This window comes from Ancylomarina euxina (assembly GCF_003863355.1).
Classification (GTDB): domain Bacteria; phylum Bacteroidota; class Bacteroidia; order Bacteroidales; family Marinifilaceae; genus Ancylomarina; species Ancylomarina euxinus.
On record NZ_QQWG01000015.1, the window covers coordinates 1 to 104,106 of the forward strand.

At 36.7% G+C, this 104,106-nt stretch carries 76 protein-coding genes and 1 riboswitch; of the genes, 14 read left to right on the forward strand and 62 right to left on the reverse strand.

The annotated features are described in order from the left end of the window. Nucleotides 1-204 precede the first annotated feature (204 nt). The 3 genes from DWB61_RS13200 to DWB61_RS13210 all read right to left on the reverse strand — a co-directional run bounded on the left by DWB61_RS13200 (nucleotide 205) and on the right by DWB61_RS13210 (nucleotide 4,442). On the reverse strand, nucleotides 205-1,128 hold the full coding sequence (locus DWB61_RS13200) for a peptidase associated/transthyretin-like domain-containing protein (protein WP_125031384.1): 924 nt from the start codon (nucleotides 1,126-1,128) through the stop codon (nucleotides 205-207). 1,199 nt (nucleotides 1,129-2,327) lie between these two features. Continuing rightward, the gene (locus tag DWB61_RS13205) at nucleotides 2,328-3,428 is read right to left on the reverse strand and encodes a methyltransferase (RefSeq protein WP_125031385.1); all 1,101 of its coding nucleotides are present in this window, start codon (nucleotides 3,426-3,428) and stop codon (nucleotides 2,328-2,330) included. Between the two features lie 549 nt (nucleotides 3,429-3,977). Then, a complete protein-coding gene (locus tag DWB61_RS13210) occupies nucleotides 3,978-4,442 on the reverse strand; it encodes an OsmC family protein (protein WP_125031386.1) in 465 nt (154 codons plus the stop codon). Nucleotides 4,443-4,594: 152 nt separating this feature from the next. Between DWB61_RS13210 and DWB61_RS13215 the strand changes: the two genes are divergently transcribed. After that, nucleotides 4,595-5,293, forward strand: coding sequence for a Crp/Fnr family transcriptional regulator (locus DWB61_RS13215; RefSeq protein ID WP_125031387.1), 699 nt, complete (start codon nucleotides 4,595-4,597; stop codon nucleotides 5,291-5,293). Between the two features lie 115 nt (nucleotides 5,294-5,408). Here the strand turns inward: DWB61_RS13215 and DWB61_RS13220 are convergent, their stop codons facing one another. The 7 genes from DWB61_RS13220 to hrpB form a co-directional block, all read right to left on the reverse strand. Then, on the reverse strand, nucleotides 5,409-5,579 hold the full coding sequence (locus DWB61_RS13220) for an NAD(P)/FAD-dependent oxidoreductase (protein ID WP_125031388.1): 171 nt from the start codon (nucleotides 5,577-5,579) through the stop codon (nucleotides 5,409-5,411). 910 nt (nucleotides 5,580-6,489) lie between these two features. Then, nucleotides 6,490-7,701, reverse strand: coding sequence for a BaiN/RdsA family NAD(P)/FAD-dependent oxidoreductase (locus DWB61_RS13225; protein ID WP_125031389.1), 1,212 nt, complete (start codon nucleotides 7,699-7,701; stop codon nucleotides 6,490-6,492). 174 nt (nucleotides 7,702-7,875) lie between these two features. Beyond that, nucleotides 7,876-9,222: a MutS-related protein gene (locus DWB61_RS13230; protein WP_125031390.1), complete on the reverse strand. Its 1,347-nt coding sequence runs from the start codon at nucleotides 9,220-9,222 to the stop codon at nucleotides 7,876-7,878. A 118-nt stretch (nucleotides 9,223-9,340) separates the two neighbouring features. Beyond that, on the reverse strand, nucleotides 9,341-10,099 hold the full coding sequence (gene bla, locus DWB61_RS13235; RefSeq protein ID WP_125031391.1) for a subclass B1 metallo-beta-lactamase: 759 nt from the start codon (nucleotides 10,097-10,099) through the stop codon (nucleotides 9,341-9,343). A 103-nt stretch (nucleotides 10,100-10,202) separates the two neighbouring features. Further along, nucleotides 10,203-12,446 (reverse strand): peptidase U32 family protein, encoded by a 2,244-nt coding sequence (locus tag DWB61_RS13240; RefSeq protein ID WP_125031392.1) that lies wholly within the window; start codon nucleotides 12,444-12,446, stop codon nucleotides 10,203-10,205. Nucleotides 12,447-12,717: 271 nt separating this feature from the next. Further along, entirely contained in the window at nucleotides 12,718-13,983 is a 1,266-nt protein-coding gene (locus DWB61_RS13245) for a PAS domain-containing sensor histidine kinase (RefSeq protein ID WP_125031393.1), read from the reverse strand. Nucleotides 13,984-14,483: 500 nt separating this feature from the next. After that, on the reverse strand, nucleotides 14,484-16,967 hold the full coding sequence (gene hrpB / locus DWB61_RS13250; RefSeq protein ID WP_125031394.1) for an ATP-dependent helicase HrpB: 2,484 nt from the start codon (nucleotides 16,965-16,967) through the stop codon (nucleotides 14,484-14,486). Nucleotides 16,968-17,242: 275 nt separating this feature from the next. Between hrpB and DWB61_RS13255 the strand changes: the two genes are divergently transcribed. Then, on the forward strand, nucleotides 17,243-18,259 hold the full coding sequence (locus tag DWB61_RS13255; protein WP_158614422.1) for a transglutaminase domain-containing protein: 1,017 nt from the start codon (nucleotides 17,243-17,245) through the stop codon (nucleotides 18,257-18,259). A gap of 78 nt (nucleotides 18,260-18,337) precedes the next feature. On the opposite strand, the gene DWB61_RS13260 is transcribed toward DWB61_RS13255, so the two are convergent. From DWB61_RS13260 to DWB61_RS13280, 5 genes are all read right to left on the reverse strand, one after another. Then, nucleotides 18,338-19,108, reverse strand: a complete 771-nt coding sequence (locus DWB61_RS13260; RefSeq protein WP_156190257.1) for a LytR/AlgR family response regulator transcription factor — start codon at nucleotides 19,106-19,108, stop codon at nucleotides 18,338-18,340. Nucleotides 19,109-19,612: 504 nt separating this feature from the next. Further along, nucleotides 19,613-20,953 (reverse strand): RagB/SusD family nutrient uptake outer membrane protein, encoded by a 1,341-nt coding sequence (locus DWB61_RS13265; RefSeq protein ID WP_125031396.1) that lies wholly within the window; start codon nucleotides 20,951-20,953, stop codon nucleotides 19,613-19,615. 10 nt (nucleotides 20,954-20,963) lie between these two features. Then, nucleotides 20,964-24,293, reverse strand: a complete 3,330-nt coding sequence (locus DWB61_RS13270; protein ID WP_125031397.1) for a SusC/RagA family TonB-linked outer membrane protein — start codon at nucleotides 24,291-24,293, stop codon at nucleotides 20,964-20,966. 95 nt (nucleotides 24,294-24,388) lie between these two features. Then, a complete protein-coding gene (locus DWB61_RS13275) occupies nucleotides 24,389-27,076 on the reverse strand; it encodes a zinc-dependent metalloprotease (RefSeq protein WP_197091198.1) in 2,688 nt (895 codons plus the stop codon). 323 nt (nucleotides 27,077-27,399) lie between these two features. Next, entirely contained in the window at nucleotides 27,400-29,325 is a 1,926-nt protein-coding gene (locus tag DWB61_RS13280; RefSeq protein ID WP_125031398.1) for a histidine kinase, read from the reverse strand. A 155-nt stretch (nucleotides 29,326-29,480) separates the two neighbouring features. Between DWB61_RS13280 and DWB61_RS13285 the strand changes: the two genes are divergently transcribed. Next, the gene (locus DWB61_RS13285; protein WP_125031399.1) at nucleotides 29,481-30,314 is read left to right on the forward strand and encodes a nitroreductase family protein; all 834 of its coding nucleotides are present in this window, start codon (nucleotides 29,481-29,483) and stop codon (nucleotides 30,312-30,314) included. Nucleotides 30,315-30,400: 86 nt separating this feature from the next. Further along, nucleotides 30,401-31,219 (forward strand): 3-deoxy-8-phosphooctulonate synthase, encoded by an 819-nt coding sequence (gene kdsA, locus DWB61_RS13290; protein WP_156190258.1) that lies wholly within the window; start codon nucleotides 30,401-30,403, stop codon nucleotides 31,217-31,219. A 108-nt stretch (nucleotides 31,220-31,327) separates the two neighbouring features. Here kdsA and DWB61_RS13295 read toward each other — a convergent pair whose 3' ends face one another. The 6 genes from DWB61_RS13295 to DWB61_RS13320 form a co-directional block, all read right to left on the reverse strand. Beyond that, nucleotides 31,328-33,109 carry an NADH-dependent [FeFe] hydrogenase, group A6 gene (locus tag DWB61_RS13295; RefSeq protein ID WP_231602249.1) on the reverse strand — a complete coding sequence of 594 codons (1,782 nt, stop codon included), beginning with the start codon at nucleotides 33,107-33,109 and terminating at the stop codon, nucleotides 31,328-31,330. Nucleotides 33,110-33,200: 91 nt separating this feature from the next. Further along, a complete protein-coding gene (locus DWB61_RS13300) occupies nucleotides 33,201-34,388 on the reverse strand; it encodes an NADH-ubiquinone oxidoreductase-F iron-sulfur binding region domain-containing protein (RefSeq protein WP_125031402.1) in 1,188 nt (395 codons plus the stop codon). A gap of 32 nt (nucleotides 34,389-34,420) precedes the next feature. After that, nucleotides 34,421-34,969, reverse strand: coding sequence for an NADH-quinone oxidoreductase subunit NuoE family protein (locus DWB61_RS13305; protein WP_225423395.1), 549 nt, complete (start codon nucleotides 34,967-34,969; stop codon nucleotides 34,421-34,423). A 465-nt stretch (nucleotides 34,970-35,434) separates the two neighbouring features. Beyond that, nucleotides 35,435-36,511: a butyrate kinase gene (gene buk / locus DWB61_RS13310; RefSeq protein WP_125031403.1), complete on the reverse strand. Its 1,077-nt coding sequence runs from the start codon at nucleotides 36,509-36,511 to the stop codon at nucleotides 35,435-35,437. Between the two features lie 142 nt (nucleotides 36,512-36,653). Further along, nucleotides 36,654-37,760 (reverse strand): glycerate kinase family protein, encoded by a 1,107-nt coding sequence (locus tag DWB61_RS13315; protein ID WP_125031404.1) that lies wholly within the window; start codon nucleotides 37,758-37,760, stop codon nucleotides 36,654-36,656. A 42-nt stretch (nucleotides 37,761-37,802) separates the two neighbouring features. Then, the gene (locus DWB61_RS13320; protein ID WP_125031405.1) at nucleotides 37,803-39,143 is read right to left on the reverse strand and encodes a serine hydrolase domain-containing protein; all 1,341 of its coding nucleotides are present in this window, start codon (nucleotides 39,141-39,143) and stop codon (nucleotides 37,803-37,805) included. A gap of 574 nt (nucleotides 39,144-39,717) precedes the next feature. Between DWB61_RS13320 and DWB61_RS13325 the strand changes: the two genes are divergently transcribed. Beyond that, a complete protein-coding gene (locus DWB61_RS13325; RefSeq protein WP_125031406.1) occupies nucleotides 39,718-42,126 on the forward strand; it encodes a penicillin-binding protein 1A in 2,409 nt (802 codons plus the stop codon). A 90-nt stretch (nucleotides 42,127-42,216) separates the two neighbouring features. Here DWB61_RS13325 and DWB61_RS13330 read toward each other — a convergent pair whose 3' ends face one another. Beyond that, nucleotides 42,217-43,491 (reverse strand): replication-associated recombination protein A, encoded by a 1,275-nt coding sequence (locus DWB61_RS13330; protein ID WP_125031407.1) that lies wholly within the window; start codon nucleotides 43,489-43,491, stop codon nucleotides 42,217-42,219. 88 nt (nucleotides 43,492-43,579) lie between these two features. Then, nucleotides 43,580-45,559: a tetratricopeptide repeat protein gene (locus tag DWB61_RS13335; protein ID WP_125031408.1), complete on the reverse strand. Its 1,980-nt coding sequence runs from the start codon at nucleotides 45,557-45,559 to the stop codon at nucleotides 43,580-43,582. A 295-nt stretch (nucleotides 45,560-45,854) separates the two neighbouring features. Between DWB61_RS13335 and DWB61_RS13340 the strand changes: the two genes are divergently transcribed. The 3 genes from DWB61_RS13340 to DWB61_RS13350 all read left to right on the forward strand — a co-directional run bounded on the left by DWB61_RS13340 (nucleotide 45,855) and on the right by DWB61_RS13350 (nucleotide 48,823). After that, nucleotides 45,855-46,541 carry a cytidylate kinase-like family protein gene (locus DWB61_RS13340; protein ID WP_125031409.1) on the forward strand — a complete coding sequence of 229 codons (687 nt, stop codon included), beginning with the start codon at nucleotides 45,855-45,857 and terminating at the stop codon, nucleotides 46,539-46,541. Between the two features lie 253 nt (nucleotides 46,542-46,794). Next, the gene (locus tag DWB61_RS13345) at nucleotides 46,795-48,009 is read left to right on the forward strand and encodes a C1 family peptidase (RefSeq protein ID WP_125031410.1); all 1,215 of its coding nucleotides are present in this window, start codon (nucleotides 46,795-46,797) and stop codon (nucleotides 48,007-48,009) included. A 217-nt stretch (nucleotides 48,010-48,226) separates the two neighbouring features. Then, on the forward strand, nucleotides 48,227-48,823 hold the full coding sequence (locus tag DWB61_RS13350; RefSeq protein ID WP_125031411.1) for a porin family protein: 597 nt from the start codon (nucleotides 48,227-48,229) through the stop codon (nucleotides 48,821-48,823). 71 nt (nucleotides 48,824-48,894) lie between these two features. Here DWB61_RS13350 and DWB61_RS13355 read toward each other — a convergent pair whose 3' ends face one another. The 11 genes from DWB61_RS13355 to DWB61_RS13405 all read right to left on the reverse strand — a co-directional run bounded on the left by DWB61_RS13355 (nucleotide 48,895) and on the right by DWB61_RS13405 (nucleotide 63,021). Further along, nucleotides 48,895-50,181: a TolC family protein gene (locus tag DWB61_RS13355; protein ID WP_125031412.1), complete on the reverse strand. Its 1,287-nt coding sequence runs from the start codon at nucleotides 50,179-50,181 to the stop codon at nucleotides 48,895-48,897. A 90-nt stretch (nucleotides 50,182-50,271) separates the two neighbouring features. After that, nucleotides 50,272-53,436: an efflux RND transporter permease subunit gene (locus DWB61_RS13360; RefSeq protein WP_125031413.1), complete on the reverse strand. Its 3,165-nt coding sequence runs from the start codon at nucleotides 53,434-53,436 to the stop codon at nucleotides 50,272-50,274. A gap of 30 nt (nucleotides 53,437-53,466) precedes the next feature. Further along, nucleotides 53,467-54,585, reverse strand: a complete 1,119-nt coding sequence (locus DWB61_RS13365; RefSeq protein ID WP_125031414.1) for an efflux RND transporter periplasmic adaptor subunit — start codon at nucleotides 54,583-54,585, stop codon at nucleotides 53,467-53,469. 186 nt (nucleotides 54,586-54,771) lie between these two features. Beyond that, a complete protein-coding gene (locus DWB61_RS13370) occupies nucleotides 54,772-55,917 on the reverse strand; it encodes a hypothetical protein (protein WP_125031415.1) in 1,146 nt (381 codons plus the stop codon). 238 nt (nucleotides 55,918-56,155) lie between these two features. Further along, complete coding sequence (locus DWB61_RS13375; RefSeq protein ID WP_125031416.1) at nucleotides 56,156-56,854, reverse strand: ABC transporter ATP-binding protein; 699 nt, start codon at nucleotides 56,852-56,854, stop codon at nucleotides 56,156-56,158. 39 nt (nucleotides 56,855-56,893) lie between these two features. Continuing rightward, nucleotides 56,894-58,108 carry an ABC transporter permease gene (locus DWB61_RS13380; RefSeq protein WP_125031417.1) on the reverse strand — a complete coding sequence of 405 codons (1,215 nt, stop codon included), beginning with the start codon at nucleotides 58,106-58,108 and terminating at the stop codon, nucleotides 56,894-56,896. Nucleotides 58,109-58,157: 49 nt separating this feature from the next. Beyond that, a complete protein-coding gene (locus tag DWB61_RS13385) occupies nucleotides 58,158-59,369 on the reverse strand; it encodes an ABC transporter permease (RefSeq protein WP_158614423.1) in 1,212 nt (403 codons plus the stop codon). 57 nt (nucleotides 59,370-59,426) lie between these two features. Further along, on the reverse strand, nucleotides 59,427-60,212 hold the full coding sequence (locus DWB61_RS13390) for an outer membrane lipoprotein-sorting protein (protein ID WP_125031419.1): 786 nt from the start codon (nucleotides 60,210-60,212) through the stop codon (nucleotides 59,427-59,429). A 406-nt stretch (nucleotides 60,213-60,618) separates the two neighbouring features. After that, on the reverse strand, nucleotides 60,619-61,464 hold the full coding sequence (gene amrB, locus DWB61_RS13395) for an AmmeMemoRadiSam system protein B (RefSeq protein ID WP_125031420.1): 846 nt from the start codon (nucleotides 61,462-61,464) through the stop codon (nucleotides 60,619-60,621). A gap of 27 nt (nucleotides 61,465-61,491) precedes the next feature. Continuing rightward, entirely contained in the window at nucleotides 61,492-62,493 is a 1,002-nt protein-coding gene (gene amrS, locus DWB61_RS13400; RefSeq protein ID WP_125031421.1) for an AmmeMemoRadiSam system radical SAM enzyme, read from the reverse strand. A gap of 87 nt (nucleotides 62,494-62,580) precedes the next feature. Further along, on the reverse strand, nucleotides 62,581-63,021 hold the full coding sequence (locus DWB61_RS13405) for an SRPBCC family protein (RefSeq protein ID WP_125031422.1): 441 nt from the start codon (nucleotides 63,019-63,021) through the stop codon (nucleotides 62,581-62,583). A gap of 96 nt (nucleotides 63,022-63,117) precedes the next feature. On the opposite strand from DWB61_RS13405, the gene DWB61_RS13410 reads away from it, so the two are divergent. After that, nucleotides 63,118-63,420 (forward strand): DoxX family protein, encoded by a 303-nt coding sequence (locus tag DWB61_RS13410; protein WP_125031423.1) that lies wholly within the window; start codon nucleotides 63,118-63,120, stop codon nucleotides 63,418-63,420. Nucleotides 63,421-63,426: 6 nt separating this feature from the next. Here DWB61_RS13410 and DWB61_RS13415 read toward each other — a convergent pair whose 3' ends face one another. After that, the gene (locus DWB61_RS13415) at nucleotides 63,427-64,125 is read right to left on the reverse strand and encodes an aspartate/glutamate racemase family protein (protein WP_125031424.1); all 699 of its coding nucleotides are present in this window, start codon (nucleotides 64,123-64,125) and stop codon (nucleotides 63,427-63,429) included. A 269-nt stretch (nucleotides 64,126-64,394) separates the two neighbouring features. On the opposite strand from DWB61_RS13415, the gene pepF reads away from it, so the two are divergent. Beyond that, nucleotides 64,395-66,293, forward strand: a complete 1,899-nt coding sequence (gene pepF, locus DWB61_RS13420) for an oligoendopeptidase F (RefSeq protein ID WP_197091199.1) — start codon at nucleotides 64,395-64,397, stop codon at nucleotides 66,291-66,293. Nucleotides 66,294-67,140: 847 nt separating this feature from the next. Further along, nucleotides 67,141-67,719, forward strand: coding sequence for a hypothetical protein (locus DWB61_RS13425; RefSeq protein ID WP_125031425.1), 579 nt, complete (start codon nucleotides 67,141-67,143; stop codon nucleotides 67,717-67,719). A 477-nt stretch (nucleotides 67,720-68,196) separates the two neighbouring features. Here DWB61_RS13425 and DWB61_RS13430 read toward each other — a convergent pair whose 3' ends face one another. The 12 genes from DWB61_RS13430 to DWB61_RS13485 all read right to left on the reverse strand — a co-directional run bounded on the left by DWB61_RS13430 (nucleotide 68,197) and on the right by DWB61_RS13485 (nucleotide 80,418). Next, nucleotides 68,197-68,616, reverse strand: coding sequence for a hypothetical protein (locus DWB61_RS13430; RefSeq protein ID WP_125031426.1), 420 nt, complete (start codon nucleotides 68,614-68,616; stop codon nucleotides 68,197-68,199). Nucleotides 68,617-68,700: 84 nt separating this feature from the next. After that, on the reverse strand, nucleotides 68,701-71,001 hold the full coding sequence (locus DWB61_RS13435; RefSeq protein WP_125031427.1) for a hypothetical protein: 2,301 nt from the start codon (nucleotides 70,999-71,001) through the stop codon (nucleotides 68,701-68,703). Beyond that, the gene (locus DWB61_RS13440) at nucleotides 70,998-72,011 is read right to left on the reverse strand and encodes a hypothetical protein (RefSeq protein WP_125031428.1); all 1,014 of its coding nucleotides are present in this window, start codon (nucleotides 72,009-72,011) and stop codon (nucleotides 70,998-71,000) included. Before DWB61_RS13440 ends, DWB61_RS13435 begins: the two co-directional genes overlap by 4 nt. A gap of 218 nt (nucleotides 72,012-72,229) precedes the next feature. Then, nucleotides 72,230-73,225, reverse strand: a complete 996-nt coding sequence (locus DWB61_RS13445) for a PliI family lysozyme inhibitor of I-type lysozyme (RefSeq protein WP_125031429.1) — start codon at nucleotides 73,223-73,225, stop codon at nucleotides 72,230-72,232. A gap of 59 nt (nucleotides 73,226-73,284) precedes the next feature. Further along, the gene (locus DWB61_RS13450) at nucleotides 73,285-73,740 is read right to left on the reverse strand and encodes a hypothetical protein (RefSeq protein ID WP_125031430.1); all 456 of its coding nucleotides are present in this window, start codon (nucleotides 73,738-73,740) and stop codon (nucleotides 73,285-73,287) included. A 4-nt stretch (nucleotides 73,741-73,744) separates the two neighbouring features. Further along, nucleotides 73,745-74,080, reverse strand: a complete 336-nt coding sequence (locus tag DWB61_RS13455) for a cupin domain-containing protein (RefSeq protein WP_125031431.1) — start codon at nucleotides 74,078-74,080, stop codon at nucleotides 73,745-73,747. Between the two features lie 23 nt (nucleotides 74,081-74,103). Further along, nucleotides 74,104-74,568 (reverse strand): hypothetical protein, encoded by a 465-nt coding sequence (locus DWB61_RS13460; RefSeq protein ID WP_156190259.1) that lies wholly within the window; start codon nucleotides 74,566-74,568, stop codon nucleotides 74,104-74,106. A gap of 23 nt (nucleotides 74,569-74,591) precedes the next feature. Beyond that, nucleotides 74,592-75,248 (reverse strand): hypothetical protein, encoded by a 657-nt coding sequence (locus DWB61_RS13465; protein ID WP_125031432.1) that lies wholly within the window; start codon nucleotides 75,246-75,248, stop codon nucleotides 74,592-74,594. 249 nt (nucleotides 75,249-75,497) lie between these two features. Continuing rightward, entirely contained in the window at nucleotides 75,498-77,675 is a 2,178-nt protein-coding gene (locus tag DWB61_RS13470) for an amino acid permease (RefSeq protein WP_158614424.1), read from the reverse strand. A 376-nt stretch (nucleotides 77,676-78,051) separates the two neighbouring features. After that, entirely contained in the window at nucleotides 78,052-78,267 is a 216-nt protein-coding gene (locus DWB61_RS13475) for a transposase (RefSeq protein WP_125031434.1), read from the reverse strand. Nucleotides 78,268-78,452: 185 nt separating this feature from the next. Then, entirely contained in the window at nucleotides 78,453-79,598 is a 1,146-nt protein-coding gene (locus DWB61_RS13480) for a hypothetical protein (RefSeq protein WP_125031435.1), read from the reverse strand. Nucleotides 79,599-79,962: 364 nt separating this feature from the next. After that, nucleotides 79,963-80,418, reverse strand: coding sequence for a hypothetical protein (locus tag DWB61_RS13485; RefSeq protein WP_125031436.1), 456 nt, complete (start codon nucleotides 80,416-80,418; stop codon nucleotides 79,963-79,965). A gap of 303 nt (nucleotides 80,419-80,721) precedes the next feature. Between DWB61_RS13485 and DWB61_RS13490 the strand changes: the two genes are divergently transcribed. Next, entirely contained in the window at nucleotides 80,722-80,994 is a 273-nt protein-coding gene (locus DWB61_RS13490; RefSeq protein ID WP_125031437.1) for a DUF493 family protein, read from the forward strand. A gap of 79 nt (nucleotides 80,995-81,073) precedes the next feature. Here the strand turns inward: DWB61_RS13490 and DWB61_RS13495 are convergent, their stop codons facing one another. From DWB61_RS13495 to DWB61_RS13550, 12 genes are all read right to left on the reverse strand, one after another. Then, nucleotides 81,074-81,871, reverse strand: a complete 798-nt coding sequence (locus tag DWB61_RS13495; RefSeq protein WP_125031438.1) for an energy-coupling factor ABC transporter ATP-binding protein — start codon at nucleotides 81,869-81,871, stop codon at nucleotides 81,074-81,076. A gap of 68 nt (nucleotides 81,872-81,939) precedes the next feature. Then, nucleotides 81,940-82,707 (reverse strand): energy-coupling factor transporter transmembrane component T, encoded by a 768-nt coding sequence (locus tag DWB61_RS13500; RefSeq protein ID WP_158614425.1) that lies wholly within the window; start codon nucleotides 82,705-82,707, stop codon nucleotides 81,940-81,942. Nucleotides 82,708-82,790: 83 nt separating this feature from the next. Further along, on the reverse strand, nucleotides 82,791-83,075 hold the full coding sequence (locus tag DWB61_RS13505) for an energy-coupling factor ABC transporter substrate-binding protein (RefSeq protein WP_125031440.1): 285 nt from the start codon (nucleotides 83,073-83,075) through the stop codon (nucleotides 82,791-82,793). 77 nt (nucleotides 83,076-83,152) lie between these two features. Continuing rightward, the gene (locus DWB61_RS13510; protein WP_125031441.1) at nucleotides 83,153-83,875 is read right to left on the reverse strand and encodes an energy-coupling factor ABC transporter permease; all 723 of its coding nucleotides are present in this window, start codon (nucleotides 83,873-83,875) and stop codon (nucleotides 83,153-83,155) included. A 156-nt stretch (nucleotides 83,876-84,031) separates the two neighbouring features. Beyond that, a complete protein-coding gene (gene cbiD / locus DWB61_RS13515; RefSeq protein WP_125031442.1) occupies nucleotides 84,032-85,858 on the reverse strand; it encodes a cobalt-precorrin-5B (C(1))-methyltransferase CbiD in 1,827 nt (608 codons plus the stop codon). A gap of 99 nt (nucleotides 85,859-85,957) precedes the next feature. Beyond that, entirely contained in the window at nucleotides 85,958-87,784 is a 1,827-nt protein-coding gene (cobM, locus tag DWB61_RS13520; protein WP_125031443.1) for a precorrin-4 C(11)-methyltransferase, read from the reverse strand. Between the two features lie 216 nt (nucleotides 87,785-88,000). After that, the gene (gene cbiE / locus DWB61_RS13525) at nucleotides 88,001-89,191 is read right to left on the reverse strand and encodes a precorrin-6y C5,15-methyltransferase (decarboxylating) subunit CbiE (RefSeq protein ID WP_125031444.1); all 1,191 of its coding nucleotides are present in this window, start codon (nucleotides 89,189-89,191) and stop codon (nucleotides 88,001-88,003) included. Beyond that, nucleotides 89,184-90,581 carry a precorrin-3B C(17)-methyltransferase gene (cobJ, locus tag DWB61_RS13530; RefSeq protein ID WP_125031445.1) on the reverse strand — a complete coding sequence of 466 codons (1,398 nt, stop codon included), beginning with the start codon at nucleotides 90,579-90,581 and terminating at the stop codon, nucleotides 89,184-89,186. Before cobJ ends, cbiE begins: the two co-directional genes overlap by 8 nt. A gap of 171 nt (nucleotides 90,582-90,752) precedes the next feature. Further along, nucleotides 90,753-91,478 carry a precorrin-2 C(20)-methyltransferase gene (cobI, locus tag DWB61_RS13535; protein ID WP_125031446.1) on the reverse strand — a complete coding sequence of 242 codons (726 nt, stop codon included), beginning with the start codon at nucleotides 91,476-91,478 and terminating at the stop codon, nucleotides 90,753-90,755. A gap of 104 nt (nucleotides 91,479-91,582) precedes the next feature. Next, entirely contained in the window at nucleotides 91,583-92,431 is an 849-nt protein-coding gene (locus DWB61_RS13540; RefSeq protein WP_125031447.1) for a sirohydrochlorin chelatase, read from the reverse strand. 76 nt (nucleotides 92,432-92,507) lie between these two features. Beyond that, the gene (cobA, locus tag DWB61_RS13545; RefSeq protein WP_125031448.1) at nucleotides 92,508-93,269 is read right to left on the reverse strand and encodes a uroporphyrinogen-III C-methyltransferase; all 762 of its coding nucleotides are present in this window, start codon (nucleotides 93,267-93,269) and stop codon (nucleotides 92,508-92,510) included. Between the two features lie 49 nt (nucleotides 93,270-93,318). Next, on the reverse strand, nucleotides 93,319-93,930 hold the full coding sequence (locus tag DWB61_RS13550; protein WP_125031449.1) for a precorrin-2 dehydrogenase/sirohydrochlorin ferrochelatase family protein: 612 nt from the start codon (nucleotides 93,928-93,930) through the stop codon (nucleotides 93,319-93,321). Between the two features lie 137 nt (nucleotides 93,931-94,067). Beyond that, nucleotides 94,068-94,274, reverse strand: a riboswitch (cobalamin riboswitch). 226 nt (nucleotides 94,275-94,500) lie between these two features. Here DWB61_RS13550 and DWB61_RS13555 point away from each other — a divergent pair. Next, a complete protein-coding gene (locus DWB61_RS13555) occupies nucleotides 94,501-95,949 on the forward strand; it encodes a sodium:solute symporter family protein (protein WP_125031450.1) in 1,449 nt (482 codons plus the stop codon). Between the two features lie 81 nt (nucleotides 95,950-96,030). On the opposite strand, the gene DWB61_RS13560 is transcribed toward DWB61_RS13555, so the two are convergent. The 3 genes from DWB61_RS13560 to DWB61_RS13570 form a co-directional block, all read right to left on the reverse strand. After that, a complete protein-coding gene (locus DWB61_RS13560) occupies nucleotides 96,031-97,311 on the reverse strand; it encodes an L-cysteine desulfidase family protein (protein WP_125031451.1) in 1,281 nt (426 codons plus the stop codon). A 327-nt stretch (nucleotides 97,312-97,638) separates the two neighbouring features. Then, nucleotides 97,639-100,443: a M16 family metallopeptidase gene (locus tag DWB61_RS13565; RefSeq protein WP_125031452.1), complete on the reverse strand. Its 2,805-nt coding sequence runs from the start codon at nucleotides 100,441-100,443 to the stop codon at nucleotides 97,639-97,641. Between the two features lie 386 nt (nucleotides 100,444-100,829). After that, nucleotides 100,830-102,914: a protein-disulfide reductase DsbD family protein gene (locus tag DWB61_RS13570; RefSeq protein WP_125031453.1), complete on the reverse strand. Its 2,085-nt coding sequence runs from the start codon at nucleotides 102,912-102,914 to the stop codon at nucleotides 100,830-100,832. A gap of 1,008 nt (nucleotides 102,915-103,922) precedes the next feature. Here DWB61_RS13570 and DWB61_RS17805 point away from each other — a divergent pair. Further along, nucleotides 103,923-104,106: hypothetical protein (locus DWB61_RS17805; protein ID WP_225423396.1), on the forward strand; the 184-nt coding region annotated here is incomplete at its 3' end.

Genomic DNA, 104,106 nt, shown 5'->3' on the forward strand with positions numbered 1-104,106 from the left:
CTTAACTCAACAGCATTTAATTTAAACTCTCTACTAAATTTTCGTCTCTCTTTTTCCATTTTCTAAGATATAAATTATTAAGATAATTATACCTTAACTCACTGTCCAAGTAAATGTAGCAACTCCAAACCACAGCTTAGTTTATCTCTTTCTAATTATAGTTCTACCACAGAATTTTTGTCATAGAAAGAGACAAGTTATTCTTTAAATATGTTTGGGTTCCAATAAGGGTATGGCCTGCATATTTATATAGAGCTTACATGGCCTCGATTCGTAGCGTCGAACTGGCACATAAAGTGTTTTGTAGCCAATCGATTCAATTCGAAGTCTGTGATCGCCTGTAGGGAATGATTTAAATCTGAAGGTTCCTGTTGGGCTGATGGCTGCACTTAAGCCTAATTCTTCAGCGAACACTTTTCCCTCACCAATCACTTGTCCGTTGGCCTCATCGCTAAGGTATCCCAATAGTTCGTAGGGATGTTGGATGCCCTTGGCTGTGTGTCGTGCTGCAAAGTAATGGTTTACGAAATCGGGATGTGACTGACGATATCTTTCAATACTTCGATCGAGCACAGTCCTTAAAAAATGATTGGTTTCTTTCTTAAGATTATAAAAGGCTGTTTTAGCCTTATTCTTATCCTCCATCAAAAGTAAGCGATCGGTACGATTTTTAAGGAAGGCCGTTAAGTCGATTTGCAAGCTGGTAATACTCTCCTGAGTAATACCATAGTCAGTGAGTTGAGCCAGATTTTCCTGAGCGATCTTAATATTTTCCTCTGTGTAGAGTATCAAATTCACCTCGCTCAAATTTACCAGTACCGATTTCGAAATATCAACTTGTTCCAGAATTAAGGTATCTGATTTACTATTGGCAAAACAAACCAAGTTGTTTGAAAAAGGAAACAAACGGGCAATCAGCGTGTTTTTAAGCTCATGCTTATTCACAATGAGCCACTCGGCTGGTGCATCCATCTTTTCGGAAAGGGCAAAGAGGCCGGTTTTGTATCCTGTAAACCTCGTCACCTCTTCTTTGGTGGGTGCATCCGATTCGTAAACACTACTGTTCAAAACAAGAACCTGGTCTACCTCCTGATAAGAATCTAATTTTAATTTATCTTTTTTAATCATCTTTTTGAATTTATGCAGTACGAATAAATCAAAGGATGTATCACGATTTGGTTCACACTGCTTGATTAATAATAAATACATCTGCTTATGCCAGAGCATAATCATTTTAAGTCAGCTGTCTGAAATCAGCTAATGCTTGTGTTAACACCTGTTTTCGTTTAGTTTTCTCTATACATTTTTGGTTTAACGTTTTATTTTCACTTCCATTCAAAATCAAATTGGCTGCTCTAAAATTTAGATTTGTTGCTTTAAAATTTAAATCAGTCACTTTAAAATATTAGTCAGTCGCTTTAAAATTGAAATCACCTGCACTAAAATTTTAATCTGTTGTCTTAAAATTGAAATCACTTGCTCTAAAATCTTAATCAGCTGTCTTAAAATTTGAATCACTTGCTTCCAAAATTGCGTCAACTCCTCTCAAAAGCAAATCATTGGGTTCAAAATATTAATCAGCTGGCTTCTAAAAAAGAATAGAAAGCATCCTGAATAAATCATTTTAAGTAATATGAATGGAATTTTAAAGGAAATTGCTGTCAACGAACTTAATCGTGTAGAGAGATTCAGCAAATAGGAAATACTTTGACTTAGAAGTCTCAAAAGTATTCAGAGCGTAAATACAGATTCACTTTTAGTCTTATGATCTGTAAGCGAAGATATCCTTGTGGTTAAACTATAAGACTAAGATAGAGAATAATTTCAGTAATCACCAAATAAAAATTCATTAATCTTGAAATAAGCGCTATTCATCAGGAAAAAAAAGTCATTCAAAATCAAACAAAATGTCTGATATTACAAGCTATTCAGAATAAAGGCAGCAAAAGATATTTTTTTTTGTAAAACATCTTATTTTTTTGACACCCTTAATCAATACAGATAAAAAACACTAATCAACAAGTGCTTAATGATCTATTCGAAAACGAATAATCGGTATTGTTTAACAAGAGATTTAAAGGTGAATCACAATGTATGATGCTTCTCAAGCAATAATACCTAAAGGAAGAATCGGGATGCCACCCCTCCTTATCCTTCGACTACATCTCGACACCGCTCGATGCGACGGCTCAGGAACCGGGAGAGTAAACTTTTAGCAGACTTAAAAAGGGGGCTTGATAATTAGTCATACCCTGACATAGACGGTTTGTTTATGGTCAGAGCATGACAGTACATTTTGAACTTGCAACAAAAATAGGGTAATGGAACTAAATCATTTTCAGTACCCACAATTCCACCTTCTCTTCACCACGCCATTTCTGATTTCTTTGTGTTTTAGTAGAGGCTGCCTTCACCGATTTGTAAATAAACAATTCCTCCTTAAAGCGACCGCCTTCAGCCAGTTCTTTTTTGATAGGATGTTCTTCGGCTACGCCAGTAATTTCGCCCAAATTTGAGAACAATAAAGCCACACGACCTCCAGGTTTCAAGTGCTTAATTGCTTCGGCAAAAAAACGTGGGAACAAATCCTCATCATAATAAATAGCCATATCGATGCCCTCCAAATTGTGTGAAGCTGGCAACCAGGGTGGATTGAAAACAATCAGTTCCGTTTTTTCAGAACAATCTGCAAACAAATCCCCATGCATTAACTCAAGCTTTGCATCAATTCTGGATCTTTTAAGTTCTTCGTGAATCCCTACAATAGCATTAGGATTCGAATCCGTTCCAACTAATTTCGCAAAACCATGTTTTAGCATTTGCAGACTAAGAACACCGCTTCCAATTCCAACATCAATGGCTGATTTCTTTTCACCATCGTAGCGTTTCAACCAATTGTCGAAAAGAATCAAATGTTCGAATCGTGTTGGGAAATAGGTACCAAAAAAAGGACGAATTTTGCGGCCTAAAACAGGAATAAAGATTCCTTTTTCGTGCCATTGCCAGGAACTGTTCAAGCCCTGCACTTGTGGGAAGGGCAATAAAAACTCAGGCATGTCAGGATACAGGCTTTTGAGCCAGCCAATTTCCGGCGATTTTCTAACCGTCAGTTTGTTGTTGCTAACCAACAATACCAGTCGATGTGAGAGTTCGCGAAATTTGGAACGATAATCACGTTGTCCCTGGAAAGATTGATCAGAATATTCCTTTTTGAGGTGGTCTTTCAATGCATTTAAAACCGTCAGTCCACTGCTAAAGTAATCGACTATTAAAACATATTCTCCCTCAATTAAAGCATCCACAGCATCCATAGGATCCATTCGACGTTTGTAGGCCAAAACATCCACATCCATTATGGGTTCTGGTCGATCTATTGCTATGGATTTATTCGATACTGAAAATTCAATCGTTAATGCTTTCTCTGACATTTGTTTCGGTGTTTTGATGCTTAGCTAGGCTGACTGGTGTGCTTGTGTTATTGGACTGATTCTGGTTCTTTTGTGCTATTCTGGTACAAAACTAGTCTAAATATTTTAAATTATTCCCTCTATCCGCCTAAGGCGGATCTTACTTTTTTATTCATTCATAATTTAAAGGGGCATTCTTAAACTCGGTTCTTAGATAAAACACGTATTGATGTCCTTGCCGGACAGGCTTGTACTTTTTTCTTGAAAGAAAAGTACCAAAAATTCATCCCGAGCCTTCGGGAGCGGCATTCGCTGACCCATTACGACTTAAAGGCTAAACGAAATGAACTCGCTACGCTCAAACAGCATTTCGTTTTTAACGCCTTCTTCATCTATGGGGGCCCAGCTGCCATTGCCGATGTCCTCATGAGAAATATAATACTAAAGCTATTGAAGAATGATTTGTGTCAACTTATTTTAGGACGAGACAACGATATGAATACAAAAGTAAAAGCTGCCACCCATGGAGTGACAGCTTTGCATCTTAATTCGAAGCTTATTTGAAGTTGACTAAGCCATAGCTTCTTCAACAAGCTTTTTCTTTTTAAGCTTCAAGTTCACAGGCGTTATATTTCTCAAGTTATCAGAAACAGGACATCTGTCTTCGATTGCCTCCATCCACTTAGCCAAAACCTCAGGAGAAGCATCACAATCAGGCTCAATGGAAACCTCAATACCCTTATACCCTGCTCTATCATCAAATGAAGTTCCGAATAGGCGGTTTGGATTTAGCTCTCCAGCCATTTTAATTTTAACCGAACGCAATTCGATGTTCATCTCTTTGGCAATAACGTGAGCCATCACATTGATACATCCGCAAAATGCTGCAAGGATATATTCAACTGGGTTTGCTCCCTCATCTGTTCCACCCAAATCAGCTGGCTCATCAATAATAATCTCGAAACCTCTTGCTTTTACAATCGTCTTAGTTGGGTTTTCGCTATATGCTTTTACTCTGAATTTTAAATCTGACATTTTATATTGCTTTAGTTGTTTGAATAAATAACCAGACAAAAATGTGATATCTAAATCAACCATAAAAGGATTAAAAGAAGCATAGATTCATTACATTTGATGCAATTTGACACCTAATATTGAGGCTATTTTAAATAAAATCAATCCCAATAATGAATTTAGAATATCAAACTGACGGATATTGTTCCGATCGTCAATCGATTAGCGCTAAAGACTGTTTTGATTCTCTTACGCCAAACCAAAAAGACTTGGTGGAAAAATCCACCACACTACTTCAATTTACGAAGGGAGAAACCATCATCAAACAAGGTTTTGTGGCATCGCATATCCTATATATAGAAAAAGGTTTAGCCAAACTTGATGTTACAAACGATTCAAAACTTTCTACATTGAAATTATTGAGTAATGATTCGTTCGTAGGTATTATGTGCAGTTTTGCATGCAAAAGCCTCGACTTTTCCGCTGTTGCATTGGAAGCTACCACCATACGAATGATCAATATGGATCTCTTTTTAAGCCTGATTAAGGAAAATGGTGAATTTGCGCTTAAACTCATGCGTCATATGTCATCGCTCACCAATGAGATTATGCACCGAACAAGTCGTATAGCTAGTAAAAATGTTGAAGGCTCTTTAGCTATGATTCTAAACGAATTTAAAGAGATTTACAAAAGCACTAGTTTTACTTTACCTGTAACACGTGTGGGACTAGCTTCATTGGCAGGCTGTTCGAAAGAAAGCACCATACACACTCTAGCTAAATTTCATAAGGATGGTATTATTCAAATGAAGGATAAACAAATTACAATCATAAAACCCGAAAGTCTTGAGCTGATCATTAAGAATGGCTAACACATAATTCAAAATTATAAGTTATAAATTTTGAATTATGATTTTGGATTTGAATGTCTAGTATTAAAAGTCATAATTCAGAACTCATAATTCTTAATTCAAAAAATTACATCCTCTACTTCAACTGCCCTGCGAGGAATCCTGTAGACCAGGCAGCCTGTAAATTATAGCCTCCGGTAATAGCATCGATATCGAGTACTTCACCAGCAAAATAGAGGTTCTTACACTTTTTGGATTGCATGCTCGCCATTACAATCATGAAACCAGAAAGCCTTGAGCTGATCATTAAGAATGGCTAATTTCTCCTTTTCCAGAGCTTTTAAGTAAATGTTACCTTGGCGTATGTGACAAGCTTTTTTTATTAACCACAAAGAACGCAACAAACACAAAGTTGATTTACATTATATTTATTCATAAGGGTGTGATATACTAAATTGAGTTTGGACTGAGCCATATGCTCTTTTTAATGAATGCGCAATGGGCTCATAGCTGAATTATAACATTTTTTCCTTTGCGTTCTTAGTGCGCTTAGTTACCTTGGCGTATGTGACAAGCTTTTTTATTAACCACAAAGAACGCAACAAACACAAAGTTGATTTACATTATATTTATTCATAAGGGTGTGATATACTAAATTGAGTTTGGACTGAGCCATATGCTCTTATTAATGAATGCGCAATGGGCTCATAGCTGAATTATAACATTTTTTCCTTTGCGTTCTTAGTGCGCTTAGTTACCTTGGCGTATGTGACAAGCTTTTTTATTAACCACAAAGAACGCAACAAACACAAAGTTGATTTACATTATATTTATTCATAAGGGTGTGATATACTAAATTGAGTTTGGACTGAGCCATATGCTCTTATTAATGAATGCGCAATGGGCTCATAGCTGAATTATAACATTTTTTCCTTTGCGTTCTTAGTGCGCTTAGTTACCTTGGCGTATGTGACAAGCTTTTTTATTAACCACAAAGAACGCAACAAACACAAAGTTGATTTACGTTATATTTATTCATAAGGGTGTGATATACTAAATTGAGTTTGGCCTGAGCCATATGCTCTTATTAATGAATGCACAATGGGCTCATAGCTGAATTATAACATTTTTTCCTTTGCGTTCTTAGTGCGCTTAGTGGTTTAATATTTTTTTGTTTTCTAACAAAAACACATCGACAATGATCAGATTTGCTTCGCTTATTTCAATTGCCCCGCCAAAAATCCAGTTGACCAGGCAGCCTGCAAATTATAGCCTCCAGTTATAGCATCAATATCGAGTACTTCGCCAGCAAAATAAAGGTTCTTACACTTTTTGGATTGCATGCTTGCCATATCCACACTTTTCAGACTCACACCGCCACAGGTTACGAATTCATCTCTAAAGGTCGTCTTGCCTTTTACGGCATATTCATCATTTGTGAGCAAATTCAACAATTTATTGATGCCTTTTTTTCCCAATTCGCTCCATCGCTTTTGAGGCGATAAATCGGCTTTCTCTAAAAGAAACTGCCAAAGTCTATCAGGTAAAGAATAGGGGCGATAATTGGCCAGGATTTTATTCCCATGCTCTTTCTCAATGGCCTTTAATTCTTCTATGACCAAATCGTAATTCGTTTCATTTACCCAATTGACCAGCACTTTAAACTCATATGCCTTCTCACTTAAAATTCTGGCTCCAAAGGCTGATAGTTTTAGAATAGCGGGACCACTCATACCCCAATGGGTAATCAATAAAGGCCCTTCTGATTTTAATTTCGTACCCGGAAGCGATACCAAAGCCTCCTCAACCACAATACCCATGAGTTTGGTCACCGATTCATCTGGCATGTTAAAGGTGAATAATGAAGGGACTGGATTTTCAATTTTATGGCCTAATACTTCCAGCCATTCCAGTCCATTTCTTTTTGGAGAACCACCAGTTGTAACAATTAGCTTATCAAAGGTCCCCGATAGCACATTGTCCGTATCAAAATCCAATTCGAATTGCTCACCAACTGGCTTAATCGATTTTACAGCTAAGCCCTTTTGAATCTCTACACCCAGGCGTTTGCACTCCTTTAGGAAACAGTCGATAATACTCTGTGAATCCTGAGAAACAGGAAAGATACAATTGTCATCCTGAGTGACCAGTGGTACCCCTCTGGACTCAAACCACTCAACACAATCCTTATTATTAAAGAGATAAAAAGCTTTCTTTAAACTTCGCCCTCCCCTGGGATAAGCCTGATATAAATCTTGCGGATCGCAAGCATTAGTCAGGTTGCATCTGCCACCTCCCGAAACTTTCACCTTGGATAAAACGTGTTTCGATTTTTCGATGATCACAACTTTAGCCTCTGGGTCGTTTTCCTTGGCGGCTATGGCTGAAAAGAAACCTGCTGCTCCCCCTCCTATTATTCCGATTCGCATGTCTCTTATATATTTATTCAGATGCCAATTCTTATACTCTAAAACTGGCGCTAGTTGTTTTTTTTAAATGCTCCCCAATTCGTATTGACAGGAACTTGCAGACAAAATTACGCAGAAAATTCGGATCACTATATCTAAGCCCACAAATAGGCATAAATCTTCATGGGAGTAGACTTATACCTCAACAGCTGACTCCGCCACGATTTCATCTATCACTTCCATAATCCCCTCGTTCTCAACAATGGTTAAACCAAGCCGTTCCGAAGAAATGCCTTCTTCAAGTTTATAGTTGTATTGTGGTTTCCCCTCTTTCAGACGTGATCTGAAACACTTAAAACAAGTCCCTGCCAACTTTTCCAATTCATGACCAACTTCTACAATATGGGTCGATATAAAAAACAAGGAAGTCTTAATCTTAACGAATCCACTGGTTACCAACAGAGTGGCATCATAGGCATCCTTCACATTAGTCCCCCTAAACAATTCATCAAAAATAACAAAGACCTTCTTTTGATCCCTTATCCTTAAAGCGATTTCCTTCACCCTTTTCACCTCGCTGTAATAGTGACTATGCCCCTTTTCAATATCATCAGATATATTAATGGTTGAATACAGACCTCTAAAAACAGAACTGGTCATGGATTTTGCCGGAACAGGGAAACCAGCATGAGCCAGATACAAACACAAACCTATCGATTTTAAAAAGGTAGACTTCCCCGCCATATTGGCTCCTGAAACAAAACAAAGGTTTTGATGACTATCCACTTCAATATCATTGGAAACAGGAGACTCTAAAAATGGATGATAAAAATCTTCAAGCTTTAAATAGGGTGTATCCGATTCACTATATTCCGGGAATGCCAAATTCTTATCACTAGCCGTTTCTGCAAGCGACATATAGGCATCAAACTGATAAGTGAGCCTCAAGAGCTTGAGCATCTGTCCTTTCTCTTTGCGCCTTATCAAATGATCAAGACGACTCAATTCGCGGGTTGAAAACCCATCAGATTGAGACCTGACAATCCTTTTAATACCAGGTAAGGTTTCAAAGTACCGAACGCACTGAATCAAATTTGCAAAAAATGCAGGAACATCATCAGATTTAAAACTATTAACCAGAACCGAAAGGCCTTGAATATAGGTTTTCAGATATGCAAGCCCCCTCGTAATGATATAATACTCGTTGGTGGGTTTAATTTTGTTCTTAAGCCAAGTAAGAGAAGAATCAATTAAATTGCTCCGAAGAATATCAGTATTTTGATTGAGATAATGCTCTATAAAATCCAAAGCATCCTTATCAAATTCATATTTAATTTGATAATTACTAATAAACCGAATCGTTTCAATTCGCTGATTTATTTCATTCAAATCACAGGAAGGATTTTCCATTAAATTCTCCAATTCCAATGAACCGCCTTTAGTCCTTGTCTGATCGAAATAATCAAATACGGAGAGCTCTCCCTTATGTCTTGAAAATAAATTTAAATCCTGCTTGGTTTGTTTATCGGTTCCGAAAATCATCAAATCTTATTTTTGGAAATTAGGCCGTTCTTTGATCTGAATCTATCGCACATCAAGATGCATTCAATATCAACAAAAATTTGGCATTTTTTTTAGCTTGTTCCTTATATCTGGCTTTCTATTTTCCTTTATTCTTTTTCACCAAATCAATCGTATGTGTCAGAAGTCTGGAATCTCCATAGGCGCCATGTCCAGGAATAACAAAGTCAATTTCGAGATATGCTTTCATAAGCTGTTCAACCGTTTTATCCCAGTTTTCTATATCAGCTTCCCCCGTATATCCCAAACTTTTCGATTGAAGACTTTTAATGAGGCAACCTCCAAAAAGAAGCTTCTTTCCAGGAAAATACACCACAATATTATCCTGTGTATGTCCTCCCCCGAAATACTGACAAACAAGCTTTTCTCCTTCAAAATCGAGGTGCAAAATCTTATCGAATGTAATTTTAGGAATAGGTAAATTCTCTGTCTTGCATTTCTCCTGAGTCATCAAACCCGATACGGATTCTATTCCAAGGCTATGTATGTAGTCTAAGCCGCCAATACAATCATTATGAGAATGACCGACAATAAGCTTTTTAATCTCTAGTTGTAAGGAATCTCTTAAAAAACTGACAAGCTGTTTGGTTTGCTTGTTATCTCCCGGTGTATCGATTAATAATGCCTTGCCCTTCTGAATAAAAATCAAACCATTAGAAGCCACACGACCAAAATCAGGGTAATTGAAATATGAGACATGTACATAAAAGGATTCACTCAAAGGAATCAATTTAAGATCCGGGCTAATCTGGATCGCCTTTTCTTGTGCTTTGACCATCTCACTCATAAAAAAGACAAGGAGAAGAACTAATATGTATTTACAAACAGAATACTTCATCTTAAAAAATCACTTTCGTTAAACCTTGATATGATTTTCTAAAGTAGATAAAATGTTTAGTCTTTTAAACTTAAAAATTGTTATAAAATACAAACTGCTACATCTAAATTCCTTTTTTATACTGAATACAGGTTGTTGAATCGATCAGTTTATGAAGAACTTGTGCTGATTCGGATTCCCCTTTTATCAAACTTTCAAAACAATGGATCAATTCTGCCTTATCCACTTTTAGCTTTGTTGCCGTTTCAATATCTCTTAAATCAATTGAGAAATGAGAAAACGTATGAGGCAGATCCTTCACAATATCTGTATTCAGGTAATTGCTGGCATTATAAATCTTGTGATAATTCCCCTTGCTCTTCTCAATAATTAAAGGCTCCTTTTTCATATTGGTGATCGAGGACGTCTGATCACAATTCTGAATACATGTTGCATCAAACTGATTCTTCTCACAGCCCGTCACCTGATGAAACAGACACTGCCTGCTGGTCATCAACACAATAGGATGGTAAATACTGTAATACAATTCAAAATCCTCGGGACATTTAATTTGTTTAAGCTGATTGCAATTGAGCTCATTGGAAATAAAAGCACCGGAACAAGCCAAATTCTCTTTCAAATTTAAAAGACTATAGGAATTTGTCAGGTTCAGTTGTGGTCCTGCCAACCAGGCAATCCCCCTTATAAAGGCTTCATAAGCTATTCCCGTATTATTACTCACAATAAGCTTTGGTTTAATTTGAGTCAAAAACTCAAGTGCAGCCTCAAAGTCTTCTCCAATAATAACGGAAGGAAAGTAAGGAATTAAAGACTTGTTTGCTTTGAATAAAGAAATATAGGAATCAAGAGAGTTGGTCAAACGATTGGGCAACTGAAAATAAAGATCTGCAGAACTCACTTCACCCAAATACAAATCGTCTGCTGATGAAATTAAGATTGATAGTTTAGCTTTCTCTACGCGTGGACTTCCCGTTTTTAGCTTGGGAAGTTTAATCGGTTTAAGCATCTCTTTCGATCCATTCAGCAAAAACAGTGCTTTATTCTTCAGTGAAGTCAGCTCCTTAAAAGGGATGAAGAGGCCTACTCCCAGTCCTTTCAAATCAAGCCGTTCGATAAAGTATTCCGTTTCGTTAAGTGTTTTGAAGCGTTTCAGAATCATCGCCTCATTTAAAGAGTCCCTCTCTTTTTTCACAAGAACCATTTCAGAAGACAATTCAAAAAAAGTATCAGGCGTCTGTATTTCAACTTTCAATGGCTCGTTACAGCTACCCGAAAAGCAGATGCTGAGCGCTGCTCTCTCTGCACGAATACCCTCAATTTTAGTTTCCACAAACCGCATCATTGCCTCCTTTTCTTTATACAGGGCCAAATGTGCCTCTTCCAGCTTTTCAGGACTGGCAAAGCTATTCACCACTGACAAGTGCTCTATAGAATGATCGCGGGGGTTATCGATAAACATGTCCTTATTGATTTCTCCCTTTAAATAAGTATTCGAGAAATCGCGATTAAAAACCTTATACAAGATACTATTGTCAGGTTTTTCCTCTTGCTGTGTATATAAAGACTGAATGTTCTTCTTCCAGCTGTCCACAACCGTATAAACGTAATCAGCTTTCTTAATTCGCCCTTCAATCTTTAGAGAATACACCCCAGCTTCATACAATTCTTTGATATCAAAATAAGCCGAATTGTCTTTCAAATTTAGAGGATAATCTTTTCCTTCCGGGGTTCTCACATATCGATCGCGGCAAGGCTGACTGCATCGGCCCCTGTTACCCGAATTACCAGTCTGAACAGAACTGATATAACAAAGACCTGAAAAAGAAATACAATTGGAACCATGTACAAAAACCTCAGTTAAGATCTGATTTTCATAACCAACATTACTTAGTTCCTTTATCTCATTAATGTTTAATTCTCTGGATAGGTTTACTCGTGATACATCAAGATTCGATAGGAATTTAATCTGACCTTGGTTATGAGTCGTCATTTGAGTCGAAGCATGAACATCGAGACTCTTATAATATTTATTCAAAAGATAAAGCATGCCCAAGTCCTGAACAATCACCCCATCAATACTGGTATTCGCTAACTTATTCAAAAGATTGATAAGGGCTGGAATTTCACTTTCTATTATGATGATATTAAGGGTAATGAAAATCTCACAATCGTGTTGATGTGCCAATCTTAAAATCCCTTGTAAATCGTTGAAACTGATATTAGCAGCACGGTTTCTGGCATTAAACTTATCCAATCCACAATATATCGCGTTTGCCCCGGCAAGTATGGCTGCTTTTATGGCATCAACATCTCCACCTGGCGCAAGTAATTCTATTTTTCTTTCCACAATTCTAATGATAAGCTGTTTAATGTGCTCTGCCAATCTTTCAGCATGCTACGGAAAACAAAAGTACGGCTTTTAATTCGTTTAGAAATACGTGGTTTATCTCTTCAGATAAAATTAATCCCAAACATATCGCGCATCAGAATCAATTCTAAATTTTTCTTAAAACATAGATTACCAAATCTATCAAAATAAACTAATATAAAAAGCCGCAGACAAGGCTGCGGCTCATATTAAAAATTAAATAATGATAATGTTAGTTAGTCATAAAGAATTAAGGTTTTGGATTTTTGAGTGTAAAAATGAAGTTAGAACCTAAACCTTCTGAACTTTCAGCCCAAATCTGACCTTCATGCCTCTCAACAAAATCTTTACATAGAATTAATCCGAGACCAGTACCTTGCTCATTTTGCGTACCAGAGGTCGAGTACTTTTCATCAATTCTAAAAAGCTTATCAATAACCGATTCCGTTATACCAATACCATTATCACTAACAACTACTTTAAGATGATGTGCAAGCTGTTCTGATCGAATGATAATCTGTCCACCTGAATGTGTAAACTTAATGGCATTAGAAATGAGGTTTCTTAGAACTGTTGAAATCATAGAAATATCTGCACATACAGGTAATTCTGTATCAATATCAACACGAATATCAATTTTTTTCCCTTCAGCTATATGAGAAAAAACATTTTTTGATTCGTTAATCAGTTCAAGTAAATCAAATGACTCTGGCTTAAATGTCAAACGTCCTGTTTGCGAACGTGCCCAACTCATTAAATTAGTTAATAAATCGAAAGCTGAATTGGAAGAGTCTAAAACAATCTCCGCGTATTTTTCAATCCCTTCGATATTATTGAGTCTTATTTCATCAAGTAAAAGCTTAGTAAAACCAATTATGGCATTAAAAGGGCTTTTTAGATCGTGAGCTATTATCGAAAAGAACTTATCCTTTTCAGCGTTTACCATTTGGAGTTCTCGGTTTTTAGCTTGAATCTCCTGCTGCTCTTTTTTACGCTTAGTAATATCGAAGAAGGCTCCTGTCCAAATCACATCACCGTTAGGTATTGGTCTAGGTGTTGATTCAAAATGCCCCCAAATAATCTCATTTCGGACAGACAATCGACCTTCCCATACAAAAGGCATTAGATCTCTGTTTGATTCAATATTTTTTTGAATAAAACTTTCCTTATCAGGTTCGAATATTAGGTCATTAATAATAGCAGGGTTTTCCTGAAATTTCTCTAGACCCATATTTAGAAGTTCGCAAAAACGAGTATTAGCGAATTCTACAATATAGGGAGCATCCGAAGAACTTCGCCATTTTGTTTCATCATATTTATTTGAACGAAATACTCGAAGTCTATAAACTCCAGTGGGTTGAGCATTTGCCAGATCAAGATACAATTGACGTTCTTGCTCGAGAGTTTGTTCAATATCTTTATGTCTTTCCACAATTGAATCTACCACAGACTGATTTATATCAGCCTGAGCCAATATATCAAGTTCATCTTCATTAGATTTCGATTGAGACTTCATATTACTTTATTGATAAAAAGATATGAGGATATTACATAATGGAATAACAGCAATATTTTTATAAAATATTCTTGATTAAATATACTATTTAAGTGGACTTAAACAAAAGGACCTCTCTTTCAGAGACGACTTAAAAAAGACAGTAATAGCTTTTAAGCGAAAGATTAAAATTATTATTATTCACAATCAAAAATTTAATCAAATTCTAAAATCAAAACAATTTTGTTATCAATAAAGGAATAGGATAAAATATATCATATATATAATACAAGATTAAATCCAAACATTTACAAACACTTAAATACAAAATTGTTTATTAATCAAAAACAATTACATCATAAAACTAACAGTTCGAAACAGCCGGAAACATCTCAGCTAAACATCTCAGCTATACATCTCTTTTCATTAAGATTAAATTAAATGGAATTCATAAAAACCCATTAAAAAAACAAGCTTATATAGAATTAATTAAAATAATATATCGTGTAATAACTTTAAAATTAGTCTTTTCGTTTAACGCCTCGCACAGCTTCTGCTTTTTTAGGATCTTCTGGCCAATAGTGTTTGGCATAACGAATTCTTAACTCCTTCCGGACTTCGAAATAGGTATTCTCCCAAAAATTAGGCAGATCTGAAGTGATTTGAATGGGGCGTGATGCGGGTGATAAAAGATGCATTAACACCGCTACTAGCCCCTGATTCACGCAGGGGTTTTCGAGCATACCAAAAACTTCCTGAATACGAACGGCCAATACAGGCGCATCAGCATTGGCTTGATATTGCAATTTTAATTTGGAACCACTGGGTACAATAAAATATTTAGGAGCAAGCTGATCTAATTCTGTTTGCTTTTCCCATGGGAGATGGTTTTGTAAAACCGCCTCAAGATCAATCTTCGCCAAATCCTCAGGTTTGCGTATACGTGATAAATAAGGACTTAACCATTCCATATTGCTTTTAAGCAGGTTTTCGGTGCTCACATCTGGCCATTCATTATCAGCTTGCCACTTACGTAAACTCATAACTCGATTTTGCCATTGAGTAAACTCAGGACTAAAATTCAACAGCGTACTTCCCTCCTTCTCAATAGCCTTCGAAATGGCTTCAATAACCAAATTCTCATCAAGACTACGAAGCGGTTTCGATTGTAAAACTAGACGACCAATGCGAAGCTCTTTACTGGCAATCAGTCCTCCCTTGCGTGTATCCCAAACGATATTTTCCCGATCCTTAACCATAGGTGCCAGATCCTGGGGATTGAGTGCCGAAGCCATAAAAATCTTACCTCCTCGCTCCCTGTCATCCACATGTGCGATAGCCAACCAGGGCTCGTATGACAAATCATCCTTATGACTGGCCATAGCTTGCTTACCATTTGCCATCATAAAACGGGCATTGGTTCCCGGACTGGCATGGGCAATCCGCTCCGGATAGGCCTGCACCAGAATCACGCCTGTTTCATAAGGATCAACCGGTCCATTCTCTGCTTTTATATCGAAAAGCTGTCGGTATGAAGCAGCGACTTTCTCAATCTTATTCAGTGTTTTTAAGGTGCGATCTCCTTTGCGGTGACGACGCAAAGCCTCTATTCTCAGGTTAATATCAATCCCCGTTTCGCGTGGTAGCGGATCCCGCTCTTCCAAGAGTGCAGCCAAATCGGTAGCCAGCGGCAAAAGATCTTCGTCCTTAGCTTTTAAAAGCATATGAGCAATACGCGGGTGACAGGGCAATTTTTGAATCTGACGTCCATGCGCAGTAATGCAATCATGCTCCAAAGCTTCCAACTCATGCAAGCTTTCACTAGCCTGCGCCACAGCTGAAACTGGTGGCTGGCTCAACCAAGTGAGTTCCTGAATATCATCTACTCCCCAAGCTGCCATCTCCAAAACCAGGGTACTTAAGTCTGCCTCCAGTATTTCAGGCACACGGTGTTTTTTTAATCGATTATGCGTTGCTAGTGGCCACATGCGGTAACAAACACCAGGACCCAATCGCCCGGCACGTCCTGCCCGCTGATCAGCTGAATCATTTGAAATCTCTATGGTTTCCAAACGGGATAATCCTGTCTTGGGATCGAATCGGGACACCCGACTAAAACCACAATCAACCACCGTTGTAATGCCCTCTATAGTGAGACTGGTTTCAGCAATAGCCGTTGCCAATACGATCTTTCTTCGTCTCTGCTTATCAGGCATAATAGCAGCCTGTTGTTGGTTGCCTGCCAACATTCCAAATAAGGGATAGATCATAAAATCAGAAAGTTGTGCCTTGAGCAAGGCTTCACATTTTCGGATCTCGCCCTCGCCTGGTAAAAAGACCAGCGTATCGCCCGATTGTTCTTTCACCGCCTTTATAACCGTATGTGCTGTGATTTCAGGTAAGAGTCTTAAATCACAAGCTTCAGTATAAATTAATTCAACAGGATACTGTCTTCCCTTGCTCTCAAGCACTTCAGCTTTCAGACAATCGCTTAATTCACTGCTGTTAATCGTTGCAGACATGAGCATAATACGCAAATCAGGACGCAAGATATCCTGAGTTTCCCGACATAAGGCCAAAGCCAAATCCGCATGCAAACTTCGTTCGTGTATCTCATCAAAAATGACCAACCCCACCCCTTCAAGAGCATTATCAGATTGCAACATTCTTGTGAGGATTCCTTCGGTTAACACCTCAATACGAGTTGACTTTGAAACTCGCTTTTCGAAACGGATACGGTAACCAATACTCTGCCCTACTTCTTCGCCCAAAAGAGAAGCCATACGCATCGCGATACTTTTAGCTGCCAAACGTCGTGGTTCCAACATCAAAATCTTCTGACCTTTCAGCCATATTTCTTCCATTAAGGCTAATGGTAATAAGGTACTTTTCCCGGCACCAGGAGGGGCTGAAATAATAAGCGTATTCTTATTCGACAGATGTTCTCTGGTTTCTGATATAATGTCTCTTACGGGTAAATCTATGCTGAAAGGATCGAAAGTCAAGTTGAAGGTTTTATAATATGAGTGACAAATTTAATAAAATTGCTTCAGTCAGAAAATATGCACGAATGGATGTCCAAAATTTAAGCGCAAAGGACACAAAGATTTAAAGAGAATTACAAATGGCTAGAGCAAAATAAACGAGGTGATAGCTCCCTTGTTTTATAAATAAGAGAGAAAAGTCTTTTTATTAGGCACAAGCCTTTGTAATACAAAAGCTTTAGCCTACTTTCGCACGATTATTTAAAAAAGGTATTTAAGACAAAATAGAAAAGATGATGATGAGATGGATGTTGTTTATAGCTGCAATCGCATTAAGCAGTTGCAGTAAAGTGCCAGAAAGAAATTTTGAATTCAATTATAAAGTGAGCCTGCAAGCCAATTCAGGCAAAAACATGAAGGTTTGGCTTCCTGTACCTCAATCAAATGAAGTACAAACGATTAGTGAGCTATCTATTGATACGGATATTCCTTATGAAATTAAAACTGAAGAACAGCATGGTAATACTTACTTTTATGCTAATTTAAAAGAAGGATTAACTCAAACTGCTGATATAAACATTCATTTTAATGTGAAACGAAAGCAAAGAGCAAATGCTAAGTTTAAAGATACAGATCCAAACTTGTACCTAAAAGCAAATAGATTGGTTCCGATTGGAGAACGTTTCGATTCAATCGCAAAAGCAAACCGCTTTTCTCCTGAGAATATGAAACCTGTTTACGATTTCGTTTTGAGCGAGATGTATTATGGCAAACCAAAAGCTCAGAATCCTTCAGATCAATACTATGCCAGCTTACCAACAAGTATCAAAAAAGGCATTACTAAAGATAGTGTTGTGTCTCTTTATCTAAATACAACAAAAATTGCCGGGGAGTTTACTTTTGGGAATGGTAACTCAAACTATGCTTGTGATATATCGGTAGGTAACTGTACTGATTTCCACTCCTACTTTATGTCTTTGGCTCGTAGCTTGAACGTGCCTGCACGTTTTCACATCGGCTTTTCTATCCCTGATGGACAAGAAGGAAAAATTGGTGGCTACCATTGTTGGGCTGATTATCATCAAAACAATGAGTGGCATCCTGTAGATATCTCTGAAGCAGATAAAGCACCTGAAAAAGCCGAATTCTATTTTGGTAAATTAGACGCTAATCGTGTTGAAATGACTCAAGGTCGTGATTTAATTCTGGAGGGATACTCGAAAGGTCCAGTCAACTTCTTTGTCTACCCTATTGTAGAAAGTGATGGTCAAGCCGGAGCTTACACAAAATCATTCTCATATAAAGAAATTTAATACACGAGTTCTGTATACAGGAAAAGGCTGGGAAACCCCAGCCTTTTTTCATTTATAATCGGATTAAGGAAAAATTTCTTACTGATTCAACCACTTCTTGAATTCAGAACTTTTATCCTGACTGACAATAGCATCCATTGCTTCTTCGCAACTTGGCTTGAGATTCAACTTGATTCTTGTTTTCGAATAGTAGACCATATCTATTATGGAAGAATAACTAACGATAAATTTTCTGTTAATACGAAAGAAAATGTTGGGGTCCAGTTTCTTTTCAAGGTTGGCCAAAGTTCCATCAAACAAATAACGGGTTCCATCTTTACTAAAAAGGTAACAGGCTTTACCATCTGCCATAAAATAGGATACTTGATCTAAATCCATCGATAAAATTCGCTCACCACGACTGACCATAAAACGCTCTTGGTACTTATTACCTCCAATGATTGATTGTAAAGAATTCTGCAAAGCTTCGATATCAAGCGACTTAGCTTTCGAAAACATCTCGTCGTATTTATTAAGAGCCTGTTCCAAGTCTTCTTCATCTATGGGCTTCAATAAATAATCAATACTGCATTGCTTAAAGGCCTGAATAGCGTATTGATCGTAAGCAGTCGTGAATATAACGGGGGTTTTTAGCTTGATTTGCTCAAATATAGAGAAACTATTGCCATCACCCAGATGCACATCCATAAAAATAAGATCAACCTGATTCTCAGAAAACCAAGCTACAGCCTGACTGACATTTTCAAGCTTCACTTTGATATTTATTTCTCCCGGACGCAAGCTCAATAAGTTCTTCTCCAACTCACGAGCGGCAAGGCGCTCATCCTCTACTATAGCAACATCAATCATACCTCAAATATTTAGCTTACAAAGCTAAAAAGAAATGGAGCTTTATTTTATAGAAAGCCCCAATAAAATTGAATTAAAAAAAATAGTACAACACAAAAGAATACAGTAGTACTATCAATATCATATCTGAAATGACTTTCTTTAATAAACTCGAAATGATATTGTATAAAAGAAAAACTAAAAAGGGAATAAAAGGGAATGCCTTATTTAAAAAATTGTTTTCAACATACAAATAATAAAGACATGAAACTCCAATAAGATAAACAATAACCAAAGCTATTTTATATAGCAACCCAGATCTTACTTCCCTCATAATCATATACTTCAAATTAAATGTTGTTTTTGCTTTTAAGCGGCTAATATAGTATCTACTAACAACAAAACATACTTATCCCAAATATTTATTATATAAACTTATTTTATTTATTCTGTTAAAGTATAAATGGGGCTTTCTATTAAATAAAGCCCCATTTTGATTCAGATAATTTTATTAACCTCTTACAATTAATTTGCCAAGTTAGGATTATTATTAATCGCTTCCTGAGGATAAGGCAATGTATAACGAGGATCACCTTGTCGCAACACAACTGTCTCATCACCAAAAACATGAGCAATCTCAGACTGCGTTGTTCTTCTTAAGTCAAACCAACGATGACCTTCAAAAGCCAACTCACGGAAACGCTCAGTTAGAATTTCCTTAATCAATTCAGCTTTATTCATCGCAGCCGTACGAGCGACTTCAGTAGTGTAAAAGTCAGGTTTTAATCTTGTAACTTTAAGTTGATTTAAATAATCACAAGCATCATCTAATTGATCCAATTGAGCAGAAGCTTCAGCAGCAATCAAATACAATTCAGCTGTACGAAAAGTACAACGAAATTTATCATCCCCTCCTTTAGAAACGACATATGAGCCTGAACCATTATCTGAATAATATTTTGCAAAACGCAAATCATTATCCATATCATAAACTCCCATTAATTCGTCAGAAACAAATACTGAATTTACAACTGCAGAATGAATACCTTCTTCTAAAGCCATGATACTTTCCTTAGAATTGTATTCACTAGGAATCAAATTCTCTGAATTGTTTAAATCTTCCAAGTCAGATTTTATAGCTAAAGTTGTTTTAGCAGAAGCTAAAGCATTCGCCCACTCGTTTTTATACAAAGCAACTCTTGCTTGTAAAGCATTTGCAGCAGTCCTAGTAAAACGGTAGTTTTTACCCAATCCGTATTCTTCAACATTCAATAGAGCCAAACCTTTAGTTAAATCTGATTCTACAAGTTCATATACTTCTGCAACTGTTGAAGGTGCATAATTGGCTTCCAAATCTATGACTGTTGAAACAGGTACTCCTTTATCAATAGCAGATGAAATTAAATCGTAATGAGAAGCATATTGATTTACTAAATTAAAGTGCATCAGAGCGCGCATTAAATAAGCTTCACCTTGTAATTGTTCAATTTCCTCTTTCGTCCCGTCTGTAATTTCAGAACCTTCAGCAATAATATGGTTGGCATAAAAGATCGCTTTATAAAAACTTTGCCATCCAAAAGATAAGGTTGATGGAGCTGGTGTTTCATCTTCCCATAAATAAATATCCTTATAAGAAGCGATATCATTCTCCCAAGCCCATCTATAAAATTTAACTTCATCAGTACGCATAGTCAGTTTGGAATTCTCTGCAGGGGTCAAATAATAAGCTCGGTTCATCAATGCTCTAAATTCCTCAAATGTCTCAGGTATTACAGTACCTGCTGGTTTTACATCCAGATATTCATCGCATGATGGTAACACCAATAGGGCTAGCATTATGCTGATATATACTTTTATATTTTTCATATTTCCAATTTTAGAAAGTCACATTTACACCTATAGTGAATGATTTAGCTTGTGGTTGTGAGTAAATATTTCCATATGATTCAGGATCAAAATAACCGTCGTATCCATTTGATATTACAAAAGGATTACGTGCTTCAAAACTAAATCGAACACTATTCAATTTTAATTGATCAGCTAATTGCTGAGATAAAGTATAACCCAAACGGATGCTACTTATTCTCATATAATTCACTTCCTTTAGCCAAATATCCAAAGCCTGATATGTATTTACAGGATCTGAAACCGCATGCCAGTTCTTCTCCATCCAATAACTTCCATCACCAGAAGTACTACCCATCAAATTAGGATATTTAGTATTTCTTCCTTCAATTACGTCTAAAATATCAACGGGTGCATTTCGACCTCTATCGTAATCTGTAATATCGTATGGAGGACGCGCCATACGCATCATCTTCAAATTAAAGTTAGCAGATACAGTTAAATCAAAGTTCTTGTATTTGAAATTATTAATGATACCTCCCGAATATTTAGGGTCAGCATCACCAGCATATGAGAATAATCCTCTGGTTTCTTCTGAAGTTAAAGATGAAGCAGACACATTACCTGGCCACCACTCAGCATAAGCATCGTACAACTTAAAGAATTCCTGTCCGTTAAGTTTATTACCATCTTTCAAATAAATTGGATAACCATTCTCATCTAATCCTGCAGTTTTAATAACAAAAACAGAATTAACAGGATGACCTTCTAAAGAAGGTGTACCCTGGTTATCACGCACCTGAACTTTGTTTACTTTGCTTTTGTTATGAGAGATATTAAAATTGGTATTCCACTCAAAATTATCCGTTTGGATATTTCTTGTTGCAATACTAAACTCCCATCCTTTGTTCGAAACCTCAGCCCAATTCACATTGGTAAATTCGAATCCATTCTCCATTGGAATAGATTTCATCCCAATCAAATCTGAACTATTTCTGTCATACACATCAAGACTAATACGAACAGCATGACGAAAAAGAGCTAAGTCTAAACCTGCATTGTAGGTTCTTGTTTTTTCCCAACGTAATTTATCATTAGGAGGAGATAAAACATCAATACCTTGCTCGCTATAACCTGGAAGGATTGAATTATGCCTGTATTTCCCAACAACAACAGGATAAGTTTCCTTATCAATATTTCCTTGCAAACCATATGATGCACGTAATTTCAAATTACTCAACCAATTGATATTTCTAAGAAAATCTTCTTCAGAAGCAGTCCATGAACCACTCAATGCCCAAAGAGGTGTGTACTTGTATTTTGAAGCCGTTCCAAATAAGTTAGATCCATCGTAACGCACACTACCAAATACCGTATACTTTCTGTTATAGGTATAAGATGCTGTTCCGAAAAATGATGCATATCGATTTTTAATGTAGGATTTTGAATCCTTATTAAATTCTTTGGCATCAGATTCATTAGGATAGATCACAGCAGTTCCATTCAAACCATTAGGATTCCAACCATAGATACTTGAATGAACAAGAGTACTTTCAGTTTCTCTCAATTCATTACCAACCATAGCGTCGAACTCATGAACATCATCAAGAACCTTATTCCATTCAAGCATATTCTTCCAGTTGTAAGAACGATTTTCACCATTCCAACTTCTCAATACCCCGCCTTCAGGCATGAAAGGTAAACGCTCTTTAGCTACTGGATCCCAACGACGAGACCTCTCTCTTATCTGTCTTGAATAATAGGTATTTTCTTTGGCTTCCTTTGTTGTCTGAGTGTTATCTGACTGGATACCTAGTTGTGATCTCAAAGTTAAATCAGCAGTAATTTTCCAATCCAAGTCAAAATTCACATTTAGCTTACGGCTCTTCATTTTATGAGAAGTTCCTTCACGCTCTTCGATAATATTAAAAGGCACATAGGCATCATCAGATTCCTGAATTTCATTATCATACACATATTGACCTTTCTCATCATATACCTTTTGATAAGGATTGACAGTACGAGTATAATAAGATGGGTTTGTAAAGAAATCAGTACCAGTCAAATACGAATTCTTTTCGACTTCTGATCCAAATACACCAACGCCAAATTTTAAATTACTTCTTAATTTAAAATCTGTTTTTAAAGTCACATTATATCGATCCATTGAAGTTCCGATAGTCGTTCCTTTTTCGTTATAGTATCCACCTGAAAAATAGTAAGTCGCAAAATCGTCACCACCAGAAATGCTCAAAGAATGATCCTGATTAACAGAGGTCTGATACAATAAATCTTCCCAATTTGTATTGGTATTTTTTAAGACATTAATCTCAGCTTGAGCTTCATTGCTAATGCCTCCAAAACCATCTGTTCTATAAGTATTCAACTGGTCGTAATTATTTAGAATACGAGCAACACCACCTTTACCTGATCTGTACGTCAAATCTTCACGTCCAGCCAAGGCTAGCTCTAAATCAACTTTCTGATCTGAGTTCATTAAATTCAATTTACTCAAATCAGGGCGAGATGTAAATGAAGTATTACTATTAAAGCTTACTCTCATTTTACCTTGTTTACCGTTTTTTGTGGTAATAACAATGACACCGTTAGCAGCTCGAGCACCATAAATAGCAGTAGCAGCGGCATCTTTTAAAATAGTAATATCATTAATATCTTGAGGATTCAAGCCAGCAATTGAAGAATTGTATAATTGATCAATATTATCAGAGTCATTAAAATCAGGTAGATCATTACCTTCCAAAGGCACCCCGTCAACAACCCATAGAGGATCTTGGGTTCCATTTAATGACGCGGTACCACGAATACGAATTTTTGCAGGTGCCCCGGGAGCGCCACTTGTTGGTACAGAAGTAACACCAGCTAATTGACCAGCAAGCATATTATCGACACTTGCGATACCAGCCTGGCGAATATTATCAGCATTAACTTTTACAACTGCAGATGTCAACTTGCGTTTTTCAATTTTCTGGTAACCTGTAACCACAATCTCACCCAACTGACTATTAGCATCACTTAGTTTAATTGTCACGAAATCCTTTCCTGCGATATCTACAACTTGAGTTTCGAAACCCAAAAAGCTACAAGAAATGTTTTTTAATGCTGTAGGTACTTCAAGTACAAAATTTCCATCCAAATCGGTAATCGTTCCCATCGTGATATTCTCAATCACTCCTTTTACTCCCGTTTCGGTTCCAATTGTCGATTTGTCAATAAACACCGAAGCCCCGATCAGCACATCGCCATCGGTTGCTGAGAGTACTCTCCCCTTAATTTGCTTCGTCTCCTGTGCCATAACAAAGGCAGGCAAACAGATCAAAAGCCAGGTTAGCAGTCTTTTCATAGTTTAATTTTTAAAGGTTATTAAAATAGTGGTTTTTGTAAGTAAAAAGACAGATAGGGTAAATTTCTTCACCCTACCTGCCAAGTCGTTTTATATTATTTCAAATTTAATGCCTCTTCAATCCTCATGATCAAATCATTATAATGATAACGAGTTGCCTCATCTTTTATCACCAATCGCTTTTTTAACAAGTCTCTGATTTTCATAAGTTCACCTCTTTTCATCGATACGGCATCCGAAACACGATTCATTGTAGAATAAAACACGTTACGTTGGAAGTTTTTCGAATCATCTGAATCAACTTTCTCTCCAAACATCTTATCATTTCTCACCGAATAGTCACACAAAACAGGCATATGTTTGTGTAAAGAACATGAGCAAGAGGCATGCAGAGTTTTCTTAGTTGTTTTCTCCATGGCCTTATTTTGGGTAATGATTAAGGCATCGATAAAATTCTTTTGGCTCTGTCTATCGAAAACATTCAGTTTTAAACCTTTGATCGTTTTCTTAAATATCCCCTTATGCAAATCATTCATCATGTTTGCAACAGTATAAGCTTCATCACCATTTTTTGCTTCATTTTCAAGCATTCTTAGCAGACGTTCCTTTTGCAAAAGCGAATAGAAAATTCGAGCATGTAAATCACGAAATAAAGTTGTAGGTGCATATTCAATATCGCCAATAGGTGATTCCTTAATAGGATATGTTTTATTGTAGATGTCAGCTTTGGTCAACCATTCAGGAATATCAATTACTTCATCAAGTAAGAATTTGATAGCATCCTTTTGCTTCGCTTTTTCGACATGATTGTAAGCCGCTTTTCTCTCCCCATATACTGGCTGATCAAGATAAACCCCACCCACATTTGTAACAACGTGATTGGCATAAGTAAACCATTGACCGATGATACCCATCATCATTTTCCCAGCTTTTTCATAATCCTGCCCTTCTTCGTAAGTCCAGCTTTCAACCTGAGGAACAATACGCCTAAGATTTTTCAATCCATATCGACTAGCATGCATGGAGTTATCACCTAAATCTTCACTTTGTGCTGATGGGTCAATTGTATTCTTACCATCTTGCTGAGGACCGTAGTGGTACAAAGGATCTGTTTCGTGCTTACGAATCATAGCTGTTTGATCATTCAACTCATCCCATGGATTTGTCTTATTATTCCATTTGTATGCCCAACCAATCGCGAAAATATCGTAGATTCCAATTTGAGGTGTAATATTCTCAACCCCGTCACCTGGTTGTGCGACATAATTAAAACGAGCATAATCCATAATCGAAGGCGCAGTACCTCCCATTTTATCCGTGTACGTTTTCGATCTTAATGAGTCAACCGGGTAAGCATAAGATGCTCCCATATTGTGCATTAAACCTAAGGTATGACCAACTTCGTGTGAAGAAACAAAACGAATGGCATGAGCCATATGTTCATCTTCAAATTTGTTAGCTCTTGCTCTAGAATCGATAACTCCAGTTTGAATTCTAATCCAGGATTGTAGAGCAGTCATCACATTATGCCACCAAATAATATCGGCTTCAATAATCTCTCCTGATCGAGGATCAACAACAGAAGGTCCCATGGCATTTGCCTGACTTGATGCGGCATAGGTTACCATGGAATAACGCACATCGTCACCATCAAAATCAGGATCATTTACTGGGGCATCCTTAGCAATGATGGCATTCTTAAAACCAGCTTGCTCGAAAGCAACTTGCCAGTCGTTTATACCATCCTTTATAGCTTGTCGCCATTGTGCAGGTGTTGCAGGATCCACATAATAAACAATCTGTTTCTGTGGCTCGACTAACTCACCAGCTAAATACCTCTTGACATCTTCTTCTTTAGGTTCCAATCTCCACCTGGTTACTAATTCGCGATTCTCAAGAGCTTGCTGATCATCGTTAAAATAAAACTGTTTAGTTGAAAAGAAACCAACTCTTTTATCAGCAAATCTTGGTTTCATTGGCTTCTCATCCAATAAAACAATATTGGTAGTTACCTCAACAGAAACCGTAATACCTTCAGCTTTTGTTGTCAATAATGATTTTACAAGTGCATTCTTGGGGAAAGATTTTACTTCATTTATCTTAGATAAATTAGTTACAGCAGAACCTGGCATTCCTAGAATTCCAAATAAATCATTCAAACTTTTTTCTGAACCATCAAAAACCTTATTCACCTTAAATACATATGAGGTAGAATCTTTCCCTAAACAGCTTAGGTCAAAACTCTCTCGAATAGATGAGATATAGTTATCCTCAAATGATTTTGTAATTGCATCCCCTTCTTTACTTGAATAAGTTGCTTTGTATGTTTTCACCCATACCTTTTCAAGAATCGTATCAAGTTCGAATTTGATTAATAAATTCTGATAATTTATTCCCTTATTAAAACCCAACTCATTAATCTCTGTTGGTACTTTTGAAATTTTATTCACCAACAAAAAATCACGTTCCAATAGATTTTTATCTAATTCGAAGTAATAATCTTTCTTTACTCTATGAATATCGATCACGCCGTGTTTACTGATTGCTTCAGTCGTGATAACTTCATCGTAATTCTTTAATTTTGTTTTTTTCTTCTCAGTATCCTTGACATCTTCATTTTCGACTTTCTTATCCTTTTTCTTTAAGAATTTAAAAATCCCTGCTTCAGACTTCTGTTGATTTGAGTTAATAGCATATGCTTGTTCTTGCATTCCTCCAAGAATACAAACTGTCATAAATGCTACTACAAAATTCTTTTTAAGTGTGTGTGTGTTTAAGTTCATTCAGTGTTTTGTTCTTTTGCAAGAGTGATACCTAAAGTTATTTGCAATTCACTTTTTGATTTTCAATCACCCTGCAGGATCTAACCATTTACTAACCAAAAAAATATTTCCGATCCCTTAAGGAGAATCTGAAACAAATATGATTTTTTTGTAAGAAGCAATAAAAAGGAAGGGAGTGAATCAGGAAAAATAAAGAGTGAACTCAAGAAAATACAGTTTGAACCAATAATCACGCCATCTTGGTTTCGTAAACTTTTAGGCACAGCTCTACATATTGATATCTCAAAATAGAGAAAGCAATAGACTAATACTTAAGAAAGTTATTATAATAAGGGCAATCGAACGACGAATTTTTCTCCTTCGACACCATACTCTGCCTGCTCTTCACCTAAAAATGCATATAAGGTATTTAACGTTTTTAGGCCAGTACCAGAAGTCGATTTAGAGTCAGAACGTAATTGAAAATTATTTTCAACTAATAGTCTACCATTCTCTATTCTCATCGATATAAGCAAAGGTTTTTCTGTAGTCACAATATTGTGTTTGATCGCATTTTCTACAAGAGACTGCAAACTAACTGATGGTAACTTGCAGCCCATATATGCTTCTGGAATATCATATTCTAAACTTAAATGATTACCAAATCGAATCTTCTGAAGAAAAATATAGTGTTTCATAAAATCCAGTTCCTGCTTTAAATCGACCAAACTTGAGTTGTTTCGATCTAAAAGGTAACGATAGACTTTCGAAAGTTTAAGTATAAACTTTCGAGCCAATCTTGGCTCAGTTTCAACCAAGGCATATAAAGAATTCAACGAATTGAATAAAAAATGTGGATTAATCTGGTTCTTAATATTTTTAAGTTGAGCTTTCACTTTTTCTTCTTCTTCCTGATGTGCTCGCTTTCTTAATTCAACCGTTTCGCTAATATCAAATCGAAAACTAGAAAATCCAATTACCTTATCACCTTCATCAAAAATGGCATTAAACACTTGCTGATAATGTCTGTTATTTCTTTTATATTCGGTTAAAAAGTGCTCACCTCTCAAGGCTCGATCAAAATGTTTCTTCATTAATTTTCCAAAATCATGATGATAAGTATTTAAGGCACTCATACCCACTTCTATTTCCATTCCTTCATTATCAAAAGCATCCTTTTGATATACCGAATTGAAACTTGTGTAACGATATTTCTTGTCCACCGAAAAAATTCGAATCTGATCGGTACTCTCCATAATCGATGAGAGTTTATTTAAAATATTGCGATGTTTCATTTCGGCTTTTTGTCGTCCTTCAAACTCAGAAAGCCATCTGCGTTGTGAATAATAAAGAAATACCATCAATAGAAATGCCAAAGCGATACCGATAAGTGCCGTTGAATTTCTCACCTCTTGCACGGCCTCTTCAACATTAAATAAAGGCACACTTACCGTGATTAACCAATTGGCATTTATCTCCCCTAATTTAATCGACTGATAGACACGAACGACGGGTACTTGAAGAAATTCAGAAATGACTTCAGCCTGAAATTGTTCCCCGGAACCAAGAATTTTCTTTATATTATTACTATCACTCATGCTACTAATGCTCGCTCCTATCCTATTCTCATCGGGATGAATAATACAATACCCATCAGAGGATATAATTGAAACGTAAGCACGTCCTAAAGATCTCTCATCGTAAAAATGTTCCTGAAAATTGAACAAATCGATATCTAATCCAAAAGCTCCCACAATTCGATCATTCACCCTAACAGGGAGAATAATGGACGCGAGTAAAGTACTATCACTGGAAAAATAAGGAGACGAAACGAACTCATCCTTCTTTGATATTAACTTATCAACCAGGTCTCTTTTATGCTTTTCCAGCTCACTTTTTATCACGCCATTTTCTGATTGAGCAAAACTCAAAACATCACTTTTGTTATCTATATTAACAAACCAGCAGGCATGCAAATCATTTCTGCCATCCAAAACACCTTCTAATTCATTACTGATAACGGACATACGAACGCCTTGATTCTGAATAATCTCTTCAATGGTCTTACCTATGGCAGTCGAAAATTGATAATTATCTTTAAGCTTATTCTTAACAATCAAAAAACTATTCTGAGCCTTAGACACTGCGAGATCAACACTCATATTACGAGCCGTTTGTGACATCTTCTCACCTATTAAATAAGCGACAATCACAAAACTCACAATGATGACAATACCAACTTGAACGATAGATTTATTACGCAATTTCATAGGTAAACTTTACATGTAATTATTTTGCAAAGCTATAAATTATTCAAAAATAAAGACCGCAACAGTATTTCATTTAAATGAATTAAGCATGTCGTCTTTTGTTTATATCTAGTTTGTCCTTTTCTTTGTATTCGTAAAAAGCAAACCCATCAAGAATGATAGATTTCAAAATAGACGAAGATAAGTGCATAAGCTGTGGACTGTGTGCACAGGATTGTCCTGTAGGAATAATTGAAATGACTCCTAATCCTAGTATTCGCAAGTCAAAAGAAAAACAATGTCTTAAATGCCAACACTGTTTAGCCATATGCCCGACAGCTGCCCTCTCTATTTTAGGCAAAAAGCCAGAGGATAGTCTATCATCAAAAGGCGAACTGCCTACTTATGAGTCCATGACTCGTTTGATTAAAACTCGACGATCAATACGAAAATACACCCATGAAGATATAGATCCAGAGCTTATTCAAGAACTTTTGGAAACAACGGCGTATGCTCCAACGGGTCACAACTACAACTCGGTACACTTCACCCTTATCGATAAAAGAGAAGAGTTAGAAATATTTAGAGATAAGGTGTATGAGGCAATCAAAAAAGCTGGAGAAGCTAAAACTCTTTTACCTCAATTTCAATTCTTATATGCCATCCAAAAGGTTTGGGAAAACAATGGAGTTGATGTTATTTTTAGATATGCACCCCATCTTTTAATAGCTTCGGCTCCTAAGAAAAATTCATCCCCTTTTCCCGACTGTCTAATTGCATTAAGTTATTTTGAACTTTTAGCCAATAGCCGTGATATTGGTACTCTATGGAATGGCATGCTGACATGGGTATTGAATGACATTGACCCTGCCATTTCAGAATTAATAGGCATACCAATAGATTACACTGTGGGTTATGGACTGGTTTTTGGAAAATCAGCTGTTAGCTATCCACGTGCCATACAATCAGAAGGTCTTAGCCTTAACAAGGTAAAAATGGACAAGAATTAAAACGTCTTTATCTATTATCTCACCAAGGCATTCAAGATATATCAAAGCTTTTCTTATTTTTGTAAGAAATAAAACTCAAATACATCATGATTAAAAACATTCCAAATATAAAACATACCGAATCAGGTAACTTTTTCCTTTTAGCAGGTCCTTGTGCCATCGAAGGTGAAGAAATTGCAATGCGCATTGCAGAACGTATTGTTGAAATTACAAACAAACTTGAGATTCCTTTCATTTTTAAAGGCTCATACCGTAAAGCCAACCGTTCTCGCTTAGATTCATTTTCAGGTATTGGGGATGAAAAAGCATTGAAAATTCTAAAAAAGGTAAGTGACACTTTTGGTGTACCAACCGTTACAGATATTCACTCTGCAGAAGAAGCTGCTATGGCTGCCGCTTATGTTGACGTTTTACAAATTCCTGCTTTCCTTTGTCGTCAAACTGATTTATTAGTTGCAGCTGCTAAAACAGGTAAATTTGTGAATATTAAGAAAGGTCAATTCTTATCTGCTGAATCGATGAAATTCGCTGTTGATAAGGTGAGAGAAATGGGAAATGATCAGGTGATATTAACCGACCGTGGAAATATGTTTGGTTATCAGGATATGATTGTGGATTATCGTGGTATTCCTACAATGCAAAAAAATAACTGCCCAGTTGTTTTAGATATCACGCATTCATTACAACAGCCAAACCAAACTTCTGGAGTAACAGGTGGACGTCCTGATTTGATTGAAACAGTTGCCAAAGCTGGTATTGCAGTTGGTGTTGATGGTATTTTCATTGAAACGCATCCTGATCCAGCCAATGCAAAGTCTGATGGAGCCAATATGTTACACCTAGATCATCTTGAAGATTTACTGACTAAACTGGTTGCTATCCGTAAAGTTATAAACCAGTTCTAATAATAGAATCTTCTTTTTTAGATATATAGAAATCCCTTGTAGGCAAAAAGCTTACAAGGGATTTTCCGTTATTACCATCACCCTAATAATGATGCAACGGATTTGTCATTAATATGGCTGGCGTTTCACATATGAGGTGTGCAATAATTTATGAGATTTATGACTCAGCGGTTTCTCCAGAAAATCTTTATAAATCTGCACAATTTCAGGATTCTCATGAGATTTCCTAAGTGCCAAGGATAAGTCTTCAGAGTATATAGCATCCATTCTTTTCTGACGAATTTCATCATCTACAGGGAATGGCTGACCACCACCGCCTAAGCAACCACCAGGACAAGCCATAATTTCTATGAAATGATAGAATCGATCTCCTCTATCAATAGCCTCCATTAGCTGATGTGCATTTTCCAAACCATTGGTTATGGCACATTTCAATTCAACACCCTCGAGGAATGACCATTCTGGAAGAACATCTACAATTGGTACAACGGCCTCCTTCACTCCTGCTAGTCCTCTAACCGGTTTTATCTCCAAATTCTCGAAAGGTACCTCACGACCTGTTACAATTTCGTAAGCAGTTCTTAATGCCGCTTCCATAACCCCTCCTGTTGCACCAAATATGATACCAGCTCCAGAGCCAATTCCCATAATAGAATCGAAATTCTCTTCGTTCAACTGCTCAAATTCAATACCAGCTTGTTTAATCATCACTGCTAGTTCACGAGTTGTCAGGACAAAGTCAACATCCTTATAACCACTATCTTTCATTTCCGGTCGATTCGCTTCATATTTCTTAGCCGTACATGGCATAATAGAAACGGAAACAATATTAGCTGGATCCACATCGATATTCTTAGCATAGTATGTTTTAGCCAAAGCCCCAAACATCTGTTGTGGTGATTTGCAAGTCGATAAATTAGGTAGATATTGTGGGTATTTGTGCTCGATATATTTCACCCAACCTGGTGAACATGATGTAGCCATAGGTAGAGAAACTTCAGGATTATCATCAAGCAATGCTCCCTTAAGACGTGTCAACAATTCTGTTCCTTCCTCCATAATAGTCAGGTCAGCAGTAAAATCAGTATCAAGAACTGAATCGAAGCCCAAACGTCGAAGAGCTGATACCATGCGAGACGTTACTCTGGTCCCTGGTTCAAAACCCAATTCTTCACCAAGACCAACACGAACAGCAGGTGCAGTTTGAACAACTACATGCTTTTCAGGATCTGCTATAGCATCCCATACTTGTTCCACATACGATTTTTCAACCAAAGCTCCAGTTGGGCAATGCACAATACACTGTCCACAATTAGTACAAACCACCTCATTTAATGAATAATTAAAAAATGTTGAAATTTTCATATCAGCACCCTTATGCGCCACTGCAATTGCACCCACACTTTGAATCTCGGCACAGGTTCTCACGCATCGTTGACAACGAATACACTTACTATCATCTTTTTCGATTGATGGTGAATAAGAATCCACAGAGTATTGCTTATCAGGTACTAAATCAATAAAATCTTGATTAGTAATTTGTAGGTCGGCAGCTATGGTTTGAAGTTCACAATGCCCATTTCGATAACATTTGGTACATTCTTCGTTATGCTCTGCCAACAAAAGCTCAATAATATGCTTTCGGCAATTTCTTACCTTCAAACTGTTCGTATTAATTTCCATTCCTTCATTTACAGGTGTGGCACAAGAAGCGACCAAACGATCGACCCCTGCTTGCTCAACAACACAAACCCTGCAATTACCTGCTACACATAGGTCTTTGTGATAGCATAGGGTTGGGATATGAATATGTAATTTTTTAGCTGCTTCGAGTATGGTTTTTCCTTCCTCTACACTAACCGCGATTCCATTTATTGATAAATTGATCATATTTGTCATTTTCATTCTCTTTAGAAATTAAAGCTTCGAAATATCATTTGCCTTAAAAAATTGAACATTAGACTCATTTATTTAGAATCCATTAATAAATCATCTCCTCTCGGAAATTTTCTACAATAGAGGAAAAAGAATTTGCGACAGATTGTCCCAAACCACACTTTGCTGTCAATCGCATTGTTTCAGTTAACTTTAGAAGTTTATCTAAATATGCGGCAGGCTTATCACCTCGTTTTACAGCTTTTATACCTTTAAGTAGTTGCTGACAACCCACTCTACAAGGTGTGCATTGCCCACAGGATTCTTCCTGAAAAAAATCGAGATAGTTGTCCAACACATTATACATTGAGCGTGAACTATTGAATATCATCATAGAACCTCCAGTAGGTAATGATACCCCTGTTAATTTCCCCTGATAACCAATGTGAGACTTTGGAAAACGCTTACGCGGCACCAAAAAACCAGATGCACCGCCTACCTGAACAGCTTTAGTATCACCATCACCAAAATCATCAACGAAATCTTGAACACTCATTCCTAATTCCAATTCATAAATTCCAGGTATAGGTGTATCTCCCGAAACTGAAAAGACTTTGGAACCCCATGAATCTTTAACTCCAAGTTCACGAAATTTCTTAGCTCCGTACTTCATGATAGTATAAGAATGCGCTAGAGTTTCAACATTGTTGATAACCGTTGGTTTATTTAGGTATCCACATTGGGTTGGATAAGGAGGTTTATTTCTTGGTTCGCCACGCTTACCTTCCATAGATTCGAACAGAGCTGACTCTTCTCCGCATATATAAGCCCCACTTCCCAAGAAAATATCAACTACAAAATCAAGATTTAATTCATCCATAATTTGATGAAACTTCTTAAGCTCTTCTCTAAGTTGAGGCACTAGAAATTTATATTCGCCACGTAGATAAATATACCCTTCTTTCGCACCAATAATCTTGGCACACATAGCCATACCTGCTAAAACCTTATGTGGAACACGTGTTAGAATCTCTCTATCCTTAAAAGTACCAGGCTCCCCCTCATCAGCATTACAAATAACATATTTGGTTTTCTCTTTTTCTTCGGATGTTAGTTTCCATTTAAGTCCTGTTGGGAAACCAGCACCTCCACGGCCCTTTAGCCCAGAATTTACCATTTCGTTTATCACCTCCTCATGGGAACGATCGAACGATTTCTTTAAAATCTCTTTACAATCATCTTCATGTTTGAAGATTAAATCTATTCTATTGAGTTGTTTTGTTTTAGTCGTCATAACTCTTGATTTTTACAATTTGAAAATAAGATCTACTTCTTATCAGCCTCCGCCTTATAAGAACTAAGGATATCCACTACCATATTTGGAGTCAACTCAGTATAGACATCATCGTTCACCAACATTGCAGGCGCTTTATGACACCATCCTAAGCAATTGGTTTCAAGTATTGTAAAGAGTTTATCAGGAGTGGTTTCTCCCAACTTAACTTTCAAAAAATCTTCCAGTGCCAAAAGAATTTGGTTCTTCCCTTTCATAGCACAGGTTATGGTTTTACATACGCGAATCACATATTTTCCTCGAGGGACAATATCGAGAAATGAATAGAAACTAGCCGTTCCATAGACGTCAGCGGCGGGGATTTTAGTTTCTTCAGCAATTTTAAGAATTGCACTTGCGGATAAAAAACGATCTTTTTCAACAACAGTTTGTAAAATAGGAAGCAATTTCTCCCTTTTTATGCCATACTCTGTTACGAGATCTTTTACGAGTTCAGCCTGATCATTCATAGTTTCATGTTTTTTTTGATACAACAAATGATTCTTAATTCCATACACATCTTTATCCAGAGCTAGTATCACTAGCTCATTTATAAAAACATATCAGAGTTAAGGTTCATTCATCATCTAATTATTGTGAGATTGATTAGTTTTTATGCTAATTGTTCTAGTACAATTTCAGATTCAAACTTTAATGAGTGCGGCTAAATCAACTCATATCCAACAGGTTTTACTATCAATTTTTCAGCTTTAAGATACAAAAATATTAGAGAAATTTTTCTCTAATAAAGCAAGTCAATTAAATTCTTTCTATTTCACCTTTGAGTATGTATCCTGATGATCAATGCCTAAGCCTAATAATATTGACATTTCGAAAGATTAGGAAAACAAATTACAGAAGAAAAGTCCTAATCAATTTCTATTTAGACTCATTAAAATAAAAGAATTAAGGCATAAAAAAAACCTTCGGAATTAACCGAAGGTTTTAAACGATCTAGAACTCTATATAAAAAATGAACTAGAGCTTTGTTTCATAATATATTGAGATTACACGTATCTCTTAGGCTCAACATCACCTCTCAATACCATATAACCATTCATTGCAAGAGCTTTCATTTCGTCCTCACCAGGGTAAACAACAACTGGAGCAATAAATGAAACCATTTCTTTCACATAACTCACTAAATCACCATTGTGAGCAATACCTCCTGTTAAGATAATTCCATCGACTTTACCTTTTAAAGCGGCAGCACAAGCACCAATAGATTTACCTACTTGATATGCCATTGCATCTTGAATCAATTTAGCTTTTGCATCACCATCTTTGGCTTTTAACTCAATCTCGTAAGCATCATTTGTTCCCATATGAGCAACTAATCCACCTTCACCTTTGATCATTTTCTTCACTTCATCCAATGTAACATCACCGCTAAAGCATAGCTTAGCTAATGCACCAGCAGGAAGAGTTCCAGAACGTTCAGGAGAGAAAGGTCCTTCACCATCTAAGGCATTGTTCACATCGATTACACGCCCCTTAAGGTGAGCACCAACAGAAATACCTCCACCTAGGTGAGCAACAATAATATTTAAGTCTTCGTAATTTTTATCAACCGATAAAGCGAATGATCTACTGACAGCTTTTTGGTTTAGGGCATGAAAAATTGACATACGTTCAAACTCTGGATGTCCAGAAACTCGAGCAACATCGATCATTTCGTCTACAACAACAGGGTCAGCAATATAAGCTTTTGCATTTGGTAACGACTGCGCAATATTATCAGCAATCAGTCCACCAAGGTTACTTGCGTGCTCTCCAAGAACACCAACACGTAAATCTGCTTTAAGTTTCTCATCAACCAAGTAAACTCCAGACTCGATAGGCTTAACCAAACCACCACGACCAACAACAGCTTCAATTAGGTCTATAAGAATTTCTGCATCAACCAATTCCTTTAGGATAATATCCTTACGAAATTCAAATTGTTCTGAAATGCTATTGAATTGAGCTAACTCTTCATTAGAGTGCTTAATATTTTTTAGAAATACTGATTTATCGCCTTGATACACGGCAATCTTTGTAGAGGTAGATCCCGGATTGATGGCTAAAATTCTGCGATTTTCCATTCGAAATAGTAGTTTATTGTTTATTTAGTATTTGACTGCAAAAATACCAATCTCTCAAGGATATCAACAATAAAACTAAAATCTTTTTTCATGCTATATATCATATCAAAAACAATAGACTTTCATTCAGAATATCAAGATCTTACAAGAGAAAAGAATTGTATAAAATAGCATCTGCTAAATTATTTTTCGCAAACGTTATCGCTTCATTAAGCGTTTGGCAGTCTTTTTTTATGGGGAACACTTGATCGAAAGGGGAATTTATTAGACTTTCGTAACTGCCACAAAAAGCAATAACTCGTTTCCTCATTAGCTTCGCTTTTTGAGCTAAAACATAGGGAGCTTTACCAAAAGATGATTGAGAATCAATTCGCCCTTCACCTGTAATTAAGATATCACAGCTCTCTAGAGCATCATCCATATTTAAGCAATCAAAAATCAATTCACTACCTGATCGTAGCTTAGCTCCACACAGGGCATAAAATCCAGCAGCAATGCCACCAGCCGCACCACCATGCTTTATTTTTGAAATGTCAATATGGAATTGTTTCTTTATTAATTGAGCAAAATCTTGATGATTTTGATGCAATTGAATAATTTCTTCTTCTGATGCCCCTTTTTGTTTTCCAAAAATATGAGCAGCACCAAATTCACCAAGTAAAGGATTTTCAACGTCACAGGCTATTTGAAAATCGACTTGAAGAAGTCTAGCATCAAATTTTTCAGAATCGATATCAACAATGCGTTTCAGAAATCCTCCACCTCCACTGAGTTCATTCCCATCTTTATCAAGAAAACGAAAGCCTAAAGCTCTTAAAGCTCCAAAACCCATATCAAGCGTTCCACTTCCTCCGATAGCAAGAATAATCTTGGTACAATTCAGATCAAGAGCTGAACGAATTAAATCACCGACTCCAAAAGTATGTGTGTTTAAGGGATCATATTCCGAGGGTTTAAGCAAAGACAGACCTGCAACATGACTCAATTCAATAATAGCAGTACTATTCTCGGTAAGAAATATTGGGGCATTGATCTTTCTATTTAAAAGATCGGTAGTAGAAAAAGTATGTGCAGCCCCCAGGTAATAATCCGACAAAACATCAAATGTTCCATCACCACCATCTGCAATTGGTAAGCATTTACAGTTGAGCTTGGGGTTAATTTTTAAAAGATTGCTTTGAATAATTTCAGCAACTTCCAAAGCAGAAAGACTGCCTTTAAAAGCATTGGGAGCAATCAGAATATTCATCCTTAACAGTGCTTAATTATAAATTCTGATAATTGCAAAGTCCTAGCTTCGATCAAAAAAATCAGAGACATCATCAAAAACAAGCAGACTTGGCTGAGCTTCAAAATAATTAAATAAATCGGTTTCGGGCCATTGCTTAACAGAGCGCATCACACGACTCATTAATTTACTCAACTCCTTTGGGAAATCAGATCCCTTCCACGAAGAGGTATTTGTTATAATCACCCATGTTGATCCATCTGGATTTTGTTTCATCAAGGCTGAACTACCCGCTAGAGTACCCGTTCTCCACCATGTTCCGTTTGATCGAGTACCTTTCCATCCAATCGGACTAAATCCTCTACGGCTAGGCTTTGTCATATATTCAATACTTTCCTTAGAAAGAATATCCGCTTGTTTGTCTTTACCATCAATAGCAACATAAAATTTCATTAGTTCAGCTGCAGAAGCAATCCACGCACCCGCACCACCAAGTTCTTCAATATTATTTCCTCCATTGCTACGATAAACTTTTCCTCCAGAACCATCAAAGGCTGGCACAAGTATAGCATTCGATTGCTCGTAGTAATTGACCTCATTAGGCAACTTATCCTCACGTAGGTTTTTACCTAAATGCATATCAAAAATACCAGCAGGTTGTAAAATATGTTCCTGTACGTATGCCTCATAATCCTTACCAGATGAAGCCTCGATAATCTTTTCAAGAATGACATAACCAAGGTTAGAATAGCTACCACGACTGCCTGGTGTAAAATGTAAACGTTTTGAAAGAGCAAATTCAATAATGGTTTCAGCACTTGCAGGAGCTGGAACATTCATTTTTTCTGCGATAGTTAAAGGCAAAAACATCTGATCTCCATATCGACTCGTAAATCCAGCAGTATGTCTTAACAAATGCTCTACAGTTATTCTCTTCGAACGCTTATCTCTAATATTTAAGTAGTTCTCAGAATTAAGAATACCTTCTTCTCCAAATACTTGATCGCTTAATTGCAATTTCCCCTCTTCCTTTAGTTTCATAATTGCCGTAGCAGTAATCAACTTAGAAACACTAGCGATTCGGAACAAATGATCAGGCTCAACCTTCACTTTATTTTCCACATCGGCGTAACCATACCCTTTAGCAAAAACCAGTTTTTGATCTTTTACCAAAGCAACTGAAGCACCATTAATTCGCCAATATTCCAGAAACCTATTAATTCTATAATCAGCCCTTTCAGTTGCCTCAGATGATGAAAGTTCGTTTGAAATACGGTGCGAAACTGGATCTAGCTTGCTATCGTAAGGTATATGTAATTCTTCGCGTTTCGACGAACTGGTGTGTGTATCTAATAATACCACTACCAAGGTTAATATCAATATTATGATTTGTTTTACTGTCATTCTCCACATTTTATCTTATAAAGATCTCATAACAAGATGCTTTAAGGATACTTATCTCTCTATTCGTTATTCGCCACAAAAGTGACTATTTTTTCTCAATAAGCAGCTATGAAGATAAGACATTCCAATCACAAACATGACATAAAAATGCAAATATTTGCCTAATAATAGTAGACACAAGCACTTTTTCTAAATTTCAAAAAATCAGACATTTATCGTTAGAAACATCATTTTAGAGCCCATTTCTGTCTAAAACTAAATTAGAAAATCATCCAGTCTGCCGCCAAATATACAAACCCAAGAAGAGACAAAAAATTGTATAACCTCTAGAACATTTTTTCATATTTAAGAAAAAACAGAATTCAATCATAATTAAATTTCATCAGTTCGATTTATAAATTTCAGAAATCAAATTCACAAGTTTTACTTATATTTGCAGCGACCTTACCTTGAAACTCAATATTTAAACTTTAAGCAATAAAAGAAATTCTCAACCGTTAACTGGATTGGTTCAGTTAGGTAGACTTTTGTCCACAAAATAAATTGAGTCCGAAAATAACAATAGAAGAAATAGATGACAAAAGGTAAGAACACAACAATCAAACCAATAAGAAAGAATACTCCTAAAAGAAATTCTGCTCTAGCAAAAAAAGGAAAAACTAAGAAAACATTCAAAAACCGAATTTTCCGATTTTTATTTTTTAGCCTGCTTATAGCTGGTTCTCTATTTGGCTTATTTCTAGTAAGCGTCTACTATGGGGCTTGGGGGAAACTACCCGATTATCATACCTTAAAAAACATCCAGAATGCTGATGCTTCGGAGGTTTACTCTGAAGATGGGAAAATATTAGGACGTATATACGCAGAAAATCGCACAAATATTGACTTTAGTGCTATTCCTATCAATGTAATCAACGCATTAGTAGCAACTGAGGATTCACGCTTTTATAGTCATGAAGGAATTGATGAAATCAGTTTGGTTCGTGTTCTTGTAAAAACACTAATCCTCGGCAATAAAAACTCTGGAGGAGGCAGTACACTAAGCCAGCAGCTGGCCAAGAACCTTTACCCCAGAAGAGATTTTGGTAAATTTTCGATGCCAGTTAATAAAATTAAAGAAGCGATCACTGCATCAAGATTGGAAAAAATTTATTCCAAAAAGAAAATCCTTCAACTCTATCTCAATACGGTTCCCTTTGGAGAACAAGTTTTTGGTATTGAAAGTGCTTCACGACAATACTTTAGCAAACCAGCTCACCAACTTAAACTTGATGAAAGTGCCGTTCTTATTGGAATGCTTAAAGCGCCTTCCTATTACAACCCTCGACGTTTCCCTGAGAGATCGAAACAACGTAGGAATGTAGTTCTTGGACAAATGACTAAGAACAACTTTATTTCTGAAAATAAAGCAGAACAATTAAAGCAACAGCCGTTAAAAATCAACTATCAGAAACAAAGTACACATTCAGGACTTGCACCCTATTTAAGAGAGCGAATTCGTGTAGAGGCTGATAATATTCTGAAAAAATATACAAAAGCTGATGGTTCTTATTACGATATATACCGAGATGGTTTAAGGATATTAAGTACAGTGGATTACAGCATGCAAACATATGCGGAAGATGCTGTTAAATCGCATATGAATAACCTACAGGGTTTATTCTACAAACACTGGGGAAATCAGAATCCATGGGATAACAATAAAGCGATTCTAACTTCAGCCATTGAGCGTTCTCCTTACTATAAAAAATTAAAGGATGAAGGAAAAAATAAGCAGGAGATTGATAAGTTGTTTAAGACGAAAAGAGAATCCAAAATCTTCACCTGGAATGGTGAAAAAGATGTAAAGATGAGTCCTCTCGACTCAATAAAGCATTACATTAAACTGTTGAACACTGGCTTTGTTGCAATGGAAAGTAACACGGGTAAAATCAAAGCTTGGGTTGGTGGTATTGATTTCAAACATTTTCAATACGATCATGTTACTGGTAGACGTCAAGTGGGTTCAATATTCAAACCTATCGTTTATGCTGCTGCTCTTGAAGCCAATATGTCTCCATTTGATTATTATCCTAATGAGCGTAAAGTTTATGCAGAATATCAGGACTGGTCGCCAAGAAATGCTGATAACAATTACGAGGGCAGTTATAGCATGGAAGGTGCTTTGGCTGAATCAGTCAATACCATTGCTGTGGATCTCATCATGGAAACAGGCATTGAATCAACCATCGAGTTGGCTGAAGAAATGGGGGTTTCTTCACCATTACCCAATGTGCCATCTTTAGCTTTGGGAACTGCCAACATTTCGCTTTTAGAAATGATACAGGTTTATGCAAATCTTGCCAACAGAGGGAAAAGAGTAGATCCTTATTATATTTCACGAATAGAAACGAACAAAGGTGAGGTTATTGTCGATTTAAACCCACTAGGTGCGGAATTTGAGACTAGCTTATCTCCTGAGAATGCAGATATTATTAATCATATGCTGACGGCCGTTGTCGATAGTGGTACGGCTAAAAGTTTGAGAACGGTATATGGCTTAAAAGGTGAGTTTGCAGGTAAAACAGGAACAACTCAATCACAAGCTGATGGTTGGTATATTGGTTACAATCAAAACCTGGTTGCTGGAGCTTGGGTTGGTGCTGCTGATATGCGAGTGCATTTTCGTTCTTTAGCTCTAGGACAAGGTGCTACAATGGCTTTACCAATTTATGGTAAATTCATGCATCAGCTCAACAATAACAGTAAATACGACAACTATTGTTCTGCTCCTTTTTTCAAACCAGATAATACAAGCTTGGCTAAACTAGACATGCCACACTATATGCCTCCAAGAGCTAATTTCTTCGAAAGACTGCTGGGGCTAGACAACAAAAAAGATGATAAAATAAAGTTGGAGGAACGTCGAGCTAAACGAAAGAAAAATAAAAAATCAATCTACGATAAGATTAAATCGATTTTTGGAGGAAAGAATAAAGACTAGTTTAAGGGTATTCCAAAAGGAAAGCGTAGATGAATCTTTTGATTTAAGATTTATCTACGCTTTTTTCATCTTATTAAAGGACTATAGGCTCTAGAATCTTTTCTTCCACCAAAATTTCAGTCGTTCTAAAACTTTTACCTCGAGTGAATTGTTTTGTGGAATATATAAACGTTGATTCATTATTTCTTCAGGAAGGTACTCCTGATTAACAAAGTTCCCTGGATAATCATGAGAATATTTATACTCTTTGTTATAACCCAGATCTTTCATCAGCTTAGTTGGTGCATTACGCAAATGTAGAGGCACTGATAGGTTACCTGTTTCTCTAACCAAAGCTTGAGCCTTACCAATTGCCAGATAAGACGCATTACTTTTTGCCGAAGTTGCTAAGTAAATTGCTACTTCTGAAAGAATAATTCGAGATTCAGGCATGCCAACCAAATTTACCGATTGAAAACCCGCATTGGCTAAAAGCAAGGCATTGGGATTTGCTAAACCAATATCTTCACTGGCAGATATAACCAGTCGCCGAGCAATAAATTTAGGATCTTCTCCCCCTTCAATCATTCGGGCTAACCAATAGACTGCAGCATCAGGATCGCTACCACGAATCGATTTAATTAAGGCAGATGCTATATCGTAATGTTGTTCACCATCCTTATCATACATGGATGGATTTTCCTGCAGCTCTTTAAGGACTAATTCATTGGTCAAAACTATTTTATCAGTCGCTTGGGAATTAACTACCAACTCTAAAATATTCAGAAGTTTACGTGCATCACCTCCTGAAAATTTAATCAGAGCGTCCTTTTCTTTTACAGTAACATCCTTTTCTTTTAAATAAAGGTCTTTAGTTAGAGCATGTTCAATCAGATATTCCAAGTCTGATTTCTCCTGAGCTTTCAGAACGTAAACCTGACAACGCGAAAGCAAGGGTGATATCACCTCAAAAGAAGGATTCTCAGTTGTGGCACCAATCAGCGTGACAGTCCCATTTTCGACAGCTCCCAGAAGTGAATCCTGCTGCGATTTACTGAATCGATGAATTTCATCAATAAATAAGATAGGATTGGGTGTAGAAAAAAACTTCTGTTTTTCAGCTTTTGCGATCACCTCCCTCACATCTTTCACACCAGAATTAACTGCTGATAAATTGTAAAATGGACGATTTAACTGATTGGCAATAATCTTCGCCAAAGTTGTTTTACCAACGCCTGGAGGCCCCCAAAGAATAAAAGAAGAAATATTCCCTGATTCAATCATCTTTCGAAGAACAGCTTTCTCTCCCACCAAATGTTTTTGTCCCAAATAATTTTCAAGACTGTTAGGTCGTAATCGTTCTGCTAAAGGTTGGTTCGGTGTCATGAGACAAACTTAAAGGTTAAAAGAAAAAAGATTAAAGGCTAAGATGATGCTTCGCGACACTGTATATCCATTACTGACTAATGACAGTCTATTTCTCCTTATTGCAATAGCGTTTAATAACATTATAGGCATCAAGAAGTCCAAGTTCTCCGGCCTTACTCAAATCGCCATAGGCCGAAGTTTTATCATTGTTGTACAGATAAACCAAACCTCTATTAAAATAGGCTTCTTTTAGTCTACTATCTAATTCGATAGCCCTGGTATAATCAGAGATTGCTTTATCAAATTGTTTCGATTTCGCATAGGTATTACCCCGATTAAAATAGGCGAAAATAAAATCAGAGTTCAGCTCTAGAGCTTTATTAAAATCCATAATAGCCGAACTGTAATCAACGATAATTTCATGATTCTTATTCTTAGTATCATCGTTCAAACTCAAATTGGTATCAATATTCACACCAATAGATTGGATATAATCAGTCATATCGACAATAGCATTGGCTCTATTAAAATAGGCAAAGGCAAATTTTCTATTTTTCTCGATACATGCATTAAACGAAGCAATAGCATTATTATACTTCTTATTACTTAACTCATAAGATCCCTTAAAGAAATAGGCTTCGCTGTTGCCTAATTTTATTTCAAGCTCAGCATTTTTGATTTGCTGATCGACCAAGTTCTTTGAGGATGGATAATGCTTATTACTAAATGTGAAAGCAGGAGAATAATTATGCTTTTGATTGTAATTCATCAATTCCTGATCGTAATACTGCATTCTTCCTGCACGAAGGCTATCGATGGATAGATGACTGATATGAAAATCTTTCTCAAGCTGAATGGCCACAAATTTATCTTGGACACGTCCCTTGATAATTTCTTCAATGATTTTTTCACGTGAATTCAAGTCAATTAAACGTTGAAAATTTTCTGTGGTGTCAACAAAGGCGGCCATAGATCCTTCATTTTTCATTCGCTTATACTTATCAATGATAATAAGCCCTTGGTTTCTATCTTCAATGGAACCATCAAGATCATTGATATCGCGTTTAGCTGACGATCGGGCCAGATAAGCTTTAGCAAAATCTGGGTAAATTTTAATTGCAGTCGTATAATCGGCAATAGCTCCCAAATTATCCCCAATATCAGCCTTTACGAGACCTCTATTGAAATAAATTAGCATATTATCAGGATTCATATCCAATACCATATTAAAATCATCAATCGCTGAATTAAAATCACCAACCTCTGATTTTAGAAGTGCTCTATTATAATAACCATAGGCATTGTTCGGATCCAGTTCAATCACCTTATCGTAATCTGCCAAAGCTCCTTTTAGGTTCTTTGTGGCATAATTCGAAATACCTCTTCCCATTATCAAGCGTGAATCCTTGGGGTTAATCTTTAAAGCGCGCTCATAATCCTCAACCGATTCCTTAAATTGCTTATTCTTGTACTTTAAATAAGCTCGATGACCGAAAGCGTCAGCTGAAAAATTATTGAGTTGAACCGCTTTATTACAGTCCGCAATTGCTCCATCAATATCTTCCAGTTGCTCTCTTACAACAGCTCTGTTTAGATAGGCGCCAATCATATCCTTTTTCAAATTTAAGGCTTTTGTATAGTTTGTTTCAGCCTCATTAAAACGTTTTAAAGCAGCCAATGTAATTCCTCTATTGGCGAATATATCGGGATTGCTGGGATTCAAATCTTCAGCCATATCAAAATCCTTAAGAGCTTGCCTGTAACGGCTCAAATGATTATTAGCTACGCCTCGATAAAGGTAGGCCAAAGTATAATTTGGATTAATTGAAATTGCCTTGGTATAATCAATCTCAGCACCCTCAAAATCCTCAAGGTAATATTTTGCTAATGCTCTAAACAGATAAGGTTCTGGCAAATATGGCTTAACTCTAATTATCTCATTGAATTTTATAATAGCCTCAGTATAATCATCAAAGTAAATGGCATTTCGTCCTTTTGATAATAAATTTTCAGTGTTAAGTTGTGCACTGGCTATTTTTAAACAAAAAATAAAACTCAGTAATATGAGAAGTCGGTATAAACGCATAGAGACAATGATTTCGAGTGTTGAATTACAAACTTAAAAAATCTAGCTTGTAATCAGATCAAATTAACAGATTTTAAATCAATAAAATTATCCTTTCTATAGGCTTATAGTTCTCAATTTCATTTCATCTAATACAGATGCATTCAATTTTTATTATTTTACTAAATGTCTTAACTTGAAGATAGAAGCACAGACACAATTCGCTACGATCTTAAGATCATTGACTTGAACACACTGTGTTTTGTGTATAATACGATTCATTCTGTTTGATTAATACCGACTTAAACCTATAGCTATGAAAAATATCCTACATCAATACATGAAAAATCGCTACCAGCATAAAGAAGATGAATCATCCAAATATAAATTTCCAGGACCAGTGATTACTATTTCAAGAGAGTGTGGATGTCATGCAATCAATATAGCTAATGCTCTGGTTAAAAATCTCACTAAAATTACGGGTGAGAAATGGACAGTTCTAAGCAAAGAAATACTTGTAGAAGCGGCAGAAAAACTAAATCTACATCCTAAGAAAATTGAATATGTTTTCGAATCAAAAGAAAAATCAACCTGGGATGAGGTTTTTGCATCAATGTCTAACAAATATTATAAAAGCGATAAACAAATAAAAAAAACCATTGCCGAAGTCGTACAAGCGATGGCCAAACGTGGCAACTGTGTTATTATAGGGCGTGGAGGTGTTATTCTGACTCAAGACATCGAAAGATCTTTGCATTTAAAACTTCAAGCTCCTCTTGAATGGCGTGCGACTCAATTGCAAAAAAATCATGGTGGTACCCTTGAAGAAATGAAAACCTATGCTCGAACAGTAGATGAGAAAAGGGAGATTCTACGTAATTTTTTCAATAAAAGACCATTGGAACTGAGTCATTTTGATCTAGTATTCAACGCCATGAAATTAGATGATGAAATAATGGTTAATACAACAATTGAGATCTTAAAAGCAAAAAAAATCATTTAAGTATATCTTGATGAGGCGATATAGTAAGCATGATTAATATTATGCTATGATTGTCTCAACCAATCTTATCGAGTCAAATCATAATTATATCTAAAAACTTAAGCAAAGCCCTTATTTCAATTGGCTAGGTTTAAGTTTTTGTTATTTTTGCGGTTCTAAATGGAATCTACTTTATCTGACTATATAAAGAAAAGTCGTATACAAATCTATTTTGAGAAACAGAGAACAATTTATTACTTAAAACAACAATACTATGAATTTTAGAATTCTTGCTACAGCCTTACTTATTGGAGGAACTGTATTTTCTTCATCAGCTGAAGTAAAAAAAGACAAAAAAAAGGACAAAGAAGAAGGTTATATTTTTACTGAGGTAAAACGTATGCCTGCAACTTCTGTAAAAGATCAGCACCGTTCTGGTACCTGTTGGGCTTTTTCTGGACTTTCATTCATGGAGTCAGAAATGCTTCGTATGGGCAAACCTGAAGCCGATTTATCAGAAATGTTTGTGGTTTACAACTGTTACTCAGATAAGGCTATTAAAGATGTTCGTTTGAGCGGTAAATTCAACTTTGGTGGCGGTGGAGCATTCCACGATGTAACTTACGTATGGAAAAACTATGGTATCGTTCCTGAGTCAGTATACGCTGGATTAAACTATGGTGAAGCTGGTCACACTCATGGTGAAATGGATATTATCCTAAGTAACTATGTTGATGCTGTTATCGCTAACAAAAACAAAAAATTAACGCCAACCTGGCACAAAGGTTTCAATGGTGTTTTAGATGCTTACTTAGGAAAATTACCTGATACTTTCGATTACGAAGGAAAAGAGTACACGCCTAAATCATTTGCAAAGGACTATACAGGTCTTAACGCTGATGATTATATCGAAATCTCATCTTACACTCACCACCCATTCTACGAAAAATTCATTATCGAAGTTGGTGACAACTGGTTATGGGACGAGGTTTATAACTTACCTATTAACGAGATGATGGAAGTTATGGAAAGTGCTATCATGAATGGTTACACCATTGGATGGGCTTCTGATGTAAGCGAAAAAGGCTTTGCATACCGTAAGGGTGTTGCGATTGTTCCTGAAGCGGATACTAAGAACATGAGCGATTCTGAGATTTCAAAATGGCAGGATATGTCAGACAAGAAAAAGAATGCTAAATTATATAGCTTCGAAGGTCCTGGTCAAGAAAAAGTGATTACTCAGGAAATGCGCCAAGAAGCTTTCGATAACTACACAACAACTGATGATCACGGTATGCACATTGTTGGTATTTCTAAAGATCAAAAAGGTAACAAATACTTTATTGTAAAGAACTCTTGGGGTACTGACAACAACCCTTACGAAGGATATTTTTACGCTTCATTCCCATTTGTATCATACAAGACCATGTCTTTCATGATACACAAGGATGCAGTTCCTGCTAAATTGAGAAAAAAATTAGGCTTGTAAAAAACAAACTCAATCCTATTCTGAAAAAGCTCGATCATGACGATCGAGCTTTTTTTTTGTGCCATTTATCACCAATTTCTAATAATTGGTCCGATTTTTGATTATTTCCGAAATTGAAAAATTTAATATAAATTCGTCAATCTGTAAAGTTTATTCTTTTATAGATCTTTTTTTTAATAAGCAACTCATTAGATTATAAATACAAAAATCCTACACTATGAAAAAGTTATTATTAGTAGCAGTCATCTGCTTATTCTCATCGGCATTGTTTGCCCAATTAGCCTCACCTATCAGTCTTGGTATTCACGGTGGCCTTGTTAGTACTAAACTTGAAACTAACATGAGTAGTTCTAGCATAAAAGAAAATGCTGAGAATGGAATGATGCTAGGTGCATTTGCAAGAATTAATATCAACAAATGGTATATTCAACCAGAATTGAATTACGTAAAACGCAAATCATCAATAGAACAATCTTTTATGGGTGCTGATATCAAAATGGATGTAGAAACCAAGAGTATTGATATACCTGTTTTATTAGGTTATAAGATTGTAAAATTACCTCTATTTAAGCTGAGAGCTTTTGCTGGTCCTGTAGCTTCATTCAATATCGACGACAAGATTAAAACTACTCTTGGAGATGTTGAAGATGGCAATTTTAAAAGTGCCGTTTGGAATGCAAAAGTTGGTGCTGGTGTTGATGTTTGGAAACTGACTCTTGATGTGGATTATGAATTTGGTTTAACAGATGTTTCTTCTGAATTCTTGAAGAAAAACAAGATGGTAAATGTGACTTTGGGATTCCGTTTATTCTAAATCTATTTCAAGCATAAAAAAACCACCAATGATTTGGTGGTTTTTTTATGCTTGAAAATGAATGCTAAATTCTAGAATTCACTCAATATTCCTCCAGTCATTCTTACCAAGTTAGTTTTCGATTGAATCAGATTAAATATGGCACTTAATCTTGCAAGTGAGGCATTCTGATAAGAGATTTGCACATCACGATAGTTAAAGGAATTGATGCTTCCTGACTCGTATTTCTCTTTAGAGAGTTGCATATTGATTTCTGTTGCCAACTTGTTCTCCTCTGCTAAATCCAGCAACTCTTTACGCAACTGGTACAATTCAAAATTCTGAGCTAATGTATTCGTTAAACTATGTTTGAAATCATCCGTTTGTATCTTCGAAATTTCCTCTTCAATTTTAGCAATTTGCAAAGCTCTGCGATTAGCATTTCCATTGAATATTAAATAATTTAAGCTCAAATTAGCGTACAGATTGTGAGATTTAGTATCGATCTTAGGAGCCACATCGTGCTTCTGTATAAATTGATTGCCTTGTACTCCAGCGCCCAATGAAACTCGAGGATAATAATTTGATCGTGCCATTTCAATATCTCGCTTCTGAATAGCCTCCTGCATATAGCGATTCTTCAGATTGTTATTATTAGCAAACATCTTGTCAAGCAAATCAGCCAATCGATAATCCATGACTTGAGTCATAAAATCATCGGTAAAAATGTACTTAGTGCTTTCTTCAACACCTAAAAGAAAATTCAAATCACGAACAGCATTATTATAATTCACCTGCTGAGTCAGATAATTGGACTTATCCTCAAGAAAAGCATTCTTAGCCAAAAGCAATTCATAACTCCCTTTGGTTCCCAGTTCACTGGCAACTTTCTCGTTTCCATATCTATCTTCAGAAAGTTCCTTGATTGTTTTGCTCACTCCCAGGCGTTCCTGTTCCATTAAGGCTTTATAATAAGCTAGAATAATCAACTGAATTTGACTCTCAACAGCAACTATGGTATTTCCCTTAGAAAGCGCAGCAAGATCATTAAATTTATCCTTACGAATTCTAACAGCAAAACCATCGAACAAAGTCCAACTTAAATCAATGGATGGCGTTAGACTATTTTGTATGAAGTCATCGCTTTCGTTATAATCTTTTTTATTACTAGAACGAAAATTGAACTCAAGCTTTGGGTATTGTCCTGCATTTCCCCATGTATTATTCAGATCAGCAATCTTTTCTGATTGGCGTATAATTTGAATATTGTAATTCTTCTCTAAGCCTATCTCAATGGCTTGAGCAAGATTTAAATCTTTCTGTGCAGATAATGAGCCAGCACAAAACAGCATGAGTACGAGTATTATATATCTATTCATTATTTCTATATTTTAAAAGTCTGAAAGGACTAAAAAGTCAACAGGCTCCTTTATCCTTATTTACTTTAACCTTTACCCTTATTTCCCTCCTTAGTCTAAAGTCACTTTTGCTTCCTTAATTGCTGGTTCTACATCAATAGCTTCAACGGTCTCTCCTGTCCATATTTCCTTAATCTTACATCTAATATCATTCAAAACAAGAATGATGATTGGGAAAAGTGTTAGAATAAAGAAAGTTCCAACCAATACACCATAAGCTAAAGCGATAGCCATTGGAATAAGGAATTGAGCTTGAAATGAATTCTCAAGAATCAAAGGATACAAACCAACCGAAGTGGTAATAGTTGTCAGAACAATGGCTCTAAAACGTGCTTTACCAGCACCAAGAACTGCCGCCTCGGGATGCATGCCTTCCTTCAAATTCGAATTGTATTTGGAGAGAAAGACGACGGCATCGTTAATAATGACACCTGATAGAGCAACCATTCCCCAAACACTAAGCATAGAAACCTGAACACCTTCTAAGCCATGTCCCCAGGTTGAACCAATAATACCTAAAGGAACCATCATAATCACAATCATCCCTTGAGTAAAACTTCGAAAATGCAACATGACAATAAAAATGATCGCAATGAAAGCAATAGAGAAATAAGTCTTCATTTCTGCAATGTCTTCGGAAGAACGTTTTGCTTGCCCCTGAAACTCAGGCCTTACACTTGGAAATTTCTCTTTAAGTACAGGAAGAATATTATTGGTCACTTCTTCCAAAATTGGAGGTACAGGTTCATTCGGATCTAACAAATCAGCTTCAACACGAATCTCTCGGGAACCATTATAACGCTGAATACTAACCGGGCCTCGTAATATCTCATAATCGATCAGTTCCGATAAAGGATATTCTCCTTTAGGTGTTCTAATTCTCATGCTTTCCATTTGTCCGATAAATACACGATCACTTTTAGGATAACGCACCCAAACCTTGATCTCGTCTTTACCTTCTTGAAGACGCTGTGCCTGACCTCCAAAGAATCCTTGACGTACTTGAGCCGTAATTGCTTGCAAGTCCATTCCCAAATAATAGGCCTTGTCTTTGAGGCTCAATCGAACTTCACGACTTCCTAATGGGTTGTTGTCATTGATATTATAAAGAGACGTCATTTTTCTCAACTCATCCTGAAAATAGATATTAGCCGCATTAAGCTCTTCAAGATCGTTACCCAAAAGGCTAACTGAAACAGCTGCTCCCCACCTATTAAAAGCTCCAATCGTAAACTTCTCAGCGGAATTAACATCACCAATTTTTTTCTTAACTCGGTTTGAAATACCAAAGCTAGAAATAGGAGAACCTTCCATATCTCGAAGTGTAACCGTAATATTACCCGCATGTGGACCTGATTCCTGACCACTAAAAGCAGATCCTGCAGTTAGATTCGTATATTTTATAAAATCAGTGTCTTCATTAAATTCTTTTTTCAGCTCCTTATTCACATCCCAAACAACCGCTTCAAAATCTTTAAGGGCCTTAATGGTAATCTCCTTATTGGTACCAGGTTTATAAGCTACATTGATATTAAAAGTATCGAAACTTACATTGGGGAAAAAGGTGCTTTTAATAAAACCACCACCAAATAAACCAACTGTAATAAAAATAAAAGCTATTGGAAGAAAAATAAGAATCCAACGCCATTTTATGGCTCTTCTTAAAAAGCTCATATAAAGGCGATCGCGCATATAAATAATGCCCTTTTCAATTTTATTACGTAAGCGGTTAAAAGCGGTATGGCTTTTTCTCACATTCAGCACCTTTTCGTTCCCCACATGACTTGGCAGTACAAAGAGACTCTCAAAAAGAGAAATCCCAAGACAAAAGACTACAACAAAAGCCATCTCGTAAAGGAATTGCATATTACCTGTAACGAGTAGAAGTGGTGTAAAGGCCACCATAGTCGTTGTTACCGATGTTAGAACAGCTGGTACAACCTCCATGGTTCCATCAATAGCAGCTCGACGAGGACTCTTTCCTCTTTCGAAATGCGTATAGATATTTTCACCGATCACAATTCCATCATCTACAAGTATACCGATGATTAGAATCATGCCAAAGAGTGAAATCATATTGATGGTGACTCCCATTAAATTAGCGAAAATGAACATGCCTAAAAATGAGGCTGGAATTCCCCAAGCCACCCACAAGGATAAACGAAAACTAAGGAACAAAGCTAAAGCAAGAACGACAAGAGCTAAACCATAACCACCATTCTTGTACAATAGGTTTAGTCGTGATTGCAACATATTAACATAGTCGAAAGTAATCTCTAACTTAGCATCAGTATGATCAGCATTAAACTCCTTAGCATATTGATTACAAAAGATTGAAATTTCCTCCAAATCCTCATTATTCAACTTATTCACTCCAATTGAAACCGCTGGGTTATAGTTCACATAAGAAGAACGTGGCACATCTTCGAATTGAAAATGAATATCACAAACATCTCTCAATCGAATGTACGAGCCATCAGGATTCGCACGTAATATAATCTCTCCAATCTTATCCGGGTCAACCGAACGGTTACGAGATCGAATCAGAATTTCTTCTTCGGCATTTTTAATGACACCTCCAGATATATCGATATTATTGCTGGCAATAGCTGTTGAAATTTCGGTAAAAGTTAACTGATGACGACGCAAATCATCCTCCTTAACCTCAACGGATAATTCCAAACGAGGTAAACCAGAAATAGAGATCTGAGACATTTTTTTCGAACGCATCAAATCATCATAAATCAAATCGGAATAGCGCTTAAGTGTCAATAGATCCACATCGCCTGTTACAGCCATTCTCACAGCTGGTGTTGTGGACCGGAGTTTAGCAATAACGGCTTTTTCCGCTCCTGAGGGGAATGAAGGAATCCCATCAACAGCGTTCTTAACATCTGCAAGGGTTTCATCAAGCTTTAAATCACCTGTTGTGGTGATGGTCACTCGGGCAAAGCCTTCTGATGATACCGAGTTCATTTCTTTAATACCCACTATGCCTCGAATGGCATCTTCAATTCGGGAGGTTATCCCCTCTTCAACCTCTTTGGGAGAAGCTCCGGGATACACCATAGATACAGTAATCGTTTTAGATTCTGTTTCAGGAAAAAACGACTTCTTCATATTAAACAGGGAGAAAATACCTGCTATCAGAAAAAGTGAAATAATCATCTTTCCGTAAAAGGGATATCTGACAAAATGAGATATAATATGCTTCATAAAATTAGATTTGAGAATTAAGACTTAAGATTATTTCAGAATCTGAACCTTCATATTTTCAGCAGCTTTTACCGGAACTGTTGTCACCAAAAGTTCACCTTTAGTAAGGCCATTAAAAATCAAGGTATTTTCATTTCTCTTAAGCACATTAATTTGCTTCTCTTTCAACATATTTTCCTCAACAACAAATACTCTATTTGAGCGGAATACTGCATTACGAGGAATCTCCATAACCTGATCGATTAGCTTGCCATTAAACTTGGCAGTCAAATACTGACCTTGATAAAGTTCGCTATTGTTCGTTTTAAGCCCCACAAAAACGGCTATAGACTGAGTGCCCTCATCAACAAATTCTGACTTTCTGATTAGTTTTCCATAAGCTATTTTCTCTCCATCCGAAGTTAAAACATCAACCTGATCACCTATTCGCAACCACTTAATATCCTCTGATTCAACTGGCACTTGCAATTCTAGCTTACTTGATTCAATTAGACCTGCAAGTTTTGCCCCCATGCCGGCAACAGCCCCTTTTTGCGTACTCACCTGTACATACGAACCCGTAAATGGTGCATAAATACGATATTTCGACAGTTTAACTTCACTGGATTTTATCGCATAATAATCGCCTAAGATATTTCGACTGGCTAGAAATACTTTTTCCTTTCCCGTAGTGATTTCAGGTAATTCTGGTAAAGCTTTTTCCAAATCGATGGCATTAAAGAAATCCATCCAGGCATCAAATCTATCCGTATAATCAATACGAATATCAGGCAAACACTGAGCCAGCTTATTCAGGAATTGACTTTTCTTTGCCTGTAAATCCATGCGTGCGTCTGTATCATAGATCTGAATGAGTAAATCCCCTTTCTTAAACCTCTGCCCCACTTTCAATGGCACACCAACCTCAACAATTCGTCCAGGAACCTCTGAACTCAAATTCACTTCCAGGTTCGACAGTAAGCGCCCTTTTTCAACAATAGGCGTTGCAATAGCCTGATAATTGACTTGTTCAACTTTCACAAAAGGCACTTTCTTTCGGTTTATATCTTTTTGTGGCTGCTTTTTAAGGCTCTTTAAACCCACCATGCCCGCATAAGCTAAGGTTAATATAAGAGCAACTGAGACGACAATTACGACTTTTCGATTCATCTATTAATAATGTTTTATAATTTCAATTATTTAAAATACTAAAGTAGTTCAATTTTGTTTTAAATCACATCTACATATCTTAAGGACTTGTTAAAATTTCAAGAGTTAGCAAAGACTTATGTAATATTTATTGATAGAAATAACAACTTAGAAGAACAGACATATAACTGATAATTATCCCTTGTGCTATAAACTCCACTTCAGGCGTAGAAAAAAAAACTGTCCACTATCACCGTATTCTGTAAAATCATCTCCAAAAAAATACTGCCCCACAAGCAAAAGATCCAAGTTGGTCACGAGAGAATAGCTTAAACTTGGATTCAAAACAAAGGAGCCGTCCGAAGGATTGGCAATAAGCGAGAATGAAGTCGTAAACAAAGGGGTAAGCGGATAGGAAATCTGCCCAAAAATGGCATATCTCCCTTTACTCAATCCCCGTGGAGAAGCTTCACCAACTTCAAATAAGCCCGTTTGAAAAATGGGACCGGTTGTTCCAACACTGTTGTATAAAAATCCTGCATGTAGCATCAAACTATTGGAAAAACTGTAGTCACCCGATACTGAAGCAAGAAGAGCTTCCTCCCCTCTGTTTTCCATTGGAACAAACCAGGTGACTTCCCCACGAAAACCACCACCATAAATATCACCAGCCCATCCGGCTCCCAACATCAGATCTTCTTCAATCCAACCTCCTAATAATTGGAAGTCGTAATTCCACTTATTAAAACGAAAACGGGTTGCCAATGCCCTTTCATCACCATTCTTTCCGATTTGATAAACCAACTCAAGCGAAGAAGTCTCACTGGTATAATATTGCACTTTTAGGGCATCTGTTCCAGGGCGTTCCTCATAATCAAAATTCAAAAAGGAATAGGTATTAAAGACATCATTGGGATTCCAAACCAAATTAATTCCCCAGTTGATTCTCTGCCGTCCAAAACGGATCTGCCAATCTCCCAAAGAGTAATCCAGATAAACACGGTCGATCATTGAATGAAATACAGCTCCATCACTATCTATCACAAGGCTAGATAAATCCCAGAAACCATTATCCCGATCGATGAACTGGCTATAGCCTGGGATATCGTGAACCAACTTGCCCGTGAAAAACCGATTCCGCACTTCAGCCACTAAAACACAATAAGATGAGGGATACCATTTAAAATTAAGTCGATTGTGCAAGAGATTCTGATTCGTCCAGCTATGCGTGGGTTCAACATAGTAAATCATTTGCATATCCTTCAGATAACCGTTCAGAAACCAGTTCTTATCCTGTCCAAACAAGAACAGGTTTAAGAAAATAAGAAAAAATAAAACAAAGCATTTACGCATAGTAATGAAGTCGGTTTATATCGATTTTTAATGATATCACAAATAAAACCACAAAGCCCACTAAGAACACAAAGACATGATTAAAATCTATTAACGCACTAAGAGCCCTAATTAGTACGATAACATTAACCCGTTTAAACACTCATAAATAATGCAAATAGACTTTGTGTTCATTGCGTTCTTAGTGGTAAATGAAAACAATTATCAAATAGGTTAATTCAATATTTTCAGCAAACACTTATATGTTGTTCGGAGCAATACGCTCATCACTGACCACGCAACCATCCTCAATGGTAATTACTCTCCTGGCTTTCTTTACCACTCGGGAATCATGAGTCGAAAAGATAAAGGTAATCCCCTCTTCTCTATTCAGTTTTTCCATAATATTGAGCAAATTCTCCGTCGATTTTGAATCCAGATTTGCAGTAGGTTCATCAGCCAGCACAAATTGAGGTCGGGAAGCCAAAGCTCTGGCCACAGCCACACGCTGTTGTTGTCCACCGGAAAGCTGGGCTGGACGATCATTCACTCGATCTCCCAAACCAACTTCATTCAAAAGCTGTTGAGCCCGTTTTCGCCTTTCATTCTTACTTTGGCCCTGCAGTTGAAGGATAAACTCTACATTTTCGATGGCCGTAAGTACTGGAATCAGGTTATAGGACTGAAATACAAAACCAATGTTTTTTAAACGAAAATCGATGAGCTGACGAGAAGATAGGCTTGCAATATGTTTCTTATCTATGATGACCTCTCCTTCAGAAGGCACATCAATCCCTCCCAAGATATTCAACAGCGTGGTTTTCCCCGAACCAGAGGGTCCTACAATGGCGGCAAACTCACCCTTTTCAAAACTTAAAGCGATACCATTCACTGCATATACAGGAACTTTGGTCTCAGTGTACACTTTCCGAATATCTTTTACTTCGATAACTGCCATTATTAATTCAGTTAGAAAATGATAATTACAAACTATTTTCTATTCCATTCTCAAAGCTTTTGCCGGCTGATAACGCAAAACTTTCCATGCCGGATAAACGGCTGCGCCTATTCCCATCCCGACAACCATGAAACCGATAATAAAATAGAATTTCGATTCCAGTTCAGGGTACACCTGTGAAGCATAGCCCACCGATTCGAAACCTTCTGCAAAAAGACCCAAATCGATGCCTGCCTGATTAAAATATTCAATCAAAGCAAAGCTGACTCCTACACCAGCAATACCACCCACTAGACAAAGGAATACACTTTCTAAGATGATCATTCGAAATACCCTCCCTCGATTCATGCCTATGGCCAATAGCATACCCAACTCACGGATTCGCTCCATCACAACCATCAGCATGGTGTTCACAATGGCAAAACCAAGGGCCGCCAATATGATACTCATAAAAATGATGAAATACTCCGCCATAAAATCGGTTACCATAGCCAGATCGGGCTGTATCTTTCGCCAAGTCAAAAACTGGAGCTCCAGATGTTTCTTTTGAAATTGTTTACTAAGCATTTGAGCAGAATCCATTTCCTTTAACCATAAAGCTAACTCGTTAATATGGTCATCCTTATATTCAGAAATTCTAACCAAATCGGTTCGCTTAACAAATACCTGTCCCTGATCGAACACAGAATTGTTGGTTTTATAAATCCCTACAATGCGGAAAGCTCCTCTAGCAAGCTCTCCCTCACGTGGCTGGAAAGTAAGAACTATTTTCGAACGAAGCCGAACTTTCAATTTCCGAGCCAACTTCTCTCCTATAATGATAGGATTCCGTCTCCCTTCCAAATAGGAGCCCTCCACCAAGCTTTCATGAATTCGAGTCACCCCCCGTTCCTCATCTGGATGGATACCCAAAATCATGATCCCGGCTCCCGACTGTGCAGAACTGGCCATGCCAGGTATTCTCAAACGGCTGCATACAGCTTCCACTTCGGAAGAAGTCATGAGTTTCTTCTGTAATTCGCTTGCATTTGACACGACATATTGCATCTCATAATTCTCGGTAAACTTCGGATGATGAACCTGTATGTGTGAGATCTCATTTTCAATGATGTTTTGTACCCTTTGATTGATCATGCCATACATCATTGCCATTGAAAAGATACCACCTACCAATCCAAGACTAACCGAAACAATTACTACAAAGCTTCGCAGTTTGTTACGCCAAATGTTTCTCCAGGCAATAATTAATAGCATATTCTATCTATCGATTTAAAGGTTCAATTTTAATTGTAAGTACTGGATATCATTTGCTTTTCAGAGCATCAACAGGTTCTAGTTTTATCACTTTAAAAAAAGGGTACAGTCCCGTTATCAGGGTAATTACCAACACTACGAGCGCTTGATTAAGATAAAAAGAACTTTCCCAAGCAAAAGGCATAATCGGTTCCACACCAAAACTTTCAATACTAGCTGCAGCATCTCCGGTAAGACGAATAGGATTTAAATAATAATAGTAGATAAAGGGCATACTCAAACCTGATCCTAAAATAATTCCTATGATACCCATCAACAGAGTCTCAAATAAAACAACCAGACCCAATTTGAATTTTTGCATGCCCACAGCGACCATCACACCAAACTCACGAATTCGCTCAAGGGTCATCATCATGATGGTTCCCATAATTCCAAAAGCAATAATCATGTATAGGATGCCCAACATAATCTTCCCACTTGCATTATCCGATTCAATAATTTGGACCAGCTCGGGCATCATTTCTTCCCAGCTCATCACCTCATAAGATTGCGACAAAGTTTTTCTAATTGCATCCCTGGTTTGGGCAATGATCTTGGGATCGTGTCTTCCCAAGAGCACAACATAGGACGTTAAGCGATTCTCGGTTCCAAAAAACGCCTGACAATCTTCCAGATTCATATACACCAGTTGTTTATTCAATTCTGGAGAGGGAAAATGCAGAATTCCTTTCACAGCATATTTTCCAGCGGCACTCACGCCATGGTAGCCTTTACTAATCAGAACTAGCGTATCGCCAAGTCCTAGTTTCAAGTAGGAAGCCAATTTCTCAGCCAGCATCACTTGACCATCTCCGGTTTCCAGATATTTTCCGTCCACAATTTTTTCGAAAAGTCCAGTAAACACATTCTCCTTTTCTGGAATAATACCTGTTAAAAGGGTTCCTTTGGTTACATTCTCAGAGGATGCCAGAGCAAAAGACTCTAACCTTGGCACCAGTCCTTTTACATTCTTTAGTTCGCTTATCTCTTCCTCAGAAAATTCACTGGCATCCAAACTTTCGTCAATCGTTTTCTTATCCCAGTAGTCAGCACCGTGAATCTGAATATAACCTGTATAGCTACCCACAACATTATCCACCATATTGGCATAGGATCCCTTTTGCATGGATCGCATCACCAGAGCAAAAAACATGGCAAACAGAATAGAGGTTATCGTGATAAAAGTCCTTCTTTTGTTACGCCATAAGTTACGCCAAGCCATTATGATATAAGTTATTCCCATATGATAACTGACAATTATTGATGTGATTAATCTGGATTACCGAACCCGTTTCATATTCTGTTGACTAAAAAAACTCTCTTTGATATCAATATTAAATTTCACATTCTTAAACTCAAAAATGGTTTTATTACCCTCCTTATCCACAGGAACCATTTCCATTCGCGTAGGAATTTCCCTATCATCCATTTTGCGAATATCGAACAGGTTCTCTACATTAATTAGGTATGAATCCTCATCGTAGTATTCGGTTTTAAGGCGATGATAATCTTTAGTGGTAATCCACATCACCAGCTTACCCCATACTACAGGTGCCTCCTCCTTTGGGTACATTGAAATTTTATAACAAGAGTATCCCCGAATATCTTCCTTGCCGGATAGCTCATGGCGATAGTCCTTCAGAATAGAAGATTCCTTTAATAAATCATCATTAGTAAAATCGGAGCCCATCCAGGATTGCATCATCATGGATGGTGGTATTTTAATCAAGCGTTCGATAGAAGGGACCCAATTCCACATATCTTTTTCCCTTTTTAGAAAAACCTGCCCCTTCTCTCTTGCTGGAGACATGATATAGATCATTGAATACTCAGTTCCTTTTGACCAGGATTTCATGATTACCGTTCTCGACCAGGTGGGACGGACAATTGTCATGCTATATTCGCCCTGACTGCTAAGACCTCGCATTTTTTCATCTGCAATCCTCACAATCTCCTTTGCCGTAACACGATCTTTCTGAGCCAAGCTCGGAAAAGTCAATAAGCAAAACAAAACCGCTATTAATACGACAAACAAACTATATTTAAAGACTATAGTGAATTTCATATATTAAATATTAGGAAATACAATGAACGGGAGAAACTGAGATGGAGTAGACAAAAGAACGACCCATCTGGGTTCCATTCCTTAAGTAATTTACAAACTATGATTCAAACCAGACAAATTTTATAATTTATTTTCTCATAAATACTTAATTTAATACGCTTTATCCTGAAACCATCGTCTTATCTTAGCAGCTAGAATCTCCTTCCCGCTTAATACAAAATATACGGAATAAAAGATAAGGAGAAGAAAACCATAAAGATCTGGCTTCCAGATACAGATAAGAAAACTGGATTTGAATGAAGGAATTGATTTTATGAATTCGCCCGTGGTAAAAACCTAACTAGCCAGAAGATAGCTTTCTCAGACTTTGGATTGTAGCAAAAAGATCTCAACCAATGAGATTTAATTAAACGAAGCTTGGTAGATAGAACATAATAGAGAAATAATCCACGACAGAATTGGACGATGTGATGTCTCCCGAATTCCCCTGACGAAGAACTTTCACCTTAACATCCTTATAAAGTAATTGCAAATATTCCACAAGAGTCATGATAGGTCCAAAACCACAAACTGAGATACGGTGTCGGGTAATTTCATTAAAAATTTGCTCTGTATTCATTTTTTGAATGCCCTGAACAACCAAGTGATCGAGTCTAAACCCCAGATCGGGAGAGACATAATGAGAAAAATCAGAAGATGCCAAAACGAGTAACTTTCGTTTAAGAATCTTATTCGCGTCAACTATAGAAAGAGCTAAATTCCGTGCACATTCTATAGTTTGATGATTCATACATATGGGCAGAATTTTGAAGCCCTCACGCAAAAGCAATTGGAGAAAAGGAATCTGTACCTCTGCAGAATGCTCTGCTTGATGAGCCACAGTATTCATTGGTAAATTCAACATCTTGCCAAATTCAATATCCACTTTAACTTTTCCTAGTGGCGTTTCCCAGGCATCACTTCCTGCCACACTTACTTCCTCATCCAAATAAGCCGAATGATTGGGATTGAGAATAATAATCGTATCAAATTGAATTTGAGAATACCGGATTAATTCATATAAATGAATCGCTTCATAGCCTGAATACATATAACCTGCATGTGGCACAACCCCTCCCAATATATGATTCTTCCCCAGTGAATAGTCAATCAGCTTAGATTCTTTACTCAAAATATGTTGAACCATTCCCTTTATTCTTTCAGGCTGCTTAGGATAGAAAGTTCCTGCAACCGATGCCCTCCTTACTTTCATAATTTCTAGATTTATATTTTCACGATCTCAACAAATAAACACCTGTTTCTTGCAGGCAACACAACGCCCATTTTCCATTCCTATTACCTCAACCATGTAGTTGAAACGACGCACTAATTCCTGACCACAATGATGGCAAGAGGTGTCATTTCCAAACCGGGTGTTCACATTACCCAAATACACATAATTCAGATATTCTTTGGCGATATCGTAGAAACGATATAACAAGTCTACTGGTGTAGGATCTATAATCAATTGATAGGCAGGGAAAAATCGGGACAGGTGCAAAACCGTATCTGGGCCCAGTTCTTCGGCTACCCAAGTTAAGAGTTCTTCAAACTCTTTCTCTTTACTATTCAAACCAGGAATTACCAAATGAGTTATTTCCAAATGCTTGCCACTCTTCCTTACCGTCTTTAGACTTTCCAATACAGGATCTAATTGTGAATGGGTGTATTTTTTATAAAAGTCCCTTCTATAAGCTTTGATATCAATATTGAAGGCATCTATATACTCCAACAACTCATCAAGTGGATCAGCATTAATATAGCCATTGGTCACCATAACATTCTTCAAATCAGCAAGCTTTATCTTACGAGCCAAGGTAATCATCGATTCAAAAAAAACCGTAGGCTCATTATAAGTATATGCAACACCAATACAAGATTTGCTTTCTTGTGCGATTTCCTGAATTTCTTCATCAGATATCACTCTCATATAGGGGTAGTCGCCAGGAAAAGCTTGCGAGATCTCATGATTCTGACAAAACTTACACCTCATATTACAGCCTTTTGTTCCAAGAGACAAAATTGAGCTAGCAGGAAAAAAATGATATAGAGGCTTTTTCTCAATAGGATCCATATGAATGGCCGAATACCTGCTGTCGACATCTGTAAAAAGAATGCCATCCCGATTCATGCGGACGTGACAAATACCCCGAAGCCCATCAGATATGGAACAAAAATGGGGACAAAGCGTACATCGTACTCTCCGATCACTCAGGGTTTCATAATATTGAGCTCTTTCCATAACAAAAGGTATATTAATGTATACGAATGAGAAAGAGGCAGGGTTTCAGCTAAGGAGTTTGATTTATGTTTTTAAGACTAGTTATTATTATATTTTATCATCCATAAAGTTTTTTAGTCGATTATTGATAAAATATTCCCATCCGCTCTGACAGCTTTCCCGTGTGAATTCAGGTATGGATTGAGGGAAACTATGGGTCACGACATGACTAACACGTATACTTGATCCTCCCTCTGTTATAAAGGTTTCAAAACTAACGAAGGACTCTCCTTCATAACCCTCATATTTCCATGAATATACAAGTTTTTCCAAAGGAATAACTTCGGAGATTTTCCACAAGTGCATGAAATTTCTTTCTCCAGATTTCACATTAAATTGGGTTTCAAAACCAACTTCAGCTGAGAAAGCTTCAAGATTCTCAAAAAACCAATGCTTCATTTGTTCCAACTCACTTATAGCTTTCCAAAGTTGACTAATAGATACATGAAAGCTTTGCTGGACTATAACAGGTTTTATTTCTTGATTCATACTTTCCTCCTTTACGCTTAAATTCGCTGATTATCAATTCAATCTACATTTAAAACCAAAACAATTTATTGGGCATCGCCCCTCATCTTGTTTGGCATGATGCTAGTAACAGCTGTCCTCTATTTTGTGTTTTACGATACAGTGGTAGACTATTTCACAAGCTATGGCTACCCCATTTATCTCATCTATCCCCTCGCTCTTGCTAAAATCATGGGTTCACTTATTATCCTTAGCAACAAAAACAAATTCCTAAAAGAACTCGCTTATATGGGCTTCTTCTACAACCTCATATTGGCCTTTTTTGCCCATCTCATGATCAATGAGTTTGATCCCATTCCAACACTATCTTTAATATTACTTTTCTTGTCTTATTTCACAGGAAAAAAGGTTCGACCTTAATTCAAACTAATCCTTCTTTAAAGCCCACTCTACCGCCTTTTCAGCATGTAATGTTGTGGTATCAAAGGTTGGGATGTTCACATCCGAATCCGAGATCAAAAGAGGAATCTCTGTACATCCTAAAATCACACCTTCAGCCCCTCTATCCTCCAGATTCTGAATAATCGTCTGATAAATCTGTCTCGATTCATCCTTGATTTTGCCTTGAACCAATTCGCCATAAATAATTTGATGTACTTGCGCTCTTTCGGCATCAGTCGGAATAAGAACCTCAATACCAAACTGTTTAGCAAGCACTTCCTTATAGAAATCTTTCTCCATGGTGAACTTGGTGCCAAGCAAAGCCACTTTTTTAATGCCTTTACTTATAATTTCCATACCCGTCGCTTCAGCAATATGAAGAAAGGGAATTGAGATATTTGCCTTTATAGCTGGACTACATAGGTGCATGGTATTGGTACACAAAACAATAATATCTGCACCAGCTTTTTCTAATCGCTTAGCGGAGTCGATCATAATCTCATCTAGTTCTTCCCATTTATCCTCATGTTGAAGTTTCACAATTTGATCAAAGTCAACAGTATCCATCAAACTCTTACAAGAGTGAAAACCACCCAGAACTGCTTTCACTTTCTTATTAATCAGTTCGTAATAAACGATTGACGATTCCCAACTCATTCCTCCAATAAGGCCAATTCTTTTCATGTTACAAGGCTTTGTTTATATCAACAAACTCATAAGTCCAATTTATTGATCTATTGGACTACTCCTAAATTTACAAGTTTTCTACCAGTCATCCCTGATCTGAGTCATATTTTTAAAGTGCAAGTTCCACTGTTTATCCTGTACTTTTTGACGATAATCGATTTTACTCTTTTTATAGGATACCGAGTTATGAAAATACCATCATATGAATCTATCTTTGAACTTAAGAATCTAAAAAAGTTGAACCTACATATTTAAATAAAATGATCATGAAGTTTAAACAATTTAAGGGGGGTATCATCATGACCCTTTTAGCTGCAAGCATGTGTTTGCAAGCTACCGCACAGGTGAATTATAAGACCCGTGAAGAAATTCCAGCGAAGTACAAGTGGAACTTCTCTGATATTTATGAGAACTGGGAAACCTGGGAGGCTGATTTCAAGTCAATGTCTAAGGATATTGAAGTGATGCAATCTCTAAAAGGGAAGCTTGGTGAGAATGCTGATAATTTAGTCACACTTCTTACAGCTCAGGAAACGATGATGAAGAAAGCTTATAAAGTTTATCAGTTCGTTTCATTCCAATCGACTGTTGATGGAAAAAACATGGAGCTACAAGCTAAACTTCAGCAAGTGGGTATGTTTTTTGCAAATATGGGAATGACGACAACCTGGATCTCTCCGGAGATGATCAAGATTCCTGAAGCAACAATGAAACAGTGGATTGCTGAAACACCAGCATTGAAACCTCATGCCTTCGACTTGATGGATATGTACCGTATGCAAAAGCACGTCTTGAATGAAGAAATGGGTCGTTTGGTTTCTTTCTTTTCTCAATCATCAGGTACTGCAGGTGATGTTTTCACCGCTCTTTCAACAACTGACATTGAATTTCAAGAAATTGAATTATCTAACGGTGAAACTGTAAAAGTGACTCCTGGTATGTATTCTCATATTACGAGTACAAACAAGAATCAGGAAGATCGTAAGAAAGCTTATGAAGCACTTTACGATGTTTACTACAAAAACAAAAACACTTACGCTTCTATCTATCAAGGTATCATTCAGTCAGAATGGGCGAATGCTCGCGCTGCTAACTATGAGTCTTGTTTAGATGCTAAATTGGAAGGTAACAACATTCCTAAGGATGTTTACTTAAACCTAATCAACACGGTTAGAGAAAACACAGCGCCAGTACAAAAATACACCAAGCTTCGTAAGAAGATTTTAGGTCTTGAAAAATACTACGGATTTGATGGTTCTATGAGTTTGGTTGATTTCGAAAAAACTTACCCATACGAAGAGGCCGTTGAGGTCGTGACTAAATCAGTTCTTCCTTTAGGAAAAGACTATCAAGCTAAATTGAAAAATGCAACGGCAAGCGGTTGGTTAGATGTGTATGAAAACCCTGGAAAGCGTGGTGGTGCATTTTCTGCTGGTGTTTATGGTGTTCACCCATACATGCTATTAAACTACGATGAGACACTAGAGTATGTGTTTACTTTAGCTCACGAGCTAGGTCATACCATGCACACAACCCTATCTAACGAAACTCAGCCTTTCGCTACTCATGGCTATACCATTTTTGTTGCTGAGGTTGCTTCTACTTTCAACGAGCGTTTACTTTTAGATCACATGATGGAAATCACTAAAGATCCTAAGGAGCGTATTGCTTTATTGAATCAAGCCATTCAGGGTATTATTGGTACGTTCTATGCACAATCGATGTTTGCTGATTTCGAATACCAGGCTCACACTATGGTTGAGCAAGACCAACCTGTAAATGCTGATATTTTCGCGAAGCTTTGGGGTGATATTGCACAAAAGTATTACGGAAATGTTTCAGAGAAAACAAAGTATTCTAATTACCCATGGACTCGTATTCCTCACTTCTATAACTCCCCTTACTACGTTTACCAATATGCGACTTGTTTTGCATCATCGGCTAAATTGTACACAGATGTAACGGAAGGTAGCAAGAAAGATAAGAAAGCGGCTTTAAAGCGTTACACAACTTTATTGCAATCGGGTGGAAACGATTTCCCAATGGAGCAATTGAAAAAAGCAGGTGTTGACTTGTCAAAACCTGAGGCTATTTTAGCTGTAATTAAGCAACTGGATGAATTGGTTGATCAATTGGCTATTGAAATTGAAAAGCTAGAGAAATAGTATTTCTCAAACGAAATAGATCAAGGCAGTTCTGAAAGGGGCTGCCTTTTTTTATTTAAGTATTATTTTTACATAAATCATGAGATGTAAGATTAATCTACAAACTACTTTATTATCAACTAAAGATTTAAACTTTACTTAAAACCAATAGCTTCCTAAATAAACTGATGCTATGTTGTTTTGGCTTAGTGAATTATTTTTAAAGCATTTTTCACTTGTTCTTTTGTCTTGAAACAAAAGAACCAAAAATTCAAGGCTCCGGCATTCGCTGACCCATTACGGCTTAAAGGCTAAACGAAATAAACTCGCTACGCTCAGACAGCATTTCGTTTTTAACGCCTTCCTCACCTATGGGGCCCCAGCTGCCATTGCCGAGGCCAATCTCAGATACAACAGCAAAGATTTCCCTATTGATCTTCTCGAAATCTGACCTCTTTATCTAGGGCAAACCACTCAAATATGGGCCCCTGTTATTTAGAACACAACTAAACAAGCGTATTAGAGAAAAAAATCTACATTAAAGTTGATTTACATAAAAAAGCATTCTCAACTCAATTATTATGTTTCCAAAACCCGAATATGGCTTATACGAAGCTTACCCGAAGGAAGAGTGAAGGAAGCCCGAAGCTACAAGAAAGCCAAATTGAACTTTTTATTATTCAATAGAAACAAACTTAATATTTTGTTTCTGACCTGCTTACCTTCGATATCGAAGATGAGACATTTTGCCATTCAAATAAAATAGTTGGAACTTAGTCATAGATTTCGATCTGTTTACAGGATTTTAACGGTTTTGAAATTTAAGACTAAACTGCGTTTATATTATTCACTTTTAAATTAATTTATTATGGCATTCGTTAAAAAGAATATCGTAACCGATGGCTTAAGTGGTAAGCTCGGTAAAAATTTAGTTTTTAGACAAAGTAATGGAAAAACGGTTGTCTCAAGCAGCCCCACTCCAACGGGTATCAGTAGTGAAAAACAGGTAGACCAGCGTAAATTATTTACTAAAGCTGCCCATTATGCCCAAACTCAGATGGCCGATCCCGTATTTGGTGAAAAGTATCGTATGGCGGCAAAGGCCAAAGGGATACGGACTCCCAATAATTTAGCCGTTCAAGATTATCTGCGACCGCCTGTTATCGAAACACTTAATGCCAATGCTTATCATGGTGAGATTGGTGATGAGATAATTATAGAAGCTTATGATGATCTTGAGGTAGAGAAAGTTTCTGTTGAAATTTACCATACCGATGGCAGCCTAGTGGAAAAAGGCATGGCCAGCACCAATGGGAATCCTTTTGAATGGCACTATGCTGCCAGTGTTGCTAATGCAGAATATGGCGGGGATAAAGTTGTTGTTAAAGCCTTTGATCATCCGGGTAATGAAACTCTAAAAGAACTAGTATTGACCTCACAAAACTAATAGAAAGCTCGTTCTACGAAAATTCTGGCAGATAAAAGCTATCTGCCAGAATTCAAGTCCTCTAGTAAGCCTCTGCTTATAAAGAAACGCTCCCTCCAATTTTGTAATATTGGAGGAAGCGTATTTTCAATTAACTTGATGGTCGAACCTGATTTATAATTTCTTTGATTGTAAGCTTGCTTTAAAATTTGATCTATGGTAAAGGAAGATCAGCGGAGCTAAATAAAGCATGCAGCACTATTTATGCCGATGTGCTGTTTCTTGGCACACTAAGTTGCGTGGGCGATTCAAAAGAGTTAACCTTTCAAAACTCACGGAAGCAAGCCCCCGATGCCGCACGAAAGAATTCGATATTTTATCAAGGAACGCGATACAACCGACCGCAGGGAGCTCAGCGAAGCTAATCGCGCACTAACGGGGTCATAAGCGTCTTAATAAAAAAGGATTGCTTGATATTTAATCAGCATCAACAAAAGGCTAGTTTTTAGAGAAAGACTTAGCCAATTGTGCGCCAAACCAAGCCATAGGCAAATAAGCTCCAATTAAATCGAGAAGACTAAACCATAAAGGTGAAGGCAGCGTTAGAACGCTAGTAAGTCCACCCAAAAAGAAAAAGCATCCAATTCCCAAGGCAAACTTTAACCGATGATTGCCTGCCAATAAATAGGCAACAAAAGCCCCCACTAAAGTTCCACAAGCATGAGCCAGGAATGGGAAAATAAAATGTTTGGCTTCGAACAAATGCATAGCCTCTTTTAAGCCTTCAGTTGTTGAAGTATCAGCCCCAGTAGGCAGTGGAATGATAGAACCACTAATCATGACAAGTCCCATATTAACAAGACTACCTACTATAAGACCAGCTACTACTGCAAGTATGTTCCTTAAAATTGTATTCATCAGGCATAAATTAAGGTTGAAGATTTTGTATTAAAAAGCTCCCTTAATTTACAGATTACTTACATATAAAACGAATTCTGTTCGTTAATAATGAGAACTGTAAAGTCTAAAATAGCTACACTCTTTAATAATCATTTCATGAAACTTGGTATCGGCATAGGACTCTTTTAGAATCTTGAAACTTTTATAATTAGGTAATTTCAAATCATAGTACTTCGATATTTGAAAGCTTAGCTCATCCTTGCTACCCAGATTATAATAGGTATTTAACTCACACTTGGCCATCAGGTACAAACACCTTGCGTTTAACTCCTTGTCGGTAGACATCTCCATCACATTCTGATAGTACTGCATGGCTGTGCTGCTTAAATCGAAATATCTCTCTCCATAATTACTAATATCCAGTAGATTATAACCTTTCTTTTCTGTAATAATATCCTTACTGATTTTTCTTTTAGAATAGTAGGCATAATGCATGTAGCTATACTCACAGCAATTCCCCTTATTTCTTAATAAACCCCTGTAATAACCCGTGTTTGAAATATTGAAATAATAATTCCCCAAAAGGTAATTGGCTAGCTTTGCCTTCCATTTCTTTTCGTTCTGAGTCAGTTTTTCCAGTTCAATTAAATTCCTGGCCAGATTCTTTCTTGAAAAGCTGGCTTGTATAAAAGAAAAGATATCAGCTTTATAAACCTCATCGTCCATAACTTCTTCGACAGAACAACTAAAGCATTCTTTAAGATTATTACTAAAAATACTGGCAGGAATCAGTAATTGCCCTTCATAAGTCTCGTTTTTATTGAAAAATTCGAGTGCAGATTCCGGATCTTTTTGATATAGATAATAGATCCCTTTTTGATCGTTGATGTAATCCATAAAATTGAGTGATGCATTTGATTTATGACTTAATAAAACCTTCTCATACTCACTCTTATCGGTTTGAAGATAAAAGGCCTCAAGAGCTTCAAGTAATTCTATCGAATTAATCTGATTCACATTTTCGAGTGTGTTATGAACCAAAAATGCTTTAGCTAGCTTGTTATTTTTATAATAGGTATGCGCAACTTTAGCTAAAATTATACGACGCCAGTCATTTTCATTTTCAGATATCCAAGCCGTATTTTTAGGATTGTCAGCTAATATTTTAGCCAGATAGTTTTCATTCTCTACCGTCAAGTTTTCCCAACTAAAGACCTCATAAATAATGGCTAATTTCTTCTTTTGCTCAGGATAGCCTTCAACTTTAGCTAGCTTGGCTTTAGCACTTGCAATATCTTGCTTAATAAATGACAAATAGGAACTTGATAGTTTCCAAAAGGCCTTATTCGTAACAGTTGAATGAACAACCTGTTGTTCTGCAATCCTTAACAGATCCTTATAGGTGTTATTGTTATCGTAAAAGGGCAAGCTTTTATTTCCTACGCCAATATCTTTGGGCCACACCTCTCGTTCCACATTATTTAAGGCACGCATAAATAGAAGCTCCACTCTTTCGTCTTGTGCATCCAATTCAATAAAACGGTTTATATTACTTACTTCATCAGTAAAATTGCGCAAACTCCTTATCAACAAAAGGTCCTTCTCATCGTCTAAGCCTTTAAAAAGAGATTTTCCCTCGGCATTCTTATACGTACAAAAGTTATAACTCGAGAAAGCTGTTTTCTTTCTATCCAGACTCTTATTTAGGACTTTGGTGAACAAGTAGGCTGCTTTTTCATAATTCTCAAGAGAATAATAACAACCTGCTACCTGATCACTTATGTAATAATACATTTCATTCTTAGGAAATTGATCTTCAACTTTCGATTCATAAAAACGAAGGGCAGCTGTCCAATCCTTCGAATAATGCATAATTCGAATCATCTGGTAATAATATCGCATTTGCAACTGCTGATTACTCACTTGACTCAAGAGCAAATTCGCTTCCTTGAGCAAGGCTTCTTCATCAACCGTTTCTTTCTCCAATACCTCATCGTAATCCCAGGAATTTAAACGAGTTCTGTAAGAAAAGGCATTAGAACAACGATTGGCAAAAGCAAGATAAGTCTTCGCAGATTGCTCTATGGCAGAATCTTTCCCCGACCAATCGAATTTATCGAATTCGTAGACTGCTTTCTCAATGTCTTGAGTATCCCAACCGATCAGCAATTCATGCCAAAGGGCCACATTCCCTTTGGGATATACAAGAGGCTTAGTTTGTCCATAAAAATCTTCCCCGTAAAAAGCATTGTATTCACTTCTTAAGAAGGGATAGAATTCTTCAGCAGCGATATTGGTTTGCTTAAATAAATTATAAAAATTCATTCCCTCCCAATAGCCACCTCCGCAGGCAAAAACACTGGATGAAATCAATACGAATATATAGGTTAAGAGCTTTCTCATAATTTTTCAATTGTATTTTTTAAGTCATAATTTAATAGGCTACGATCATCCAAATGATAAAAAATGATACCATCAGTATGCAGTTTACTCTGCTTTATTAAGTCGTAGGAAGCAGTGATTTCTGACTGCTCAACATTTTCAAGTTTTAAATTGTAGCCTTTAGCCAGATAAAAGCCTTTATATAGCGTATCCTTCACAACTTCAAAATTAGTTGAATTGATTTGCTTGAAATGCGAATCTTTTTCAAGAACCGTTCTATTCGCATCCTTAATTAGCTTAATCTTCTTAGTGTTATTGGTCACTACGGTTTGAGCAAATAAAGGCAAAGCAATTTTCAGTTTTAAGGGGAAAGTACTTCCCTCGTCGATATATTGCCCAACAATAGCACTTTCAAGAATAGAATTCTGCTCATTATTTCTTAAATCCCCCATATTATAAAGCATTAGCGTTCCCTTGTTCACTGGAGGTACGCCTGTTTTATCCTGGAACTTAATCTGATGGAGTCTAATCGTAACATCAATGTCATATTTGCATTTTAAAGCTTCTAGCAAAGCGAAGTAATGCGATCTCGTAGTCACAGTCCAGTCACAATCAATCTGAACCTGCTCAATCTTCTTTTTAAAATGTTTACTACTGATTTGATCAACCAGTTTTGTAATCCTATTAGCAAGATCTGGCACATCCAATTCTTTTGTTTTAAAAACCTGATTGGCAATGTATACAACGGGTACAATATTCAGATTTTGATAGGCTTTGTCGACCGATTTCAAAACATAGGTTGGATAAATCCCATCATTTCTCCATGAAGGTTCTTTTAAAGGCTCAATGTCAAAATAATGCATATAAACCGTATTCGCATCTGTCGTTTTGATAGCCTCACTATAGGATCTTGTAAAATCTGCTTTTGCTTTCCAGTGATAAAAGGCAATCTCATCTTTCCTGACATCTTCTTTTGAGCAAGAAATGGAAAGCAACAAGAGTATAAAAAAGTAAAAACTATTTTTGAACATCAATTTATGATTAATATTTTAAACTCTCCTTTTGTGAAAGCCTGAACAAATAGAGATCCAAAGATCAATCCCGCTTTCAGAATCTCAAATTTATGAAAACTAAAAACCGAAACAAAAACTTCTATCAAACAGGCTAAAAAAAAATTAAAGCTATGGCTCTTCAACCATAGCTTTAATTTTACATTTTTTGATCTAAAATAGGTTAACCAAAGATTAACTTATTCAAATTCTTGTATTTGCTTAACAACAAATCGTCTGCATGCCTCACCATCTACAAGTTCGTAAGCAATTTGTCTAGTCCCGCCAGTCGGATTGGCATTGGAATCGCCATCCTTATAGATTGGGAAACGCTGTACCAATGAGCGTTCTACCAACGCAAACTCATCGTGCCCCATATAGCCTTGCTTGATTTTCGTATTCTGAGCAACAGCTTCAAAATAGATTCGACTCATCGATTTTTTATTATTCACCGAAAAAGCAATCACATCGCCATAACTACCACTCCCCTCTGAACTGATATAAATTACCACTTCCGGCGAACCGTCTGAATTTAAATCTTCAATCTCGGCATCAAGCACTCTCCCATCAATTTCTACATTTTCAAGTCTGTTGTCAATTTCCAATCCCAAAGGGGCGATGCTAAGCAGCTGGCATGAATCATTTTTTACGGATGTGATTCTAAATCCAATCCCTTGTAATTGCAGAAATTTTGCAAACAAGGTTTTATCAACTTGGTTAGGATCCAGCTCTCCATCTATTTGGGTGTATTCTCCTAGCAGGCTTGCTCCACCTGAGCAATAAAAGGATAAGATACCACTATCAGCCGCATTTTTTGTTTTCAGGCTTATGGTTTTATCCTGAATAGCGAGCAGTACCTCTTTTCCATCAATACGAGTTTGATAGAGAGTATCGTTTTGCTTGTAAAAGATAGCATCAAAGGTACAGCTGGGCTTTTTTTTATCTGCTCGTGAACGAACCGATAAGCTAATTTTGTTTTCTCCGGCTTTTTTTATCGAAACGGCAACCCAATCGTAACCTTCATTTCTATTGGCATAAGCATCCGAAACGTAGTTTCCGTAAATATTTAAGCTCAACTCCTTATCAAGCTGGTTTTCGGGCTTGTCATTTCCAGTCTTTTGAACTGTATTTTTACATCCACAAAAAATAACTAAGCCTAAAGCAGTCGTAACAATAATTGTTTTTATTTTTATCATGATCAAGTTTGCTTATTAATGAAATAAAAAAGTAAGCCGAAAATTATTTTCACTCAAACTTATGCATTATTCTGACTTAATCTTAATGATAAGTCCCAAATTAGCTCTTTCACGCTATTTAATTCTTTCCATTCAATATGCTCCAAACGTATGTGATGCTCTATTTCTTTAACCTGAAATCGGATATCAATTCCATCCATTATTAATTCTTCCATATCAGCTATGGCAAGACATTTAACTGTCTTCGATTTTGGTATCAGATACTTAAATTCCTTATCATCACATTCGATAAAATATTGACCTCTCTTCATTTGCTGATAACCCATTAATGCAAAAGTGATCCCCTGTAGAATATAAATAACAGAAAGCCAATCTCCTCCAGGAAATTTTGAGTTAAATCCATTTATGGATGCATTAATTAGGTCTACTAATCCAAAAATCACAAAAAAAAGACTAAACCACATAAAGAATCTTACATTAACCTTTTTTACTTTATACAATTGTATTTTTTCCATATAATCATTTTATTTTATACCTATCTACTTGGTCAAACAGAGTTAAGTCTTTATAACCTTTCTTGATTTTGGCTGAATGCACAACATCCTTTTCAATATAGTATGTATCTCCTTTGCTTAAGGTTCTCGGAATACCATCAATACTAAGCACCATTTCTCCTTCAAGTACAACTCCCCATTGTGCATTGTGGAAATGATCAGCCACTTCAATGTCCTCATCGAACTCCATGAAAACAAACTGCTGATTGCCAGCTTGTATTAATTTAGACACTAATCCAGCAATAGGAATATCGGCATTGGGATGCTTTTCAATTATTTCAGGGAATAGTTTCTTTGTCATTTACGTAATCTAGATTTGTGTGTTTAGAATGTAATATCTACGTTGAGCTGTTTGCCCTCTTCACATGCTTTTTTGTCCAATGTAGTTCCATAGGCCATGCCCAGTGCAATGCCCAAGGGTAAGCCAACACCTATAAAGGCCATATTGCCTAAACTGACTCCGAATGCCGCACCCATTGGAAGTCCAAAGGCAGCCATTCCAATAGACATCCATAAAGTCATATAGTGGTTTTTCCTTACCAGTTTGAGTTCTTTCTCCAATAATTGAAGAATCTTGGTTTGCTTCTTTATTAGCAGTTTCAAGAAGTCCTTATTCGCCCCTGAAAATGAGTTAAGCACTTCAATATCTTTATTAATGGTATCTATAATTGCCGATGGCAGATCTCTTGTTCTCAATTCCTTTAATAGGTTTTCAAAAACATCATAATGGGATAGCAACTTTTTATCTTCTTCTATATTCGCTCTTCTTTCAAGTTCTAATATTTTCATTGTTGTATGCTGCTATTTAGAATTTACGATTTCTCTTTATACATTTCCGGGCTCACCTCAATGGTAAACAAATGAATCCCGGCTTTATCCTTGTATGTATATCTTATTGTCGATTTAAAATCCCTTTGAATCTTCATATCCGGATTGGTCTTTACAAAATTGATAATGCCAGGTTCAATCTGCTCTTTTACTTCTTCCAGATTCAAATCCTCTTTAAAATAATTTATCAAGCTGTAATTGTACTGAAATACTTTATTGGGTAAGGCAATTGCATTATCGAGCCTTGTCTCCGAATCAATCATTATGGGACAAGATTCATTAACCTGACTTGCTGCTGCCATCATGGCTTTATCGAAGGTCGCTTCTTTAAAAAAATCCGTAACCGAAAAGTTAACCAGGTTTGTTGTTATGGTAACGATAGCAACCGTTGCAATAAGCCCAATCCAATATTTTGCCCCTTTGCGCTTGGCATTTTTTTGTTTTTCGAGTTTTACCCTATTAATATCTTCTTCTGAGATGCATTCTATTCTTTTAAAGTCTTCAAAAGACTTATCAGAATGTTTCCTTATCCAATCGGAATAGTTATTATCCAGTTTCTGATTGCAGTCGGCACAAAAAACCTGATATTCTGTTTTCAGTTTATTTAAATGACCACACTTATTGCACTTTAGGTATTCCATTTATTATTGTTTATATTCTATTTATTTAAACCCCTCTGCATTGCATTCACGCCCTACAAAATTCGAAGATAAGTTAATATCGAAATATGCTCTTTATAAAACCCAATATTCTTTTTTGAATTAATTATACTTAATTCAATTGAAAAATTAAAGAGAACCGCAACTTATTGAATTTCAGTCTCAATAAGCATTCATCTTTTATCTCTAAAAAATCAACACATTAAGAAATTCAAATACTAATTATTTTTTTTATACCAAAACATTTTCAAATTCAGAATCAGCACAAAAAATGGCCGATACCCTGGATTGGTTTACAATTTTCACCATATCATCAACTCCCATTCCTTGCTCAATATTCAAGATATTTACATCTGTGTTTCGTTCCAAATTGACATTTTCAATTAAAGTGCCTTGCTTTAAAGTCATGGTTGAGTTTTTGGGAAGTCGGATCATAGTATGTAAATCTTCGAGGTCGACTTCTGAAAAATTTAATTTCTCATTATTATTAAGAATATGCACATCAATAATTCCTTTCCAATTTCGGCAAATTAACAATGAAACCAGAGTTGATAGATCATTATTCATGATATTAAATTTCTCCTTCCAATCTACGGGAATATTTGTCATCCACAAATTGATATTTTTTTCAATTGCCAGACCTGCTGATGAAAAAGGAATGTAAATAATTAACCCGAAGTTATTCTTCTTGGCATCCATCGTAAGTTTATCATAGTACGATAAATTATCCGTTTCAGAGTCAATACTTGTAAATATAATATTGGGTTTAAAAAAAGCAGCATTTAACGATTGCATACTCACATTCACCGTGGTATTAAAATCAGCATTATCAATCATTGTGTATGAGGCTGACAAGTCACTTTCCTTAAATTTTTCTATTGAATTTTTAAGAAAGCTTTCCAGATTTTTCTGCTCTTTTTCATTTTCATTTCGTAAAGCCAATATTTTTATTGACCCTTTGGGAAAAATAATTGAATGAATCAGTTTAAAAGAACTTCTAAGTTCTTTTGGCATGATGACAGGCATTAGCAAATCCGGACGCCATGACCTTACTTCTTTTTCTTGTCTTAGATTATTTGTCTTTTTTGTTGCCCACTCTGCCAAAGCCGTAAATAAACCACTTCTTGAATCTCCTGCAGCAGATTTAATATTCATTCTCACCAAATACAGATAAAAAAGTACGATAAAAACCAAGGAAAACAAAGCAACCAATACGCTTATCACAAACATGATAGAAATTGATGCCAAAGCACCAAAAGCGGGAATAATCCTTGGGATTTTTAGGGTTGGTCTGTAACTTGGCAAACCTAATGTTTGCTCCACCAAGACAACTATATTCACCATAGCATAAGTAATCATAAAAAACATGGTAAGTATTGGTGCAATGGTATTTAAATTACGTAAGGAAATACCTACCAAAACAATTATCGCGGTGATTAACATAGCATTCACCGGTTCGCCTCTATTTGAGAGTTTAGCCAATAATTGGCTTTTAGGTAAAATGCGTTTTTCACCCAATGCCAATAATATTCTTGGTGCACCAACAAATGAACCAAGTGCCGATGATAGAGTTGCACCTAACAACCCAGCTAATACAATAGGCTTAAACAACGACTTATCAATAAATACACTATAATTCTTTGACAACTCTTCGGGCGTTGCAATAACTGCAGCTACAAAAATTAAGCTGACATATATAATTGTTGTAATAATTACAGAGGATATTGTTCCTAAAGGAATGCTCTTTCTCGGGTTAGTAAGGTCTCCAGACATATTGGCTCCAGCCATAACACCAGTGACAGCGGGAAAAAATACTGCGAAAACTATCCAAAACGAAGATCCACTAAAGTTGTTCTCTACCGAACCGGGATAGGTACCAAACCATGCGATGTCAAAATTTAAATCATTAACAAATAATGCTCCGTAAATAGACACTAAGGACAAAATAATAATTCCTAGAATCACATATTGAATCTTAAACGCAAAACTGGTACTAATAAAGGCAATAATCATTACCAGAGCAAAAATACTGATATCGAGGATAAATGGATTAATATCGGGAGTAAGCGTCTGAATACCTTCTCGGAAACCAAAAATATACATTGCAACGGCAATGGCCTGAGCAAAATAAAAGGGAATTCCGATTGCTCCTCCAATCTCCAGACCTAGAGATTGCGAAATCAAACTAAAAGCTCCACCACTACCAATTCTTACATTGGTTGTGATAGAAGATAAGCTAAGTGCCGTTGTAAAAGTAATGGCAACAGATAATAAAACAATTGCCAAGGCTCCTATAACTCCTGCATTACCAACAACCCAAGGTTGACGGATGTACATAATGACACCGAGAATGGTTAGGGTAGTTGGGGTAAAAACACCTGCCAATGTCCCAAAAGTCTTCTTTTTCATGATCATTGTTTCCAGTTTAATTCTATTGGCTCAAAATTTAGCCTGAGCTTATTTCTCTCCTAGTGTTCTCTTTTTTGCACCTCTTTATAACAATCTTATTCTGTTTATTGAGCTCCCTACAATTGTCGGAATTAAAGGGTGATCTTATCAATCTGATATAAAAGCAAGCTTATTAAATTTACATATTTATAATTTAAGATGCCATTTTAGTTGGTTTGCTGGATTGTATTATTTGAACTATCCCAAGAGTTTTCGGGATCAAACGACTGATCACCACCAATGAAATTTAGATTTTGAAGCCGGAGATGCCGATACCTTTTTAAGTTTTTTATCGGATACAATTAAAATGTTCATAAATGGGGTAATGGTTAATTCTTCAAAAGAAAGAACCGCAAGCTATATAAAGCATTATAAGGATAATTTCGAGAGTGTTAAAGTTAGAGATCATAAACCCACCTACCCCGATGCGATAAATAAGTTCTGGACGTACATCGAGCTCATGAGCTAGTTCTTTTATATTTGCTCTAGAATAGCTTAACTCAACAGCATTTAATTTAAACTCTCTACTAAATTTTCGTCTCTCTTTTTCCATTTTCTAAGATATAAATTATTAAGATAATTATACCTTAACTCACTGTCCAAGTAAATGTAGCAACTCCACAGACTAATTTAATAAATATAAAACACCCCTCCCTCCCGATACATATCGGAATTAGGGAGGGGTATTTCATTTGTTATTTCAAGAGGCTTTACATCCAGACCCCAAACTTAATTCTTTTACAATTTAGCCTTTAACCTTTTAAGCCGACGCTCAGTTCTTTTCTTTTGTCGTTCTTCCTTAGCTAATTGCGCTTTGCTTTTAAATCTCAATTTCTCCTCTGGAATATCAGCTAAAGTAGCCTCATCAGCTGGCACTGTTTGAGAATCTAATCGGCTTTCTTTCTCCTCATGCTCAGGAGCTATGATGGAAGTATTGATTGGACGATTTGAATGAAAGTCCTGGTCACGAGACTCATCATATTGATCAGAATCAGATGCTACAATCGAAGCCTTATTACCTTGACTTGAATGATTGTTTTCTGTTCGAGTTTCCATATCATTATTAGAGAAAATTGGCCTCTCAGACATCAAAAAATCACCCAATAAATCATTGTCTTGATAAAGAGATTTATGTTTTCGCTTATTGGTATTACCTCCTATGAAAATTCGAACACCAATATTCACATTCAGCATAGATAATGAAAGCCTCTCATTTCTGTAAGGTAATTGATTAGCTGCATCCGAATCGAGCGTTCCATCTTCCCTGATTGCTTCAGAAATATCACGAACTTGATAATTCATATCTTTATTTAAACTGGTCAGATATTCCGAGCTGAAATAAAAATTAAGTCCTTGAAAGATATTAGCCGTCATATTAGCACCCAAACGCGTCATGAGTGCTGTACTGTTATAGGCCTCCAAGGTCGTAATGGTTATATCCGTTTCCGGATACATCATAGAGGTCTGTGGTGAATTGACGATAGACAAACCCGATCGACCATAAAACTCGAGAGCGAATCGCCCAAATTTTAGATTGTACTGAGGGCCTATTTCAAAAGAAGTTGTATTTAATTCATGTCGCTTTGAATTTTGCTCAAGTCCCAAAGCTTCTCGATGATTAAATTGACTATAATTGGCACTCAGACCTATTGATATTTTTTTTGAGAATTTTTTGTGTAAGAGAATCCCGCTATTAAACCCATCCTTCAAAAAATTATTTAAATCTCCTTGAGGAAAACTCATTCCATTGAAGAAATCGAGCGTATAAGCCCTGGGATTTTGCAAGCTCATATTGGGCTTTATATCTCGATTAATATATTGATCTTGCCCCAAGGCAAATAAAACAATCGAGACTAATACTAGGATTAAAAACACCTTTCTCATAGCACAAGATTTAGAATGAATTCAGTCAGAACATAGCTTTATAAAGCTGGGGGATACTGACATACATCTTAAGATACTAAATAGTAGGCAAGCAAAAAAATAAAAAACTTTATACAAAATCAAACGAATAGTCTTATAAAAACATGCCTATCAGTAATCATGCCCAAACCAAGCATTCCTAATTTACAATACACTATAAAGAGCTATAAACAATTATCAGAAAAGATAATAATCAGACATTTCCTTATTTCAAATATAACTCAAAAAATAGCTTCATTATTTAAAAACCTATTTAATTAAAACAAGCAGCCACTTATTCCTAATCGATCATAAATTTGAATTTAAAAGAAATTGAAGATCTTTCTTAATTGCTATTACGACCGCCACTGTTTCTTGCGACATCATCTATAAGAACGTTTGGAAGACTTTTTCTCAAATTCTTGGAGTATGCGCCCGGAAATATCCCATCACCCTGTTTGCCAGTACTATTCCTGTCACTACCTATAAACTCTTTTATAACTATAGGTTTACACAGACTTTCGCTATAAGCATCTGGAAATCTGCCCTCACCATGCTTTCCGCTACTATTTCTTGCAATATTAACAGTCTCTGGCTTGCAGATTTGTTTACCAATGTTTGTATTCAAACACATACAATCGGTTTTTACAAACTTAAATGCAAACGCCAGATCATTATTAGAAGACTTGAGAGAAGTCTGAAAATTCATCTCAAAAAAAGGGGTAAGTTTAGTGTCTTGTTTTTGTGCAAAAGCTGTTTGAAAAATAAGACATAAGGCGGAAATGAAGACCATTCTTTTCATAAGTTAAAGTTTGGGTTAAACACGATTAAAATCAACAAATATTGCTGTGGGGGATTGTTGATAATATCACTTAATATAGGGAATAATTACTTAAAAAAAGGATGATTGATTCTTATAATTTGATCATTAAAAACCCAATGTAATTTATGCTGAAAATACTGAGTTTAATCAGCATTTTTATTATGAAAACAATAGTATAAGCTAAAGAATGAATAATCGGTAAATTGGTATAATAACTTCCTATCAATTGTGGTATTTTGAAAAATCTTTTCGACTTTTGCAAAAAATTAATGAAGCTTAAAAATGGATCCAGAAAAATATAACCAATTACGTGAACAACTTATTGAATCTGCTCAATGGCCTGCACTATATATGTTCAAATTCATCATCCCTAATAAAGAAGATAAACTAGAAGCAGTGAAAGCTCTTTTTCCAGCAGAAACCCAATTTGCCTTTAAAACATCAAAGGATATTCGTTTTATCAGTATTACCGTGAAAATTATAATGAAAGATGCCGATGCTGTTATCGCCATTTATGAACAAGCCAAACATATTGAAGGCCTAATAGCACTATAAAAATCTGGAAAGTCAAACAGTCTTAAAAGTCGAATCGTCAGCAAGTCTGGACATTTCGACTTTTTGACCTTTAGAAGTTTTAAACCCTTAAAAACTCTTCCATCGTATTCGGCCTTATATCTAAATCTAATTTCTTAGTTAGTTTCAGAATTAGAGGCATTTCCAAACCAGCCTTTTCAAGTAAATCTTCATTATCTAATAAGCCTTGTGGGTGCCCCGTTGCCAAAACCCGCCCCTCTTTCATCACCACAAGTTTATCGGCCCATTCATAAGCAAAGTTGATGTCATGGGTAGAGATAATGATGGTTTTATTCTGCTCATGTAAATGATCCAGCACCTGAATGGTATTTTTCTTCTGCTGATTATCCAACCAGGCAAAAGGCTCATCTAAAAGCAAAACTTCGGGCTTACAAGCCAATACACCTGCTATTGCGACACGCTTCTTCTGGCCATAACTCAGCTGGTGAGGTGGTTTCTTTCTTAAGTCGTGTGTTTGAGTCATCTCCATCACCTCATCCATACAAGCTTGTAAGGCTTCACCCTTCATCCCGGCATTAATCGCTCCAAAAGAAATATCCTTCTCTACCGTCGAAGCAAACAATTGCACCTCGGGATCCTGAAACACATAGCCCACCTTTCTAAAAAGCTTATTTCTATCCTTACGCTTGCATTTTTGTTCTTCTCCATCAAGAATATAACGCCCTGTTTGTGCGTGATGAATACCACAAAGACATAAAAACAGGGATGATTTCCCCGAGCCATTTTCTCCAACAACTGCCACCTTTTGGCCTTTATCAATATTCAGGTTCACTTCATCGAGAGCCAAAGTCTGATTAGGGTATTCAAAGCTGATATGTTCAAGTTGTATATAAGACATTTTTATATAGTGATGAGTTGATTTGATGATCTGATAATATGGTGATGTGATGATAAGTATTTAAAGAATTAAAGCCGCAGCTGACCAATAGCCACTAAGGCTATCATTAATAAAAGAGCTATAATGCTTCGTTTTAATACAAAGGGCTCATGAATTTCAATAAATCTCATTTCGCCTCTATAACCTCTGTTCAATAAGGCTTGTTGTGAAAAATCAGCATGAATAAGAGATTTTATCAAGACCGATGAAATTAGCATGCCTAAGGATCGAATAGATGATGAGAATGATCGGTAAGCCATTCGCTTTTTCTGTGACAAATAACATTGCCTCGAAAAAAGGAGCAAAATGGTAATAAATCGAAAAGACAATACAAAGAGTTCAACCAGTAAATCAGGCAATTTCATTTTCCTTAACAGATATTCAATCTCATCGATGGGGCTGGTGAGAATCAGAAAATAGAAAGCAAACATGGCTCCCATAGCCTTTACTATAATGAATATTCCTATATCTAAACTGATTTGAGAAAAACCAATATAATAGTCGCCAATTTGAGTGATATAAATCGCTTCAAAACTTTCTTGACTGATAATACAAATGATACTCAAAACGGCTACCAGCATAAAACTCATGGGTAGTGCAGCAATTTGAAATAAGGCTTTTACAGACAAAGCATGATAAAGGAAGAAGGTAGAAATGCAAGTCACAACAAGAAAGGGGGACAGAATATTTTGCGTCAACAAACTACCCAAAAGAAAAGCTACAAAAAAAGTAAACTTTTCGAAAGGATGCTGGGTGATCTTAGCCTGCAGGAAATTGTATTTTTCGCTTATAAACACGCTCAATATTGAATTATGAGTTAGTAATTATGATTTAAGAATTTTGGTCTAGATTTTAATCGCAAATCTGAAATCACAACTCATCATTTCAATGCTTTCTTCTTGCCTTTATAGTAGCCAATCACGTAGGCTACGACTCCTGTTCCGATAGCGGCTTGCAAAGAAAACAATAGGCTTTCAATTTCGCCACTTGGTGGTTCCCAAATATTCGAAAACCAGGGTTTATAATTCGGTTGTGATTGTGTTATATAATCTTCAGCCAAACCATCTGCGCCAGCAAATTCAGCATTAGGATAATAATATAGGGTTAGCACTACAATTAAGATAATAGCGCTTATCAAAAGCAGGTTACTTGTTTTATTACTCATCATATCTTATTATTATTATCATCACATTTCGACTGCGCTCAATGCAAGTCATATCACCACATTAAATCATTACCACATCAACTTCTCTTTTTATATTGACTCAGAAAATCGAATCGCATAGGCACGTGATCTGACAATAAATTCACTACCACAACGGTTAATAAGCCTTCGATTATTGCAATAGGGATCTGAGTCAGACCAAAAATGCCAACGAATTTATAAAATGCTGTCGTCACGCCATTTACCACATCGGGGTGTGCAAAAGCCAGTTGTGCAGATGTACAAATATAGGTTGCCATATTCCCTACAAAAACAGCTAAAAACACAGCCACTTTCTTATTAAGACCCAACTTATTGCTCAGCGAGAAAACTAACCAGGTAAACACAGGGCCAATAAAAGCCATTGAAAAAGCGTTCGCTCCAAGCGTTGTAACACCACCATGTGCCAACAACAAAACCTGAAACAAAAGCACCAAAACACCAATGACGGACATCACCCAAGGACCAAAAAGCAGAGCGCCTAAACCAACTCCTGTTGGATGCGAACAAGAACCACTCACCGATGGCAACTTAAGTGCAGATAAAACAAAGGCAAAAGCGGTGGCTAAAGCTAAAAGCAGTTTTAGTTCAGGCTTCTCAACGAGCAAATGCTTAATTTTTCTAAAACCCAGAATAAAAATAGGCAAGTAAACCAAAGACCAAAACATGGACCAGAAAGCTGGCAAAAAGCCTTCCATAATGTGCATACTAAATGCAGGAATAGGTGATAGTATGGCTAATAGGACAAATAGTTTCTTCATTTTCGTTTCCTTTTTCTAAACGCTGACAGATACGAGTTCTCTATCAGGTTTTAAATTATATTTCAGCTTAATATTTAAGATGTAGCTTGATGTATGGAATCAACATTAACACATCGTCATATCGACGCATCACATTTCGACTGCGCTCAATGCAAGTCAGATTATCTCCCCTTTGATATTCATCAGGAGTAATTCGATTTCATAATCTTCAATCTCTTTCTCCAGTACTTGGCAACATTTGCTTTTCAGATGCTTGTAGAAAACTTCATCCTCATTAAAAGGGAAAATACCTTCTAAATCCCGCGCCATATTCACCTCTTTTATCTGATTGACATATGACGGATCGTAATTAGCTTCCTTTGCAAGCTCAATCAAAAAATCCTTATTAAAAACGACCTTTTTACTGTGTGTATCTAAATGACCTTCGGCTAACTTTACGGCCTTACCCATCATGATACCCATACTTACCTTTTCAACACCACTCCCATTTATAGCATGAATGGTATCTCCGATAAAGTTGCCGTATTGGATATAAGCCTGCTGCGGCATTTCAGGGAATTTTAGCTTCAGATAGCGCTCAGATCGACCTCCCGAGTTTATAAATACCTGCGAACTACCATTCTCTACGGCAAACCTCACATGTTTCTTAATGGTTTGCACATATGCCTCAGCCGAAAAGGGTTTCAATATACCCGTTGTTCCAATGATAGAAATTCCACCTTCAATTCCCAGACGTGGGTTAAAGGTTTTCTTAGCTAGCTTAGCACCCATGGGCACAAAGATTGAAACATCAACACCATTTATTAATTGATATTTATTCAATATCTGATTTAGTTCTCGTTCAATTATCTTTCGAGGCGTTGGATTTACTGCAGGATCACCAATTGGCATTTCCAAACCTGCCTTAGTCACTATACCTACTCCTTCACCCTTAACAAATCGAATTTCGCCTGTATCATTAAAGCTTATTCTACAACCAATCTCTGTTCCGTCAGTCACATCCGGATCATCACCCGAATTTTTTATCACCGTACAGATTCCATATTCTTTAGTAAACTCTGTATAATGAATGGGTATTATCGCTTCCTTACCCTTAGGTAAATCAACACGTTCCCAAGCCCTTTTCTCCTGATTGATTAAAGCGATTAAAGCAGCTTTCGCTGAAATAGAGGCACAAGTCCCAGTCGTATAACCATGAGCTAACTCCAGGCGTTTTATTCCAAAAACTTCATCCAAATAGGATTGAAACTCTGATCGGGTTTTAATAATCTTATCGTATTCTGGTAAATCAGGACGCTTCACAATAAAAAGTGGAATCTCAAGCTTAATCGCTAGATCCATTTTCTTATCGAGTAAACCCGAATAACCACTCTCCTTGGTCATGATAGCTTGAATAGCATTCTCTTTGATCAAAGCTTCCTCTAAAAGCAGATTTTCAAAACGAGAAGACACAATCAATCGATCTACCTTCACATTCGCATCATTAGCAATACGAATGGAATCGGGAAAATTGAGAATACGAAACCAAATATCACAGTCGGGTAAGGCCTTCCTTATTTTCGGAAGATTTTTAACACCTACCAAAGAAAGCACTCGTTCAATACCTTTATTCTGAATCGACTCAATACAGTCATCCATCGATGGCAAATAATGAATATGTTCATTTTCAACCCTCTCAACAAACTCACGTTCTATACGAACAATTGCAATATCCAATTCACTCGCAACACGATGCAGATTGAAATGTAAGTCAGCTGCAAAGGGATGGGCTGCATCTACAATTAATTTAATCTCCTGAATACGGCAGAATTCAATCATCTCTTCCTCATTCATACCACCCGACAAACACTCGCCCATCTCCGAAATAAGAGGATGACTATTAGTTTTGGTCGAATAGTAGAACAGCTGCTTCAGGTCGCTCAACCAATTGGCTGTTTTGCGTCCTTCTGTCGTCCCTCCAAATATTAAAATCTGCCTTTTCATTCAAGTATAATTAGTAATTAATGATTAACAATTAGTGATGAACGATTTGAAATTAAGGTATTTCAAATCATCACATCACCAAATCCTCATATCATCGAATTAACTTTTTTCTCTAAAAATATGTCTGAAAGTTGGATCGTATAATTTCGATCGGTTCTTTCTATTGTCAATGGCTTCTCCAACCACAATCATGGTCGTTAAAGTCAATTCGTTTTCTTTGACGATTTTAGCCAAATCCTTCAGCTTTCCTCTCCAGATTTTTTCTTCCTGCCAAGTCAGTTTGTAACAAACAGCAATTGGTGTTTCAGGAGGATAAGCTGCTAATAAATCAGCTTGAACCTGATCAACCAAGGTTGCACTTAAGAACAAACAAATGGTCGATTGAAACTTAGCCAACTCCGTCAATTTCTCTCTCTCTGGCATAGCTGTACGGCCTTCCCCACGAGTTAGAATAATGGTTTGAATACGATCAGGAATCGTAAACTGTGATTTCAGACGAGCTGCTGCTGCCTGAAATGAAGAGATTCCTGGAACAATTTCATATGACATCTGGTTGTGATCGAAGAAATTCATTTGCTCCTGAATAGCACCATAAATACATGGATCACCTGTATGCAAGCGAACAACTGAATGTCCCATTTTATAATGCTCATGCATCATATCAAATTGCTCCTCAAGGGTCATTGATGCTGAGTTACGAACCACACACCCCTCTTTAGCGTATTCTGTCAATCGACGTGGAACCAAACTTCCTGCATAAAGAATCAGGTCTGCATTTTGAAGTAATTTTTTCCCTTTAACCGATACCAATTCCGGATCTCCAGGACCAGCACCAACAATGGTTACAAAACCTGCTTTTCTTTCCTGACGGACGTCCATAGCCAAGGCTAAAGTAAAATGCTTACCGAAAGAATCGACATGCTTCGATTTTTCAACCAAGAGACTTTTGGCTCCCGATGTCAATAAGGCTGCTGCCTCACTCACATTATTTGCCCCTGTAGACGCATGTGCAGCTTCAGAAAACAATAGGTCGGCATCAATCTCATTGAGTGCTTCAGCTTCATAATAGTTGAATGCTAAATTATGCTTATCGCTCATCGCTTTATAAGCCGCTTCATCCTTTTTCAGATCGACTGTATTGATCGCCACCAATGAATACCTGGAATAATTTTGTTCTTCAAGGAAATTCAAAACTTGTGCTTCGTACTCTTCTGCATTGATATTCTTTTGAGCACCTGTTCCCAAATGCAGGCATTTAGGACGGAAGAATAAAACAGGAAGTGTCGTTTCATAAAGCTTTGGTGTCAAAGCAATAATCAAGTCAAAATCCTTAGGATTGATTGCTGAGAATTCATAGAACACCTCTACAAAATCAGGAAGCGTTCTTTCCAATTGCTCGCTACCTTCATCTTTTATATCAAGTAATAAAGCCGTTCTTTTACCGTTTACAAAAGCAGCAATAAAGTCATTTTCAGTTGTATTGAAATACTCGTTTGTCCACTTGTATTTTCTACCGATGATATCCAAGGCCCAAAGGTTCAGCGTATCGCTTGCAGTAGTAATCAAAGCTGTTCCCCCTGAAATGTTAGCTATCGTTTTAGCCAAATGGTTGGCGCCACCTTTATGTCCAGACAAAACAGATTGTACAAATTGACCTTTCACATCCATGTTAATGATGGCTGGATCGATCTGTTTATTCTGAATAAAAGGTGCAATCGAACGTACACAAATACCTAAAGCTCCAATAAAGACAAAAGCATTATAATGATTAAAATCTTTTTCAAGGAAGTTGTTTATTGATTCAATTTTCGTCGTCCCATCATAGGCTCCTACTGAAAAAATCTCAACATGATCCAACTCTTTTCTAAGCGTATCAGCTACTTCAAGCGATTGCTTATTATTTATGATTATGGCTATTTTATCCATTCTGTATCTGTTTACATCTGCATAATTACAGAGATCTATTTTTGTTGAACCCCTTCAGGGTTCTATTCCATTTCCATAGATATACCACGGGTTTCACCCGCAGTTTTTCATATTTAACCACATCGTGGTTTCTTACTGATAAAAAATATGCATCATCACATTAACACATTTCCAAATCAACATATCATCACATCATAGACGCACGATCGTGCGTATCTACATTATTTTTGTTGCCTTTAATATTTCAATTGGATTAAAATCATCCAATTGTATACGACTTGGTTTTTCCAATTTCATCCCTAACTCATGGGCTGATTCTTTAAATGTTGCTATGGTTTCATCACTTACAGCATTGAATACGATACATCCATTGGGCTTTAAAAGAGCATGAAGTTTCGCCATCATTTCAGAAAGTTTACCTCCATGTCCACCAATAAAAATGCGATCGGGAGCTGGTAAAGCCTCTATATCCTGTTCAAAGAAATCACCATTGTGAATATCGATTCCCGGAACATGAAAGGTTTTCATATTGTTACGAATGATGGCATCTGATTCACTTCTCTTTTCAAAAGCAATCACCTTTAGCTTTGGAAAAGCTTGTTTGGCTTCTATCGAAACCGAACCTGTACAATAGCCAACATCCCATAGAAGAGAAGCTGAATCCAATTGCAGACTCGACAAACTTGCCAGGCGAATCAGACTCTTGGTCATCATCTTAGGGCGTCCTTCTAAAGTTTGAAAAGCCTCATCAGAAATACCAAACTGACGAACAATTGGCTCTTTCTGAACCAATATCATGCAATTAGGGTGAACGAAATCAACTTCTAAAAGTTCTGCTATGCTTAACTTCTGACATTTCTGATTCGGCCCCCCTAGTTTTTCACCCAGATAGCAATCGTAATTATCAAAACCGTAATCAAGCAAATACTGAGCAATGGTCTTTGGCGTTTTCTGTCTATCCGTTAAAACCCCGATCATTTGTTCACCTCTGATGAGTGGCAAATCAAGCTCAGGCCAATCGCGACCTGTAAGCGTTGCAATATGCATTTTACCATATTCCAACTGATAGCGATGCGCTAAAAGCTGAAGGCTATTGTGAGCTGGAAAGACCAAGAGTTCAGCATCCGGGAACTCACGTTTAATGGTGTTCCCAATCCCATAGAAAAGAGGATCTCCCGAAGCAATAACAACAATGGTGTCGTCAATTTGCTTGTACTGATCAAAAACATCAGTCAAGGGCACTGTAATATTGATCCACTCGGCATCCTCAGGTAAATAATCCTGAATCAACTCTTTGTGACGGATTCCTCCCGAGAAAAAACGAGCCCCGGCAATATGCTGAATCGCTTCTCTATTCAGGTTGGGATGCGGCATATCAGTAATTCCTATGATCACAAATTTAGACATCTCGACCTGGTTTTAATTCTTTAGCATCATCTAAGCTTAATACCGAATTCACGATGGTTGCAGCTAATGTTGAGCCACCTTTTCGTCCTTCGATAATAACAGCTGGTAGTTTCGCAAAACTCTTCACTCTATGCTTTGACTCTTCTACATTCACAAAACCGACTGGGGATGCAATAATTCCCATTGGGAAGAAATTCTTAGAACGCATTAGAGCTGTTAGTTCAATAAGGGCAGTTGGTGCATTTCCAAAGACGTAAAGCGCGTCGGGATGATCTTCAACCGCCAAACGGATACCAGCCTGAGTACGGGTGATTTTATGCTTTTCAGCCAATTCGGCTACACGAGGATCGTGTAAATAACATTTTACTTCGATTCCCATTCGCTCGCAGGCTGCCTTACGAATTCCAGAAGTGATCATGGTGACATCAGTAATAATTACACCGCCATTTTTCAATTTCTGATGCCAGACATTCAAAGCATCGTTGCGCACCTTCAACAAATCAACCATCTGGAAATCTGCTGAAGTATGAATTAAATGCAGTAGAGCCCACTTGGTCTCCAAAGGAATATCTTTCCCTTTCAGTTCTTCAGCAATGGTCGCAAAACTTTTCTGCATAATCAGCGGTCCTGGCTTACCATTCTCACTGTATTTACCGTAATAACCACGTGGGGTTATGAATTTCTTATTCTTAGAGATATAAGATTGAGAGTTTCCAATCACAACCAATGAAAACATATCCACTTTTTCAAGATCAACTTCAGCTAGCGTACTAAGCTCAATATGCTCTTCGTCACGTCCTACTTGTCGCACAATGGCAACTGGTGTTTCTGGGCTACGTTCCTCAAGAAAAATTTCCTGTAGACGGTAAATTTGCCAGTAACGTCCTTTACTTTTAGGGTTATACAAAACAGTCACAAAATCACCAAAAGCAGCTGCTTTAATACGTCTTTCAATCAATTCCCAAGGGGTTAACAAATCTGATAAAGAAAGAATAACTGTATCATGACCAATTGGAGCGCCTAGTTTTGCAGCTGCAGCCTGAAAAGCAGAAATACCTGGAATCAATTCGATTTCAACTTGCGATTCACGTTTTTCAGCCATCTCATAAATCAGTGGCGACATACCATAAATGCCCGCATCACCTGAACTGATCACAGCGACTTTTTTGCCTTGTTCAGCATACTCAAAAGCAATCTCAGCTCGTTTAGTTTCCTGCTTCATTCCTGTATCCAAACACTCCGTTCCTTCCTGAAGGAAGGTTTGAATGAATTTGAAATAGTACTTATAACCGATCACTACATCTGCCTCTTTGATGGCATTGATAGCTGGATTTAAAAACATGTTTGGATCACCAGGACCTAAACCAACGATATATATTTTTCCTTGCATCTTGTTCTCTTTTTTTCTAAATATGAATACTCCAAAGTTGAACCCCTTCAGGTTTCTATCGAGGAGACTATATCCACCACGGGTTTCACCCGCAGTTATTCAAGTTTAACCACTTCGTGGTTTATGGATTACATTGACCTTCAGCCTTTTATACTCTTTATCCTTTTTACTTTAACCTTTATCCTTTTTAACTTTCTTCAGGATGATAATGGTGAAATAAGGAATGCTTCTGTCACGAAGCGCTTCTGCATCGTCAGTGACAAACTCTTTATCAGTGCCTAAATATTCTCCGTAGAATAATTCGGGTTTGTGCTCTAAAATAAAGTCTGCGATCCATGTCTTTATCTTAGAAACCTTCATCAAGACGATAGTATCATTTTCTTCCAAACGCTTTAATAAGTCTTCGCGGCTATCCACATTCGGATCAACCAATACCTTATCACTCAAAGTGCAAATTGGCAATTTTGATTTAGCTCCTGCCAAAATAAAGGCTGGTACACCTGGAATCATTTCATATGGAATTGCATTCGCTTTAAGGTGCTTTAAGAGATAGGCGAAAGTGCTAAAGAAAGAGATATCACCTTCACTCACCACTGAAACATGAAGATCCTGATTGATATCTTCCTGAATTTTCTCGTACAATGCATAATACGCTCCCTCCGCATCTGATCTGTCGTAAGACATTTTCAGGGGAATAGGATGTAGTTGCAAATCGTTTAAACCTAATTCTTTCAAAATAGGTAATGAGAAACTTGAATTTCCCTTTTTCTCAGAAACACTCGCCGGATAATAAATCTTATCGGAATGCTGAAGTGTTTTGAGTGCTTTTATTGTAATCAATTCGGGGTCACCTGGTCCTAAAGAAACCCCATATACTTTACCTCTTGTTTTTGACATGTGTTTATTGGTTGTCGGTTTGTTGCCAGAAAACTGACAATTGATAACTGTTGTCTAAAATACGCACGTCCGTGCATATCTACGTATATGACGGGTCGGACGTATTAATGATGATGATGTCCGTGATCGTGCCCATGAGAATGATCGTGCCCATGGTGATGGTGGTGATGTGAACAGGCAGAAGGATCTCTGCTTTCAATCAAATCCACCTGGCCTTCTTCTACGGCCTTCAATCTCAACATCAGAATATCAATCAACATATCACTCTCGCCAATTTTAGGGCATAGAATAAACTCCTTTTCAGGATGCTTTAGTTTGAATTCTTCTATGCTTCTGATTGCATTGTCCAGATAAATGCCAGGAAAGAAAATATAGGGTAAAGCGATAATTCGCTGGTATGACAACTGATCTAAAACAGATAAAGCCTTATCTACTGAAGGGAAAGTCATTCGAGAAGTAAAGGCATTGATCATGAATGGTATCTTCAACTCTTCCTGAGCCAATCGAGATAGTTTCAACATATCCCCATTAGAATCGGCCATAGAAGCACCAATTCCAATTGGAAAGAAAGCCGTATCGCTCATATCTTCATCAGAGATACTCTTCTTAATTAAATCCAATGAAAGATCAACCATTTCCTGACAAACGCCAATATAGTTCGCTAGTTTGATACTCAGCTCGTATTTTTCCTGAAGCTTGTGAAGCATATTCGGAATGTCAGAAACAATATGCACACCATTAAATAAGAACACTGGTACCGCAATAATTTCTTCCACACCTTTAGCTTTAAGATTGCTTATGCCTTGCTCAAAATTAGGCTCCGAAAGTTCCAGAAAACCATACTCAACTTCGTAATCGGTAATGGTACTAGCAAATTTCTCTGCAAATGCTTTAAAAGCTAATTCTCCAACTTGAACACGAGTACCGTGTCCACACAGTAATATTCCTTTCATAATTTTTGATTTCAGATTTAAGAACTCGGATTATTTTGCAATCACTAATCACTAATCACTAATCACTAATCACTAATTAATAAGCCATATGAGCTTCTTCAGCTACAGCCATCAGTTTATCTGATATAGAAACCACTTCGCCCACAACCATAATGGCTGGTGGACGAAAGTCCAGAGCTTCCATTTTTGCAATGATATTATGCAACTCGCCTTTTACAACCTCCTGTTCAGGACAAGTTCCCCAACGGATCAAAGCAACCGGAGTTTCTTTTGAACGACCATGTTCCATCAAATTATTAATGATAGTTGGCGCATTGGTTATGCCCATATAAAAAACAAGGGTATCAATGCCCGTAGAGATTTTGTCCCATTGCAAATCTCTTTCGCGGCTTACGGGAGGGTGACCAGTAAAGAATGCCACTGAAGAAGAAACATTGCGAGCGGTAACAGGAATACCAGCATAAGCAGGTGCAGCAATACCCGAGGTTATACCTGGAATCTCTTCAAATTCAATCCCATTCTCAAGCAATTTAATCGCTTCTTCGCTCCCTCTTCCAAATACATACGGATCGCCTCCTTTTAAACGAACAACGGTTTTTCCCATCTTGGCATAATCCACAATCATTTGGTTGATATCTTCCTGAGGACAAGTATGATTCTTATGCTTTTTCCCAACATAAATGCTTTCACAACCATCCTTACAATAGTCCAAAAGTTCAATATTAACCAGGTAGTCATAGAATACCACATCGGCAATTTTCAAAGCTTCAGCAGCCTTAACCGTAATTAAACCTTTATCTCCAGGACCTGCTCCGGTTATATATACTTTTCCGTTCATTCGTTCTTTTTATATCAAGTATCTTAATAAATCGATCATGCTATCGACCTTATAATTCCCAAGTGTTTTTATCAATCTTATCTAATAATGCTTCTACCTTTTCAAGTAAGTTGTCCTTCATAAATGCCTTCTTTTCCTTTTCGCCAAGTCCAAGCGTATCCTTCACCATCTGATTTCTCAAACGTCCCAATTCCAGAACCTCGTCTTGCAAAGACTTATCAAATTTCTGATCGAGATATTTTCGGATTTTCTTTGCTAAATAAGGATTTTGACCGTTTGAGGAAACAGCCAATTGAATATCACCACACTGGCTTGCAGCTGCAGGATAAAAATTAGAATACTCAGATGAATTGGCTGAATTGAATAGAATAGCTTGCGACTCTGCATCTGCTCCTACTCGAGAGTTTGTATCGGAACAATCCGTTGCAGCTATAACAAGAAAAAAGCCATTCACATCATTGGCTTGATAGGTGCTATTAAGATAATGGTAGGCACCCGCCTCACGCATTTCTTGTAATATCGCATTTATCTTAGGTGCAATAAGTGTCACATTCGCTTCAGCCTTGATCAAAGATTTCAGCTTGCGTTCTGCCACTTTCCCACCGCCTACAATTAAACAGTTACGGCCCTTTAAATTTAAACTTACTGGATACCAGCTCATCGCATTTTAGTTTACATTAACACTCTGACTCTTAACGAATCAATTTATTAGTAAGCAACTATAAAACAGAATTGGGGTATGTGCGATGAATTGAAGATATGTATATCTACAAACAACTCCCTTCCCCAAGAGTCTTAAGTTTGATTACTATTTTGGCAGGTTTCCTGACTTGTTTCGTAGATCAATAGATCGGTTTTATTCCTTCCCATCCCGAGTGTTGGAACAGTGGATTTAGTAAAAACCATAAAAAACTTACAGTAGCGGGGGCTGTCTCGGATTTTAACCGAATTCCCTTTTAAAGCTCAATCGACGATTAAGCTTTCACCAAAACTGCGTCAAATGTAAGTGTTTTTTATTCTCTCCAAAACAATTGAAAGACGTTTTGTTCTTTTTTAGATTTGTTATAAAACATCAATATCCTAAACAAGTGTTAAATATCAAGATCATAAACTTCTGATAAGGCAATCACAGGTTCTAATTCAGACTAATTATTCTTTTTTTATCATTCTATTCCATCAAAAAAACTGTATCTATGTATCACAAACGAATTTTTAAGCATTATAATAAAGCATGGCACCTCTTCAAATATTTTCCATTACCCTTTTAGCAATCTATGTTATCCTTATTGTTGGATCGTCACTATTTTCTAAGAAAAGTGATTCTGTTGAAGGCTATTTCCTGGCCAACCGATCCCTTTCTTTTATAGCACTGGCAATCACATTTATTGCTTCGTGGTGGGGAGCTGGTTCAGCTATTGAAACAGCTGATCATTCCTATCAAAATGGAATTTCTGCCTTCTGGATATATGGGATGCCAGTCTTGTTCTCAACCGGACTGCTATTTGTGTTTGCGAGGGCCATCCGAAAAGTGGGCAGCATCACACAACCCCAATTATTGGAAGAACGCTACGGAAAAGCTCCAGCACTAATGCTTTCAGTGCTGATTTTCTTATTCATGACGATTACAGCTGCCTCACAGATTGTGGGAATTGGTATATTCTTCGAAAAGTTTCTACACCTGGATTATAAGATGTCAGCCATTATTGGAACAGGTATTGTCTTACTCTATTCATTTTTTGGCGGATTTAAAGCTGTTGTTCGCACCGATATCATCCAATTTGTCTTTCTCCTATCAGCCTCAATATTGGTCTTTGCCTACGCCTACTATTATTCAGGAGGCCTATCAGCTATAAAAAGCATAGCCGAAGCAAAGAATATGAAAGATTATTTTTCATTCAGCCATCAGTTGTCAAGCAATATGGTTTACATCATCACCTTTGGCTCTGCCTGGATGATTCAGGCCAATGTCTGGCAACGCATTTCAGCAGCCCGTTCGCCTCAAGATGCTCGTAAGATGATAGGCTTAAGCTTTCTAGTCTACATCCCTCTTTACCTGATGGTGACTTTCACGGGGATGCTCGCTTTAGGCTTATTTGAAGAGATGCCTCAAGGTGGTGTCATTTCGGGTATTATCAATGATTATATGCCTCCATTTCTGGGAGCCTTAATCTTTGTAGGGATTTGTTCAGCTATTATGTCAACCATGGATTCTTTAATCAACACAGGAGCGATGGTACTCTGTGTGGATATCTATAAAAACAAATTTAAGCCTGATGCCAAACAAGACCAACTTCTGATCATTGGAAAGCTAGGAACAATTGTTGTCACGCTTATTGCCCTGGTCATCGGACTTGAGATACGATCCATTCTTAAGGTTTCATGGCTAGCTGCGGATCTTTTATCAACGGGTGCTTTTGTTCCTTTAATGCTGGGCTTTATCTGGAAACGAGGCACAACAATTGGGGCCATGTCATCTATGATTTTCGGAACCCTCTTTTCTCTCTATAATTTAGCAGTTGCACTAGGAGCCAAACTCCCTCTTCCCTGGGAAATTGGCACAGCCAAACATGTTTTGATTGGTATGCTTGGATCAGCCTTAGTTTATTTAATTGCTAGCTTAGTGAGTAAAGCTGAACCAAAAAAATCTGAATTGTTTATTCATAAGGCAAATCTCAAATAGCCTCGAATAATTAGATCTTAATTATAAAAAAAGGTCAATAGGAATAATCCCATTGACCTTTTTTTATTTTAAGTAGCTTTCTTAACAAGCTCTATTCATCTTACCAAGCATGGTTTTAAGAATAACATCATCTGTTATCTGCATGCCTTCAGTCGCTAATAAACCAATATTTCGAATAGTAGCTTCAACATCTTCGTCTACAATACCGTCCATATTCTTCAAACATTGACTGTTTATTGCTAGTAGAGACGATTGAATACCTGCACATACACTTGCCGAAATCTTCTGAGCACAAGAACTATTTGCACCATCACAAATCATGCCTGTAACGGATCCAGTCATATTCTTCAGAGTTGAATTCAAATGATTCAATTCGCCCCCCATCATATAAGTAATGCCACAAGCTGCTCCTGAAGTAGACAATAGAACACCACAAAGTGCTGACAACTGTCCAACGAAAGATTTCATATGTATTGAAACTAATAAGCCTAATCCCAATGCTCTTAGCATCGTATCTTCTTCAATATTTAATTTTTCTGCAGCTACCATAATCGGTAAAGTCAAACTCATACCCTGGTTACCACTGCCACAATTAGACATGACAGGCAATGAACATCCAGCCATTCTAGCATCAGAACCTGCAGCAGCCATCATAACGGACTTATTGATAATATCTTCAGAAAGAATCCCTTTTTCGATATTCATCAACATCGATTTACCTACTTGCAGACCATAAGAACCTTTAAGACCTTCCTCAGCAATTTTTCTATTCAATTCAATCCCTTGGTGAAGAAATTGAAGCTCAGAAATTTCGACATCTTTTATAAAATTATAGATTGATTCTATACTCCAATCTTCCTGTTCCTCAGAAACTTCTAACAACTTATTTACTTCCTTGGTAAAAATAACTTCTCCGTTACGTTCTACCAATACGATATTCTCATGTCTATCTTGAATAACAACACGGCTAACATCATCGCCATTATAACTAAGGCATTCAACGTGAAGCTTAGGAACATCGTGTAACATATAAACCTCAACATGACCATCGCTAACAAAACTTTTAGCCTGATCAATAAGGTCTTCGTTAATGTTTGTAAAAATCTCCAAGCCTTTTTTCGACTCACCTCCTAATGCTCCCAAAGCAGCTGAAATTGGCAAGCCTACCATATTGGAGCCAGGTATCCCTACTCCCATCACATTCTTAAAAACATTTCCGCTAACCTTAATTTCTATTCTCTCAGGTTTAGCATTCAATATTTCACTAGCCTTAGCAGCTGCCAAAGCAATAGAAGCAGGTTCTGTACAGCCAGCAGCTGGCACAAACTCCTTCTTTAATTTGTTTAAGTAAACGTCCTTCATTGTTGTTGTTTGTTAAAAGCAAATAGTCACTCTTAAATTAGGTTAAGTATTAATCTTTTTCACCATAGTGAAAAGTTCAAAAATAGGTCCCAATAGGGATATAAAACAATGTAATTTAGACTTCGATATATTAAAATTGCATAGCTAAATTTAATCCCTCTCTGGTCTAAGCGATGCTACCTTTAAACAAGGTAACTCTATAAAAAAAAGAATCTAATGCCCCTAAAACATGCATTCTTTTTTCCAAATTCATCTGTGTTATTAAAAGAGTAGATCGACCGATTTAAAACCGATCGATCCACAACTAACACAAACTAACAATCAAAATTATTCTGCAGAAGGATTCATAATCACTTCTACTGTATTTGTTTTCTTGAACAGTTTCTTAGCAAACTTCTTCACAGCTGATGCATCGATACCTTCAACCATTTTTTTATAGTCTTCCTTAGAAGTAAACTCAGAACCTAACATCATGTTATTTTTAATAACACTCATCCAAAAGTCATTTTTCAACTCAGACTCTTCTCTACTCTTGATAAAGTTGTTCTTAATCTCAGTTAAATCCGCTGCATTACATGCTTCTTTCTGAATTCTTACAATTTCTTCTTCTACAATTTCAACAAGACGATCGCATTTAGCAGGATCCGTATCAAAATTGATATTTATAGCAAATTTCGGTGTAGGTAGTTTTAATGAAGAAGGACTACAACCAACACCATATGAACCACCTTCTTCTTCACGAATCGTTGTCATATAACGCTTAGATAAAAGCTGAGAAACAACATTAAGCATTAATCTGTTCTTAAGTGTGTAATCAAAATCACCACTTAAAGAGTATGATACAGTTGTTTTAGGCACTGCCATCTTACGATTAAAAATCTTGCTCGTTTTTCCTTTAGCAGGACCAACTTTATGATCTACGAAAGATTCTTTTCTGTTAATAGAGCTAATGTTACCAATATATTTTTGGATCATTGCCAAGTGTACTTCTTCATTAATGTTACCTACAAAGATGAAAGTAAAATCACTTGCGTCAGAGAAACGCTCTTTATAAATTTCGCTTGCTCTATTGAAATCAATCTGATTTACAAACTCTTCTCCGAACAATAGGGTACGAGAAGAATAATTTGTGCTTGCTAATGAAATGGTATCCTGTAGTGCTTTCATATTATCAACACCAATATTTGCAAGGTAGTTTTTAATACGAGCCATTTGTGCATTAAAGGGCGCCTCTTCGAAACGTGGTGCCTCAAAGTTCAAATAAAGCAATTGCATCAATGTTTCAAAATCCTGAGGTGATGCAGATCCTGAAAAGCCTTCAGTTAACTCACCCAGGCTTGCACTTAAGGCAACAATTTTACCCGTTAACTTCTTTTTTAGTTGAGTTGCATTGAATTCTCCAACACCCGACATGCCAACAATTCCAGTAGCCATATCTGCTGAAGCTAAATCCTTTTCAGAAATTAATGATGTTCCACCAAAACTGAATGATGACATTGAAATGTTATCCTTGCTGTATTCTGTTGGAAGAACAATAACTCTTGCACCATTTTCAAGAACATAGCCTTTTGCATCCGTTCCTTCAATCTTGAATGTATCTGTAATTTTAGCCGGGTTTAATTCCTTAGCAACAAGAGGCTCATCACCCGCTTCATCCACATAAGCCTCGATTTCAGAAGCCTTCACTTTAGCCGAAACGGCTAATAGCTCTTCTTTAGTTGGGTAATACTGCGTCTGATTTTCAGGGCCTTTTAAGATGAGTGCTGAGTTATTCTCATTTGAATAATTATTGACCATAGCATTCACATCTTCAAGTGTAATTGCAGGGATTGTTTTAGCAGCAAAGGCCATCTCCCACTCTATAGATGGGAAAGACTCTGACTTTAGGTATAAATCGCCTAATTGCTTTGCCCAAGTATCATTACTAATTTTAGCACGGTTTGCATAGTAGGACTCGTATGATCTTTGAGTTTGAATTTTTACACGGTCCAATTCTGATTGAGTAAACCCATGACGCTTTACTCGTTCTAATTCAGTTAAAACTTCAGCAAAAGCTTCAAGTTCTTTACCAATTTTTGGAGATACATAAATATAATCAGCACCTTTAGTTCTAGCCATATCGAAGCCACCAAGCTCCATGCCAACAGCTGAACATTCCAATTCCTTCATTTTTTCAGCAATACGAGACTTAAGCATCTGAGAGAACATAGACTTAACCATCCCTTTTCTAAGTGTGGCTTCAGTCTTAACAGTATCTAAGTCGCGACGGAACAACCACATGATACTCAAGCTACCTGCTTCCTTATCCTTAGCTGCTACATAGGCCAATTCTTTTGAATCCTCAACCTGACAGTATGTGCGTTCAGCAGCATTCTTAGGCATAGGAATTTTTGAGAATAAAGCTTTTACTTTAGCTTCCATTTTCTCAGCATCAATATCTCCTACAATAACAACAGCTTGTAGATCTGGACGATACCATTTCTCATAATAATCACGTAATGCGGAGTGTTCAAAATTGTCAATCACATCTAAAGATCCAATCACATCACGATCAGCATATTTTGAGTTATTATACATTACAGGAGAAGTTTGATCACCTAAACGCTTACGAACATTTCTTCTTGTACGCCACTCTTCGTGAATGACACCACGCTCCGACTCAATTTCTTTATCTTCTAACAATAGTCCTCCAGACCAATCATGTAATACCAGTAAAGCGGAATCCAATAAATTCTCGCTTGCAACAGGAATATTACTTAAATTATAAACCGTTTCGTCCTGAGCTGTGTATGCATTGATATCACGACCAAAAAGGATACCATTCTTCTCCAGGTAATCAAGCATGTTTTTACCAGGGAAGTTCTTTAGGCCATTGAAAGCCATATGCTCTAAGAAGTGAGCCAAACCATTCTGGGCATCATCTTCAAGAATTGCACCTACGTTTTGAACAAAGTAAAAACTTGCTCTATCCTTAGGTTCCTCATTATGCATGATATAATAAGTCATGCCATTCTCAAGCTTACCCGTCTTTATCTCCTCGTTGGTGGGTACAGTAGTTGTATACTGAGCAAAAGTGTTCAGTCCTAGAATGCTAAAACACACTAGAAGTGAAAATTTAAAATTAGAAGTCATATTTAAAATTTTTAATCCAGTCTTTACAAGAGCTCCGAGCCTTATTAAAAGTGGTGTATAAAGCACACTTGCCTATTTCAACTGAATTTGATTTAAAAAGAAAACATACTAGATGTTTAACTGGTTTCTTTTGACTTTGAAATTATTCAACTATTTACAAATTATTCTCAATAAGAAAGGACAGAACCCAAGAGTTCGCTTTCAATTTCTATAAAATCAGATCCGACCAAAGATGATTTTAAAGAAGGTTGTGTCTCTAAGACACCAAACGATTCTATACGGATCCTGCCCCTCTACCGACTAACTAAAAAAATAATTAAAAAACTATTTGCAAACATCTAAGAACAAGGGCGCTGCAAACATATCGCTATACTTACACATGAAAACTAGAGCGCAACGCTTGTCCCGTTCTTAAAATTCTTTAAACCTTCATCAAGGAACTTAACAAATGCATCTACATCTAAATCATAAGCTCTAGGTGTATGCAAAGCTTGATCTTCGTTATCTAAAAGCACATAATAGGGTTGAGCATTTACGTTATAATGCTCGATTTGATAATTGGCATTCTTTTTACCCAATGTCTTTTTAGTCTTACCATCGTAGTTAGATACGATCCACTCTTCCTTTGGTAATTGTTTCTTATCGTCAACATACATAGCTACGATGATGTAATCGTCTCTTAAACGTCTCAACACTTCAGTATTAGACCATACATTTGACTCCATCTCACGACAGTTTACACAACCATGACCCGTAAAATCGATAAACAAAGGTTTATTCTGAGCCTTAGCTGCTGCTTTGGCCTCATCCATATCGAAGTAACCTTGCAGCCCATGTGGCAAGTGAAGGAAATCGCTATACTTAGCATTAATTTTCTCGTGCTTTACACCGCCTGAGCCAGCATTTTCTACAATTAATGTTGGAATATCAAAATCTAAACTTGATTTTGGAGGTGTAAATCCTGATAAGGCTTTAAGAGGTGCTCCAAACATACCAGGTATCATATATACAACGAAAGAGAATGAAGCAATTGCCAACAATAATCTTGGTACACTAACATGTTTCACTGGACTATCGTGTGAGAACATTAGTTTTCCTAACAAATAGAATCCCATTAATGTGAAGATCACGATCCAAATAGCTAAGTAAACTTCTCTATCTAAGATTCCCCAATGGTAAGTCTGATCAGCAATACTTAAGAATTTCAATCCTAAAGCAAGTTCCAGGAATCCCAGAACAACTTTCACAGAATTCAACCATCCACCCGACTTAGGCATATTATTCAACCATCCTGGGAAGATTGCAAATAATGTAAATGGAAGTGCAAAAGCTAATGAGAATCCTAACATACCGATAATTGGCATCAAAACTTCACCTCCTGCCGAAGCAACTAAAATAGAACCTACAATAGGTCCTGTACATGAGAATGAAACTAACACAAGCGTGAAAGCCATAAAGAATGAACCCATAAAACCACCTTTATCTTCATTTGCAACAGACTTGTTTACCATCCAACTTGGCATTGTAATTTCGAACATTCCAAAAAATGAGAAGGCAAATACAACGAATATGATGAAGAACAGCACGTTTGGAACCCAATGAGTACTTAAGAAGTTAGCAAAATCTGGTCCCATAACAACAGCAAGAATAGTACCGATAATTGTATAGATAGCAATAATTGAAAAACCATAGAAGAAAGCATTCATTCTTCCCTTGGCTTTATTACCACCTCCACTATGCATGAAATAACTCACTGTCATAGGAATCATCGGGAATACACAAGGAGTAACGATTGCGATTAATCCGCCTACAAAGGCCGCAATGAAAATTGCCCAAAGACCCTTTTTCGAATCCTTTTTCTTTTGAATTGGAGTTGTTTCTAAAGTTTCAGTTTTAACATCTTCTTTAACAACTGCAACAATTCCTTTTGTCTCTTCTTTCTTAGCCACAGTTTCTTTGACTAATTCTTTAGCAGCCACTTTTACTACATCTGTCTGTGCAGTTAAAGCAAGATCAAAATCTTCTTCTCCTGTTACACAACGTCCAGAAACATCAGTACATGCCTGATACTCGAACGAACCTGAAACTTTTACGTTTGCTTTAAGAGCTTTTATTGTTTGACGGAATTCAGCTTTCTTTTCAAAGTAGCTAACTTCACCTTCCCAAACTTCATCGTAGTGTTTATGAGCGTTTATTGGCATCACTTTACCAACTAATTCATAAGAATCATTTTTTGCAAAGTTGAAACTCGCAACAATAGGACCTAAATCAGGATCAAAGTCATTTGAATACACATGCCATGTATCCTCAAGGTCTCCTTTAATTAATACTTCAAGAGTTTCTCCTACCTTCACATCCTTCTTCGAAAATTCAATCTTCCACTTGGCTGGCTGAACAATCTGACTAAATGCACTTAAAGTAATCATGCTGCTCAAAATAAAAACGAGAGCAAATTTAAAATTCAATTTCATTGGTCTTTGTTTTTGTTAGTTGTTGTGTGCAGTAAATCATTTTACCACGAATTCAATATTGATTTTTATCTCCTGAGAGATATTCTGTTTTTTAATTATTTTCAATTTTCTTACACTCATAAGACCCGCAATCAGGTAAAATGGGTGAATCAGATTTCATTTTTTTTGTCAATAATTGTTAAAACCAATTAGATAGGGCAAAATCAACTAAACAATCATCGTAAAGTTTTTGTTAATCTAGAATCATATAAAAAGCTTATCATACTTAAACTTACAAACTCTTTTGTAATCTAGATTAGATAAGGATTAAAAAGTAAGTTCCTTTAAAAAAAATCTAAATTTCAAGATTTTTTTTCCCCTTGACCTTCACGAATAGCTTAATCTGAGGTAAATTTGACAAATTCAGATCAAAACTGAGCCTAATTTACTCGTTTTTTAATCGAACAGTCGTTCTTTTAACAAGGAGTTAACAATTGCAGCTAGAAGTAATTATTAATTCACTCGATTAGATTCAAACAAAAAAAATAAACTCAAAAATGCTTCCGAACTGAAAAAATCTATCTATTCAAAACGGAACATAGATTTTACCTAAATAAAGTTTCTCTTGCTCAGGTTTAATAACCAATCAGATAGTCGTAACAAACTTTGTAACCTAATAGCTGTATAAATAATATTTATCCTGCCATTTTCACAAAAATAATCTAACACAATAGTCATCTAATTAGATTGATAGAAAAAAATTAGGCTATTTAGGGTCTACTGAAAAACGGAGAAAGCAAACTTTGTCCGTTTTTCATATCCGAACATTTTTATGAGCATCATTTTCCATATTGAGTACATATTTATCGAACTTATACTCATTTGAGCAAGAGGCATAAAAATTTGCTTCAATCGAAGCAAATTAAGGACAAATATGATACAACTCACCCATGACTGCGATGTGTCAAGTCTTTTATCTCTAATGTTATACCATTTTAAAATCAAATAATGTTTTATTATTTTTGTTTTATGCCCAAAACAAGAAACGTAGATATCAAAGAGAGTTTTTTAGAATTAGAAGATGCGTTACGCATAACTGACAGTTATCGTTTAAAACTTCGTATTCAGAGTTTAATTCTTACTAAGGAAAATAAATTTAAAGAACGTAATCAGTTAGCGAAATTCTTAGGAGTAAGTAAAAGTGCTCTTCAGA

Coding starts and splice junctions, on each gene's coding strand:
- DWB61_RS13200 (WP_125031384.1), bottom strand. CDS start 1,128: ATGATTAAAAAAGATAAATTAAAATTAGATTCTTATCAGGAGGTAGAC.
- DWB61_RS13205 (WP_125031385.1), bottom strand. CDS start 3,428: ATGTCAGAGAAAGCATTAACGATTGAATTTTCAGTATCGAATAAATCC.
- DWB61_RS13210 (WP_125031386.1), bottom strand. CDS start 4,442: ATGTCAGATTTAAAATTCAGAGTAAAAGCATATAGCGAAAACCCAACT.
- DWB61_RS13215 (WP_125031387.1), top strand. CDS start 4,595: ATGAATTTAGAATATCAAACTGACGGATATTGTTCCGATCGTCAATCG.
- DWB61_RS13220 (WP_125031388.1), bottom strand. CDS start 5,579: ATGATCAGCTCAAGGCTTTCTGGTTTCATGATTGTAATGGCGAGCATG.
- DWB61_RS13225 (WP_125031389.1), bottom strand. CDS start 7,701: ATGCGAATCGGAATAATAGGAGGGGGAGCAGCAGGTTTCTTTTCAGCC.
- DWB61_RS13230 (WP_125031390.1), bottom strand. CDS start 9,222: ATGATTTTCGGAACCGATAAACAAACCAAGCAGGATTTAAATTTATTT.
- bla (WP_125031391.1), bottom strand. CDS start 10,099: ATGAAGTATTCTGTTTGTAAATACATATTAGTTCTTCTCCTTGTCTTT.
- DWB61_RS13245 (WP_125031393.1), bottom strand. CDS start 13,983: ATGAAGTCTCAATCGAAATCTAATGAAGATGAACTTGATATATTGGCT.
- DWB61_RS13255 (WP_158614422.1), top strand. CDS start 17,243: ATGATGAGATGGATGTTGTTTATAGCTGCAATCGCATTAAGCAGTTGC.
- DWB61_RS13260 (WP_156190257.1), bottom strand. CDS start 19,108: ATGATTGATGTTGCTATAGTAGAGGATGAGCGCCTTGCCGCTCGTGAG.
- DWB61_RS13265 (WP_125031396.1), bottom strand. CDS start 20,953: ATGAAAAATATAAAAGTATATATCAGCATAATGCTAGCCCTATTGGTG.
- DWB61_RS13270 (WP_125031397.1), bottom strand. CDS start 24,293: ATGAAAAGACTGCTAACCTGGCTTTTGATCTGTTTGCCTGCCTTTGTT.
- DWB61_RS13275 (WP_197091198.1), bottom strand. CDS start 27,076: ATGAACTTAAACACACACACACTTAAAAAGAATTTTGTAGTAGCATTT.
- DWB61_RS13280 (WP_125031398.1), bottom strand. CDS start 29,325: ATGAAATTGCGTAATAAATCTATCGTTCAAGTTGGTATTGTCATCATT.
- DWB61_RS13285 (WP_125031399.1), top strand. CDS start 29,481: ATGATAGATTTCAAAATAGACGAAGATAAGTGCATAAGCTGTGGACTG.
- kdsA (WP_156190258.1), top strand. CDS start 30,401: ATGATTAAAAACATTCCAAATATAAAACATACCGAATCAGGTAACTTT.
- DWB61_RS13295 (WP_231602249.1), bottom strand. CDS start 33,109: ATGATCAATTTATCAATAAATGGAATCGCGGTTAGTGTAGAGGAAGGA.
- DWB61_RS13300 (WP_125031402.1), bottom strand. CDS start 34,388: ATGACGACTAAAACAAAACAACTCAATAGAATAGATTTAATCTTCAAA.
- buk (WP_125031403.1), bottom strand. CDS start 36,511: ATGGAAAATCGCAGAATTTTAGCCATCAATCCGGGATCTACCTCTACA.
- DWB61_RS13315 (WP_125031404.1), bottom strand. CDS start 37,760: ATGAATATTCTGATTGCTCCCAATGCTTTTAAAGGCAGTCTTTCTGCT.
- DWB61_RS13320 (WP_125031405.1), bottom strand. CDS start 39,143: ATGACAGTAAAACAAATCATAATATTGATATTAACCTTGGTAGTGGTA.
- DWB61_RS13325 (WP_125031406.1), top strand. CDS start 39,718: ATGACAAAAGGTAAGAACACAACAATCAAACCAATAAGAAAGAATACT.
- DWB61_RS13330 (WP_125031407.1), bottom strand. CDS start 43,491: ATGACACCGAACCAACCTTTAGCAGAACGATTACGACCTAACAGTCTT.
- DWB61_RS13335 (WP_125031408.1), bottom strand. CDS start 45,559: ATGCGTTTATACCGACTTCTCATATTACTGAGTTTTATTTTTTGTTTA.
- DWB61_RS13340 (WP_125031409.1), top strand. CDS start 45,855: ATGAAAAATATCCTACATCAATACATGAAAAATCGCTACCAGCATAAA.
- DWB61_RS13345 (WP_125031410.1), top strand. CDS start 46,795: ATGAATTTTAGAATTCTTGCTACAGCCTTACTTATTGGAGGAACTGTA.
- DWB61_RS13350 (WP_125031411.1), top strand. CDS start 48,227: ATGAAAAAGTTATTATTAGTAGCAGTCATCTGCTTATTCTCATCGGCA.
- DWB61_RS13355 (WP_125031412.1), bottom strand. CDS start 50,181: ATGAATAGATATATAATACTCGTACTCATGCTGTTTTGTGCTGGCTCA.
- DWB61_RS13360 (WP_125031413.1), bottom strand. CDS start 53,436: ATGAAGCATATTATATCTCATTTTGTCAGATATCCCTTTTACGGAAAG.
- DWB61_RS13365 (WP_125031414.1), bottom strand. CDS start 54,585: ATGAATCGAAAAGTCGTAATTGTCGTCTCAGTTGCTCTTATATTAACC.
- DWB61_RS13370 (WP_125031415.1), bottom strand. CDS start 55,917: ATGCGTAAATGCTTTGTTTTATTTTTTCTTATTTTCTTAAACCTGTTC.
- DWB61_RS13375 (WP_125031416.1), bottom strand. CDS start 56,854: ATGGCAGTTATCGAAGTAAAAGATATTCGGAAAGTGTACACTGAGACC.
- DWB61_RS13380 (WP_125031417.1), bottom strand. CDS start 58,108: ATGCTATTAATTATTGCCTGGAGAAACATTTGGCGTAACAAACTGCGA.
- DWB61_RS13385 (WP_158614423.1), bottom strand. CDS start 59,369: ATGGCTTGGCGTAACTTATGGCGTAACAAAAGAAGGACTTTTATCACG.
- DWB61_RS13390 (WP_125031419.1), bottom strand. CDS start 60,212: ATGAAATTCACTATAGTCTTTAAATATAGTTTGTTTGTCGTATTAATA.
- amrB (WP_125031420.1), bottom strand. CDS start 61,464: ATGAAAGTAAGGAGGGCATCGGTTGCAGGAACTTTCTATCCTAAGCAG.
- amrS (WP_125031421.1), bottom strand. CDS start 62,493: ATGGAAAGAGCTCAATATTATGAAACCCTGAGTGATCGGAGAGTACGA.
- DWB61_RS13405 (WP_125031422.1), bottom strand. CDS start 63,021: ATGAATCAAGAAATAAAACCTGTTATAGTCCAGCAAAGCTTTCATGTA.
- DWB61_RS13410 (WP_125031423.1), top strand. CDS start 63,118: ATGATGCTAGTAACAGCTGTCCTCTATTTTGTGTTTTACGATACAGTG.
- DWB61_RS13415 (WP_125031424.1), bottom strand. CDS start 64,125: ATGAAAAGAATTGGCCTTATTGGAGGAATGAGTTGGGAATCGTCAATC.
- pepF (WP_197091199.1), top strand. CDS start 64,395: ATGAAGTTTAAACAATTTAAGGGGGGTATCATCATGACCCTTTTAGCT.
- DWB61_RS13425 (WP_125031425.1), top strand. CDS start 67,141: ATGGCATTCGTTAAAAAGAATATCGTAACCGATGGCTTAAGTGGTAAG.
- DWB61_RS13430 (WP_125031426.1), bottom strand. CDS start 68,616: ATGAATACAATTTTAAGGAACATACTTGCAGTAGTAGCTGGTCTTATA.
- DWB61_RS13435 (WP_125031427.1), bottom strand. CDS start 71,001: ATGAGAAAGCTCTTAACCTATATATTCGTATTGATTTCATCCAGTGTT.
- DWB61_RS13440 (WP_125031428.1), bottom strand. CDS start 72,011: ATGTTCAAAAATAGTTTTTACTTTTTTATACTCTTGTTGCTTTCCATT.
- DWB61_RS13445 (WP_125031429.1), bottom strand. CDS start 73,225: ATGATAAAAATAAAAACAATTATTGTTACGACTGCTTTAGGCTTAGTT.
- DWB61_RS13450 (WP_125031430.1), bottom strand. CDS start 73,740: ATGGAAAAAATACAATTGTATAAAGTAAAAAAGGTTAATGTAAGATTC.
- DWB61_RS13455 (WP_125031431.1), bottom strand. CDS start 74,080: ATGACAAAGAAACTATTCCCTGAAATAATTGAAAAGCATCCCAATGCC.
- DWB61_RS13460 (WP_156190259.1), bottom strand. CDS start 74,568: ATGAAAATATTAGAACTTGAAAGAAGAGCGAATATAGAAGAAGATAAA.
- DWB61_RS13465 (WP_125031432.1), bottom strand. CDS start 75,248: ATGGAATACCTAAAGTGCAATAAGTGTGGTCATTTAAATAAACTGAAA.
- DWB61_RS13470 (WP_158614424.1), bottom strand. CDS start 77,675: ATGAAAAAGAAGACTTTTGGGACATTGGCAGGTGTTTTTACCCCAACT.
- DWB61_RS13475 (WP_125031434.1), bottom strand. CDS start 78,267: ATGGAAAAAGAGAGACGAAAATTTAGTAGAGAGTTTAAATTAAATGCT.
- DWB61_RS13480 (WP_125031435.1), bottom strand. CDS start 79,598: ATGAGAAAGGTGTTTTTAATCCTAGTATTAGTCTCGATTGTTTTATTT.
- DWB61_RS13485 (WP_125031436.1), bottom strand. CDS start 80,418: ATGAAAAGAATGGTCTTCATTTCCGCCTTATGTCTTATTTTTCAAACA.
- DWB61_RS13490 (WP_125031437.1), top strand. CDS start 80,722: ATGGATCCAGAAAAATATAACCAATTACGTGAACAACTTATTGAATCT.
- DWB61_RS13495 (WP_125031438.1), bottom strand. CDS start 81,871: ATGTCTTATATACAACTTGAACATATCAGCTTTGAATACCCTAATCAG.
- DWB61_RS13505 (WP_125031440.1), bottom strand. CDS start 83,075: ATGAGTAATAAAACAAGTAACCTGCTTTTGATAAGCGCTATTATCTTA.
- DWB61_RS13510 (WP_125031441.1), bottom strand. CDS start 83,875: ATGAAGAAACTATTTGTCCTATTAGCCATACTATCACCTATTCCTGCA.
- cbiD (WP_125031442.1), bottom strand. CDS start 85,858: ATGAAAAGGCAGATTTTAATATTTGGAGGGACGACAGAAGGACGCAAA.
- cobM (WP_125031443.1), bottom strand. CDS start 87,784: ATGGATAAAATAGCCATAATCATAAATAATAAGCAATCGCTTGAAGTA.
- cbiE (WP_125031444.1), bottom strand. CDS start 89,191: ATGTCTAAATTTGTGATCATAGGAATTACTGATATGCCGCATCCCAAC.
- cobJ (WP_125031445.1), bottom strand. CDS start 90,581: ATGCAAGGAAAAATATATATCGTTGGTTTAGGTCCTGGTGATCCAAAC.
- cobI (WP_125031446.1), bottom strand. CDS start 91,478: ATGTCAAAAACAAGAGGTAAAGTATATGGGGTTTCTTTAGGACCAGGT.
- DWB61_RS13540 (WP_125031447.1), bottom strand. CDS start 92,431: ATGAAAGGAATATTACTGTGTGGACACGGTACTCGTGTTCAAGTTGGA.
- cobA (WP_125031448.1), bottom strand. CDS start 93,269: ATGAACGGAAAAGTATATATAACCGGAGCAGGTCCTGGAGATAAAGGT.
- DWB61_RS13550 (WP_125031449.1), bottom strand. CDS start 93,930: ATGAGCTGGTATCCAGTAAGTTTAAATTTAAAGGGCCGTAACTGTTTA.
- DWB61_RS13555 (WP_125031450.1), top strand. CDS start 94,501: ATGGCACCTCTTCAAATATTTTCCATTACCCTTTTAGCAATCTATGTT.
- DWB61_RS13560 (WP_125031451.1), bottom strand. CDS start 97,311: ATGAAGGACGTTTACTTAAACAAATTAAAGAAGGAGTTTGTGCCAGCT.
- DWB61_RS13565 (WP_125031452.1), bottom strand. CDS start 100,443: ATGACTTCTAATTTTAAATTTTCACTTCTAGTGTGTTTTAGCATTCTA.
- DWB61_RS13570 (WP_125031453.1), bottom strand. CDS start 102,914: ATGAAATTGAATTTTAAATTTGCTCTCGTTTTTATTTTGAGCAGCATG.